The sequence below is a fragment of the Chitinophaga sp. YR573 genome, from assembly GCF_900110995.1.
Taxonomy (GTDB): domain Bacteria; phylum Bacteroidota; class Bacteroidia; order Chitinophagales; family Chitinophagaceae; genus Chitinophaga.
This window is the reverse complement of record NZ_FOJF01000001.1, coordinates 1,121,614-1,236,956: the sequence shown is the minus strand read 5'-3', so window position 1 is coordinate 1,236,956 and position 115,343 is coordinate 1,121,614. Positions and strand designations below refer to the sequence as shown.

The following is a 115,343-nucleotide window of genomic DNA, read 5'->3' as shown; positions in this document are numbered from 1 at the left end:
AATAACATGTTTGCTATAGATGCGCACCTGGATCTTAGTATGAATGCAATGGAATGGAACCGCGATCTGCGGTTGCCTGTAAATGATATCAGGAAGCGTGAAGTGGGAATGAGTGATAAGCCAGACAGGGCCAAAGGTGTGGTATCCTTCCCTGAGTTACGCAAAGGTAACATCGGGCTGGTAGTAGGAACGCAAATCGCGCGGTATGTAGCTCCGGATAATCCTTTACCAGGCTGGTTCTCTCCTGAGCAGGCCTGGGCGCAGACGCAGGGACAGCTTACCTGGTATAAGACCATGGAAGAGGCAGGGGAGATTACACCTGTCACCGACCTGGCATCTCTGGAAAAACACCTGGCATTATGGAATGACGGAACACCTAATACCAACAAACCTATTGGTTATATCCTGAGCCTGGAAGGTGCTGATTCTATCGTGAACGTTAGCTATCTGGAAAGGGCGTATAACAATGGTTTGCGGGCAGTAGGGCCTGCGCATTACGGGCCTGGCCGTTATGCACAGGGTACGGATGCTACCGGTTTTATGGGAGAGCGTGGTCATGCCCTGTTAAAGGAAATGGAACGCCTCAACATTATCCTGGATGCTACTCATTTATGTGATGATAGCTTCTGGGAAGCACTGAAACATTTTAACGGACCAGTATGGGCCAGTCATAATAATTGCCGGGCGCTGGTGAATCATAACCGTCAGTTCTCTGATGATATGATAAAGGAACTGGTTGGCCGGGGGGCTGTGATAGGTGGCGCGATGGATGCCTGGATGATGGTACCTGATTGGGTAAGGGGTGTATCAGAGCCGAAAGCGATGGGAGCATCTTTGGATGTGGTAATCAATCACATGGATCATATCTGCCAGTTAGCAGGCAATACCTTGCACGTAGGGATTGGTTCAGATCTGGATGGGGCTTTTGGGAAAGAGCAATGTCCTTATGACCTGGAGACTATCGCAGACCTGCAGAAGATCCCTGATCTTTTAAAGAAAAGGGGATACACTGATACCGATGTTGAGAATGTCATGTATGGTAACTGGCTGCGGTTTTTAAGAAAGGCCTGGGCTTAATAATACAATTGGGACAATACATTAGTAGTGTCATTATCAGCCGGTTTCAATGTCTGGAATTTGGCATACTGATCTGCAGTTAAAATACTTTTCAGCTTCCTGTAAAACCCGTTATGCATGCTATTCAGCTTTGTATCATAAGTTTTGGGATTGCTGCCGGCCAGCGGGAGAATAAGGGACCGCTGGTTGAGAAATGCGGTTATCGCTTCAGATAACTTCGTTTTTTGTACATCTGTTAATGTCAGTGCGGTATTGAGTTTACTCACTATGGCATTGACATTTCCCTCAATATTCTGCATTGGCGCCTGTGCAAAACTCTGTTGTGCAGGGGCAATAAATGCAAAAATGCATAAGATCAGGGCGGAGATCCACATAGTTTTCATACAAAAGACTTTATCAGGAAGTTACTTTATTTACCCCATTTAATTACTGCATCACTATTTTAACTGGTTTAATCACCTTATTCATCGTAGAATCCAGACTGATATGCTCAGCAACGAATGTATTGTTATCAATCCATTTTACCTGGCCAGGACCCCAGTTGTCGAGCGCTATTTCTCCTATAGGTGTGATCGTACCGTTCTGGTAAGAGTATAATTGAAAACCATTGGCAGTTAAATCGGCTTCCAGATCGTAAGAAGAGCACAGGAAGTATTTTTTATCCGGAGAGATAATAGGGGCGCCCCATGTATGGGTAGTTACACCCGTGGATTGATCTACCAGTAAGAAATCTATTGATTCGTAATAAGTAGCGAATATGCCGTATTGTTTTATATCGGAGAGATAACCGGTATAGGTATATTCCGTATAGCTATCATCATGTTCGGGATGTATATTACTGGCCAGTACTATATGGCGCCCATTTTCCAGTGTAATGATTAATGAATCACCGAGCCGCTTTATATGCCCGTTTATATCATGATGGAGGAGAGTAAGTTCTGCACTATCAGAATCTACTGGCGGTTCTTCAGTAAAGGGAGATTCAGCGGGATCTATATCATATACAAGGAAGTTTTTATTCCCCATCTGGAATGTGTCTGTTGCAATAGGGGCCGGTTGAGCCTTGGGTATTGCTGTAGAATCGATGGTGGTATTGCCGGCCGTTTTCTGATGGCAGGCAGAGATGGATATTGTCAGCAGTAGGAGCAGTAGGTGTTTTTTCATATGACGGAACAAAGATAGTGGGCATGGGGGGAACAAAAAAATCCCGGGATGGAGCCCGGGATCTTTTAAACTAAAGATATTTGAGTTTTACTCAGCTACTACTTCAAATTCCAGTTCGGCTTCATTGCCTTTACCGAAATCCAGTCTCGCTTTGTATGTACCTAATTCTTTTACATCATCCAGGATGTGGATGCGGCGACGGTCGATTTCATAACCTTTTTGCTCTTTAATAGCACGTGCAATCTGCACGCCGGTTACGCTACCGAATATCTTACCGGATGTACCGGTTTTAGCGCCAATTTTAACAGGGCCTGCTTTCAGCACTTCCACCACTTTGGCGATTTCAGCCAACATTTTCTCTTCCTTAGCTTTCTGCACCTTCAGGCGTTCCTGCAGCTGCTTCATGTTGGAAGGACTGGCTTCTACCGCAAATTTCTGCGGAATCAGAAAGTTTCTGGCATAACCGTTTCTCACGGCAGCCAGTTCATTCTTCTGGCCCAGGTTATCTACGTCTTGTATTAAGATTACTTGCATTGTTAGTCGGTTTTAAGCACCTTTTACTCCCCGATTTACATCAGGATTCGCTGAGGTTTACTTTAAAAGGTCAGTAACGTAAGGCAACAAAGCCAGTTGACGGGCTTTTTTAATAGCCTGGGCTACTTTGCGCTGGAATTTCAGAGAGTTACCTGTGATACGGCGAGGTAACATTTTACCTTGGTCGTTCAGGAATTTCTTCAGGAATTCTCCGTCTTTGTAATCCACATACCGGATGCCCATTTTCTTAAAACGGCAGTATTTCTTCTGACGTTTCTCGGTTTTTACGGCCGTTAAGTACTTAATTTCTTGTTTTACTGCCATAATTTTAAGCTTCTACGGTTTTAGAATCAGTGTTCGCGCCATGCCTTTTGCGGTTATTGTAGATAACAGCGTATTTGTCAAGTGCGGTAACCATGTGACGTAATACATTTTCGTCGCGGTTGAGCTGAATTTTCAGCTTCTCATTGAGGTCGGATGGCGCAGTGTATTCCAGAACAAGATACATACCTGTAGTCTTTTTCTGAATAGGGTACGCCAGTGATCTTAATCCCCAGGGATTTTCGTGCGTAACTTCGCCACCATTATCTTTAATGATATCGGCGAATTTCTTTTGGGCGACTTTGTAGTCTTCCTCAGAAAGCACAGGGGTAAAGATCACCATCAATTCGTAGTTCATAATTTCCCTGATTTTAGAAAATTGTTAATAAAAAAATTTGGAGTGCAAAGATACTCAAAATGTGGAGACGAGCAAATAAAAGGCCGTTCCCGGGATGGAAACGGCCTATTTCTGTTTGGTTTTCAAAAAAGACTTAGTGGTTTACTAAAATCTTGCTTACCTGAGAGCCTTCCAGGCTTTGTACGCGAAGGAAGTATACGCCAGTCGGTAAATTATTGATATCCAATGTTTTAAAGTTTCTGCCTTTATTGACCATAATCTGAGACTGGTACCTGATATGACCTTGTATGTCAATTAGTTGCAGCTGAGCCGGTCCATATTTTTCCATATCCAGCCATATCTGCAGCTGGTGACCAAAGATACACCAGAAAAGTTTTTTCCAGATATCCCTGAGTGTCACTACAACTCTTTGTGTATCACTGTAAGTAACTGTACCATCTTTCCCAACTATTCTGAGCCGGTAAAAAGATAACCCCAGCCATGGACGGGTATCATAAGTGAGGTAATTGCTGGGCAGATTAACGGTACCGTGTGCGGCAACCGTATCTATTGCGTCAAAGTTGCGCATGTTACGGGAGCGTTCCACCACAAAATAGGCAGCATTGATCTCGTATGGTGTCTGCCAGCTGATTTTCACATTACCTGAGTCTTCAACAGCGGTGAAGTTATTAACAGGCAACGGATTCGCCAGGGTATGCAGGTTGTAACTGGTTTGTACAGGGTAGTGGTCTGTAGTAGTGGTACCGTAACTGCTTACCAGTTTTTCCACTTCTTTACGTACACGGGCAGAGCCTGGTACATAAGCTATTGCCAGTTCGTCTGAGGCCAGTACATTATCTATCACCGTATTAAAAGAGGTGGTGGATTGTTGTCCGGCCAGGGCGAGCGGCAGCGTAAGTGGTTTATAATGAATGGTGTCATTCATGAAGTCTATATAAGAGGTCGTAGTGTCCGGCGCTCTTTCCGTTGTGATGGTTTTATCCAGTGCATCATTGAAATCGCCCAGGATCGCAAAGTTGCTGGATGGGTACTGTGCATCCAGGGAATCCTTTAATTCCAGGTTGCCATCTTTCCGGCGCTGCCAGGAAGCGATCTTGTCCGCGGTGGTGCCTGTATTGGCTTTTGCATGGATCAGTATAAAATTGATCCGGGCACTGTCACCGTTCAGCTTTGCTTTTGCTTCCATGAAGAAGGGGAAGCGGCCGGATGACCAATTATAGTAGGCGTTACTGCTACCGCCTTTTCTTAATACGCCATAAGAGCGAATGCTGCTGACAATGGATGTTTTATATACAAAGGCCAGTTTCTGGGCAGAGATATAATCCGGGTCAGTGATGCTGTCTGCATAAGAGCCAAAGTCAGAAAGTATGTAACTATATCCGTTCAACTGGCTCACCACTGTTCTGAAACGGGCTGTATCCACTACTTCTGCCAGTGCAAAGATATCTGCATCCAGCTTTTTAAGGATAGTGGTCACATTGGCCTGTTGCAGGCTATCATTGGCCGGGTTCTGTGCCGGACTGCCAAACCATTCTATGTTCCAGTTCACCACTTTCAGCGAACGCAGGGATGTACCGGAAAGGGTAATATCAGGAGTGCTGATTCCTGAGAAGCTGATACTACCACTGTAAGCCTGGTTGGCGGTGGTAGGAAGGAACTTCACCCAGGCTGTTTGCAGGCTGTCTGCCTGTGCAGCTGTATAAGTCAGTGACGGACTATAAGAACCGCTGCTGTCTTTGGCCAGGAGGAACCCTGCGGAAGCAGTGATTGTCAGGTTACCAGTGAAATCGTTGCCCTGGAAGGTAAACGACTGAGGAGCTGATTGTTGTCCGGAAGGTATATAGTCGAAGTCTATGCTGGCTGGGCTTTTATCAATTGTAGGCAGCGGTGCGGTAACACTGTTGCCGATATGTACATCGTCTATTGTCCAGCGGGCGGCATTAAGCGTAGGGGAAGCAGTGTATACAAACGCTACATACACGCTGGCCTGCTTAAAGGCGGCTAAATTTATACTGTCAGATGTCTTCCATACATCAGACAGCAACTGGGGGAAGCGCCCGTTAATAGCCGTCCAGGTGGCATTGTGAGGATTGCCTGTTCCGCTGTAGTTGGTAGATACCAGCAGTTGCAGGGTAGGACCGGCGAAGGCAGTGCGGCTGGCAAAACCCAGCAACGGATAATCGAAGCTAGTGAGGTCAAATGCCGGAGATATCAGCCAGTCTTCATTTTCAACAGGTCCACCACTATAGCCGTTTATCTGTACACCATTGGTGCTGTTTTGTCCGAATGTGGTACAATCCCATACCTGAGCGCCGCTCAGACTATATTGGGTGAAACCGCTGAGGGTACCGGTGCCGGAAGTACAGTTATTGAAGTCAAAAATGAGTTGTTGAGCACCGGTGCTGAACCGCCATGTTGTACTGTCTGTAATGCCTGCAAAGACATTACCGCTCAGGTCCAGTATGGCAGCGCTGTCCAATGTAATAAAGTAGGTCTGCAGAGGGTGAAGGGCTGCTGTTAAAGTAAGGGCTGCGTTACTGATGGTAAGGCTGCTTACAGGGAATGCCTGTTGTGTACCTGTAGTAACATCATGGAGGATGAGCTGTCCGCTGCCTGCCTGTATGTTTTCTGTAAAGGTAATGACAGGCAGTGTAGTCGGTGCTACGTCAGTAGCGCCATTTGCCGGCAGCAGTGCTGCGATGGCAGGTGGTGTGGTATCCGCGCCGCTGCCTCCTGCTGTTATATTGTCTATGGCAAAGGAAGGACGTGAGCCAGCACCGCTTATCTGCCGGTTTACCCAGCGGAGCTGCACCAATGACTGGTTGTTACAGTCAGCAGGTAATACCAGTGTTTTAGTAGCAGGGTCCAGGGGAGTGGTCACTCCGGAAGTAGTCTGCGTGGTCGTGGTATTCTGATATTCCGTACCGGTAATGTTGGTAAAACTGCCGGTACTGCCAATGCGGTATTGCAGGATCACCTCATTGATGCGGGTATTACTGGTGCCATCATAGGGATTGCGCAGTGTCATCACATCATATTGAAAAGAGATGTTTACCTGTCCGCTGGTGTTGATAGCCAGTACCAGGGAGTTGTCTACACTGCCACTGTTCAGGAAACCCAGTTTACCGTTGTAATTATATACACCATTGGTAGTGCTGGAAGCAGTACCGGTAGCCAGCGCTTTATCTGCTGACGGAGTGGCGGTATTAAAAGCGGCAGAAGGGGAACCCGTAAGTGTCCATCCCTGCCATCCATCCGGGTAGGTGGTAGAAGTGGAGGGCAGTGCATCAAATGTTTGTTGGTAAGGCAACGGCTGTGGAGACGGTTGTGTTTGCGCATAGGCGTGTGTAAAACCGATAACCACAAGAAACGAGAGTAGAGTTTTCTTCATGTAAAACGACAGTTTAGTTTATCAGGGGTGGGTAATAACTATATATTAGGTATGTTCAAGCTAATGGTAATTAAAACTACAACATTTGTGTTAGAGTTCTAAATGTCTGTACATGAATTATTTGTTAAGATAAGGCGGACAGTTTGTCAGCTATCCGTCTGCTGGCATGTCCTTTGGAACCCCTTCTTTAAAAATTGACACCCATGCAGAAAGGCGCAATACGTGTTCAAACAGAGAACATTTTCCCCATTATCAAAAAATTCCTCTATTCGGATCATGAGATCTTTATCCGCGAGCTGGTGAGTAATGCAGTTGATGCGACCCAAAAGCTGAAAACCCTTGCCAGTGTTGGCGAATTCAAAGGCGAACTGGGCGCCCTGGAAATAACTGTAAAACTGGATATAGAGAAAAAAACGCTGACTATCTCCGACTGTGGTGTTGGTATGACAGCGGAAGAAGTTGATAAATACATTAACCAGGTAGCTTTTTCAGGTGCAGAAGAGTTCCTGACTAAATATAAAGGTCAGGGTGACGGAACGAATATAATCGGCCATTTTGGCTTAGGGTTCTATTCTTCCTTCATGGTGAGCAATGAAGTGGAAATCATTACCAAATCTCATAAGGAAGGTGCTGCTGCTGTACGCTGGGAATGTGATGGCAGTCCGGAATATACGCTGGAAGAAACTACTAAAGAAGATCGCGGTACTGACATCGTGATGCATATTAATGAAGAAAGTGAGGAGTTCCTGGATGAGCATCGCATACAAACCATCCTTGAAAAGTTCTGTAAGTTCCTGCCGGTACCTGTGAAGTTTGGCGACAAACAGATTAACAATACAAATCCCGCCTGGACTAAAAAGCCAAGTGAATTAACTACAGAAGATTACCAGAACTTCTACAAGGAATTATATCCTTTCTCAGAACCACCACTGTTCTGGATTCATCTGAATGTAGATTATCCTTTCAGTCTTACAGGTATTCTTTACTTCCCCAAAATCAATAAGAGCTACGAAATACAGAAGGATAAGATCAGTCTTTATTCCAACCAGGTATTTGTAACTGATGAAGTAAAAGATATCGTTCCTGAATTCCTGATGTTACTGCATGGTGTTATTGACAGTCCGGATATTCCACTGAATGTTAGCAGAAGTTACCTGCAGGGAGATCCCAATGTGAAAAAGATCAGTGCTTATATTACAAAGAAAGTAGGGGATAAGCTGGATGAAATATTCCGTAACGACCGTCCTGGTTTTGAAGAAAAATGGGAATCTATCGGTTTGTTTGCCAAATATGGTATGATGACAGACGATAAGTTCCAGGAAAAAGGGAACAAGTTCCTGATCATGCAGGATGTGGATGCCAGCAAATATTACACACTGGAGGAATACAAACAGGAAGCTACCGCCTTACAAACTAATAAAGATGGTAATCTGATAATCCTGTATGCAACTAATCCTATTCAACAGGATAGCTATATACAGGCTGCTAAAAACAGAGGATATAAAATTGTGAAGATGGATACGCTGGTAGATGCCGCGTTTATCAACACGATGGAATCCAAATGGGAAAAAGTATCCTTTACCCGTGTGGATGCAGATATCACTGATAACCTGATTGATCAGAATGAAAAAGCAGACAGCGTGTTGTCACAGGACCAGGAAGCAAAACTGAAAGAGTTGTTTGGTCACCTGCCACAGCAGCATGTTAAAGTAGAACTCAAAGGTCTGAGTGCTGAAGCGCAGCCGGTAATTGTAACCCGTCCGGAATTAATGCGTCGTATGAAAGATATGGCAGCAGCCGGTGGTAGTGGAATGAGCTGGTATGCCAGCATGCCTGATGAGATTAATATGACAGTAAACGCAAATCATCCGATTTATTTGCAGATCCTGAATGAAGGTGATGAAGACAGACAACAGAAGAAAGTGCGTAACCTGGCCGACCTGGCGTTGTTATCACAAAACCTGTTGACAGGTGCTGATCTTACCGCCTTCGTGAACAGAAGTGTGGAATTAATGGAAGGTGAGAAAAGGAACTAAATAAATAAACGTATAAATATAAATCCCGTCCGAGGTCTATAACCCGGACGGGATTTTTTTATGTGAGAAAGTGAGATTACCCAAAGTGGTGAATGATAAGCAAATTGTGATAATAGCTCTACAATCTTAGGGTTTCGAACTTCTGATATCGATTACTTTTAACTGCAGATTCATTTTACCATTCCATTCAATTTCATCAATAGTAAAAACCATATCAAATGGCTGATGAGTGGATACAATGGGGAATTTTTCGGACATGTAGAATCCGATACCTGTATGAGAGATAGATGACCTTCCCTGTTTTACAGAGAATTTTATGTGTTCATCTTTTACCAGGCGGGAATACCCGCTGTCCATTACATTTCTTACAAGGAAAACAGGCCGGAGATTATCTGGTCCCAGTGGTTCAAATTGCTGGAGTATTCTAAAAAACTTGGGTGTAATATCGTGTAATGTGATCTCTGTATCGATCACTATTTCCGGCTTCAGTAGCTCTGGGTCTATGCTTTCGGCAACTACCTGCTCAAATCGTTCCTGAAAAGCAGGAACATTTTCAGGCTTTAGTGTCATGCCTGCCGCATAAAAGTGACCTCCATAGTTTTCAAGAAGATCTTTGCATTTATGGATAGCTTCGTATACGTTAAACCCGGTCACAGAGCGGGCGGAGCCCGCAACTTTATCATTGCTGAGTGTCAGAATGATAGTAGGTCTGTAATAATGTTTATCTATAAGACGGGAAGCAACAATCCCCACCACACCTTTATGCCAGTCTGGTTTATAGAGTACTGTTGATTTACGGCCCTGTAATTCTAAATCATTTTCTATAATGGCAACTGCTTCTTTGGTGATAGTGCTGTCTACTTCTTTACGGTCGAAGTTATCAGCGTGTAACACTTTCGCGATCTCCATCGCCTTTTCCATATCTGTTTCTACGAAAAGGTTAACGGCTTTACGGGCATCATCCATTCTACCGGCAGCGTTTACACGTGGTGCAATTACGAATACCAGGTTAGAGATGGTGAGTTGTTCTTTCAGACCACTCAGCTGTATCAGTGCCTGTATACCGGGAAGGGGGGATTCATTTACCTTTTTAAGTCCATGAAAAGCCAGCACTCTGTTTTCTCCTGTCATAGGAACGATATCCGCTGCAATGCTGGTTGCTACAAGGTCGAGATAACGGTGAACGCTTTGTTCCGGTACATTCTGTTTCTGTGCAAAAGCGGAGATCAGCTTATAGCCAATACCACAGCCACTCAGTTCTTTATATGGATAGGGACAGTCGTACTGTTTAGGGTTTAATATCGCTACAGCCGGAGGTAGTATGGCATCCGGCAGGTGGTGATCACATATTACAAAATCAATCCCATGCTCTTTTGCCCAGGTGATCTGTTCCACGGCTTTAATCCCGCAATCCAGTGCTATCACAAGTTTTACATCATTATCACGGGCATATTCTATACCCTGTGTGGATATACCGTATCCTTCGCGGTAACGGTGAGGGATATAAAATTCTATATTATCATATAAGGCGTGTAGAAAATCATATACAGTAGCCACGGCAGTGGTACCGTCCACATCATAATCTCCGAATACCAGTATTTTTTCTTTCATGAAAAAGGCATGTTCAATGCGGGAAACCGCTTTGTCCATGTCTTTCATTAACCAGGGATCGTGAAGATCGGCCAGGGTAGGGCGAAAAAATAACCGGGATTCCTCATACGTATGCATTCCCCGCTGTACCAGTAACCTGCATAACAGGGGGTGTATGCGCAGTAAGGACTGTAGCAATGCTTCCTGTTTAGGTTGATAAGATCTTACTGTCCAGCGTTTTTGCATCAAGGCGTATTAGTTGTAGTATCTAAAGAAGGTTAAATTGTCTCTTTTGTCGGAAGATAGGTTTTATATTTTAAAAAGTACGGTCTGTTGTATATCTAACGAGAGTTTCTAACCCGGCCCGGATGTCATTTTCGGGAAGACTGTGGAGGATTGCAAGGGCTTCGTCCCTGTATTCGAACATTTTATCTCTGGTATATTCAATGCCACCAGAGGTTTTCACCAGTTCTATGACTTCAGCTACACGTTCTTTATCTGTGTTGTGATTCTTCACAATGTTGATAATACGGCGTCTGATTTCAGTAGTGGCGTGTTCGAGAGTATAAATAAGAGGTAGTGTGAGTTTCTTTTCCCGGATATCTATACCGGTAGGTTTGCCTATTTTGTCGGAGCCATAGTCGAAGAGGTCGTCTTTGATCTGGAAGGCGACTCCCACCTTTTCTCCAAAGAGGCGCATCTTTTCTGTGATTTCCTCATCTGCAGTGGTACTCCATGCGCCTGCTGCACAGGCAGAAGCCAGCAGGGATGCTGTTTTACGGCGAATGATTTCGAAGTAGATGTCTTCTTTAATATTAAGCTTGCGGGTTTTCTCTATCTGTAGTAATTCACCTTCGCTCATTTCCTTTACGGCTTCGGAGAGTATCTGTAAGGATCTGAAATCATTATTATTAAGAGACAATAACAATCCTTTAGATAATAAATAATCTCCTACGAGAACTGCGATCTTATTTTTCCACAAAGCGTTGATAGAGAAAAATCCGCGTCTTTCATTGGCATCATCCACAACATCATCATGAACGAGAGTGGCTGTATGAAGAAGTTCTACAAGTGCGGCTGCTCTGTAGGTACCTTCCTGTATGTCGTTACTGAAGAGTTTTGCGGAAAGGAGTACAAACATGGGCCTGATCTGCTTTCCTTTGCGTTTAACGATGTAATGCATGATCCTGTCCAACAGGGGGACATGACTTTTTACAGAGTCTGCAAATTTGCTTTCAAAATCTCGTAATTCCTTACTGATCAGGTGTTTAATTTCGTCCATAGGTGTACTAAAAAGATTGCTAAGCTATGCTTTTAAAGTTAAAATTTAACAATTTGGCCCCTAATTTGTATATAAGGGAGTAACATAACTTTAACATTACTTTGTTTTAGTTATAACAAATATGCTTATTCGTTATATACCAAACCAAATTAAGGTATGGCATTTGTTTTGACTAAGCGCTAATAGTTAAGTAGTTATCAATGAAAATAATATTGCAACAAAAATTTGAATTATCGTTTGAGAATTTTACCTTTGCTGGGTAAAAAAACGGGTTATTAGTAAATTTTTAACAGTTTTTAAATAGAAAACAATTATGGCAAGCAAAAAGTACTTATTACTGGGCGGCGCTATGCTCTTAGCGGCGTCTACCAGTTTTGCACAAGTTACCCCTGTTTATGACGCCCTGGATTCAACCAAAGTTCCAGCTTCAAGACAGGCCCAACAGAACAACTTCTCCAACCACCAGTATGATTTCCCTGCGAAACCTCGCGATATGTGGGAATTAGGTTTCCATGGTGGATTGCATGTGATCAACGGTACCATTCCTGCTAGACCAGGATTTGGTGGCGGTATCTCTCTGAGAAAATCACTTGGTCACACTTTTTCTGTAAGAGCTGAATACACTGGTTCTTTCGATAAGGGTATGGACTACAGATTAAGACCAGTTATTACGAACAATAGTAGTGCATGGGCTGCTACAGCTGCTGCGAACGGCGGTATGATTGTTCCTAACTACAAAACAGCTACTCACCAGTTGTCTTTCGACCTGATTGCTTCCCTGAGCAACATCCTGTTCTACAAGGCTCAGCCTAAAGTAAACTGGTATGTATTCGGTGGTTACAGCCTCGGTCTGATCGATGTTGACGTTGATGCGTTGAATAGCAGCAATGCCGCTTATAATTACTCTGGTATTGATTTCACAGCTAGTCGTAAAGACATCCATAGCCAGCTGAAAGCTCTTGGTTATGGTGATAGCTACGAATCTAACGCTCCTTCACAGGGTAACAGAGCTAGCATCGGTCGTAAAAGCGACAACCAATTACTGCGTCACGGTGCTGACTTCGGTACTGGTGTTGCATTCAGAGTGTCTAAACGTTTCAACATTGGTGTTGAAGAAAAATACACACTGTACTTTGATGACTATCTGGACGGTTACTCTGCTCCATTTAGCAACCACAAAGATGCATTCAGCTACACAAGCATTCGTCTGAACTTCAACCTTGGTAATCCAGCTAAACGCGTTGAGCCATTATGGTGGATAAACCCTCTGAACTACGCTTACAACGAACTGAGCGCTCCTCGTCACATGAAGCTGCCTACTCCGGTATTGCCTGATGCTGATGGTGATGGCGTAACTGATCAATTCGATCGTGAGCCTAATACTCCAGCAGGTGCTCCTGTAGATGTACACGGTGTTGCTAAAGATACTGATGGTGATGGTGTTCCTGACTTCAAAGACAAACAGCTGATCACGCCTACTTATTGCCAGCCAGTTGATGCTGATGGTGTTGGTAAATGCCCAGATCCTGAATGTTGCAAAGACAGAGTTGTTAAGACTGATTGCAATACCTTGGTTCTGCCAAGTGCTTCTTTCAAAGGTAACTCTACTAAAGTTTCTGCAGAAAACGAAGCAATTCTGTCTAGCGTAGCTAACACGCTGAGAACTAGCCCATCTTGTAACATCCTGGTTACCGGTCACGCTGGTGCTAAGGGTAAGAAAGGTGGTGTTGATCTGAGCAGCAGAAGAGTAGACGCAGTTATTGATTACCTGGCTGACAAGCAAGGTATCGATCGCGGTCGCTTCATCAAACAAAACACTCCTGGTGAGTCTAGCACTGTAGATTTAGCTCCTGCTAACTAAGTGTTTCACTAGTGAAGATATAAACCCCGTCCTGGCTTATTGTCAGGACGGGGTTTTCACATTGGGGGGATACCCGTTCAAATACTCATTTGTAGATATCCACATTTCGACTTACCTTTGGACGCTTTTTTAATCAATTGCATACTTGTGAGAAAAGAAGACATTAACAGGGTAAGCCTGGCCGGCTTAGTAGTAGCACTAGGTATTATTTACGGTGATATTGGAACCTCTCCGTTATACGTTTTCAAAGCTATAGTAGGTAATAACCCCGTAAGCGATCTGCTTATTATAGGTGGTATCTCCTGTATCATCTGGACGTTGACTTTACAGACAACTATCAAATACGTGATCCTGACACTCCGTGCCGATAACAAGGGCGAGGGCGGGATTTTTTCATTATATGCCCTGGTAAGAAGGCATGCCAAATGGGCCGTAATATTTGGTATGATCGGCGGTGCTGCCCTGCTGGCGGATGGTATCATCACCCCACCTATTACGGTAACCTCTGCTATTGAGGGGTTACGTACACTCGAAGTATTTAAGGACCTTAGTCAGTGGACGATTGTTAAGATCGTACTCACCATTATAACAGGACTTTTTGTTGTACAGCAGTTTGGTACTGTATCCATCGGAAAACTGTTTGGGCCTATCATGGTAGTGTGGTTTTCAATGCTTGGTATACTGGGTATGTCGCATCTTGCTGATGATCTCTCTATATTAAAGGCGTTCAGTCCGCATTATGCTATTGAGTTACTGACCACCTATCCACGCGGATTCATGATACTGGGAGCGGTATTCCTCTGTACTACCGGGGCAGAAGCCCTTTACTCCGATCTGGGGCATTGCGGAAAAGGTAATATCCGGGTTTCCTGGATATTTGTAAAAACCTGCCTGATCCTTAATTATCTGGGACAGGGTGCATGGTTATTGACGCAACGTGGTCAGATCATCCCTAAAGATCAGAACCCATTCTTTACTATTATGCCTGAATGGTTTGTCATCTTTGGGGTACTCATCGCTACACTGGCATCTATCATCGCCAGTCAGGCATTGATCTCAGGATCTTTTACACTGATCTCCGAGGCAATGCGGCTGAACTTGTGGCCTAAATTAAAAATCAATTACCCCACAGAAATGCGTGGGCAGTTATATATTCCCGGTATTAACACCATGCTCTTTGTTGGATGTGTGGCAATAGTACTGATCTTCAAAGAATCCAGTGCGATGGAGGCGGCCTATGGTTTGTCCATAACGATCTGTATGCTGATGACATCCTGCCTGTTCGCGTTCTATCTATATACACGACGGGTGCGGCTAAGTCTGATCCTCATCTACCTCATTATCTATTTTACTATTGAGTTTTCCTTCCTTTTTGCCAATCTGGTGAAATTCATGCATGGTGGTTATGTAACTGTAATAGTTGCAGGCATCCTCTTCCTGATTATGATTGTATGGTTTAAATCCCGTAAGATCAAAAACAGGTATGTGGAATTCGTGCGTCTGGAAGATCATCTGCCTATCATGCAGGAACTGAGTAACGATACTACTATCCCCAAGTATGCTACTCACCTTGTATACATGAGCAGTGCGGATAACCCGAAAGAAATTGAACATAAGATCATTTACTCCATATTGAATAAGAAGCCTAAAAGGGCGGATATCTACTGGTTTGTGCATGTGGATGTGGTAGATGAACCTTATCTCAGTGAATATTCTGTGCAGACGATCATTCCTAATGAAGTGATTCGCGTAGAGTTCAGGTTAGGATTTAAAGTGGAACAGCGTATTAATCTGATGTTCCGCATGGTGGTGGAAGATATGGTGCGTAATAAGGAAGTGAATATCACCAGTCGTTACGAATCATTGAGCAAGAACAATGTGGTAGGCGACTTCCAGTTTATTGTAATGGAAAAATTCCTTTCCCATGATAATGACCTTCCGCTGTATGAGCGCCTGGTTATGAGGATGTACTTCTTCCTGAAAAAGATCAGTCTTTCAGAAGAAAGAGGCTTCGGTCTGGACTCCAGTTATGTGACAATTGAAAAATATCCTTTGGTGGTGGCACCGGTCACCAATCTACAGCTAAAGCGGATTATACATTCTTAAAAAAGCAGACGGTTTACCGTCTGCTTTTTTTTACTTCACTTTTCCCGCTATTGTTTGTATTTTATCTGTCGAAAAGCAGCTAAAACCAAAACCACTTTATGTTCAGTAAACTTTATTGGGCCACCATACCAATGGCCCTAACCTGTGCATCCTATGCGCAACAGGTAAATTTGCCTTACCGGGATCTACCTGATCCCGCACCCCCGGTTTCCTGGGAAGCCGTTACCGGCTTACATGTCAGTTTTGCCAGTGCAGATATCCGCTATAAGAAGGGCAGCCCCCCGGATGCAGGCCTACAGTCTGAATGGAAGACAAAAGCCTGGAAAGGAGAGCAGGTACATACACAATTGCTGATATGGACCACAAAGCCTCTGAATGGCGTCACTGTAAATGTGCAGCCATTACAGGATGGTAAAGGGCATGCAATTCCTGCTACAGCCAGTTTTGTACGTTATGTAATGACGGATGGGCTGAATAAGGACGGCACGGGTTGCGGTTACCGGAAGACAACCGATTACGATTCATCCCTGGTAGAAGATGCCATAGACATTGTAAAGAAACAGGATATAGCAGCCAATACTACACAGCCGGTGTGGCTAAGTATAAAAGTACCCGCTGCTACTCCTGAGGGTATTTATCATGGCGTGGTGAAGGTAGGGACAGTAACCCTGCCTTACCAGGTGCAGGTATCAGCGTATACCCTGCCTCCGGCATCTAAATGGCAGTATCACCTGGATTTATGGCAAAGCCCGTATGCCATCAGCCGGATGCACAAAGTAAAAGACTGGAGTCCTGCGCATTTTGCCGCAATGAAGCCTTACATGAAAATGCTGGCTGATGCAGGCCAAAAGGTGATTACCACTACACTGATATATGATCCCTGGAATGGGCAAACGGAAGATATTTATGGCAGCATGATCAAATGGACCAGGCAGTCCAATGGCAAATGGTCTTATGACTATACCATCTTTGACAAGTGGGTGCAGTTTATGCTGGACCTGGGAATCCGTAAGGAAGTGAACTGTTATAGCATGATCCCCTGGAACCTTAAGTTCTGGTATTATGATGCAGCAATAGGGAAGGATACCTTTATTGTCGCCAAACCTGGTTCCGCCGGGTATGATGCTCACTGGCGTCCTATGCTCACCGATTTTGTAAAACATCTTAAAGCAAAGGGCTGGTTCAGTATTACTACTATCGCGATGGACGAGCGTACAATGGAAGATATGAAATGGACCATTGCGCTTATAAAGAGCGTTGATAAAGACTTCAAAGTATCACTGGCGGGTAGTTATCATGCTGAAATAGAAAGTGGCCTGGTGGACCTCTGTATCGCTTCTGCAGAAGTGATGCCTGCGGAAGTACTGGCTGAAAGAAAAAAGCGTGGGGACATCACCACTTATTATACTTATTGCCATGAAGGACATCCCAATACCTTTACATTTTCCCCACCTGCTGAAGCCACCTGGTTAAGCTGGTACGCAGCAATGAAAGGTTTTGATGGTTACCTGCGCTGGGCATATAACAGTTGGGTGAAAGATCCGCTGCATGATTCCCGCTTCCGCAGCTGGTCTGCCGGAGACACCTATTTTGTATATCCCGGTATGAGATCGTCTATCCGTTTTGAACGTCTGAGAGAAGGTATACAGGATTATGAGAAAATACGCTTACTGCGGGAGAAATTTACAAAAGAGAATAATACTGCAAAGCTGCAGCAACTGGAAACATTGTTGTCATCTTTCCAACTGGATGCGCTGAAAACGCAATCTGCCGCTGATATGGTGCAAAAGGCACAGGCGGGATTAAATGAATTCTGATAATAAAGCAGGCTGGCTTTATAGCCTGCCTGCTAATTTTTTAGTCCATATAAAAAACGAATTTCCCCATTCTTTCATCACGCATTGCTTCCATGATTTCTTTAGGATTCTTATGGATGATTTTATCACAAAAAGGGGATGGGTGGTCACATAAAGAGTTATCTTATCATACGAACACACAATTTTGCAGGGATAGAGTTGTTATCTATTAAAATCATTAGCCTTGCTGACTTATCATTTGAAGAAACTGTTAACCATTACCGGACTTATTTACACTGGTTATATAATCTCCTTTTGTGTTATAACAAGAAAGTTTACACTTCCTTACCCTGATTATTTATCCAGTGATACGATCGCTTTTACACTATTGTTTGCTACAATTATTCATGTACATTATGATTTTATCTTCAGTAAATATGCCAACAGAAAGAAATGGAGACAGTACCTGTTGTTTTCGTTTTTATTATCTATTGTATTTTTTATAACAGATTACCTGATATACGATGATACCGGCAGTGGCATGATACAGCAGTTTCTCATTGTGTATCCTGCAACGTTTGTATATGCTTTACTCATCGCACAAATCCGTCAGCGAACAATCAGGGCTGAGATGGAAAAAGAACTGGCAGAAGCCCGGGTAAAAGCGATGCAGGCACAGATACATCCTCATTTCCTGTTCAACACACTTAATAGTATTTACAGTACTTCTTTGCAGGAAGAAGCAAGGAAAACATCTCATCTCATCGAGATGTTTTCGGATCTGTTAAGATATTCTATTGATGATAATGATAAGAAAAGAGATATCATACAGGAATTCGATTTTATAACAAATTATGTAAATCTTCACAGAACACGTTTGCTTGCCGATCACGTATTAGAATATGATGTAAGCATTGATGCCAATAATTGCAAGATCTATGCAATGCTTTTACTGCCGTTTATTGAGAATGCGTTTAAGTATGGGCTGGCAACAAATAAACCATCTAAAGTAAGAATCGATCTTCGTGTTAAAGCCAGACAATTATCACTGCATGTTGAGAATGATATTCAGGCTGCAACAGGCAAGGGTTCAGGGATAGGACTGAAGAATACGCGGGCACGACTGAACCTGTTTTATCCCGGAAGATTTGCACTGAAGAATGAATGGCATAACAACAAGTATATTGTTTCGCTGGTAATAGATTTAGCCAATGATTAAGGCAGTAGCTATAGATGACGAACCTCTTGCTCTGGAAGTTATAAAGAACCACTTCCAGGAATTTAAAGGAATTGAACTGGCAGCCTGTTTTACCAATGCCGCTGATATGTATTCATTTTTAGAAGTGAATGATATCAGGCTTATATTCCTGGATATTCATTTAAAAGAAGTTTCCGGTGTAGACATCGCTCACTCTTTAAAGGATAAATATGCGATTATTTTTACTACTGCCCATACTGATTATGCTGTGCAGGGCTTTGACCTGGATGTAGTGGATTATCTTTTAAAACCTATAGGTTATAAAAGATTCGCAGCTGCATGTAATAAGTTTTTAAGCAGGTATGCTCAACTTGTCAGTACGGAATTATTAGTAAAAGAGGGAAATACTATACACAAGATAGATGCACAGGATATCCTGTATCTTGAATCTGCGGGCAATTACGTTAAACTATATTTTGTAAACAGATCCATTTTAAGCAGAAGTACACTAAAGGAAATAATCAGGGAATTACCACGTGGAATGTTTGTAAGAACACATAAAAGCTTTGCCGTAAATAAAGCAAAAGTCACTTCCATAGAACCCACTCAGTTGTGGCTGAAGAATATTAGTATTCCGATAAGCAGTAGTTTTAAAGAGAAGGTGATTTCAGGGATAAACAGAGGAGAACTATAGGATAATAAAAAAAAGTCCTCCGGGGAACCGGAGGACTTTTTTTTAACACAACTAAAAAACAATCAAACATCGAATAGATCAATCGGGTTTTTTCCCGTCTAAAAAGGTATTAATCGTATTGATTTCTGCCTGGTTATTATGACTATCGGTTACAGTATAGTTAGAGTAAAAATTTTCCGCAGAACCCGAGCCATTATCGAGATCGATATTGCGACGGATATAAGCCGGAACGTTTTCCAATTCAGTTGCATTGTCTATGCCTTTCACATTAAAGCTGATGCTACGCAGTTTTGCAACTCTTTCAGCCTGCTTTCTTTTCTGTTCTTCCATCTGCTCATCAAAGTAATGCAGCTGAGGATGATGATCGGCAGATGCATCAGGTACCTGCTGGTCTTCTTCATGGAATACCATCTTCATGGCTGCTGCATCATCTGCAGAAGGAGGCGTACTGCCTGGTTCTATGAAGATGTGTGAAGGCCTGTCATATTGATTTGGCTGAATCACGTTAATGCCACCAGCAGATTGAGAAGACGGAGGAGCGGATACCGGCTCAATATTGAGTGTATAGTTCAACCTCTCCGGTTGTGGTGGAGTATAAGAGGTAACGGGCTGTGTCACAACCGGTTCTACCAGTCGTGGTGCCATATGGTCTGTAGGCTCTACCGTGAGGTTAGGCTTTTGACTCATTTTTTTTTCATCACCATCGCGACCCAGTTCCATTACGATCTTAGGTTGTTCTTCCACAGCATCCTGTGCAAGTCTTACCTGCTGGATAGGTCTTTGTTCAAAACCTGTTGCAATAATGGTTACACCAAGATTGCGGTCAAGTGTCTGATCATAACCAATACCCAGGATAACGTCGCAATCCTCACCGGCCTGGCTTTGTACGTAAGCCTGTATAGAATCCATTTCATCCAGTGTATGCTCAAAGTCGCCTTCAGCAGATGAGATGTTGATAAGGATCCATTTAGCGCCACGGATGTCGTTATCATTCAGCAACGGAGATGTCAGTGCTTCTTCGATAGCTCTCTGCGCACGGCCTTCGCCTTCTGCAACAGCAGAACCAAGTATAGCCACACCACCATTACGCATAACGGTACATACGTCGGCAAAGTCTACGTTGATCTGACCGGTAGAGTTGATCACATCTGTAATACATTTAGCCGCTGTAGCAAGTACGTTATCTGCTTTTTCAAAGGCTGCCCTGGATTTCAGGTCACCAAATCTCTGACGCAGTTTATCATTGGAGATGATCAGTAAAGTATCAACATAGTCTTTCAACCTGTTCACACCTTCATCTGCCTGTGCCATCCTTTTTTTACCTTCGTAAGAGAAAGGAGTGGTAACAATACCCACAGTTAAAATGCCGAGTTCCTTGCATATTTTAGCAATGATAGGAGCGCCACCGGTACCGGTACCACCGCCCATGCCTGCCGTAATGAAGGCCATCTTTGTATTTACCTCCAGTATCTTTTTGATTTCTTCAAAGGACTCTTCCGTCGCCTGTTCTCCTATGCGCGGATTAGCACCTGCACCTAGTCCCTGCGTTAAATGCGGTCCCAGCTGAATTTTGTTGGGCACAGGACTGTTAGCAATAGCCTGTGCATCGGTATTGCAGATGATAAAATTCACACCCTCAATGCCCTGGTTGAACATGTGGTTCACCGCATTGCTTCCTCCACCACCAATGCCTATCACCTTAATGATGGAGGATTTTTCTTTAGGAAGATCAAAATGTATCATGACTCTAATTCTTTTATGGGTTAGTTAGTTATAATTAATAATGCCCACAACAACTTATCCTATGGTCTATCTTATGTTATTAATTATTCGCGTATTAATTCCTGATTTTAAAACCGTTTGAAGCTGCAACAATTAAGCCACATACTATAAAAAACCTGTTAAAGCTTTGCATCCTCTTCTTCCGTGAACATATCTATGATCTTCGTTTTCATCCTGTCCAGGAATGTTTTTAGAGAAGCGTTCCTTTCTCTTACTCTCTTTTCCTGTGCCTGTTCAACGGTAGGCTCTTGTTCCCAATCACTTTCCTGCTGAACAGTTGCATTTGCAGCCTGTTCTTTGGCGAGGTAACTCGTATTTATTTTAACATAGTTTTCTTCTAATGCTCTGCGATCGTTCTCATAATCATTGTAACCTTTGAGAATGAGACCTACGCATGTTGCATACATTGGTCTTGTAAGTTCATCAATATGACCATTGGCAAGATGCTCGTTCGGATAACCTATACGTGCGCTTACACCTGTAGTATATTCTGTTAACTGTATCAGGTGTTTCAGTTGTGATCCTCCACCGGTAAGGATAATGCCGCCATTCAGCATTTTATTGTCCATACCTATCTGTTTCAGATGATACACTACAAAGTCCATGATCTCACTCATACGTGCCTGTATGATATGTGCCAGGTTCTTTACAGAGATCTCTTTCGGACTCTGACCACGCAGACCGGGTATTGTGATGTAGGCATTGTTTTTAGCCTCATCAGCCAGTGCGTATCCGAACTGTACCTTCATCTGTTCTGCCTGTGTTTTTAATACACCCAGGCCGTTTTTGATATCGTTGGTAATGTTCTCACCACCGTAAGGAATCACTGCTGTATGTTTCAGGATACCTTCATAGAAAACAGCCAGGTCGGTAGTACCGCCTCCTATATCCACAATAGCTACTCCTGCTTCAAAGTCCATATCACACATAACGGCAGCTGCAGACGCCAGTGGCTGCAATACCAGATCATGTATTTTAAGTCCGGATTTCTCCACACTACGGTTAATGTTACGGATAGCGTTTTTATCACCCGTAATGATGTGGAAGTTAGCACCCACTTTCACGCCAGACATCCCGATAGGATAGGTGATGTTCTGCAGGCTATCCACGATATACTGTTGTGGTATCACGTCAATGATCTGATCACTGGCGGGTATCACTGTTTTATATTGGTCATTGATCAGCTGATCAATATCTTTTTGAGAAATTTCTGCGTCAGTATCGCTACGAACAATGTCGCCGCGTGTCTGCAAACTCTTAATATGATGTCCTGCGATACCTACGTATACTTCATTTATCTCCAGGTTAGGATTGGACGCATAGCAGTTCTCCAGGGCCTGACGTATGGCCTTGATGGTTTGGTCGATATTCAGCACCATGCCGTGCTGAACACCAAAAGATGGGGCTTTACCGAATCCCAGGATTTCCAATTTCCCGTATTCATTCTTTCTTCCTGCAATGGCAGCAATCTTTGTAGTTCCAATATCGAGACCTACAATGATGGGAGCTTCCTGATTCATGGCGTTCTATTGTTTTTTGTTGTGTTAACAGATCTCTTCACCGGCTTATACACAGCTTTCGGTTCCTTCGTATGGGGTACCTTTTCCTTTTGTACTTTCGGTTTTGCTGGCGCAGGTTTGGGTGTTACCACCTTCGTCTTTGCCTTTGTTGTTTCCGGTTGCTTTACTTCTTTCGCGTGTGTTTGTACATGCTCAGTGCTGTCATGCGCTGCCGCAAGCATTGCACTGTCTGCAGCTGTCAGCGGTTTAGGCTGTTCTGCAGCATCTCTGCGTGTACATACTACTTCGTTCTCATAAGCAACGTCTATGCGTGAATAATTATTCCAGCCCACTTTACTCAATCCTTCTTTATAAAACGCCAACAGTTTGCTGAATTTCTTTTCTATATCAGTACCGTCACCAAATGCAATTACATGATCGCCTAATTTTGGTGTCAGTTCAAATTCGCGTTGTGGTGTGATCAGCACCTGGTCAACCTGCGCTAACCAGAATGGATCTGCCATAATAAAGCTGCCCATCTCTATCACCTGTGCTGCAAGTGTGCTGTCTGCCTTTTGCAGTTTAGTTGCATCTGTAGGGAAGTCCGTGAACACCGGTACCCTGGCTGCATAACGGGTAGATACCGGTATGCGGTCTCCATCCTTATCAAAGTAAAAGCTGCTGCCAGATAGGGTAAACACACGTGCTACCGGTTCCCGTTGTGTTACTTTGATATTCAGTTTGCGCTGGTTATCGATGAATATCTCAGCATTCTTTACCCAGGGATCACGTGATATGATCTTTTCCAGGTTGGCAATGTTGATGTTGCTGATAGACTTTCCCACAGGGTTTAATACCTTGTCGTATGCTATCAGCGCTTTAATATCTTTTTCTTCTATAAAGAAGTTGCTTTCATCACCTACCAGTTTTACAACTATGCCTTTACATTTGCTGGTTTCTTTATCCTGCACCGCCGCCATAAGCAATACCACGAAACCACACATCACTGCCATCCACAGCAGTGTTGTGCCTATCCGTTTTAATGCTTTTTTGGTTTTGGGTTGCATTGTTTAATTTTCTTCTTTAATAATTCTTTCTCCATTCAGGATCTCCTGCACCGGTTCTCTGAACTGATCGATATCTCCTGCGCCTGCTGTAATAAACAGGGGTGCATTATGAGATTTAATCCAGTCCTGCACATTTTCTTTTTCTATTACCTGCACCGGTACTTTTGTAATCTTCTCTGCTATCATTTCACTGCTCACACCTTCGATCGGTAATTCTCTGGCCGGATAAATCGGCAAAAGTAATACTTCATCTGCCAGTGAAAGACTTTCTGCGAAGCCATCTGCAAAGTCGCGTGTACGTGTGTACAGGTGCGGCTGAAATATGACGGTACACTTTTTATCAGGAAACAATTCACGGGCGCTGCTGATGAGCGCACGTAATTCTTCCGGATGATGCGCATAGTCGTCTATATACACCTGGTAATCGTTTCTGATAAGGTATTCGAACCTGCGTCTGATACCTTTAAAATCAGCGGTAGCTGCTTTTATTTTATCATCTTCAATACCCAGCAGGTGAGCAACTGCCACCGCCGCTACTGTATTTTCAATATTGTGCGTACCCCCGATTGGTAAATGTATATCACGCAGTGTCCAGTCTTTTGTTATTACATCAAACCTGTATCCACCGTCGTTTATTTTAATATTGGCGGCATATACATCTGCTTTGTTGTCCTGCAGGTGGTACCATAATTTGTTATCACCTTTCAGGTCAGCTGCACGTTGTAATCCCAGTCTGGCTACCAGTGTGCCATTTGGTTTTATGTTGGCAGAGTATTGTACAAATGCATCCTGCACTTCTTCTGCTGTACCGTAAATATCCAGATGGTCTGCATCCATAGCTGTTAATACAGCAATATCCGGATGCAGTTTCAGGAAGGAACGATCGTATTCATCTGCTTCGATCACAGCTACATTTCTGTCGCTGCTCCAGAAGTTCTGATTGTAGTTAGCACTGATACCACCAAGGAAGGCATTACAACCATAACCGCTATCCCTTAATATATGTGCAATAAGGGTAGAAGTAGTTGTTTTACCATGTGTACCACCTACTGTAATGGCAAATACTTCGCGGGTAATTTCCTGCAGTACATCACTGCGTTTTACTACCTCATAATTGTTTGCCTTATACCATTTCAATTCCTCATGTATAGACGGAATGGCTGGTGTATAGACGACCAGTTGCACATCCTTGTCTATCAGCGTTACATCTTCCGTATAATGGATCTGCATACCTTCTTTTGTCAGCTGGCGGGTAAGCCCTGTTTCGGTACGGTCATAACCGCTCACATGCACGCCCTTTTCATTAAAGAACCGTGCAATGGCGCTCATGCCAATGCCGCCGATGCCGACGAAGTATACACGTTGTATGTTATTCAGATCCATTTTATTATTTATCCGATTAATGTCATTACCTGTTTTGCAATTACCATATCAGCATTACTGTTTCCCAGCTTACCGATATTCTGCTCCAGTTTTTCCAGCAATGCTTTGTTTTGCACAAGGCTGAATAAAGTATTACCTAACTGTGCGGCTGCATCATCATTTTTGATGATCAGTGCAGCGTTCTTTACTACCAGGCTTTGTGCGTTGAAGGTCTGATGATCTTCAGCAGCAAAAGGGTAGGGCACAAATATCACCGGCTTTTTCACTACACATAATTCAGCAATGGCCAGCGCACCTGCACGGGATATTACCACGTCTGCGGCCTTATATGCAAAGTCCATCAGGTTAATAAAGTCAAACACCTTTACATGCGAACTATACGCAGATGCTGCTGCTTTGGCAGTATCAAAATATGGTTTGCCTGTTTGCCATATCAGTTGAATATCTTTTTCAACAAAGGTCGACAGCAAAGGATGTAATGCTTCATTGATTGCTTTTGCCCCCAGGCTGCCACCTACTGCAAATACAGTAGTTTTACCTGATTGCAGACCAAAATGCTGTAATGCTTCTTCCTTTGTAACAGCCGACTGAGTAATGTTCCCGCGAACAGGGTTCCCGGTTAGCACCAGCTTGTCTGCCGGAAAGAATTTTTCCATACCATCATAAGCAACGCAGATCTTCTTTGCTTTCTTTCCCAACATCATATTGGCTTTTCCGGCAAAAGAGTTTTGCTCCTGTATCAATGTTGGAATGCCTTTACGTTGTGCTTTCCGCAACATGGGGAAACTTGCGTAACCACCAACGCCTACCACAGCATGTGGTTGAAAGCGATCGATAATACGGCGAGCCTGCCCCAGGCTTTTTAATATTTTGAACGGCAGCAAAAGGTTCTTCAACATATTGCTGCGGTTAAAACCAGCTATTTCCAATCCTTCTATCTGGTAACCGGCCTGCGGCACTTTCTCCATCTCCATCTTGCCCTTGGCACCTATAAAAAGGATCTCTGTATTGGCATCTATCTTTTTCAACGCATTGGCAATAGCAATAGCCGGGAAGATATGTCCTCCTGTACCGCCGCCTGCTATGATAATTTTGCGTTGCATCATTTTTTAATTTTAAACTACTTGCATATTTTGTTCCATCACTTTCGCAATCCTTTCCTGTTCAATACGTTTGCCTTCCAGTTCATCCACATTTCGTGATACACTTAAGATAATACCGATGGCAAAACTGGTAAATATTACCGAGGACCCTCCCATACTAACCAGTGGTAGTGTAACCCCTGTAACTGGGAATAGCCCTACATTCACTGCCATATTCGTAAGTGCCTGTATCACAAGTGTAACGCTCAGGCCTACTGCCAGAAAAGCACCAAATGCGTATGGGCATTGACGAAATATGCGTATACTCCTCAACAGTAACAACATATAGGCCATCAATATCAAAAAGGCGCCAAAGATACCATACTCCTCTATAATAGTTGCATATATATAATCACTATATGCGTGAGGAAGAAAATTTCTTTGTGTACTGTTACCCGGGCCTTTACCCAGCAACCCTCCACCTGCTATTGCAATGTTTGCCTGTTGCACCTGGTAGGGTATTTCGGAATCTTCATTGTTTGTAAAATGTTCAATCCTTTTTAACCATGTCTCTGTACGCATCTTTATTCCTGTTATCCATGCAATGGCAAACATCAACAGGATCAATCCTACACCTGCACCTATCATAGCTAAAAGGAACTTAATAGGTACTCTGCCTATAAAGCACAATAGCATACAACTGGCGCCCAGCAGTAATGCAGTAGACATGTTAGCCGGCATGATCAGTACACAAACGATGCCCACCGGAATAATAATAGGCAGAAAGCCTTTCTTAAAATCAGTGATCACATGTTGCCGTTTGGACAGCTGTCTGCTTACATACATAAAGATGGCCAGCTTGGCCACATCGGATGTCTGGAACGTCAGATTAATCACCGGAAGCCGGATCCACCGGCTTGCTTCATTAAGATTGGATCCAAACGCCAATGTATATATCAGAAGAGGAATGGAGATGATAAACCCTATCTGTGCCGCACGTGAGTAAACTGTATAATTTACACGGTGGGCAAAATAGATGATCAGCAATCCCATTACCAGCACACTCAATTGTTTAAACAGGTAATACTCAGTATGACCTCCCTGCTCACGGTACGCCAGTGATCCTGTTGCGCTGTAAACAGCCAACAGGCTCACAAGTGACAGGAAGACCACAATGGTCCATATCACTTTATCGCCCTTAGTCCTTTGAAGTATACCGTCCATTTTATCTGTTTTAATTGTTACAGCTCCCTTACTGCTTCCTTGAACTGCTTGCCTCTGTCTTCATAATTTTTGAAGAGATCAAAGCTGGCGCAGGCAGGGGAGAGCAATACCACATCTCCTTTAGCCGCATGTTGAAAAGCTGCCTGTACGGCATCTTTCATGTTGCGTGTGTCTATCATCAGCGGGGTATCGTTTGATAATGCTTCCCTGATAGGAGCATTGTCAACACCCAGACAAACAATCGCCTTTACTTTTTCTTTCACCAGTTCCCTGATAGCACTGTAGTCATTGCCTTTATCTACTCCACCCATGATAAGGACCACTGGTGTTTCCATACTTTCAAGCGCAAACCACAGAGAGTTTACGTTTGTGGCTTTACTATCATTGATGAAATCAATCCCACGCACAGAGGCTACATGCTCCATGCGATGCTCCAGGCTCTTAAAGGAAGTAAGGCTTTCGCGTATCTTCTCTTTTCTGATGTCCATGGTGCGTCCTGCAATACCCGCTGCCATTGAGTTATATAAATTATGTTTGCCTTTAAGAGCAAGATCATACATTGATACGATCACCGGCTCGTCATTTACCTGGATGTTCACTTGTTCGTTTGCCATAAATCCTCCTTGCTTTAATGGTTCCATGATAGTAAAGGGTATTGTTGTTGAGTAAATTGTTTGTTTTTCTAAATGTCTGATGATTTCAGGATCGTCCTTGCAATACACAAAGTAATCTTCAGGCCCCTGATTCATCGCTATGCGGAATTTTGATGCCACGTAGTTCTCCATTTTGTAATCGTAACGATCCAGGTGATCTGGTGTTATGTTTAATAAAATGGCTACGTTAGGTTTAAACTCTTTTATATCGTCCAGTTGAAAACTGCTTATTTCCACTACATAATAATCTGCCGGGGCAGTAGCTACCTGCCGGGCATAACTAAGTCCAATGTTGCCTACCATGGCGGCATTGAGTCCTGCCGTTTCAAAAATGTGAAACGTCAGTGCGGTAGTGGTGCTTTTACCATTACTTCCCGTAATAGCAATGATCTTTTTATCCTTGCTGAAACGGTATGCCAGTTCTATTTCTGAAATAACAGGAACCTGTTTCTCCCTCACTTTCTTCATCAGTTCACTCTTTTCAGGAATACCCGGGCTTTTCACAATTTCATCTGCTCCCAGGATGATATCCCAGGAATGATGTCCTTCTTCGAAAGGAATATGATTTACTGCCAGTTCCTGCCTGTAGATATCTTTTATAGCGCCACCGTCAGATACGAATACATCATACCCTTGCTGCTTACCTAATATGGCAGCACCAATACCACTTTCACCGGCTCCGAGTATGATGAGCTTTTTCTGCATAGTCTTATCTCATTTTTAATGTTGCGATTGCTACTACTGCACACATGATCGTTACGATCCAGAACCTTACAGCAATCTTACTTTCGTGATATCCCAGTTTCTGATAATGATGATGAAGCGGAGACATTTTGAAAATGCGTCTTCCTTCTCCATACTTCTTCTTTGTGTATTTAAAATAAGAGACCTGTAATACCACGCTCAGATTTTCTACAAGGAATACCCCGCAGAAAATAGGTATCAGCAATTCTTTACGTACAATAATGGCCAGGGAAGCAATGATGCCACCCAGTGCAAGACTGCCCGTATCTCCCATAAATACCTGCGCCGGGTAGGCATTGTACCAGAGGAAGCCTACACATGCCCCTACGAAGGCGGCAATGAAAATAGACAGCTCTCCCAGGTTGGGTATGTACATGATATTCAGGTACTCCGCAAACTGTATGTTACCCGATACATAAGCAAATACTCCAAGACACACCCCGATCACCGCCGAGACTCCCGTTGCCAGTCCATCCAGTCCGTCCGTAAGGTTTGCCCCGTTGGATACTGCCGTGATGATAATGATAACGATGAATATATATAGGATGTAAGTGTATTTTTCCGCACCAGGTCCCATCCAGGAAATGAGTTTTGCATAGTTGAACTCATGGTTCTTTACGAATGGAATGGTAGTGATGGGTGTTTTTACATCTGCGAAACGGTGACCCTCTTTGGTGACCCTTTCACTGCTGCTTATCATTCTCTCATAAGGAGCCAGTTTCTTTGCACCTATTATTTCGCGGGAGATAACTACATTCTCATTAAAGTATAAAGTGCCCCCGATAATAATACCCAGGCCGATTTGTCCGAGTACTTTGAATTTACCCGCTAAACCTTCTTTATTCTTTTTAAATACCTTGATGTAATCGTCCACGAAACCGATAAGGCCCAGCCATACAGTACATAACAGCATCAGCCATATGTAAACTGTTTTTACCTGTGCAAAAAGGAGAGTAGGAATTACAATCGCAGACAATATGATAAGCCCCCCCATAGTAGGAGTTCCTCTTTTTGTATTCTCACCTGCCAGTCCCAGATCACGGATGGTTTCACCAATCTGTTTACGTTGCAGGAATCTTACAATGCTCTTACCCAACAATAAGGATATAACCAGTGACAACAAAAGTGCCATGGTAATACGGAACGTAATGAATTGAAACATTCCGCTTCCGCTGAAATTCAAAGTTTTCAAATAGTTGAATAAGTAATATAGCATATCGTTAGTTAGTCTCGAATCGACAGTCCACGTGACTGTTTGTTGTTTTAGATCTCGTTATTTCCCCATCAGTTCCAGCATCTCACGTAATACCTGTTTGTCATCAAAAGGATGTTTTACCCCATTGATATCCTGGTATTTTTCATGTCCTTTACCTGCAACCAGGATGATATCTTCCGGGTTCGCCAGGCTACAGGCAGTTTTAATAGCTTCTTTTCTGTCTGCGATAGACAATACTCTTTTTTTAAGATGTACAGGTACACCTGCTTCCATCTGACGGATAATCTCTGCCGGATCTTCCGAGCGTGGATTATCAGAAGTGAGTATCACTTTATCGCTGCGTTCTGCTGCTACTTCTGCCATGACAGGGCGTTTTGCTGTATCACGGTCGCCCCCGCAGCCTACTACTGTAATGACCTGTTCAATACCTTTACGCAGGTTCTTGATAGTAGCCAGGACATTCAGTAAAGCATCCGGTGTATGTGCATAGTCAACAATCCCAATGATTTTCTGCTCTGCAGACAGGATATAGTCGAAGCGTCCTTCTGCACCGGACAAACCACTGAGTGCCTGTAATACGGCATCTTTTTCCTGACCCAGCATAATGGCTGCACCATATACTGCCAGCAGGTTATAAGCATTGAACTCTCCGATAAGGCGGAAGTGTACTTCCTTCTCATTCACCACCATAATCAGCCCGGTAAGATTGTTCTCAAGGATTTTTCCCTTGAAATCAGCTACAGTACGCAGGCTGTAAGTTGTTTTCTTCGCCTTTGTATTCTGTAACATCACACTACCTCTTTTATCATCCAGGTTAGTGAGTGCAAATGCTGTATTGGGAAGTCCATCAAAAAAGGCTTTCTTCACCTTTATATATTCATCGAACGTTTTATGGTAATCGAGGTGATCATGTGTAATGTTACTGAAGATGCCACCTGCGAACTTCAGCCCGGCAATACGTTGCTGGTGTATCGCATGAGAGCTTACTTCCATGAACACATATTCGCATCCTTCCGCTACCATATCCGCCAGTAATCCATTCAGATGAATGGCATCCGGAGTAGTATGTGTGGCCGGAACAATCTTCTCACCAATCTGATTCTGCACAGTAGACAGCAATCCGCAATGGTATCCCAGTTCGCTGAACAATTTGAACAGGAGAGTAGCGATGGTAGTTTTACCATTGGTACCTGTAACACCTACGAGTTGCAGCTTCTGTGACGGGTTGTTATAAAAGTTACCTGCAATGGTACCAGCTGCAATAGCGCTGTTTACCACCTGTATATAACATACAGTTGCAGACAATTGCGCCGGTAGTTCTTCACAGATAATGACTGTGGCGCCTAGTTGTAATGCTTTATCAATAAAGAGATGACCATCAGCATGTACACCCCTGATAGCAATAAATGCATCTCCCTCACCAATGGCGCGGGAGTCTATGCTTAGAGCGTTCACAGTAATATCTGTACTACCATGCACCGCCTGGATGTTCACGTTGTATAATATGTCACTCAGTGTCCTCATTTCTTAACTAAGTTCTATGACGATTGTTTGATCTCTTGATAACTGAGTACCGCCAGGTATAGATTGATTCCTTACCTTACCGGCACCTTTTATAACCACACGCAAACCTGCATTTTCTAGCAGGTACAGCGCATCTTTTAATCCCATTCCTGTTACATTGGGTACAGCGCCTTTATTTTGTGCCACCTGTGCGAAAGCAATTTTCTTATCATCTACTTTGGCACTAACCCAACTGTTGTTATTCACATTGCCCTGCATAGGGATATTCAATGTGTTCAGTATTTCTTTCCACTCATGCCCCTGTCCGTTCTTGAAGGCCATCAGTGTATCCATTTGCAGACCGGCTTTAATAGGCAGTTGTTTTTCTACTGCTATCGCAAACAGCTTGTCTGCTACTTCACGGAATACCGGTCCTGCTACTGCTGCGCCATAAAACTTAGCTGCATGTGCTTTGTTTTTGATCACAACTACGCAGGTGAACTGCGGATCATTGGCTGGAAAATATCCTGCAAATGATGACTGGTATATCTTATCTGCATAACCCCGGTTGCCATTGGCTACCAGGGCCGTACCGGTTTTAGCGGCAAATTTGTAATAGCGTGTCCATAACCCTTTAGCCGTTCCGTTCATTACTACACCTTCCAGCATCTGTTTTACCTGTTTCAAAGTACTCTTTGAACAAATGCTATCCATTACAACAGTAGGCTCAAATTCTTTTACCGGTTTGCCATATTCCACAATGGAGTTCACCAGGTAAGGCTTCATCATTTTTCCGTTGTTTGCTACTGCGTTATACAGCATGCAGGTTTGTAACGGACTAATCAATACTTCATAACCAAAGGCCATCCAGGGTAAACTGGTTGCGCTCCATGTTTTAGAAGCGGTAGATTTTATGACTGGTGCTCCTTCACCTACGAGATCTATACCCGTAGGCTGATCCAGCTTTAATTTTTTCAGATGAGCAACGAAGTCATTCGGCTTTCTATAGTAATACTGGTAAGCCAGTTTTGCCATTCCCACATTGGAACTCAGTTCAAACGCATGTTTGATAGTCACGTTTGTTTGTCCTGGATGTGGTTCCGAATCGAATACTGTTCTTTTGCCTATCTGCCATTCGCCTTCATGCAGGTTGACCATATCATCCATGGTGGCATATTTATCGTCCAGTACAGATATGATGGTGGCCAGTTTGAAGGTGGACCCCGGTTCTGTTACCCGCAGTGCATGGTTCATATCTTCAAAATAGCTGCCGTCCGGTTGTCTGCCAAGGTTGGCGATGGCTTTTATCTTACCGGTCTTCACTTCCATCAGGATGCAGGTACCATATTCTGCTTCGTTGCTCACCACCATGTTCATGAGGGCTGTTTCAACGATATCCTGCATATTCACATCAATGGTAGTGATAACATCCCTGCCGTTTTCCGGTTCTATATCATAACCTTCTACCGGTATATAGGTGCCACCTGCTATGCGGCGCATTAATCTTTTACCGGTTACCCCTTTCAGGTAAGCGTCGTAAGTCCTTTCAAGCCCTACATTCTGTGCATTTTCCCTTGACAATCCTATTGTGCGGTTTGCCAACAGTTTAAAAGGATTGATACGTTTATTCTTTGTTTCAGCTATCAGTCCTCCTTTGTTCTTACCCAGGCGGAACATGGGAAAGTTGCGGAGTTGCTGAAACTGATCAAACTGTATATCACGCTTTAAAAGAAAATAACGGTCTTTGCTTTTGAAGCCTTCCCGTAATAACTGTTTATATTCTTCCGGTGTGCGATCATTGAACAGGCGGGAAAGATAAATGGACAATGAGTCTACATTGTCCTTGAATACTTTTCCGTTTTTGTCGCGAAGGTTATCAGCCGCAAAATCTACCCGTACATCAAAGTAGGGGATAGAGGTTGAGAGCATCCTGCCTTCTTCAGAATAAATAGTACCACGGTCAGCGTCGAGGGATACATAACGTGTATGCAGACTGTCGGCCATGCTACGCCAGTAGTTGCCCTGCACGTTCTGAACAAAGAACACTTTCACCAGTATTGCCACAGCAAACAGCCCCATGCCGATAAAGCATAGATACACTCTCCACAATATGTCCTTCTTTACTTCCACTATCTGTTATTCTGTTTTTTGTAGTTCTATCTTTTGGGGTGGTATACTGAGTTCTTTCAGTCCCAGTGGTTCTACAGCTTTGCTCACTTCACTCATTTTGCTGCGGAACATCAGTTCACTCTTCACATTCAGATATTCCCACTTCAGTTCTTTTATTTCCCTGCCCAGTTTATTAATGCGACGAACTTTTTTCTCCGCCAGATGGCTGTTGGCGATATATATCAGCGCCAGTACTGCCAGGAACAATATGAAGGGCATGTTTTGTGTGATGGCCCTGTAATTGATGCGCAGACGCCATTCCCTTTTATGTTCCGGCTCCTCCGGCATAACTTCATCTGGTATATTCTCTTCCTGCAACACGGTCTTTTATTTAGCTAATAAGCCAATGTACCTGTCGCATAACAAGCACATTGGCATAGCGGATTCATAATCTGTCTTATATCTTTTCGGCTACCCTCAGTTTCGCACTCCGGGACCTTGTATTACGTTTCAGTTCTTCCTCGCTGGCAGTTACCGGTTTTTTGGTAATTAGTCTGAACAGTTTGGCAGGAGTTTCGAATGAATACTGATCATCCTGTATCTCAAATTGCCCTGTCTTCATAAAATTCTTCACCAGCCTGTCTTCCAGAGAGTGGAAAGTGATCATCGCCAGTTTGCCTCCGGGTTTTAATATTTCGGCAGACTGTACCAGTAAATCTTTCAATGCTCCCAGTTCATCATTCACTGCTATCCGGAGTGCCTGGAACACCTGCGCCAGGTATTTCTGCGGATTTCCTTTTACTATAGGTTGTATTACTGATTTAAACTCATTGATGGTGCGCATGGGCCGGGCCTTGCGTTGCTGTACAATTGTTTTTGCCAGGGTCTTTGCGTTTGTGACTTCTCCGTAATCCTGGAACATCAGATGAAGCTGGTGTTCTGAATAGGTTTGCAGCAATTGGGCGGCCGTAAGGGTAGCCCGCTGGTCCATTCTCATATCCAGTGCACCTTCAAACCGGGTGCTGAATCCTCTTTCGGCGGTATCAAACTGCCAGGAGGATACCCCCAGATCAGCCAGTATACCATCTACAGGAGCTGTTTTATAGAGTTTCAGAAAACGCTGCATATGCCGGAAGTTGTGTTGTACAAAGGTGACCCTGGGGTCATCTATCCGGTTGTTATACGCATCTTCATCCTGGTCAAACACGATGAGCTGCCCGTTTTCATTCAGCTGTTCCAGTATTGCCCTGGAATGGCCGCCTCCGCCAAAAGTGGCATCTACATACACCCCATCCGGGCGGATCTGTAGCTGCGTGATCACTTCCTGCAGTAATACGGGCAGGTGATATTGTGAAGGTTCTCCCATACTCTTAAATCGAAATGTTGTTATCTCCACCTCCCATTACCTGCTGAGCAAGATCACTAAACGATCCTGGTGAAAAATTTTCAAAGAACTCCTGGTATTTTATTTTATCCCAGATCTCTATTTTATTTGAAGCCGCTGCCAGTACAATGTCTTTTTCAAGGTTGGCATACGACATCAGGCCTTTTGGTAATAATAATCTTCCTGCACTGTCCAGTTCAACAATGGTTGCACCATTGAGGAAATAGCGGCGGAATTCCCTAACTTTCGGGTCAAAGTCGTTCAGCTTGCTGATCTTCTCAAAAATTGGCTGCCATTCACTCATGGGATATAAAGACAAACATTTTTCGAACCCCCGGTTGATGACATACTGGTCTCCGGCGCTTTCTGCAAGCTGTTTTTTAAATCCAGCAGGTAGTAAAAAGCGCCCCTTTGCGTCTAGCGTAGCCTCGTATTCACCCAGAAAACCTGTCATACTTGGGGGAGAAAGTCCTTAAATTCCATTTCCTAACACAAAATAACACTTTTTCCCACTCTCTAACGAGTAATTGGAATATATATTTTTTCCACAGCACCTTTATGCCTGTAGGAGTGAGTTATAGCACCTTTTTTCATGGCTCAATGTGGATAGTGTGAATGCAAATGTGGATAAATTGTTCAAAACAGTAGTTAATTTGTTTATAAACTGCTATGTGGTTCATTCTCCGTCATGTTCATCGGGTACATTCCCGCACTTAAAGACAAAAAGTGCGCGGTTAGCGTATAGATTAACTATACCAGTATACCATAAAAGACTCCGGAAAGATCATTTTTAACCCATTGTGGTAAAAAGTGGGGTATCCGGCTTTTGCAAAATTTTAACAGCTTCAATTCCTTCCCTATCTTACATTTACATTTAATTCTTAACTTTGCCCACATTTATGCGGAAAATTCTCATATACATCAGTCTTTTATTAGTAGTTATAGCTTCTTCCTGTAATGTGGAGCTGCGTAGAATTGAAAAAAGTAAGGACTATGAGGCCAAGCTTGCTTATGCCGACAAACTTTACGAAAAAAAGAAGTGGACTTCAGCTCAGGGATTATACGAATCGCTGTTTCAGGTATATAAGGGTACTGAAAAGTATGAACCTATATATTATAAGTATTGCTACTGCTCCTATAAGTTAAAGGACTATGTACAGGCTGGTTTCTATTTTAAGAACTACCTGGATAACTTCCCGAACAGCCCACGCGCCACTGAAATGGACTATATGCAGGCTTATTGCTACTACAAGCAATCTCCTAAAATACCCCTGGACCAGACAAATACACAAAAGGCAATTGCTGCCCTGCAGACCTTCATCAATAACTACCCTACTTCCGATAAAGTAGCTGAAGCTAACCTGGTGATCGAATTATGCCGTAAAAAACTGGAAAAGAAAGAATTCAACAGTGCAGAACTCTATTATAACCTGGGATATTACAAATCAGCTGCTATTTCATTCAAAAGCCTGATGCGTAACTACCCGGATTCTGATAAGAGTGATGATTATAAATACATGGCTATCAAGGCTTACTTCAAATATGCTGAACATAGTATCATGGATAAGCAGAAAGAACGCTACGATGACGTTTTAACCGAATACCTGGACTTTGCAGAACACTATCCGGATAGTCATTTGAAGCCTGATGCCGAAAAATACTATAACTTAGCACAAAGCAATATCAAAATACTCGAGTCTTATACCAAGCCCGAGCATAAAAGATCAAGCTTAGACAACATCAATTAATAAACAATATAATTCCCTGGAGAATGAGCAAAATAAAAAGAGGCCTGACCAGTAGTATTAATCCGATGGTGGAAACCAAAAGTACTACCGAGATTAAGAGCAAAACTGGTAACCTGTATGAATCTATTGCCGTAATAGCCAAACGCGCCAATCAGATCAACATATCTGTAAAGGAAGAGCTGCACTCCAAACTGGAAGAATTTGCCAGCCATACAGATAACCTGGAAGAAGTGCATGAGAACAAGGAGCAGATAGAGATTTCCCGTTTCTACGAAAGAATGGCTAATCCTGCTATCCAGGCTACACAGGAATTTCTGGAAGACAAGATCTATTTCAGAAGAAATGATGACGACCTGTATAGTTAAGTAATGACTGAAAAATATCTAACTTCATGGCGGCAGAAATAACATTCTGCCGCCATTTTATTTATATGCTTCAAGGAAAAAAGATCTTACTCGGCGTATCAGGCAGTATTGCAGCTTACAAAGCGGCTACCATTGTCCGGCTGTTGGTAAAAGAAGGTGCTGATGTGAAAGTGATTATGACCCCGGCCGCCTGTGATTTTATTACGCCTCTTACACTGGCTACCTTATCAAAACACGAAGTACCTGTCACCATCAGCGATAACCAGAGCTGGAATAACCATGTTATGCTGGGGCGCTGGGCAGATGTAATGCTGATAGCTCCCGCTTCTGCCAACACCATTGCCAAAATGGCTAATGGCTTCTGTGATAACCTGTTACTGGCTACTTATCTCTCTGCTACCTGTCCTGTGCTTTTTGCGCCGGCTATGGATGAAGATATGTGGCATCACACAGCTACCCGCCATAATATTGAAAAACTCCTGTCTTACGGGCATAAACAACTGCCGGTAGAGAAAGGAGAACTGGCCAGCGGACTGTTTGGAGAGGGCCGTATGGCTGAACCGGCAGATATCGTCACCTACCTGCACACTCATTTTGAAGATAAAAAACCATTAACCGGGAAAAAAGCCCTGGTTACTGCTGGTCCTACACAAGAACCACTCGACCCTGTACGTTATATAAGCAATCATTCCAGTGGGAAGATGGGTATTGCCATTGCAGAAGCGCTGGCAGCTGCTGGTGCAGAGGTAACATTAGTACTGGGACCTACTCACTTATCTTCCACTGTAAACACCATCAGGGTGGTAACAGCTGCGGATATGCTGAACAGCAGCAAAGCACATTTTTACACATCTGATGTGGTAGTAATGGCCGCAGCAGTTGCTGATTATCGCCCTAAGTTTGTGGAAGATAAGAAGATCAAAAAGGGAGCAGGAGATGAGCTGACACTGGAACTGGAGAAAACACAGGATATCCTGCGTACGCTGGGAACCGACCGTCCCGCAGGGCAGGTGCTGGTAGGGTTTTCACTGGAAACGAATAATGAGAAGGAGTATGCGTTAAAGAAGTTACGTGAAAAGAACCTGGACCTGATAGTGATGAATTCCCTGAATGATCCGGGTGCCGGGTTTAACTATGATACCAACAAAGTAACCCTGTTTGACCGTAACGGTGTAGCAAAAGACCTGCCCCTGAAATCCAAACAGGAAGTGGCAAAGGATATTGTTACTGCAATAACAGACATTCTCCAAAGCCGGAACGTATGAAAATCTGTATAATGGTAAATAATCTACAATTGAAGACGGGCTTCTTATTACTGATAATACTGTTTACTGCTGTGTCAATACAGGCACAGGAACTGCGTGTAAATGTTACCGTTAACAGTAACCAGATAAGCGGTTCTGATAAGAAGATGTTCACCACCCTGCAAAATTCTATCAAGGAGTTTATGAATGGCCGTCGCTGGTCTGATGATGTATATACACCTGCTGAACGGATAGAATGTAATTTCCTGCTCAACATCACAGGTGATATGGGTGGTAACCAATACAAAGCTACACTCACCATACAGGCCACACGTCCGGTATTTAATTCCGGATATGTAAGCAGTCTGCTCAACATGCAGGATAATAACATCGTATTCCGTTATGTTGAATTCCAGCCACTGGAATTCAGTGATAACCGTGTAGTAGGGAATGATCCGCTGGCATCTAATTTAACGGCTACCCTGGCTTATTATGCCTACATCATCCTGGGACTGGATAACGACTCTTTTTCTCCCCGTGGTGGTGATGCGTTTTTCAAAAAGGCATTGAACATTGTAAGTAATGCACCGGATGGTAAGGATATAGCAGGATGGAAACCTTTTGAAGGTAACCGTAACCGCTACTGGTTGCAGGATAACCTGCTGAATGTAAAATTCAGCCGTTTTCATGATGTGATGTATCAATACCACAGGCAGGGACTGGATGTGATGTATGATGATATGACAAAAGGACGAGGTGCGGTCATGAACTGCCTGAACATGTTATATGCAGTATATCAGGATATCCCTAACTCTATGCTGATGGCGACCTTCTTTACTTCCAAATCGGACGAACTGCAAAAGATATTTTCCAAAGCTCCCCCACAGGAAAAATCCCGTGCAGCCCAGTTACTTGCACAAATGGACGTAACCAATGCTGCAAAATACCAGCAGATGAAATAGCTTTGTACTGTATTAAGAGGAAAATATTTTATGTATAGGATCGTTATCGTTTTTCTTTTGCTGTTTACTATTGCCTGTGGACAGGCCGACAGGGTTCCTGAGGGTGTCCTTTCCAAGGAAGAAATGAGGGATGTGCTGATAGATATGAATCTGGCTGATGTATACAGTAGTGAAAGCGGTGATCATGGTATGCCGCTGCCGGATTCTGTGCGCCAGGACAAAGTGAAAATATATTATACCCAGATATTACAGCTGCATAAACTGACTGTAAAACAGTTCAGGAAAAGCTATGACTTTTATGAAAGTCATCCTGACAGGTTTAGAGAGGTATATGACATGATGAAAGATGTAGTTACTGCAGAGAAGGATGCAGTAGAGAATGGCACGCTGATAAAGGAGTATATCAACAATCCGCAGACACCTTTGCCATTTGGTAAGAATGTGCTAATTTCAGTCGTACGCGATACTATTATTCCATTTGTTAAGAAAAATAAGAGGGTGGAACTCAAACGATAAGCTCTCTGCACAAAACACCAAAACATGAACAAAGTTGTAGCAAATGCCGATGAGGCATTGCATGACATCCGGGATGGGGCCACACTAATGCTGGGTGGATTTGGCCTTTGCGGAATTCCGGAAAACTGTATATCTGCGTTAGTACGCAAAGGTATACAGCAGTTAACCTGCATCTCCAATAACGCTGGTATTGATAATTTTGGCCTGGGGCTATTGCTGCAGACAAGACAGATCAAAAAGATGATGTCTTCTTATGTAGGGGAGAATGCTGAATTTGAAAGGCAACTGCTTTCCGGTGAACTGGAAGTGGAACTGATCCCCCAGGGTACGCTGGCCACCCGTATACAGATGGCAGGCATGGGCATCCCCGCCTTCTTTACACCTGCAGGTTATGGTACAGAGATCGCTGAAGGAAAGGAATCACGTGTATTCGATGGAAAGCATTACCTGATGGAACTGGCACTGCATGCCGATTTTACTATGGTGAAGGCCTGGAAGGGAGATACAATGGGTAACCTTGTTTTCCGTAAAACGACCCGCAACTTTAGTACTTCAATGGCAAAAGCCGGTAACATCACCATTGCAGAAGTAGAACACCTGGTACAACCCGGAGAACTGGACCCCGATAATATACACGTTCCTGGTATCTATGTACACCGCATATTCCAGGGCAGTGATTATGAAAAACGTATTGAACGGAAAACGGTGAAAATGAATTAACGGTTCCCAACCTTAAACCTCAGAATCAATATGTCTTTAGATAAATATAGTATAGCTAAAAGAATAGCGCAGGAACTGCGTGACGGTATGTATGTAAACTTAGGCATAGGCATTCCTACGCTGGTAGCTAATTTTATACCACAGGGTATCTCCATTATGCTGCAGTCGGAGAACGGGCTGTTAGGTATGGGACCTTATCCGGCAGAAGATGAGATAGATGCTGATCTTATTAACGCAGGCAAGGAAACAGTTACATTATTGCCGGGTGGTTGTTATTTTGATTCGGCAGAAAGCTTTGGAATGATAAGGGCAGGAAAGGTGGATCTGACTGTATTAGGAGCAATGGAAGTTTCTGATGCAGGAGATATTGCTAACTGGAAGATCCCCGGGAAAATGGTAAAAGGAATGGGTGGAGCAATGGACCTGGTAGCTGCTGCCAGGAATATCATTGTAGCCATGATGCATACAAATCCTAAAGGGGAAAGTAAATTATTACCTGTATGTAGCCTGCCTCTTACAGGGGTTGGTTGTGTAAAAAAGGTAGTAACTGAACTGGCAGTACTAGACATCACACCAGAGGGGTTCCGGTTATTGGAACGTGCACCAGGTGTAAGCGTGGAAGAGATTATAGCTAAAACTGCCGGGCGACTGATAGTCGAAGGGGAGATACCCGAAATGCAACTTTATTGAAGTGTCTTTGTTACACCTATAAGTATTCTTCCTGAAATTAGCAATACCCATAAGTGGCTATTGTATTAAGCTACAAATAAAGCATCTTTGTCCTGTCAAGAGCTGTTAGGAATTATTCTATTATTATCGGAGCATTAGTTAGAGAGCATTTATATCTAAGTGAACAAGAAGCCAGAGCAAAATTATTAATGATGCACATGCATCCAGATTGTCAGTGAACAAATGAATTGTCTTACAGCACGTTAGCGACACTACACAGTGTGTCTGCCTATCTTTTAAATCAAAGAGACAAAAAGTATAATGGATTATTATAGGATTTTATATTGTAAAAATATATATTGTATAATAGTTTTGTTCTTTTGCTGTCCTATTTATCCTTAATCTGTGTCTATGACCAAAACTGTATCCATTAAATATTCAGTAAGTTTGCCATCAACTTCACATATTGATGTAGATTATCATTTGCATAATAAGTTTTATGTTAAGATAGCATTGGCCAATGGGGCCAACAAACCTTACAATGGGCAGTATTATTCAGTGTTTTCAGTAATACCACGTTATGAAGGTTGTAAATACGGTTTCTTCCTTCCTCTAAATTATAACAACCTAACAAAATCCAAACAGACTGATGTATTTATCGGTTTCAGGTTTGGACAATTGTACGCAGCAAAAAAATAATTTATAAGGACAAGTGTTCATCTCCGGCTATGGCCTGGGAAGGACCCCTGTCCTATGTAAAAAAAGGCGGTTGTCCTGGACTCTTACCGGGATGACCGCCACCTGTTTTTAACCCATTAATTTTCCGTAACTTAACAGTCCTTTTCACAGTTAAAGTGTTCGATGTGCAACCAGGGTATTTATGTTACAATGGGAAATTCGTGCCGGCCTCAGACACCATTTTAACGGCCGATAACCGCTCTTTTCGTTATGGAGATGGTTGCTTTGAAACCATGAGGGTGTACCAGGGTGAAGTATTGCTCGCAGATCTTCATTTCGAACGGCTAATGGCCAGCCTGCACCTCCTGCATTTTGCGCCTCCTTTACACTTTACAAAAGCATATTTTACAAAACTGGTAATGGACTTATGTACCAGGAATAACCATGATCAGCTGGCCAGGGTAAGATTGACTATTTTCCGTGCAGATGGCGGCTTATATGATCCGGTTAATAATACGCCTTATTTCATTATTCAAAGCTGGGACCTGGACAAAAAAGTCCTGGAGCTGAATGATGCAGGACTGGAAATAGATGTCTTCCCCGATGCAAAAATAAGTTGCGATAAATTTTCTTCTATCAAATCAAATAATTGCCTGCCTTATGTAATGGCAGCCATGTATGCGAAGCAGCATCGTATTAACGAAGCTATTCTGCTGAACCCTTATGGACGTATTGCCGATACAACAACCGCCAACCTGTTCATTGTACATCACAAACAGCTTATAACGCCACCGTTGTCTGAAGGAGGTGTTTGTGGTGTAATGCGTAAACACCTCATGAAAATGGACCTTCCTTTCCGCATTATAGAAAAACCACTCACAATAGAAGACCTCGAAAATGCAGATGAAATATTCCTCACTAATGCCATCACCGGTATCCGCTGGGTAGGAATGTTTCGCGACAGTAGTTACGGCAATGCTTCGGCAGTAATTATCCACGAATTATTGCACGAAGGAATATTGTAAAACAACTACTGATAAAGACTGAAAACGCGCCGCAGTGGCATTCTTTTAGTACCACTATTTTAATTTTTTCCGACTTATCTTGCTGCTGATTGTGTACGTGTAACCGAGAACTGCAAAACTACCCACTTTATGCCTGCAACAGTAAATTTATGCTGGTTGCGCCGTGATCTGCGTCTGCTTGATCAGGCCGCGCTATACCATGCTTTAAAGTCCGGCAACCCTGTAGTGCCGGTATTCGTATTTGATTCCTATATTCTTAATGATCTTGAAGATAAACATGACCGCAGGGTTACATTTATCCATGATACACTGGAAGAACTACAGGGACAACTGGCCCGGCTGGGAAGTACAATGGACGTATTTTACGGTACTCCCACAGAAGCTTTTCAGTATTATATAAAAGAGTATGATGTAAAGGAGGTATTCGCCAATATCGACTATGAACCTTACGCTACAAAGAGGGATGCCACTATCGCTAAAATGCTGAAAGCAAAGAATATCTCTTTCCATCAGTATAAAGATCAGGTGATATTTGACCGTAACGAAGTATTGAAAGATAATGGAGAACCCTATACAATCTTTACTCCCTACAGTAAAAAATGGAAGGACTTATTAAACGATTTTTATCTGCGTCCTTATGCTACAGAAAAGTATTTCGGCAACTTTTATAAGCAAAAAATTAAAAAGATTCCGGCATTGCGTACACTCGGCTTCCAGGCTGGTGAACGGCATTTTCCCACAATAAAAGTAAAGGATAGCCTGATAGAAAAATACGATCAGACACGTGACTTCCCGGATCTGCCAGGCACTTCCCATCTTGGATTGCATCTGCGTTTCGGGACAATAAGTGTACGCGAACTGGCAGAAAGAGCAACACATCTGAACGATACATTCCTGGGTGAATTGATATGGAGAGATTTCTTTCAGATGATCTTATGGCATTTCCCGCATGTAGTGAATCAGTCGTTCCGTAAGGAGTATGACAACATCAAATGGCGTAATAATGAAACAGAATTCAAACGCTGGTGTGATGGAGAAACAGGATACCCGATTGTAGATGCAGGCATGAGAGAACTGAATACAACAGGTTTTATGCATAACCGTGTACGAATGATTACCGCCAGCTTTTTAACGAAACATCTGTTGATAGACTGGCGCTGGGGAGAGGCTTATTTTGCTAAGAAATTACTGGATTATGATTTGTCTGCAAACAATGGAAACTGGCAATGGGCAGCAGGTTGTGGCTGTGATGCAGCACCTTATTTCCGGGTATTTAACCCTGCATTACAAACACAAAAGTTCGACAAGGATTTAAAGTATATAAAAACCTGGGTACCTGAATTTGAAGAGCTGACATATGTAAAACCAATCGTTGTGCATGAAGATGCACGTAAGCGAGTACTGGAAGTATATAAAAAAGCATTGGGATAAAGAGGCTGTTATAAACAGCCTCTTTATTAATATTATCTGTTAACCGCCATCAGCCTGTCTACCGCTGCTTTACCAGCTTCACCCAGTCCAAGACTGAAATCATTTACATACAGATCTATATGCTGGCGCATCACCTTTTCATCCATTTCCTGTGCATGTTCAGTCACATAAGAAGAAAGAGAAGGATAGTGCTGATAGGAATATTGTAAGCTGTCGTGAATCAGCTGATCAACTTCCTGTTTGATATGATCAGGAATATCTTTGCGTATAAATATCCCTCCAAGAGGTATAGGACTGCCTGTAGTATTTTCCCAGTATTCACCCAGATCAATAATCTTTACCAGCCCTTTTAACTGATACGTGAACCTGTTTTCATGAATGATCACACCAGCATCCACACGTCCGTCCAGTACTGCATTTTCAATATCAGAGAATACCAGGATCTCTTTGTTTTTTGCTTCAGGATATGCAATAGAGAACAGCAGATTCGCGGTAGTGTTTTCTCCGGGAATCGCAATTTTGCAATCCTTGATTTTCTCTTCAGGAATATGTTCCCTGGCAATCAGTAATGGTCCGCAACCTCTTCCCAATGCGCTGCCGCTGTTCAGTAATTCGTACTGGTCTTTTACTTTCGCATATACACCAAAACTCAGTTTGGTAACAGCCAGTTTTCCCTGCATCGCCAGCTTGTTCAGTGTTTCCACATCTTCGAGCTGAGTCTTGAATGTTAAGCCTTTCGTATCAATCTTTTTGTTCACCATGGCATCGAAGATGAATGTGTCGTTAGGACATGGTGAAAAACCCAGTGTTAGTTCCATTGTTCAATATATTTAATCAATGATTCATTCAATGTTCTGATGGCAAGTGGAATGTTCCATTTGCTTTTATCCCTTACTTCTACATAGTTGGAAATGCTGCGGAGCTGTAAAAAAGGAATTTTCTCCAGTAAACAGGCATAATGAAAGGCGGCGCCTTCCATACTCTCTACTTCCGGTGCATATTTGTCTACCAGCAGGTTACGGGTACGTTCGCTGCCGCTTACGGTATTAATGGTAACACCCGATGCCCTGGGTAATTCCGGTATAAAAGGAAGATTATCAAGGGGATTAACCAGTTGTTTATTGGTAAAAGGAGGCATATCAGGTTGCCATAACTGTATGTCAAACAGGTCTTTAAAGGCATGATCGTCTTCCACACCCAGATCACCGAGCTGTTCTTTATCAATGATCACCACCTTGCCCATTTCCCAGGAATGGTCAAAACAGCCTGCAATACCAGCCTGGATCGCTATATCCGGGCGCAGTTTTGTGAGTTGTCGTCCCAGTTGGAAGGCGGTATGCATCATGCCAATGCCACCGATGAGCGTAGTTATCTGACAATCAGGATAGTTTTGTTTGGCCAGGTGGTCCAGAAACGGTTGTATTTCAAAAGGAGTGGCGGCCGTAACCAGTATTTTCATGGTGCAAATTTAGGGGTTTTTGATTAGTAAGGGGGGGGATAGTGTACAAAGGACTATTGGTCTAATTGTCGTACTTTTGCGGAAAATCAAAGGGTAATAATGATCTATTTAACGCGTGTGGAGAATTTCAATGCCGCGCATAAGTTGTCCAATCCTGCCTGGAGCAAGGAAAAGAACGAAGAGGTGTTTGGCAAGTGTGCTAATGAGAACTGGCATGGCCATAATTATGAGCTACACGTAACAGTAAAAGGAGATCCTGATCCTGAAACCGGCTTTGTGTTCAATGCTAAAACATTGGGTGTGATAATCAAAGACCAGGTAACAGAAAAGATAGACCACCGGAATCTGAATATGGATGTGGATTTCATGGCGGGTAAGTTTACTTCTGCAGAAAATCTGGCTATTGGCATCTGGGAGCAGTTAACGCCGCATCTGCCTGCTGGCGTGCATTTACATTGTATCAAGTTATATGAGACTCCACGCATTTATGTGGAGTATTTTGGTAATAGTAAGTAAGGATTTGTTAATTAAGTTTAATAATCGAGATGGCATATAGTAAGACAGAATCATATGATGAGAAGGTAACTTCCGGGCTTATCGAGAATTACAAAAACGCTATACATTTACTGGGAGAGGATCCTGAAAGGGAAGGGTTATTGAAGACGCCGGAACGTATGGCCAAAGCCATGCAGTACATGACGGTAGGTTATCAGCAGGATGCAAAGGCGATACTGGAAGGAGCGAAATTCACTGAATCATACAGTGAAATGGTGATTGTAAAAGATATAGAGCTGTATTCCATGTGCGAGCATCATATGCTGCCTTTCTTTGGTAAAGCTCATATTGCCTATATTCCTAATGGCTATATCACAGGTCTCAGCAAGCTGGCCCGTGTGGTAGACGTGTTTTCCCGCAGGTTACAGGTACAGGAGCGTTTAACGCATCAGATCCTGGATGCCATACAGGAAACTCTGCAGCCGGAAGGTGTAGCAGTGGTGATAGAAGCACAGCACCTGTGTATGATGATGCGTGGGGTACAGAAACAGAATTCTACGACTACCACCTCCGCGTTTTCCGGACAATTCCAGGATAACACTACAAGAAGCGAATTTTTACGGTTGATCAGCGCTAACCTGATCGGCAAGTAAAATTTAAGATATTCAGAACTTTAGACCCGGTGCTGTTATTGACAGCGTCGGGTTTTTTATTTTGATATATCACAAAGAGTATGAATATTTGCAATCCAATCACGAAGATATATGTAGAAACATTAATGCATATGTCTGGTTGGCAACCGTAAATCAATCCAGATGAAACACGCTTACGTTTTCCCGGGTCAGGGTGCCCAGTTTACCGGAATGGGAAAGAACCTGTATGACAGCAATCCCAAAGCAAAAGAACTGTTTGAAAAGGCCAATGAAATCCTTGGCTTTCGTATCTCAGATATCCTGTTTACCGGTACTGAGGAAGATCTGAAGCAGACAAAGGTGACTCAGCCAGCTGTGTTCCTGCACAGCGTAATCGCCTTTTTATGTGCAGAACCCGCTGCTAAACCGGATATGGTGGCAGGTCATTCCCTGGGAGAGTTTTCAGCGCTGGTAGCGAATGGGACACTTACCTTTGAAGATGCATTGCGCCTGGTATTTATCAGGGCTACAGCTATGCAGAAAGCCTGTGAAAAACAGCCTTCTACGATGGCTGCTGTACTGGGACTGGAAGATGCTAAGGTAGAAGAGATCTGTGCCGCAGTGAGTGAGGAGACAGGGGAAATAGTGGTTGCCGCTAACTATAACTGTCCTGGTCAGCTCGTAATTTCGGGAACAATAAAGGGAATAGAAATAGCTTGCGAAAGGATGAAAGCAGCGGGTGCTAAAAGAGCCCTGGTATTGCCTGTAGGCGGTGCTTTCCACAGCCCCCTGATGGCTCCTGCAAAGGAAGAACTGAAAGCAGCTATTGAACAGACTACTTTCAGTACACCCTCCTGCCCGGTATACCAGAACGTAGTAGCAAAGGCCGTAAGCGAACCAACTGCTATCAAACAAAACCTGATTGATCAGTTAACAGGTGCTGTAAGATGGACTCAGTCTGTACAGGCTATGGTGGCCGATGGCGCTACCAGCTTTACAGAAGCAGGTCCCGGAAAGGTATTACAGGGCCTTATCGGTAAGATTCAGAAAGATGCCGTAGTAAACGGAATAAGCTAATAATAGAAAAGGCTCCATATTGGAGCCTTTCTTTATACCGTAATACTTGCATTCCACCATTCCGGGTCGAATGTAGCACCGTATTTCTTATAGAAATTGATAGCAGGTTCATTCCATTCAAGCACCTGCCAGGCTATCCCGCCTAATTCTTTTTCACGGGCCTCTTCGATCAGCTTGTCAAATAGCTGGCTGCCAATCCCTTTGCCTCTATAGTCTTCACTTACTATAATGTCTTCCAGGTACATGCGGCTGCCCTTCCAGGTAGAATAACGGATATAATAAAGTGCAAAGCCGATAATGGTTCCTTCTGTATTAACAGCAGCAAATGCTTTCCATACCGGCTTTTCGCCAAAACCGGCGTTGGTAAAGTGTTCCAGGGTTACAGTAACCGCCTCTGGAGCCTTTTCAAATTCCGCCAGTTCCTGTATAAGTTCCAGTAACCGGGGACAGTCTTCTCTTCGTACATCCCTGATGGTAACAGCCGACATATTCTTTTGATTATTTGTATGTGAGTAATTTTTGGTATTTTGTTGAAGGTAGTAAACAAAACTAATATCCATGAAGGATATCCTGCTTAGTTACACAGCTTATAATATTTGGGCAAACGGTAAGATGATAGAAGTATTAAAGAAGTTACCGGAATCTCAACTGGATCATGAAACAGGCAGTAGCTTTGGTAGTTTGCGCAAAACCGCCTATCATATGTGGGATGTGGAAAGTCTCTGGTATCAGCGGTTGCATCTTGCAGAGCAGGCTGTAAAACCTACAGACGGCTTTGATGGATCTTTCCAGGAAGCCTGCCGCTTATGGCAGGAGCAATCACAATCGTTCCTGGAATGGGTGAAAAAAGCAACCCCGCTGAAGCTGGAACATGTGGTGGCTTATTATGATACACGGAAACAATATGGCAAATCAACCGTTATAGAAATACTGATGCAGGTGTTTAATCATGCCACTTATCATCGGGGGCAGCTGGTAACTATGTTGCGACAGGCCGGTATTAACAAGATTCCCGTTACGGATTACAGTGAATTCGCGAAGAACAGGAAACTGTAACGACGCAGACAATAATATTTCAATGAGTGCACAATCATTTTATGCAAATGTCCCTCAGCACCTGGTAGCAGTAGATTGTATAATTCTGGGTTTTGAAAATGGTAAGCTGAAACTATTGATCATGCAGCGGAAAGTAGATCCTATGCAGGGAGAATGGTCATTGATGGGAGGCTTTTTACAAAATGAAGAAAGCGTTGATGAAGCTGCCGGCAGGGTGTTGAGACAAACGACCGGTCTGGAGAATATCTACATGGAACAACTGGCCTGCTATGGTAATGTAAGACGTGATACAGGTGCAAGGGTTATTTCCATGGCTTATTATGCATTGATCCGTATCACAGAACATGATCACTTCCTTGCACAACAATATGCAGCCCACTGGCTGGAATTACACCAGATACCGGAACTGATTTTTGACCACCGGCAAATGATTGCCGATGCACTTAAAAAACTGCGTGAAAATGCTCATTTTCATCCCATTGGCTTTGAGTTACTACCGGAAAAGTTCACTCTTTCCCAGCTGCGCAGCCTGTACGAAGAGATTTATCAGCATGAACTGGATAAACGTAACTTCAGGAAGAAGATCCTATCAATGAACATACTGGAAAAACTGGAGGAGAAGGATAAAACCACTTCCAAGAAGGGGGCATATCTTTATCGTTTTGATAAGCAACAGTATGAAGAGTTAAAAAGAAGAGGATTTGTTTTTGAGATTTAACTTCAAATACTTTAGCATCAAAAAGACCACACTATTATTTTGCTTAATAATTTTTTTCGGGTGCTTTACCCGGTATCCAGACCTTTCTGCGCAGCAAAAAGTTGATAGCCTGAATAAGCTCGCATCACAATATCTGTATCGTCAGCTGGATACCTGTTTCTTTTACCTGTCTGCCGCCAGGAATGCCGCCCGTGAGAGCGGGTACAAAAAAGGAGAGGCGCAGGCTTACCGCACACTGGGTACTTATTATGGTTACCGGGAGAACGGTTACCTCTCTTTCCGCTTTTACCAGGATGCATTGAGAACCTATGAAGCATTGGGGGATAGTGCCGGTATGTGTCTGTTGAATATGGATATAGGTATTTACTACCAGTTTGAAGGTAAACATCAGGAGGCTTTACCCTACATAAAAAAGTCCATAGATATTAGTCGCCATATACGCAAGGACCGCCTCTATTTCCCTGTACTTACCGCATACTACTTTATATACCGCTTCGATAGTGTACATGCTAATGACGCTATAAATGCATTGCGTGCTGCCCGCAGGCTGGCTGATAAATACGGGGATGTAGGTATGGTCTTGCAGACCGGTATGCTGGAAGCAGATGAGTTACTGGACAAGGGAGATACCGCTAAAGCAATAGCTCAGTTGTCTGCAATTACAGCAGAAGCTTTGCGCAGAGGATCTGCTTATCATGCTATATACGGGCTTTCGCAAATGGCGGAATATAAAAGTTTACAGCATCAGGCCGATTCCCTTCATTATTATCGGCAGGTCATGGTGAACATTGCGATGATGACAGGATACCGTGAGTCAATATTGGCAGAGGCACTGGACCTCTACTCCTATTATGAAGAACATGGACCGGCAGATTCTCTCACACATTACAGCAGTGTGATAGCAGAAATCATGGAAAAACAGGATAAGAGCAAAACACAAGGAGAACTGGATTATGTAGATTACTATATGCAGAAAAAACAGTTAAGAGAACTGCAACTGCAGCACGATTATCAGCAGCAACTGCTGGAAAGAAAAACAACTGCAAGCCGCGACAGATATATCATTATCATCACTCTCATCATATTACTCCTGTTAACTGTTTTATTGCTGATAGAAGTAAACCGTTCTCACCGTCGTTCAGGAAAAAATGCAAAACACCTGGGAGAAAAGAACCGCGAGATCAGTGATAAAAATATACTGCTGCGTACGCATGATGATTTTAAAAATAAACTGATAAGCCTCATTGCTCACGACTTTCGCGGGCCACTGATCCACATTACAGATATCACTTCCCTGTTAAAAGATGAGTTGCTGACATTTGATGATGCAGCAAAATTATTCAAAAGACTGGAAAGTAATTCAGAACATACACTACATGTATTTGATAATATTTTGCGTTGGATAAATTCCCAGTTAAGTGGATTCGTATATACACCTGTACCATGTCGCCCTGCAACCATGATCAGAGAAGCATTAGAGGCATTGAAAGACGGTTGTGAAGAAAAATCTTTGCAAATAAACATGCAGTTGCCGGAAGAAATTCTTTTGCTGGCAGACAGGGAAATGTTACAGTTTGTACACCGTAACTTGTTGCACAACGCTGTAAAGTTTAGTCTTGCCTCAGGCACTATTCACATTTTTGCAACGAGGCAAAACGGAGCACTCACAGTATGTTTTAAAGATGAAGGAAAAGGCATACAGCCAGAAGTCCTGGCGCGTATATTCGAATACCAGGATACCCCCAGGAGCAACGGTGGTGCTGGTCTTGCATTGATTATCTGTAAAGATTTTATGGATAAGATGAACGGAACGATACAGGCAGTTAATAACCGGGATAAGGGATGTACATTTTCATACACCTTGCCGGTGATAAAACATCAGATACCGTGAGAATATTCCATTACATATTGATCCTGTTATTGATGTTCGCCGGTTCACTCTCTGCGCAGAACAAGGTAATTCATGAACTAAAGCAAACCCTTGCTACAAAAAAAGACAGTATTGGTTATGTAAATGTATTGAACCAGTTAGGTATGCAGTATCACCTGAGCAATGCAGACAGTTGTTTCCTGTTCTCCGTACAAGCCCGTGATATAGCTACCCGCCTGAAATACAAAAAAGGCATGGCCGATGGCCTCAATAACCTCAGCATCTTTTATGCACTGAAAGCCAACATGAAACAGGCTATTGAATACGACTATAAAGCCTTGTTACTATACCGCCAGTTAGGTGATTCTGCGAACGTATGCCAGGTGCTGATGAACAGTAGTGTATATTATAACTATGAAGGGAGTGACCCTATCGCAGAAATATTCCTGCAACAGGCCATGAACATGGGCAAACACCTGCCCAATGATTCAATCTACGGATTAGTACTGATCAATTACGCTATCCATTTTGGCGGAGATAGCCTCCGGCAGGATTCAGTGTTGTGGGCCATTCAAAAAGCAAAGGAGATCCTGGCTAAATATCCGGGAAGCAGGAATCATTACTACATAGAAGCAATTGAGGCTGATGAATGGATGAAGAGGGGAGAAGCTGACAGAGCTGTGAAAAGGATCAATCAACTGGCCGATCAGGCTATTAGTGAAGGGTTAATTTTCGTTGGAATTGATATGTTGGAGCATATTGAAACCTACACTAAAAACGGACATAATACAGATATAATACCCTATAAAGAAAAGATCTTCGCGTTGGCGGAACAGGCAGGGTATACAGACCTGATCTTACCTGCCATAACCAGTTTATACCACTACTACGCAAATAAAAAAGACGCAGCTAAAACAGCAACCTATGGAAAAGAGCTGTACGAATTAGTTCGCCGCCGGCAGGAAATGAATAATAATATACAGGTAAATCACCTGGATTACTTTCTCAAGGAACAGGCATTAACGGAATGGCAATTGAGCAACAAAGTACAAAAGGAGAAGATCGCAAAAACCAACATGAAAAAGGAACACCGGCAGATACTGATCGGGCTTTTATCAGGCGTATTGTTGTTATTGGGAGGATTTACTTTCACCCGTTACCGCTCTTACCGTAACCTGCGGCAGCAGGAATTGCTCATGGCAGATATGAACACCGCCATTTCAGAAAAGAACAAACAACTACAGATCAATGATGATTTTAAGAATAAACTGATTGCTATCATTGCCAATGATTTCAGAGAGCCGCTCAACAACATTATAAAGGTGGCCGTGATGTTCCGGAATAATGCTGGCAAAGAAGTATTACAGGAATTGATAGATCAGGTAGATGTTTCTTCCCGCAATACCCTGGTTGTTTTCGATAACATATTAAGATGGATAAAGTCCCAGTTATCCGGGTTTGTTTACAGCCCTATGGCTTGCCCCCTGCTACCCTTTTTCGAAGAGATCCTGCAGGGTATGGCGCCGGCGCTGATAACCAGGCAAATCTCAGTCGGACTGAATATAGCCGATGATATCCTGCTGGCAGGAGAATCGGAAATGTTACAGTTTGTGAACCGTAGCCTCTTATATTATGCAGCTTCATTCTCGCCTGATAATCATACAATTGGTATCATGGCTGTAAAGGAAGCCCACCAGGTGAAGGTAACGCTCACTTCTACGGCTCCGGAGGTTACAGCAGAGATGGCGGCCCATTTATTTGTACATCAGGAAGGGATCACAATGGTGATCTGTAAAGACTTTATGGATAAGATGGGAGGGCAGATATGGGCAGAGAAAACAGAAACACAGTTACAGTTGGTATATACACTGCCGTCTTTTAACTAAAGATTTGGGTGCAGGGAGAAGCCCTGCAAAACTCCTTCAAATTTTTTTGTGATGGTGCGAAGCACCACCACAAAAAAATAACTATAATTACTTACTATCGTATGCCCACTTCAGATAACTGGCTCCCCAGGTAAACCCACCACCAAATGCGGCCAATACCAGGTTATCACCTTTTTTAAGCTGTTTTTCGTAGTCCCACAGGCAAAGAGGAAGTGTGCCCGCAGTGGTGTTACCATAGCGTTGGATGTTCATCATCACTTTTTCTTCTGGCAGTCCCATCCGGTGTGCCGTAGCATCAATGATACGTTTGTTGGCCTGGTGAGGTACCAGCCATGCAATATCCTCAGAAGTCAGGTTGTTACGCTTCATAATGTCATGAGCAGCTTCAGACATATTACCTACTGCATATTTGAATACCATTTTACCTTCCTGGTACACATAGTGTTCCCTGTTGGCAATAGTTTCAAGGGTAGCTGGCTGTGCAGAACCGCCCGCTTTCATGTGAAGGTACTCACGGCCATGACCATCGCTTTTCAGGATGCTGTCTATTACGCCATATCCTTCTTCGTTAGGTTCCAGCAGTACGCCGGCACCACCATCTCCGAAAATGATACAGGTAGTACGGTCGGTGTAATCAATAATGGAACTCATTTTATCGGCTCCTATTACCATTACCTTCTTATAACGGCCACTTTCTATGAATCTTGCACCGGTGTCCAGGGCATAGAGGAAACCTGAACAGGCGGCGGCTATATCAAATCCAAAGGCATTTTTAGCGCCTATCTTATCAGTTACAATGTTAGCTGTTGCGGGAAATACCATGTCTGGTGTAACAGTAGCTACTATCAGCAGGTCTATTTCTTCCGGGCTAATCCCTCTTTTGCGGCATATTTCCAGCGCAACGGGTACACATAGCTCAGAGGTTCCCATCTTATCGCCTTTCAATATTCTCCTTTCACTTATCCCTGTACGGGTAATAATCCATTCGTCTGTAGTATCAACCAGTTTTTCCAGTTCTTTGTTAGAAAGCACGTAGTCGGGTACATAGCCACCTACCGCCGTAATAGCGGCCGTTATTTTAGTCATATTAGAAATATAGATGTTTTAAACGAGGGCGTAAAAATACATAAGAATTTGGAAATCGTAGGATAAGAAATAAAGAGGGGGGTAGTTCCTGCCTCCTTCTTGCTAAATTTTTACTAGGTTTGCCAAACATTTTATATCTGTATGATTGCTTACCTCAATGGAAAACTGTCCTATAAATCCCCTGCCATGGTACATCTTGATGTGCAGGGCGTGGGATATGAAGTGCAGATCAGTCTCAATACCTATTCTCGCATACAGGCGCTGGAAAGCTGCAAATTGCTGGCTTACCTCCATATAAAGGAAGATGCTCATACCCTGTATGGCTTTTTTGACGAAGCAGAACGTAGTATGTTCCTGTTACTCATGGGGGTATCCGGAATTGGCGCCAATACCGCCCGTATGATGTTGTCTTCTTTACAACCGGAAGATATCCAGCGGGCCATTACAATGGAAAATGAAAAGATGCTGGAAAGCATTAAGGGAATAGGGGCTAAAACGGCTAAACGCCTTATACTGGAACTAAAGGACAAGTTTAAGAAACAAAAGGATATTGGATATCAAATATCTGTTACGTCAAACAATACAATGCAGGAAGATGCGTTAAATGCATTAGTCACACTGGGAATTGCACGAAATGTAGCAGAACAGGCTATTTCCAAAGTACTTAAAGCAGAACCACTATTGGAAGATCTGGAAGGGCTGATTAAAAAATCCCTGAAAGGTCTTTAAACATTTACCCTGACCTCTATAAAAACCTATTTCTCTTGTCAAGAAAGACATATTTCGGTGCTATAGCAGTAATAGGAGTTGCATCTTTTTTTATTGTTGACACTGCAGCAAGAAATCGTTCGGGTTATACCAACAATGATCGTACCAATTGGCAACCAAAACTGAATACTGATACCACGGCTAAAGATACCGTTGTAAAGAAGGATACTTTGAAATATCCCATCAAAGACCGCTATGGTACCAGTATCACAGATCCTGTACAAAATAAAATGGATCTGAAAGATCCTGCCGGTATCTCAAAAACAGTTGATTACGACCCGATTACCAAAGAATATACAGTCACAGAGAAAATAGGAGACCACTACTACCGCAATCCTACCTACCTGAGTTTCGACGAATTTTACAAACTGCAATCCCAGAAAAGTGAACAGGACTACTGGCAGAAAAGAGCCAGCACACTCGGCTCCCTGAACCAGAAAAGTGATGGACCAGAACTCTACAAGGGAAGTAAACTATTCGACAGGATCTTTGGTGGTAACAAAGTGGATATCAAGCCACAAGGTAGCCTGGAACTAACCTTCGGCTACGAAGGCCAGAACATCAAGAACCCGGTACTGACAGAACAGGCCCGTAAAACCGGCGGCTTTGCGTTCGATATGAATATCAATATGAACGTAACCGGTAAAATCGGGGACAAACTGAAACTGATCACCAACTATAATACACAATCTACCTTCGACTTTGAAAACCAGGTAAAACTGGAATATACCGGTTACGACGACGAAATCATTAAAAAGATAGAAGCGGGAAACGTGAGTTTCCCTTTACGCAGTTCACTCATTTCGGGTGTACAATCCCTGTTTGGTATCAAAACCCAGCTACAGTTTGGCCGTTTAACAGTGACCAGCGTACTGTCCAATCAGAAATCACAGAAACAAAACCTGCTCGTTAAAGGTGGTAGCCAGGTACAGGACTACTCCATAAAAGCAGATGAATATGAAGATAACCGCCACTTCTTACTGGCGCAGTTCTTCCGGGATACCTTTAATTACTCCATGAGCAACCTGCCGGTGATCCGTTCCCTGGCATATATCAACCGCATAGAGGTATGGGTGACCAACAAAACAGGTGCTACTACCAATACAAGAGATATCGTGGGTTTGATGGACCTTGGGGAGTACAATCCGTATAGCCCTAACGTAACCCCGTTATCAAACTCTCACCTGCCGGCCAACGGTCTTAATAATCTGTATGCTACCATGGCTGCCAGTCCTGCCAGTCGTTATACAGGTACCGTTGTAAGCCAGTTACAGGCTAACGGGTTTCAGGGTGTACAGGACTATGAAAAAACATTTGCCCGTAAACTGGACTCCTCAGAGTATACCGTCAACAGGCAATTAGGCTTTATCTCCCTTAATCAGCAGTTACAGGCCGATGAGGTACTGGCTGTTGCATATCAATATACTTATAACGGACGTGTATACAATGTGGGGGAGTTCTCACAGGATGTACCACCCGACCAGACTAACAGCGCCAATCAGAAGATCCTCTTCCTGAAATTGCTGAAAGCTACTTCTGCCCGTCCTAATCTGCCTATCTGGGACCTGATGATGAAGAACATCTACTCTACAGGAGCATATCAGATTAACCGGGCCGACTTTAAAATGGATGTATACTATAAAGATCCGGGTACAGAAACACGTGCACCCAGTGATAAACGTTATCTGCCGGATGCCAAAGGTCAGTGGGCAGGGGCACCGTTGATTACCATCCTGAACCTGGACCGTCTGAATAACCAGAATGACCCACAACCGGATGGGGTATTTGACTATGTGGAAGGTTATACGATCAATTCTCAAACCGGCCGTCTCATGTTCCCTCAGCTGGAACCATTCGCCGGTGGAGTGCAAAAAGCTTTTGAAGGAGATGCAACCCTTGAGAAGCAATACCTTTTCAGAGTGTTGTACGACTCCATCAAAGTAGTGGCACAGCAGTTCCCGCAATTGAACAGATACATTATCAAAGGTTCCTATAAATCCAGTAACTCCTCAGAAATTCAGCTGGGAGGTTATAACATACCCCCCGGTTCCGTAACGGTAACGGCAGGTGGTCAGCAACTCCGTGAGAATGTGGATTTTGTGATAGATTATAACCTGGGACGTATCAAAATCATCAATTCCGGTATCCTGAACTCCGGTCAGGCTATCAATGTACAGTTTGAAAACAATGCGGCCTTCGGTACACAGGTAAGAAATTACTTTGGTACCCGCCTGGATTATGTGGTGAATGATAAGTTAAGCATAGGGTCTACCATCGCCAGGATGAGTGAACGTCCTTACTACCAGAAAGTGAACTATGGGGAAGATCCTATCAAGAATACCGTAGTAGGTTTCGACGTAAACTATAACTCTCAGTGGAAAGGGCTTACCCGGTTTCTGAATAAATTACCTAACTATAAGAGTACCACTCCTTCAAATATCATGTTCACCGGTGAGGTGGCGAAGTTGTTCCCAGGCCACAGTAAGCTGGTAAATGCATCCGGTAGTAACCAGGGACAGATTTATATTGATGATTTTGAAGGGTCACAGAGTGGGTACGACCTCAAATTCCCGGCTACCAGCTGGGCATTGGCGTCTACACCAAAAGATGCATCTGACAGTACCGGTGTCATTATGTTCCCGGAAGCGAATGCCAATGATCAGCTTACTTATGGTACAAACAGGGCTAAACTGGCCTGGTATATTATTGAACCTACCTTACAGATCCCCAGTTCCGGAGGTTTGCCGGCAGGTATCACTAAGGATGATCAGTCAGATCCCCGTGTACGCCTGGTATACCAGACAGAAGTATTTGCCAACCGCTCTACCGATTTCGGACAAAGCCAGCTGAGTACATTGGACCTTGCTTATTATCCAACAGAAAGAGGTCCTTATAACTATACGGCTGGTGCAGATAGTATAGATGCAAACGGTAAACTGCGTTCGCCTAAAAAGAAATGGGCAGGTATTATGCGCTCCATCGATAACAGTGACTTTGAAACACAAAACGTAGAGTTTATCGAATTCTGGATCCAGGACCCTTTCATCAAAGAACCTAACAGTAACGGTGGTCAGCTCTATTTCAACCTTGGTAACGTTTCTGAAGATATCCTGAAAGATTCCAAAAAGTTCTTCGAGAACGGGATGCCAAATCCCATTACCGACCTGGCTAAAGTAGATACTTCCATCTGGGGCCGCACACCTAAGTTCCAGCAGCAGATTACCCAGGCTTTTGATAATGACCCTGAAATCCGCAAGTACCAGGACATTGGTTATGATGGTTTACAGGATAATGATGAAGCGGTATTCCGTAAAAGCTACCTGGACAGACTGGCGGCTAACTTTGGAATAGGATCTCAAATCTATAGAGAAGCACAGGCCGACCCGTCTAATGACGATTACAAACATTACCGCGATTACGCCAATACACCTATTCTGCAGCGTTATAAGAAATACAGCAATCCGGAAGGTAACTCCCCGGTTTCTACCAATGCTGCTTATTCTACCGCTGCCACAAATATTCCGGAATCAGAAGACCTGAACAGGGATAACACCCTCAACGAAACAGAAGAATACTTCCAGTACCGCGTGAACCTGAAACCAAACATGGTGGTGGGTACCAACTTCATCGTGGACAAGATCGTTGCAGATGTTACCCTGGCCAACGGTACCAAGACTACCGAAAACTGGTACCAGTTCAAAGTACCGGTGAATGGCTTCGACAAAAAAATAGGTAGCATTCCGGATTTCAAATCCATCCGCTTCATGCGTATGTTCCTGACCGGTTTCGAAGATTCTGTAGTCGTTCGTTTCGCTAAACTGCAACTGGTACGTAACCAGTGGCGCCAGTATGATTATAAATTACAGGCAGGCGATCCTGTTCCAAACGATGATGCTACTTCCTTTAATACTTCCGCTGTAAACATAGAAGAGAACTCCTCCCGCAAGCCTATACCATATGTATTGCCTCCGGGAGTAGTGCGTCAGAATACAGTAAGCACCAACAATACCACCCTGCAGCTGAATGAACAGTCCATGTCCTTACAGGTATGTGACCTGAAAGATGGTGATACCCGTGGTGTTTCCAAAAATCTGAACATGGACCTCCGCCAGTACAAAAGACTGCAATTAGATTTGCACGCAGAGGCTATGAACGATGCAAACTCCCTGAAAGATGGTGAACTGCGTGCAGTGATCCGTATGGGTAGCGACTTCGTTGAGAACTATTACGAATATCAGGTACCCTTGAAAGTGACTCCCTGGGGCAGCAATAACAACCAGGTAATCTGGCCGGATGCCAATAACGTAGACCTGGACCTTTCAACGCTTACCCAGCTGAAACAACGCCGTAACCAGTGTGATACCTGCTCTCCTTTAAAACCTTACACCGAACAGAATGCGAATGGTGGTTATATAAGTGTGATAGGTAACCCTAACCTCGGAGATGTGAGGACTATGTTACTCGGTATCACCAATCCTAAAAATGACGGACTGCCAAAATGTGGTGAGGTTTGGTTCAATGAACTACGCCTGTCCGGGCTGGATGAGAAAGGTGGTTACGCCGGCTTGGGACGTGTGGATGTACAACTGGCAGACCTGGGTACAGTTAGCGTCTCCGGTAATATGCACACCGCCGGATTCGGTAACCTGGACCAGCGCGTAAATGAACGCTTCCGCGATAACTACCTGCAATACGATGCTGCTGCTAACCTGGACCTGGGTAAACTGTTACCTAAGAAAGCAAGCCTTAGCATCCCTGTATACGCCGGGTACTCCCAGGCAGTAAGTCGTCCGGAATACGACCCTTACGACATGGATATTAAACTGAAGGATAAGCTGAGAATGGCAAGAAGCGCTTACGAAAGGGATTCCATCAGAAGAGCGGCAGAGGACTTCACCTCTATCAAGAGTCTGAACTTTACCAACGTACGTAAGCTGAACCTGAACCGTAAAAAGAGCCACCTCTGGGATATCGAAAACTTCGACATCAGCTATTCATATTCACAAACACTAACGCATAGCCCTATTATAGAAAACGACGTACTCACCAAACATCGCGGTGGACTGGGATACAATTTCAGCGGCCAGAGTAAGTTCTATCAGCCGTTCAAGAAACTGTTCAAAACCAAAACGCACTGGCTGGACCTGATCCGCGATTTCAACGTGAACTATGTTCCTTCTCTCATCAGTTTCAGGGCAGACGTTACCCGCCAGTTTGGTGCTACCCGCATCAGGAACGTGGGAGGGGACGGTACTTTTAAACTGCCGGAAACCTATAATAAGTACTTTACTTTCGATCGTTACTACGGCCTTAAATGGGATCTTACCCGCAGCCTGAGCATAGATTTCAATGCGGTAAACAATGCCCGTATCGATGAACCAGCCGGAAGATTGAATACAAAAGCGAAGAAAGATTCCCTCTGGAGTAACTTCTTCAAACTGGGCAGGACCACCAACTATTTCCATACGCTGAACGCAACCTACACACTGCCTACTTCGAAATTCCCGCTGTTAAGCTGGACGAATATAGCACTGGGTTACTCTGCGGAATATCGTTGGACAGGGGCTTCCCTGCTGGCTCAATATCTTGGTAATGCCATAGAAAATACCCAGCAGAAAACGATCATGGCAGAGTTTAAGTTCTCTGACCTGTACAACCGTTCTAAGTTCTTAAGAGCGATCAACAACTCCGGTAATAAGAATAAACCTAACCAGCAACAGAATCAACAGGGCATGAATGGCAACAAACAACCGCCAGGCAAGCAACCTGCCAAACAGGAAACTACCCCGGAGATTTCTCCTATCCTGAAAGCTGTGCTGAAACCGTTGTTGTCTATCAAGCGTATTAATGTGGACTACTCCGAAAACGGGGGTACAAGATTGCCGGGTTATATAGACAGTACCAAAATACTGGGTATGAACTGGGCAAGCATGGCACCGGGTATTCCATTCGTTGCAGGTAAACAGCCGGATAAAGCCTGGTTGGATAATTTTGCAAAGAGAGGATTGATCACACCAGATACATTATTTAACGTCCAGTATCAACAGCAGTTTACACAGCGTCTGCAAATCCAGGCACAACTGGAGCCGGCAACAGACCTGCGTATAGATCTGAATGTTACCAAGTCATTTACTAAAACACATACAGAGTTGTTCAAGAACCTCAGCGATGACGGCTTTGAACATCTTAGTCCATACGATGCCGGTGGATTTGAAATCTCTTACCTGGCAGTAAAAACCATCTTCGGAAAAATAGATTCAGAAACAGGGACCACGAAAACCTTCTCGGATTTCCAGCGTTACCGTCAGACGATCTCTTCCCGCCTTGGTGCATTAAACCCTTATAACCAGGATCCGGCAGTTCCTATTAATGATCCTAAAGATCCGAACTACCGTTATGGTTATGGCCGTTATGCACAGGATGTACTGGTTCCTGCCTTCCTGGCTGCCTACACCGGTAAAGATCCTGAGAAGATAGGCCTGCTGAAAAATGGTGGTGCTACCAGCGTTCGTAGTAATCCTTTCAGTAACTACTTACCAAGACCCAACTGGCGTATTACTTATAATGGCCTTACCAAACTGGAACCATTCAAAAGTATCTTTACCAATGTCTCTTTAACACATGCTTATGTAGGTTCACTGAGCATGAGTTCTTACAATACCAACCTGTTGTACGAAGATCCCCGGCTGGCTGGTTACCCTGGCTTCGTTGATACAGTATCCGGTAACTATGTTCCATACTTCATGTTGCCGAACATCACCATGACAGAGCAGTTTGCGCCGTTGCTGGGGGTAGATGTAACGCTTACCAACAGCTTGAATTTAAGGGTAGAATTCAAAAAGAGCCGTTCCCTCAGTCTTAGTCTGATCGATTACCAGCTGACGGAATTACGCTCCAGTGAAATCACCATCGGTGGTAGCTACCGCTTACGTAACGTTAAATTCGCCTTCCTGGGGCCACCTAAAGATGGCAAGAAGGTGCAGAACGATATGAACTTCAGACTGGATATGAGCTTCCGTGATGATAAGACCGTAAACAACAGACTGGATGCTGACCTGGTAATCCCTACCAGCGGACAGAAAGTAATAGGTATCTCACCATCGATAGATTATGTGGTCAATAACCGCCTCAACCTTCGCTTCTTCTATGACCGAAGGCAGACGATACCGGTTATCTCCACAGCTTACCCGATTACGAATACAAGGGGAGGACTCACACTACGATTTATGTTAGCACAATAATACTGGGTGCAGGGCGAAGCCCTGCAAAACTCCCTTCAAAAAAATAGAGATGATGCGAAGCATCATCTCTATTTTTTTGCCCTAAAAGAGTCTACTGATAATTATCATTTCTAATTAATTGATCTTCCCTAACTTTACGCCGTGAAATATTTTTTCCTCATATCCGTCCTGACCGGGTTGTTGTTGCAAAACTTCAACCAGTTCGTGATTATGCTGGAATACAAAATCAATTTCAGCTACGTTGCGAACGTACTGTGCGAAAACAGGGATAAACCTGAAATGCACTGTAATGGTAAATGTCACCTCAGGAAGCAACTGGAAAAAGATCAGCAACAGGAGCGTAACAGTACCTCAGCAAAGGAACAGGTAGTCTTCATAGATGACCTCATCACCTTTAACTTCGAGCCTTTAGCTCCTTTTACACTGGTAACCGCTTTTTACCAGGACCCTGCGCTGCACAATCCTTCCTTCTCTTTCTTTCGCCCCCCACAAGCTTAGTTGATATACAGATGAATAATGTTCATTCGCTGATAACTATATCGGCGAGTGCACTCACGACTATCAACAACTGATCTATCAACATGAAGAGACTTATATTAATTATAACAGGCATACTCCTGTTCATGCAATCGCGCGCGCAAATAAATGGAAGCGTAATCGATGCGCAGACAGGAGAAGTATTACCAGGCGTAAACGTTCAGTTACTGCACCAGTCAAAAGGCAGCAGCACAGACGCACGCGGACATTTTATATTACCAGCAGGTAAAACAGAAGATTCCGTACTGGTTTCTTTCATCGGTTACCAGTCAAGAAAACTTACATTACAACGGCCATTCATTATTTCATTAACACCGAAAGCGGCCAGCCTTAATGAGATCATTGTAACATCCAGTCGCGACAGGCAAAACCGTACGGATGCGCCGGTAGCTATCAGCTCCATTTCCACTCAGGAAATGAGAGATACAAAAGCTACCTCACTGGAACAATTGCTGAATAAGGTAAGTGGTGTATACATGGTAGACCTGGGTAATGAACAGCATACCATGGCTATCCGTCAGCCCATTGGTTATAAGAGTTTGTTCCTGTATATGGAAGATGGTATTCCGATCCGTACTATCGGCGACTTTAACCACAATGCACTGATAGAAATAAACATGGCTGCATTGAGAACAATTGAAGTGATAAGAGGACCAGCATCTTCTTTATATGGTAGTGAAGCAGTAGGTGGCGCCGTTAATTTCATCACTGCTGCTCCATCTTTACAACCTACCGTAAAAGTACAGGCAGAAGCCAGCGACCGTGGTTACAAACGTACCGACTTCAATGTATCCAACACCTTTAATAAAGTAGGTATTACCATCGGTGGATATTATGCTGATCAGCGCAACGGTTACATGGACCACAGCGATTTTCATAAACTGGCATTAACACTACGCGCAGATTACCAGATCAACGAACGTAATAAATGGATCAACGCCGCAACACTGGTGGATTATTATACAGACCAGGTAGGCGGTTTAGACAGTACACATTTTTACAACAAAGATTATCGCAATTTTCAAACCTTCTCTTATCGTAAAGTAAATGCATTACGCTACAGAAGTACGCTGGAACATACCTGGGATAATACGAATCATACCACTGTTACCGGCTTCTTCAGGCATAACAGCATCGGACAAAATCCATTTTATGCACTCAAAAATTCAGCAACAAATCCGTTAAAAGCTGCCGGTGAAATCAATGATGACAGCTTTAACAGTTATGGATTGATAATACAGCATAAGAAACAGTTCGCCTGGAAGAATGCATCGCTGATAGCGGGTGTCAGTGCAGATTACAGCCCTGCTACTTACCTTGCTAATTACATTGATGTTACTAAAAATGCAGCAGGCTATTTTACCGGTTATGCTAAAACGGATTCCGTATTAACAGACTATAATGTAGGCTTGTTAAATACAGCTGCTTATGCACAACTGGATATGGAACTGGTACAGGGATTAAAACTGTTAGCAGCAGTACGTTACGACAGGATGGATTATAATTTTGATAATCATCTTCCTCCATCTGCATACACCGGTGCACCAGACGACCGTAATAATTTCAATGCGCTTACACCCAAGCTGGGTCTTACATATGACTTTGGCAGAAGCCGTGGTTTATATGCCAATTACAGCGTTGGATTTGCACCACCTAACATCTCGGAATTATACGATGGTGTAAAAGTGCCCGTATTAAAACCTGCTACTTATCGCAACTATGAAGCCGGAGGATGGTTTGGTTTTGCAAATGATAAAGGGTATGCAGATGTAAGTGTATACGAAATGAAAGGCACCAATGAAATCATCAGTGTAAAACTGGATGATGGTTCTTATGAAAACCGTAATACCGGACGTACTACACACAGAGGGATAGAATGGAATGTACGGTATGCTATTTTACATTCTTTATGGATTCGCAGCAGTGGTACTTATGCGGAACACTTCTTCAATAAATACATAGAAAAAGGAACCGTATATGATGGTAATGAGATGAGCGGTGCACCTAAAGTAATCACCAATACAGAACTTACATGGAAACTAAAAGGCTTCCGTTTAAGTGGTGAATGGCAACATATCAGCCGTTATTATATGGACCCGCAGAATACACAATATTACAAAGGATATAACCTGCTGAATGCACGCACAGGATATGCCTGGAGAAATATTGAATGCTGGGTAAACTGCCGCAATATCGGGGACATTATCTATTCAACTACATCAGAGAAAACAGCTTACGGCACTACTTACAGACCAGGTCCTAAACGCACTTTTAATATTGGCCTGGCATATACATTTACAGGTAAAAAAGGATAAAGATGAGAGGATGGATATTATCACTGATGTTGATAGCAGCCTGCAAACAACAGGATGTCTCAGAACATATACTTTCCAATAAAGGTAAAGATGCATCGTGTGCACATATAACGGGAACGGCAGATGGAAAAACAGTCATCAGCTGGATAGAAACAGAAAAGGGTGCTGAAACAGGCATGTTGTATTATGCAGTATCTGTAAACGACACCTTCTCTGCACCGCTGCCGGTAACTACATCCACAGGTGTGTTACCGCATGCAGAGAATATGCCTAAGATAGTATTTAAGCCCAATGGAGAGGTGATAGCGATGTATGGCGTAGAGCAGAATGATGCACGTAATAAATATGCAGGACGGGTGTTTTACACCCGTTCTCTTAACGGTGGTAAAACATGGTTGGTGCCACAGTCGCTGGTGGCTGATACCGGCAGTTATGACCAGCGTTATTTTGATATGACAATACTGCCCAATGGAGAAGCCGCAGCGATATGGCTGGACAACCGTAAACATACAAATGACGAAGGCTCTACTTTGTATTATGCAGTAACAGATGGTCATGATGGATTTAAAAAAGAAAAGCCGTTAGCAGAAACTGTTTGTCAGTGTTGCCGTACAGCCCTGTATACAGATACAAAAGGAGATATCCATATTGCTTTCCGGGATATCATCAACGATTCTATCCGCGACATGGTACATATGGTATCTACAGATGGAGGTACTTCTTTCAGCACACATAACCGCATCAGTGCCGATAATTGGGTAGTGCGTGGTTGCCCGCATACAGGCCCGGCTATGGTAAGGAACAGTACAGCCATGCATTTTGCCTGGTTTACTATGGGTGGGGGACAAGGCGTGTTCTATTGCAGATCTCTGGATAATGGTAAAACATATACGCAAAAGGAGCCCGTAAGTACAACCCCTATGGCAAAACATCCGCAGATAACAGCATTGGGAGATAAAAGTGTGATGATGGTATGGGATGAGCCGGTAAAAGTGGGTAATAACTTTAACTATCGTATTGGTTTCCAGAAAAGGAACACAGCAGGAGACGTGCTGGAAACAGGCTTACTCACTTCAGATTCAACATACAGTACATTCCCTGTAATAAAAGCGATGGATGACCACAGGGTATTGGTAGCTTATACGAAGAAGGTAGGAGAGTTGGAAGAAGTAGTATACAGATTAAAATAAAAAAAGTCCCGGGCTTTGCCTGGGACTTTGATTTCTTCTTTGCTTAGTAACTAAAAGCTCCGGCCCATTCCTGGCGGGTAGCCCAGCGACCGTAGTTATTCTTTTTGGATTTGTCAGCGTAGAAGCGCCATTCTGCTTTCCACTTGGGATAGTAAAGGCGCAACAAATACAGTGTTGCAAATGTAAGCATAGGGATTAGGATTATCGGTTTTAGGATAGATAGTTAGCATGAATCATTACGTTAGTTAGTCGGCATTCATTTTCCCCCTGGATAATATGGTTTTCAATAAAAATAACTGCATCATCCGTCAATTTTCCACATGTAAATCACCAATCCAAATATATGTTAATTATATCAACTATAACATAACATCTATGTGGTATTTTAACATTTTTTTATTCTTTCTGGAAGTAATAAGCGTTGGCTTGTTGTAAACAGGTGATCACCAGATCGTTAATGCAAACGTGTGCCGGCAGGGTAGCACAATAATAAATTGTGTCTGCTATATCTTCCCCTTTTAAAGGAGTAAAGCCCTTATAAACATTATCCGCTTTTTCCGCATCTCCCTTAAAACGAACCACTGCAAACTCCGTTTGTGCGGCTCCGGGATGTACTGCAGTTACCTTAATACGATAAGGCAGCAGGTCTATACGCATAGCCTGGGAAAGAGAATCAACCGCGGCTTTGGTAGCACAATAGACATTCCCGTTGGCATATGCCTGTTTGGCAGCGGTAGAGCCCAGGTTAATGATATGTCCCTTACCCTGTGCCTTCAGCCAGGGGATCACGGTGCGGGATACATACAGTAACCCTTTTACATTGGTATCTATCATGGTATCCCAGTCAGAGAACTCGCCCTGGTCAATACTGCTGGAGCCCATTGCCAGGCCGGCATTATTGATCAGTATATCCACTGCCTTCCATTGTTCCGGTATGGCATTGAGTGTGGCTGTTACCGCTTTCTCATCCCTTACATCAAAACAGAGGGGCAATACTTTGATATGATGTTGTTGTTCAAGTTGTTGCTGAAGGAGTTGTAATCTTTCCGTACGACGTCCGGTAATAATGAGGTCATAACCGTTAGCAGCAAACTTTTTCGCACATGCTTCACCGAACCCGGATGTTGCGCCTGTAATCAGAACTATAGCCATTTAATGAATATTTACTTCACCAAAGTTACAGTGCCTTTGCGTAAAATAGTTTTACCGGTGAAATCTTTTCCTTCCAGGATCCAGATATAGGTGTCTATAGGGGCAGGAGCGCCTTTGATAGTACCGTCCCAGCCGGTACGGAAATCAGTGGAAGAATAGATCAGCTGTCCCCAGCGGTTAAAGATGCGGAAGAAATTATATTCGGTGATACCCACAGGGATAAAGCGGAAATGATCGTTCTGCCCGTCTCCGTTAGGACTGAAAGCTGATGGTACATAAATATCCGGACCAGTATAATACTTGATATGGATAGAGTCATACCCCTCACATCCCTGCACATCAGATACCCTCAGTGTATAGGTAATATCCTGGTTCCAGCTGACCATCGGGTCTGGGAGGCCGGTATTACTTAATCCTTCCGGGGGGTACCAGTTGTAAAAATCCCCACCTGTGGCATGTAACTGGAATTGCTGTCCCTTGGCAATGATGGTATCGTTGCCGGCAAAAGGCCGTACTTCATAGATCCTCACATCTTTGGTAAGGGTGGTCATACAGTCATGGTCAGTATACAATGTTAACGCTACGGTATATAACCCGCCTTTATCATAAGTAAAGTCTACATGTGTACCATAGGCACGGTTCAATATACTATCATCTTCCAGTCCCATATCCCAGCGCCGTTCTGTTATCTTTCCATAGGTATAGGAAGAGTGATCATCAAACTGTATCAGACTCCCTTTACAAAAGCCGGTAGTACTAAAATCTGCTGATAACCCGGGATAATTGCTGATAGTACCGGTGGTACTGTCCGTACATGTCAGGCCGGGGTTCACCACCAGTTTTACTTTATACATCCCGGTATCGGGAAACTGATGCCTGAATACTGTTCTGTCATAGGTGATCGTATCTGTACCATCGCTGAAGCTCCAGTAATAAGCAGAGGTAAAACCCGCATTACTGGAATTGGGAATCAGTACACTGAGGTCAGCATCTGCCACACAGTTTTGTAACAGAGAAGGAAAACCAGCTTTGATATTGGTAGTACAATTAAATACAGTAAGCAGGATATCCTTATGATGGGTGCCTATCAGCATTTTACTTTTACGGTCGTATTCACTCACACATACAGATACTACAAACTGCCCTTCTTTGGTAGGGGTACCATACAGTAGCCCGTTCTCATCGATACCTATCTGCGGAGAGCCACCCATAGGATTACTGCCTGAATAAGGAGAAATATAACTTACGGTAGTATTATAAGGAGGAGGATCAGCAGATGCTACTTCATTGCGGGTAGTACCACCGGTAAGGGCATCGCAGAGGTTATAGGTAAGACTGTCTCCATCGGCATCATAAGCAGCATAATCATATTTAAAAGGAAGATTGGCGCAGATGACAATAGCCGCATCTTTATCAAAGTGTACACTCTTATTGGTAGGGCGGTTTTCTATACCGGGGATCATCGTATAAAACGTAGAACCTTCATGTTCAGAATCGTATATGTTAGCCAGTTTTTGCCCGCGGCAGCAACGCTGATAAGTAATGTAATAACCACCCCTGATAGGGGCCAGTGCAATCGTATCACGATAAAAAACTACTTCCAGGTTTTGGGTGCGTGGAGCAAGACAGGGATTCTTTAGTGTATCGCGCAGGGGCTTTGTTTCTTTGATATATAAGAGGATAGCATTTTGCACCCGTTCTCCCCTGGAATTATAAATGTTTATAGGTACCGGGTTCTCAAAGTGGTCCAGGCAACCCTGAATATCCCCGCAGGTAAAGTCTGCATTACGATATAGCTTTAATGTGATAACGTATACGTATTTATTGCCTTCCGGAGTTATTCCCACATACTCATAGTAAATCTCGCCGCCAATAATATGGTAACCAGCTGCAGTAACGTGGATTAAAATGCAGCAAAGGGCCAGAATGAAAGATTTGCGCATTGACGGGGTACAGTAATGGGAATGGTAATTTCCTATAGGAATTTACTGAAAAAAAAATACCCCCGCAACATCAATTAAAACAGTATATACAGCCGTTTGGTAATCATTACTTACCTCAAAAGCGTAACAGTTCCTTTACGTAAAACAGTATCATTATTGATATTTTTTCCCTGTACAACCCATACATAAGTACCAATAGCAGCAGGCTCTCCATTGTAGTTTCCATCCCATCCCTTCATATATTCATAGGTGCTGTACATCAGTTTTCCCCAGCGGTCGTATACCCGGAAAAACTCAAGCTGCAAAATACCTACAGGCAAAGGACGGAAGATGTCATTCGTACCATCGCCATTAGGAGTAAAGCCGGTAGGGATATAGATATCAGGGCCGGCAATGAAGCGTACACGAATATCATCCTTGCCAGAGCATCCTTCTATCGTATAGGCTGTAACCGTATACGTAATATCGTGATTGATAATAGTGATAGGATTATAAACAGTGGGGTCATCCAGGCCATCTACAGGAGTCCATACATAAGACACTCCTCCGCTGGCATGCAACTGGAATGGCTGATTGAGTATAGCAATGGTATCATTGCCTGCAAATGCCGGTACTTTAGGCACTACAGATACCCATACAGTATCCGTTACTGCTTTTGGACAACCCTTTGTATCTGTAACAGTAACGATGTACATCGTGGTATCTGTTGGTCTGGCAATTGTACTGGATTGTTGTGGCGTCAGTAATGTAAAGGTGGGGGACCATTGATAATAAGTACCGCCCGATGCCTGTAACAGTATCTGGTCTCCGTAACAGATCGTACTATCAGTTCCTGCATTAGCAACAGGAGGATCTACCAGCGTAAGCTGCACCGTATCACCGCCACTGCAATCGCCCAATTCTCCTATTACGCTATATGTAGTGGTAGGAGGAGTTGGTGTAATATACAAATCTGCGCTATCGCCTACCTGTGTATTGTTGTCCACGTTATACCATGTAAGCGGATATTCACCGTCTACAGTAGCATGCAGGTGTACTTCATCTCCCGTACAGATAGTACTGTCAGCACTCGTTGTTACGATCAGTTTATCTCTTACATCAACAGCTACACTTTTTGTGTTTGTACAACCGGTGGCATCAGTAAACGTAACAGTATAAGTGGTATCCACCTTTGGTGTAACCACCGGAGTGGCTGTATTGGCGCCTGTAATATTATAATTGGGTGTCCATGCATAAGAACCATTTACCACATTCCCATCTACATTACTTTCTGCAAAAAGCGACAATGAGTTACGTATGCACAACAACGTATCACCGGTAGTATAGAGAGGAGGATTATTATACACAATGATATTACTTGTGTCATATTTCTCACATCCCCTGGCTGTTCTCAGTAAGAGTACTACCTGATAATTACCCGGTCCCGGGTATTTATACTGAGGGCTTTTTAATAAAGAGGTATCATCACTGGCGGTACTAACGCCAAAGTCCCAACGATAATAGGTAATCGCATCACTCTGTCCGGACGTAGTAGAGTTATTCCCGAAAGAAGTAATAGTATTACTGCAGAATCCACTGATGTTGACATCCGGGTTTAACAGCGGGTATACATACGCAAGCGCTGTAGCACTGTCTCCGCAATTACTTAAACTATCAACATATAATTTCACGGTATACAAACCCTGAGCAGCATAAGTATGTTGAATAGGATCTGTGCTTGTAGTAGTAAGCGTAGAACCATCTCCAAAGTTCCAGTCGTACGTTTTACCCTCTGTACTGTTATTGAGGAAAGTAATCGTATAACCGGAGCAGTCATTGTATTTATCAGGCATCGCCGCTACCACTTCTTTCACACAGGTAGTAACGTTCATGTGAAAATCTTTACGATGAATACCAAATAAGACTCCATTCTTGTATTCATACACACATACGGTTACTACATATTTACCTGCCGGCGGAGCAATACCCGAAATAACGCCTGTTTTAGGATCTATGTATGCGCCTGTTCCCAGTGGACCTCCACCGGTATAAGGGCTTTTATAAGGAACGGAAGTATAAGGAGGAGCCACAGCTGCAGGTGGAGTAGCTTCTTTATCATTGCTCTTTGTTACCTGTCCACCGCCATATGCTTCGCAGAATACGTAAGCGAGGCTATCACCATCTATATCTGTAGCAGAAAAATCATAAGTAAATTTCTTACCTGCACACACCAGTACTGCTTCATCTTTTGCAAATACAGGACTGGAATTACCTGTAGGATTAGTTCCTGGCAATTCTGTAAAATAAGACGCACCATTACCCGGATAATTATCCTGGTCATCGGCTCTGTGTGTATCAATTATATTTGCCATAGAGTTATCCCTGCAGCAACTCTGGAAGGATACCGTATATCCTGCTGTGTTAACAGGTACTGTGATCGTTGTAATATAAATACCTATCTGGAAACATACTGTTGGAGGATTTACTATACAGGGATCTACCTGTGCCAATGTCTTTTCTTCTTTACTGGTACGTGCCACCAGCACAGGAAATCCTGATGGCTGACTGCCATCTGTTTTACTGAAAACCCCGAAATATACCGAAGCCGGTAATTCTGCTAAATTATCTGCATGCGTACATACACGGAATAGCTTCAGCGTTACCTGGTAGGTCACACCTGTACTGGTAGCGCTGATATATTTATATGACATCTCGCCCCCAATAATATGGGAAGCCCGGGATATGAGTCCGCAGGAAAGGATAAAAAGCAGTATGAGGGTTCGTTTCACTATCAGTATTGTTGGCAAAAAAGAATAAACTCCTGTAACAGGCCATTGCTGGCTTCAGGTACTTCCCACATACCCATATGTCCTGTCTCCGGGAATATATGTATACTGCTGGTATAGGGCATTGATACCTGTGGTAATACACCTTTCAGCGGAACTGCCGTATCATCTTTCCCTATTACAAACAACACAGGTACCTGCAGGGATGATAATACAGCCGTACGATCAGGACGGTTGATCATAGCGTGATAATATGTTATCAGTGATGCCTGCGGACATTGCATTCCCATTGTCACATAGGCATCTACCTGTTCGGGATGTTGCTGTTTATAAACAGGACTGAACATATTCGGCAATGCTTGTCTTATAAACGCTTCTCCTCCGTATTGTCTTATAATATTGATAGATTTAAGACGACCTTCTTTTTTCTCTTCACTATCAGGAGCTGCAGTAGAGTGGAACAATCCCAGTCCTTTTACCATCGCCGGATATTTTTCTGCCAGTGCCAGCGCTACATAACCTCCCATAGAATGGCCGATAATCACTGCGCTTTCAATTCCGTCCGCCAGTAAAATAGAATGAACAAAATCGGCCATACTCTCAATGCTAAGTGGCTCAGTAAGCGGTGTTTGCCCACTGCCGGGTAAGTCCGGAGCTATCACGTAGAATTGTTCGCTTAGGTAAGCCTGCTGTTGTTCCCATATCTGGTTGTTCTCTGCAAATCCATGAATCAATACGACAGCGGGCTCTTTTACTTTGTTTAGAGTACTATTTCCGGCAGAAAGTTTAGTCTGCATTATAAATTATTTATTTAAAACGCGATTAACTTGTCAGATAGCTGACAGGCATCTGACAAGTAACGAATAATGTAACTCAGATTATATATATGCGTAAACCGCAATCAATCATTTACTATCCTAACGGGTTATGATATCTTCTTCTGCCTGAACCGCAGGTAGAAACTATATATGATCAGCAATATACAAAAAGCTGATGCAGCCTTTGAAATAAGATCACCATATTTTACATAGAACGTCAAAATGTAACCGGGTGTTACATTTCCTTTAATAACTCCTTCTTTCCAGTAGGGCAGGGGTTGCTGAACCCTTCCCATGGGGTCTATGATACAGGAAATACCGGTGTTCGCGCTGCGGGCTATCCAGCGTCTTGTTTCTATTGCGCGTAAACGTGCATATTGCAGATGTTGCCTGTGACCTTCTGTATTTCCCCACCACCCATCATTAGTAATAATGAAGAGGAGATTAGCTCCCATACGTACATGCTCTGCCACATATTCTCCATACACAGATTCATAACAGATAGCAGGAGATACTTTAATACGTTTGTCTGTACTTGTCAGTACATTTTCACCCGCTGTACGGCCATAACCACCCGTAATTCCACCCATATCCAATGCCAGGTATTTCATGAAGAACATATAACGGGCATAAGGGATCATTTCCACACCCGGCACCAGCTCATACTTATGATACACCTGTACAATACCGGAAGTATCTATCTGTACCGCTGAATTAAATACATCATAAGAAGAATTTTCATCCATGATGCGTGCCGTATAGGGCATTTCATCCAGTTTATCGTAACGTTTAAGGGTAATGGCTCCGCTGATGATCGCTGCTTTGGGATATTGCTGTAAAAAATAATGAATGCTTTGTGTACCACCTTCAGTAGCCAGGTTATTTTCCCAGACGCCATTGGTGAACAGCGCTGTTTCAGGCCAGATGATATATGCCGTCTGGCTATCTGTTTTTTGCTTTGAGAGTTCTAATAATTTATCCAGTTGCCTGGCTGCTGCTGCATAACTCTCTGCAAATTTATCGTAAGGATCAATATTCGGCTGAACGATGACTACCTCTTTAGAAGGTCCTTCCGGTGTTTTGAAAGTATATTGTATAAGGGAACTTAAGAGTAATGGAATGATAATGATAGCGGCCGGTTTCCAGGCTGTTTTCCAGTCCCGCAACTGCCAGGTATGATAAATGGAAATATTACACAGGAGCACCCATAATGTACCACCGCTTGCACCGGTATATTCATACCACTGTATCCAGGAAGGATACATGGCAAAAGCATTACCCAGGCTTAACCAGGGCCAGCTGAATTCCCAGTTCAGATGCACATATTCAAACGTGATCCAATATACGATGAGTGCAAAGTATCCTGCTGTTGTGCCTAGTCGTTTGCGTGAACGATAGTATCCCAGCAGGGGTACGCTCATCACGGTAGTATTAATAAGATTGGCTGCCAGTCCGCTGATAGGTACGGTCGTATTACCCACCCACCAGGTAGTGCCTACATTCCAGATAAATAAAGAAAGATAAATATAGCCGTAATACTTCCCGGTGGATTCCACTGTATCTGCAAGGCGCAGCAGGGGAATAAATGCGATAAAAATAAGAAAGGTAAGGGGAGAGGTGGGCCATGCTGCCCATAGTAACGCCGCCCCACTAAGACTTAATAATACCGGAACCCATCTTTGCGTACTTCTTTTTGCCATTTCTATTTGAGTCTGTTTTTTGGGTGCAGGGCGAAGCCCTGCAAAACCCCTTCATTCAAAAATAACACTTCACAACCAATACTCCATATCCCATCCACATAGCGAACACAGCCTGTCATATATAACCCCTTAAATAACAAAGCCCCTTGTCATAGACAAGAGGCCTTATTAATTTATAATTAATTATAATTATCTGCTATAATTCGGCGCTTCTTTGGTAATCACCACATCATGGGGGTGGTTTTCCTTCACAGTAGCCGGAGATATTTTGATAAACTGTGCACTCTGCAGGGTAGTAATATCTTTAGAACCGGTAAGCCCCATACCTGCACGCAACCCACCAACAAACTGCTGGATTACTTCTGCCAGCATGCCTTTGTAAGGAACACGGCCTACGATACCTTCAGGCACCAGTTTCTTGATATCATCTTCTTCCTGGAAATAACGGTCTTTACTACCTTCCATCATTGCTTCCAGGGAACCCATACCACGGTAAGACTTGAATTTACGTCCTTCGTAGATGATAGTTTCTCCGGGGCTTTCTTCCACACCAGCAAAGATAGAACCTGCCATGATAGCGGAAGCGCCTGCTGCCAGTGCTTTCACCATATCACCGGTATAACGGATCCCACCATCAGCAATAACGGGTACACCTGATTTCTTCAATGCTTCAGCTGCATTCAGTACAGCAGATAATTGAGGGAAACCGGCACCGGTAACAACGCGGGTAGTACAGATAGAACCTGGTCCTACGCCTACTTTCACCGCATCTGCACCTGCTTCTGCCAGTGCAAGAGCACCTTCGGCAGTGGCTACGTTACCTGCTATCACCTGTAATTTAGGGAAGGTCTTTTTCAGCTTCTTCAGGGTGTTCAGTACTGCAATGGAATGCCCGTGAGAGCTATCCAGGCAAACCACGTCCACACCTACGTTAATAAGTGCCTGTGCCCTTTCTATTACATCAGGAGTGATTCCTAAGGCAGCACCTACCAGTAAACGGCCAAATGCATCTTTAACAGCATTCGGGTAGCTGGTGAGCTGAAGGATATCCCTGTATGTGATCAGTCCTGCCAGTTTGCCGTGTTTGTTTACAACGGGCAGTTTTTCTATCTTATTCTGTTGTAAGATCTTTTCTGCTTTCTTGAGGTCAGTCCCTTCAGGCGCTACTACCAGGTTTTCAGAGGTCATAACCTCGTGTACCAGGCGTTTGTGGTCCTTTTCAAAACGGAGATCACGATTAGTAAGGATGCCCACCAGTTTGTCTTTTTCGTCAACGATGGGAATACCGCCTATCTTGTTCTCTTTCATCAGCCTCAGGGCTTCAGCGATGGTCGCATTGGCACGCAGGGTAATGGGATCGATGATCATGCCGCTCTCACTGCGTTTCACCTTTCTCACCTGTTCTGCCTGTTTTTCAATGCTCATGTTCTTATGCAGAATACCAATACCTCCCTGGCGGGCCAGTGAAATGGCCAGTTCAGCTTCGGTAACAGTATCCATCGCAGCAGATACCATCGGCAGATTTATGCGTAAGTTTTTAGTAAGTTGCGTTGTAAGATTTACATCTCTGGGCAATACTTCAGAGTAGGCTGGAACCAGCAGCACGTCGTCAAAGGTGAGTCCTTCTTCAACAAATTTCGGTTTTGATTTTCCGGCAGGCATGTTGCAACTATTTGTCAGTTATTAAATAATTGCACGCAAATGTACGATAAAAAAAGCACAATGCCGCCTAACTTTATACCAATTGGTATTTTTGACCTGGTAGGCTCTTCAATATATGCTGCATTTCCATCTGCATCACCAGGCTGTTTATCTGGCTACCCGGAAGGGGTATCTGCCGGCAGATCTCATCTATATGTTTCTCTTCCTGCCCGGCAAACAACGCCATAATGCGCCGTTCTTCCTCACTTAACTCAACAAAAAGCGCTTTTTGAGGGTTGGGGCGGGGCTTTACCACCTGCTCCCATCCCATCATATCCAGTATATCACTGGCACCGGTAATCAGCATAGCCTTATTTGCTTTAATCAGATCATTACAGCCCGCAGCATTAGGATCGCCTACACGCCCCGGAAGGGCCATTACATCCCTGTTATAGCTATTGGCAATATCAGCAGTAATCAATGAACCGCCTTTAGCACCACTCTCTATTACGATGGTGGCATCTGCCATCCCTGCTACTATCCTGTTTCTTCTGGGGAAGTTCTGTTTATCCGGATTTGTTTCACTGATAAATTCTGTAATCAGCCCGCCATTGTGAACCATTTGCATAGCGGTGGATTTATGTATAGCCGGGTAAATACGGTCCAGCCCGTGGGCCATTACGCCAAGTGTAGGTATATTATTTTCAACAGCAGTTCTATGCGCGATAATATCTATGCCATATGCCATCCCGCTTACAACTGTTACATTATAAGGCGCCAGTGCTGCTACTAATCTGGCACACATCTGTTTCCCATATTCTCCTGGCGCACGGGTGCCAATCACATTTACAATCCTGGATGCATTCAGATTGGCGGTGCCTTTAAAATACAGCATTATTGGGCTGTCATAACACTGTTGCAATCGTTGCGGATAACCGGGATCTGTATAAAAGACAGGCTGAATATGATACTTCTCTATAAAAGCGATCTCTTTATCTACTTTCTTAAAATCATTAAATGATTTTATAGCCAGCGCCCTGTTGCTGCCTACATCTTCAATGCATGCAAGTTCCCGTTTGCCGGCTGAAAAGATAGCGCTGGCAGTACCGAAACAGCTAAGCAGTTTCTTTGCGATAACGTCTCCTATCTGTGAAATTTGGGTGAGGGCAATTTGGTGGCGTAACTCATCTTGCATATTCCTTACTTTTGTGGTCAACATTCCAAATTTATCACTTTCCCACTGGTCTTCCATGCAAAAGTTCACCTTTTTTTTAACATCCGCTCTCCTTCTTCCCACACTAAGCTGCAAAACAGTAAAACCAACTGTTCCGCAAACCAGCAAAGCAGTAGAAGCTCCTGTTCCGCAAACTGCATTAGTCCCTTACGGGCCTGCATTTGCAGCCTTATGGCAACAACAGTCTGCTGAATATAAAGCGCTCTGTTTTCAGGCATACAACATCGCTAAATTACGCCTGAATGAGCGCCTTCAACAGGCACATGAAAAGCCGCTGGCAATCGTAACAGATATTGACGAAACCATTTTAGATAACAGCCCTTACACAGTACATACTTCCTTACACGGACAATCATACTCAGATAAAACATGGTTTGAATGGACGGCAAAAGCTGCTGCAGATACAGTCCCTGGTGCATTGTCTTTTTTACAATTCGCAGCATCAAAAGGAGTGCATATATATTACATTACCAACCGTGCAGAAACAGAACGTGAGGTTACCTTAAAGAACCTGCAGCACTGGCATTTCCCGGATGCAGACAATGCACACCTGTTATTAAAAACGACTACCTCAGGCAAAGAAAGCCGCAGACAACAGGTAGCAGAAACACATGATATTGCATTATTAATGGGAGATAATCTCAGCGATTTCGCAGTGATATTTGATAAGCTGCCTTCAGATCAAAGAGAACAGGTAACAAAACAATCAGCTGCTGATTTCGGTAACCGCTTTATAGTATTACCCAACCCCATGTATGGAGATTGGTTACCCGCAATGTTCCAGTACAACTACAAAAGAAGCACACCAGAAATGGATTCAATATTAAAAAGCAAACTGAAAGATTATTAGAGAAAGTATATCGCTATAAAAGGAATGGCCCGCAGTCGCGGGCCATTCCTTTTATAAAAATCTTTATCAGCATCTTAATAAGTAAAACACAAAATCTTAAACTCTGTTCTCCTGTTCTCCGCTTTTCCCGCCTCTGTAGTATTAGGTGCCACCGGCTTCGTCTCTCCATAACCTTTCGGCTGCAATCTCCACTCTTCAATTCCCTTACTCACCATATAGTGCACCACCGCCTTCGCACGATGCTCGGACAACTGCATATTATCATAATCACTACCCACATCATCCGTATGCCCACCTACTTCTGTTGTCATCATAGGGTTATCTTTCATCAAAGCAACCACTCTATCCAGCTCAGGGAAAGACTCTGGTTTCAGCACATACTGCTTGCTATCAAAGAAGATATTATGCAATACTAACACCGCCGCTGTATCAATCGTCTGCAAAGGAATATTCTTCTCATAAGAAGAATCCTGATCCCCTGCATTCTTCAAAGAAAAGTTATCAGAATAGAACAAAAATCCTTTCTTATTCACATTGAAAGCATAATCTTTTCCTACCGGTAATGTCACCAGGTAATTACCATATTCATCACTCTTAATATTAGCAATATTAAAGCCTGTAGACACATCCGTCAGTTCTATATTCGCAATTAGACGACGGTTGATATTTTTCGCATCATGCACAAAACCTCTCACATACAACGTCCTCAATGGTCGTGCAGCCGGATACAACTCAAAGCTGTAAATATCCAGTTCGCCTCTGCTATCTGCACGATTAGAAGCATAGTAGGCAGTCTTACCATCAGAAGCTACTACCAGACTGGCTTCCTCATCAATTGTATTGATAGGATAACCAAGATTGGTTGCTGGTCCCCAGCTACCATCTGCCTGACGGCGCGAGTAAAATATATCCATGCCACCATACCCCTGCAAACCATTGGAAGCAAAGTATAAAGTCTGGTTATCCGCATGAATAAAAGGAGTTGTTTCTCTGCCTTTGGTATTAATGTTGGGGCCTAACCTTTCCGGTACGCCCCATTTACCATTCGGCTGCAACTGACTCATGAAAATATCAGACCCGGCATCCTGGGTCTCTTTAGCAAAATAGAGTGTTTGTTTATCAGGAGATAAGCAGGGTTGAGATTCCCAGTCACGGCTGTTTATCGGCGCTCCCATATTAATTGGGTCTACCCACAAGCCTTCCTGTGTTTTTATTGTGTAATAGATATCACAACTACCTCTGCCACCAGGGAAATCACAACCGGTAAATACCAGCATTTTCCCATCCTGGGAAATATTCTGCGCCCCCTCATTAAAAGAAGATGAATTCACAGGCTGGCCCAGACTCACTGCCGGTCCCCATTTAGCACTATCATCTTTTTCAGACACATAAAAATCCTCATTTGTGCCATTCACGCGCCTGGTAAAAATGAGTGTTCTGTTATCGATTGTAAGAGAAGGAAAGTATTCAGGATCTTTAGTGTTGATGCTGTCTCCCATATTATGCGGTTGAAAGGGAACAGCCTGCTGAGCGGTATTTACAGCGAAATCTAAATTCAGCTTCAACGCTTCCGCCTTGGCACTTTTTACTTTATTAGTAGCGATATAGGCGTTCACCAGTTCCAGCGCTTCTTTAAAACGACCTACGCCGGACAATGCCTTACAATAGGCCAGCATAGCAGGTCTGGTAGAAGCGCTATCCAAACGTACCAATACTTCATAGCTATTGATGGCTTCCTTATATTTTCGCATTTCAACAGAGGTGATCACCATCTGTCCATAAGCATCTGTAAATCCAGGTTCAATTTTAATCGCATCCTGCAAGAGTGAAATCGCATCTTCCATCTTGTATTCCCGGACAGCCATTTGTGCTTCATCAAAACTTTTCTGGGCTTTTTTCTTCGCAGTTTCATATGTCACTACCTGGGCATGCAAACTGGCACACATCACAAGACAGATCAGGAGTAAGAGGGCTTTATTCATAACATACTATTGTCATCGCCGGACAATATATGAAAAAATCTGCAAATGTAAGATGTTAAATGAGTATTAAGGGACGTGTATATACTTGTGAATCTGTAAGGAAAGCTGCCACTGCGGGTTCGCTTTAATGTAATCTATAATGAGCGGAGTGATCTCCGCTGCTTTATCCCATTCCGGCTGAAGGTAGAGCTTGCAGTGAGAGTTCGCCAGGGCAGCATATTTCTCTGCCCATGCAAAGTCCGACTTATTGAAAATAACTACTTTCAGCTCGTTTGCCAGGGTACATATTTCCGGCAAAGGGGCTTTGAATTTTTTGGGAGATAAAGTTATCCAGTCCCAGTGCCCACTCAGCGGAGAGGAACCGGATGTTTCAATATGTGTATGGAATCCTTCCTGATGCAATGCTTCAGTCAGCGCATCCAGATCATGCATTAACGGCTCTCCGCCGGTAATCACCGCAATGCGGCCGGGATTTTCGGCCGCATCACGTGCTAAATCATTTACCGATAACAAAGGATGTTTGGATGCATCCCAGCTATCTTTTACATCACACCAGTGACAACCAACATCACACCCCCCCAGGCGTATAAAATACGCAGCTCTGCCCTGATGGTAGCCTTCACCCTGTATGGTGTAAAAGCGTTCCATTACCGGCAGTTGGAGAGTGCCTGAAAGATATGTTACTGATGCCGTCATTAATTTAAATTTACCTTTTGTCCGATAGAAGCGTGGTAGGTGTTCTTCAGCAACGCTGCAATGGTCATAGGACCAACACCACCCGGTACCGGAGTGATATAGCTGCATTTATCAGCCACATCATTAAAATTCACATCACCTACCAGCCTGAAACCACTCTTTTTGCTCGCATCTGGTATACGGTTGATACCTACGTCAATGATCACCGCTCCTTCTTTCACCATCTCCGCTGTCACAAATTCAGGGCGGCCGATCGCAGCCACAATGATATCTGCCTGTTTGCACATCTCTGTGAGGTTAGGCGTTTGTGAGTGACACAATGTAACCGTACAGTTACCAGGGTAGCTGTTACGGCTCAGGAGTATGCTCATCGGTGTACCTACAATATGACTGCGTCCTATTACTACAGCATGTTTGCCTTTGGTTGGAACCTTGTAATGTTCCAGCATCAGCATAATACCATAAGGAGTAGCAGGAATAAAAGTAGGCAGTCCGCTTACCATTTTTCCCACGTTTACCGGATGAAAGCCATCTACGTCTTTACTGGGATCAATGGTATTGATCACCAGTTCTTCGTTAATATGTTTAGGTAAAGGAAGTTGTACGAGGATGCCATCTATTTCCGGATTTTCATTCAACATGATAATGTTATCCAGCAGATGTTTTTCAGAAATCTGAGCATCAAAACGCAATAGCGTGGAATGGTATCCGATTTCGGCACAGGATTTCACCTTGGAAGCCACATACGTTTCACTGGCGGCGCTGTCGCCAACCAGTATAGCTGCCAGATGAGGCACCTTCTGGCCCATCGCCTTCAATTCAGTTACCTTATCTGCTAATTGGGCCTTGATAGCCGCTGAAACAAGTTTACCGTCTAAAATTTGCATGCGCAAAGGTACAGTAAAAATTGTAAAATGGGAGAGTGCAAGTTCTGCAAAACAAGTTTCCTGCTTTCAAATATGAATAAGGTCACTTGTTTTGCTACAGGCAAAACCTGTATAGGATAGAACTTGTAATAGTAGTGGAAATTTTAAAGGCAGGAATTGAACCCCAATATAGACTAAATATTTGGAGATGCAGATAAAATTTCATGATCGGCAATAGAAGCATACTTTTTAAAGTTTTGCACAAACCGGGCCGCCAGTTCCCTTGACTGTACATCATATGCTTCTTTATTCTCCCATGTATTGCGTGGGTCCAGGATGTTCTCGGGTACTCCGGGACATGCTTCCGGGATAGCAAAACCAAATACGGTATCGTATTTATAAGACATTTTTTCCAGATCTCCATTCAGAGCCGCCGCTACCATAGCCCGGGTATAACCCAGTTTGATACGCTGTCCAATACCATAAGCCCCGCCTGTCCAGCCGGTATTCACCAGCCATACCTGCACTTTATTGCTATGCAGTTTCTCTCCCAGCATCCGGGCATACTGCACAGGATGCAATGGCAGGAAAGGAGCGCCAAAACAGGTACTGAAAGTAGCGCTGGGCTCTGTAACACCTGCTTCTGTACCAGCTACCCTGGCCGTATAACCAGAAATAAACTGGTACATAGCCTGTTCCGGTGTTAATTTAGAGATAGGTGGTAATATGCCATATGCATCACATGTAAGGAAGAAGATATTCTGTGGAATATGTCCTACAGAAGGGATCATTGCATTATCTATATAATACAGGGGATAAGATACCCGTGTATTTTCTGTAATACATTTATCCGCATAGTTCACCACCGTAGTATTCGGATGGCAGGTAATGTTCTCCAGCAAAGCGCCTTCACGTACCGCATGATAAATCTGAGGTTCCTTTTCTTCACTCAGGTCTATACATTTCGCATAACAGCCTCCTTCAAAATTAAAGACGTTGTCTGCAGCCCAGCCATGCTCATCATCTCCAATCAGCTTACGCTGCGGATCTGCACTCAGCGTGGTTTTTCCCGTTCCGCTAAGTCCAAAGAAAATAGCCGTATCGCCGTCTTTTCCCTGGTTGGCAGAGCAGTGCATGCTCAATACGCCATGCTCATGTGGCAGTAGATAATTAAGAATGGTGAAAATGCCTTTCTTGATCTCCCCGGTATAAGCGGTGCCTCCAATGATGATGGTTTTGCGGGTAAAGCTCACCATCGCAAAGTTCGGCTGGCGGGTGCCATCCACAGCAGGATCTGCCAGGAACCCCGGAGCCTGTATAACAGTCCATTCCGGATGCATATATTCCAGTTCTTCCTCTACAGGACGCAGGAACATATTATAGGCAAAGAGATTGGCCCAGGGTGTTTCGGTAATCACCTGGATGTTGATCCGGTAAGCGGGGGCTGCACAGGCATAACAATCCCTCATCCAAACATCCTTCCCGGAAAAGTATCCGGTGATTTTCTGATAAAGATTGTCAAAAGTTGCTGTAGAAACAGGGATGTTAAAATCATTCCAGTTCACAGTATCTGCTGTCAGATTATCCTTTACAATAAACTTGTCTTTGGGAGAACGGCCTGTAAATTTACCAGTATTCACAGATAGGGCACCACTGCTGGTGAGTGCCCCTTGTCTGCGTGATAAAGTTTGGGATACTAACACGGAAGGTTCCAGTTGATAGTATACATTAGCTGGCTGCCTGATACCTAATGCTGAAAGGTCGGCAACGAAATCCCTTACGCTGCTAGCTTGCATAGTAAGATTGTTTTGGTGTGTAAAAGCAAATCTAGTGCTTTTTTGATATTTTCAAATTATTAGCCCCGGATTAACATAAATTTAGAATTTCACGATGCTAAATGGTTGTTTGTTTAGTATATTTCTAAAATGCGCCTGCCTGAGCTATGGAAAACGGCAAGGAATAAAAGGGTATAAATACACTTAATAAATAACCCCGGACAGGGGCCTCCTCCCTGTCTCCGTCCTATCTCCTTCCTGTCTCCTTCCTCTCTGAAGCATGGATGAAGTATTAACCGCGTACTTTATTGCGAAATTTCAGTAGGTTTGACGCGCATTTATATAAGACACCACCGTAAAACATGCACATGAAAAATTTGCCCTTAGACTCTCAGACTTTCATTAAGAACCGTCAGCGCTTTATTGCAGAAATGCAGCCTCACTCTATCGCTATCATCAATTCCAATGATGAACTGCCTACGAACGGCGACGCACTCTATAAATTCCAGCAGAATGCAGACCTCTATTGGCTTACAGGTGTAGAACAGGAAGATACGATGGTAATTTTATACCCTGATAATCCAGACCCTAAATACCGCGAAGTACTGGTATTGGTTCGCCCTAACGAGCTGAAAGAAAAGTGGGACGGACATCGCCTGCGCAAAGATGAAGCCCTGGCTGTTTCCGGTATTGCTACCGTAGTATGGCTGGATGCACTGGATGCCATGTTACAGCAATGGATTCACGAAGCCACTAACATTTACCTGAACTCAAACGAAAATAACCGCAAAGCCAGCCTCGTACCGGTAAGGGATTACCGTTATGCAGAAGAGCTGCGTGCCCGCTACCCCCTGCACACTTACCTGCGTGCAGCCGTGATCTTAAAGAAACTCCGTGCCGTTAAAACACAGGAAGAAATAAAGATCATGCAGGTGGCCATGGATATCACAGAAAAAGCTTTCCGCCGCTTATTGACCTTCATCCGTCCAGGCGTATGGGAACATGAAATCCAGGCGGAAATCGTACACGAATTTCTCCGCAACCGCTCAGACGGAGAGGCATATACCTCTATCATCGCCAGTGGTGACCGTGCCCGTACCCTGCACTACGTAACCAATAACCTGGAATGTAAAGACGGAGAACTGGTACTGATGGACTTTGGTGCCGCTTATGGTGGTTACAATGCCGACCTTACCCGCACCGTACCCGTAAACGGCAAATTCTCTGCCCGTCAGCGCCAGGTATATGATGCCTGTCTGCATCTGCACAACTATTGCAGGTCCATCCTCAAACCAGGTATCACCATCGCTAAATACCACGAAATGGTAGGCATTGAAGCAGGGAAGGAGTTCGTAAAACTGGGACTGATTACCGAAGCAGATATTAAAAATCAGGATCCCGAAACCCCTGCATACCGCAAATACCTCTACCATGGTATTTCTCACCACCTGGGTGTAGGTGTACATGACCTGGGACCATCCTTCTTCCAACCCATTCCTGAAGATTCTGTAATGACCATAGAACCCGGTATTTATATCGAAGAAGAGCAAATGGGCGTTCGTATAGAGAATAACATCTGGATAACTGCCAAAGGCAATATCGACCTGATGAAAAATATTCCCATTACTGCTGACGAGATTGAAGCTCTGATGAAGAAATAGTATATATATTTACTTAATATTAAAGGCTGATTAAAGTTCCATTATAATTGGAACCGACTGCTTATAACAAGGAATTATAATATTAATTTCGTCCGATAGCAAAGCCAACAATCTGTTTGCATATAAAAGTAGAATGAAACAACTTCCAAATATCCTTACGCTCGGCAACCTGTTTTGTGGCTCACTGGCCATTATCTTCATCCTGCATGCTCCGCAATACATCGCGGAATTCAATGGGGTAGAATATACGATTACCAATCCGGAACCAGTTTACTGGGCCTCTGCATTGGTAGTACTGGCAAGTTTGTTCGACTTTCTGGATGGATTGGTCGCGCGTTTACTGAAGTTGCAATCCCCCTTCGGGAAAGAACTGGATTCCCTGGCAGATCTGATCACCTTCGGCCTCGTACCGGGAATGATTTTCTTCCGCCTGTTACGCAGTGCATACATGCGCATGCCTGATGTATTCGATGTATCGTACATTAACCTGGCTCCCGCATTATTAATACCCTGCTTTGCAGCCTACCGCCTGGCAAAGTTCAACCTGGATACAAGACAGTCTGAAAACTTTATAGGCATGCCTACTCCGGCAGTAGGACTGCTGGTAGCTTCCTTCCCGCTCATCATCCTGTACAATCCCTTTAACCTGGCGCCCATGCTCCAGAATCTCTGGGTATTGTACACGGTCATCCTGGTATTGTGTTACCTGATGGTAGCAGAAATACCCATGCTGAGCCTTAAGTTCAAAACGCTCTCGATGTCAGAGAACTGGCCCCGTGTGGCTTTGATCATACTGGCTATAGCCGGTGCTCCTTTACTCAGATTTGCTGCTGTGCCGGTGGTGTTTATTTGTTATGTTTTACTGTCCGTAATAGCACGTCCTGCAACGGGGAACACCGGAAAATGACTTGTTTTTTGGGATTAAAGTATTAGGTTTGCGTCAAAATTTTTAGGAAATGACGTTTACTGCACATATCAATGTGATGCCGCTGAAAGAATTACTGGACCCGCAGGGCAAGGCGGTTATGAGTGGTTTAAAAAACCTGGGCATCAGCCATGTACAAGACGTAAGAATAGGTAAACACATTACCCTGCAGATAGATGCTGCTACCAAAGAGGAAGCAGAAAAACTGGCGTCTGACGCCTGTCAGAAATTACTGGCAAACCAGGTAATGGAGTCTTTTGAAGTACACATTCAATAAGCTGCAAGCTACAAGCTACAAGGTGTATTGCATCTTGTAGCTTGTCATCTTATAGCTTCTACGTAGCTTGTAGCTTGCGGCTGTTGCTAAATATCCATCATGTCGAAGCTATATCTCGTTCCATCTCCCATAGGTAATCTCGCCGATATCACATACCGTGCGGTGAAGGTGCTGGAAGAAGCAGCACTGGTGCTGGCGGAAGATACCCGCACATCCGGAGTGCTGTTAAGGCACTATAATATCAACAAACCCATCACTCCCTACCATCAGCATAACGAACACAAAATTGTACAGCACCTGTTAGAACAGATGCAGTCAGGCAAGGTTATGGCCCTTATCACCGATGCCGGTACACCAGGCATCTCCGATCCGGGTTTCCTGCTGGTTCGTGAATGTGTGCGTGGCGGAGTGCCGGTAGAATGCCTGCCAGGTGCTACTGCCTTTGTGCCTGCCCTTGTAAACAGCGGCATTCCCATGAACCGCTTCTCCTTCGAAGGCTTTCCTCCTCTTAAAAAAGGCCGTCATACCTTGTTTACGCAACTGGCTACAGACGAGCGCACACTGGTATTTTACGAATCTCCCCACCGGCTGGTACGAACACTGGAAGACATGATCGGTTACTTTGGGGCAGAAAGGAACTGCTGTGTCAGCAGGGAACTCACTAAAATGTTCGAAGAGAACAAAAGAGGCACCTTACAGGAAGTACATGACTACTTTAAAGAAAAAGGTGTCAAAGGAGAGATTGTATTGATCGTAGAAGGAGTATCTTAAAGGTAATTAATCATAAAACGAATATTCTGAATGAAGAAATTGACAGTCGTAAAATGCCTGTTGGTAACACTGTTGACCACTGGCTGGCAGGGCACACAGGCACAATCAGACCGCTGGCAGCAAAGAGTGAAGTACTCCATGGATATCAACATGGATGTAACTACCAATCGTTTCAGCGGTAAACAGAAATTGGAGTATATCAATAATTCCCCTGATACACTGTATAAAGTATTCTACCATTTATACTGGAACGCCTTCCAGCCAGGCAGCATGATGGACGTCCGCAGCCGCGAGCTGGGAAAAATAGTGCTGTACAAAGATAAAAACGGTAATGAGAAACATGATTGGGATGGCCGTGTCACTGATCGTATCTCAAAACTGCAACCAGACCAGATCGGCTACCAGAAAATCCTGTCCTTAAAACAGGATGGCGTAACCCAGACATACAATGTAATAGGTACCATACTGGAAGTACCATTGAAAAAGCCCATCCCTCCACACAGCACTACCGTGTTTGATATGGAGTTTGAAGCCCAGGTACCCGTACAGATCCGCCGCAGTGGCCGTAATAACTCCGAAGGAGTGGATTACTCCATGGCACAGTGGTACCCTAAAATGTGTGAATATGACTATGAAGGATGGCATCCAACCCCTTATATCGCCCGTGAATTCTATGGCGTATGGGGAGACTATGACGTTAAAATTGCGATCGATAAAAAATTCGTAATAGCTGCTACCGGTTATCTGCAAAACCCCAACCAGATAGGTTATGGCTATGAAATGCCCGGTACCCGTGTTGTCCGTCCGAAAGGGGAGAAGCTCACCTGGCACTTCAATGCGCCAAACGTCCACGACTTTGTATGGGCCGCAGATCCCGACTATAAACATATCACTCAGGAAGTAGACGGTTTCAGAGCCCACTTCTTCTACATAGAAAATGATATCACAAAGAACACCTGGCCGGAGTTTGCGAAGATGGTTCCCCGTATGTACGCCTTCATAAAATCCCATTACGGCCCTTACCCTTATAAGAGCTACTCTTTTATACAGGGCGGAGACGGCGGTATGGAATACCCGATGGCTACTTTAATCATGGGTAACGGCAAGCTGGAAGGCTTATACGGCCTGGCTGCACATGAATGGATGCATACCTGGTACCAGGGAATGCTGGCCACCAACGAAAGCCTCTACCCATGGATGGACGAAGGGTTTACCACGTTCGCTGAAAACAACATCATGTTCCATACACTGGATTCTACCCATACTTCTGCCCAGTCAGGCGCTTACGGTGGTTACTTTGCCCTCGTGAACAGCGGCTACGAAGAACCTATGAGTACCCATTCCGATCATTATAATACCAACTACGGATACAGCTTAACTGCCTACGCCAAAGGAGCCGTATTCCTGGAACAGCTGGGTTATATCATCGGTACGGAAAACCGTGATAAAGGACTGTTACGGTACTACCGCAACTGGCGCTTCAAACACCCTAATCCGAATGATTTTGTAAGAGAGATGGAAATGCAGAGCGGATTACAGCTGGACTGGTACAAACAATACCTGGTATACACCACCAAACATATCGATTATGGAATAGACAGTGTATATGAAAACAATGGCAAAACAATCGTAAGACTGCGTTGTGTAGAACGTATGCCTATGCCCATTGATCTGCTGGTAACTGCAAAAGATGGTAAAAAGGTGATGCATTATATACCTTTATCGCTGATGTATGGGTCAAAACCGGCAGAAGATAATACGCCGCGTGTAATACATGATTACTGGGCCTGGACGAGCCCTACTTATGAAGTGGAAGTAGACCTGCCTATGAGTGAGATCAAAACCCTGGAAATAGATCCAAGTCTGAGGATGGCAGATATAAACAGGAGTAACAATAAATTAGAACTGAGTAAATAGTCTTTGAAGAGTAATAAAACAGGAACAAAACAGGAACAAAAGAGGTTCATCCTCCGTTTATCCTCCGTTCACGAACGGAGGATAAACGGAGGATGAACCTCTTCATAAGCTGATCAGAGCCTGTTCATAAGCCGATCAGAATCTGTTTTGATCCTGTTAATCCAATATCTCACAGTCAAACCCCTGCTGCTGTACAAAATTGATCACAGCATTTTCTTCCACTTTCATTTCCGTAATCCTCAGTACTTTATCACAATCTTCCAGGTCTACATGGCACTGGCCTACTTCAAACCTGTTACGGATAGCATGGATAATGTTTTGCCTGTCTTCAAGAGTCGCTATATTGGTTTTGAATATCCCTATCATAGCATAAAATGTTGAATGGTTAATTGCAGCAGAGAGCATAACAGTTAGATATTAGTTTCCTGTTTGGTTTGAGTATCATCTTTTTCTTCTTCATTCCAGTCGTTCCAGCGGCCAAATCTGCCACCTGTGCAGCGTTTAAAACGTTCGCGCATCTTTTCCTTTTCTTCCGGGGTCATATGTTGCATACGGTCCTTCAGCCTTTGGCGCCATGCTTCCGGCCCTCGTGGCCCGAATTTATGACCACCGCCATGCCAGCCAAACAGGAGTTTGCCAAGAAGGCAAAGGCCCAGTGCCTGCCAGAAGGTGATTACAGGTCCGTGAAAAAGGTCAGGTATCAGGCAGTTCCATAACTCTCTTACCCCAAAGCCCAATGCTGTAAGGAAGATAACTCCCAGCAGCAGGAACTTAAATACATGAAAAATCTTTGTTCTCCTATACATATCTTAATGTTTTTAATTTTTTAAAAGTTCCTGGTATAGTTCTGCCAGCCGTTCCCGTAAATACAGCACTGCATATCGCTTTCTCGACAATAAGGTATTAACGGATACGCCGGTTTCGGCAGACATTTCTTTGAAAGATTTCCCTTCTATCTCGTGCTGGAGAAAAACATACCGCTGATCTTCGGGCAATTCCTCTATAGCTTCCATGATAGCTTCTGCCATGATTTTGCGGGTCATGGGTGCATCACTTTGTGCAGAGGGGTCTGCAATAATTTCAGTCAGGAACATCGTCTCTTCCCCCTCGTATTCACGGGTATGATCGCTGAAGGTAGTTTCCCTCTTTTTACGGAACCAGTCGGTAATTTTGTTGCGGGTAACAGTAAATAACCAGGCGGTAATGGAATCTATATGGCTGCCTACCCTTGAATATTCTGTGAACTGGTAGAGCACATCCTGTAAAATATCTTCCGCGTCCGCTACGTTATTAACCCTTTTTTTGATGAAGTTAAGTAAGCGCTTACGCTCCTGCTGCACCGTTTGCTGTATGCGCTCGTTTTGTTCTGCAGCCATAGCCAGTGGTGTTTTATTTAGGAGCATTTCTTTCATCTTAGTTATGGAGACGAAAAAACAAACCTGATATTTTACAGTTTACGAAGTTTTTGTGGGATTTTTTAGGCTATTTCTGTATAAGGGCTGAAAATCAATTATTTATTTACTACCACGATATGTTTTTCCTGGAAAAATTCTTCCGGGAACAGCTTATATATATTGGTGATCCTGGGTCTTACTGTACTATCAGCTATTTCCTGGGTCAGATCTCCGCCCTTCAGGCAGATTAATCCGGGTTGCTGTTCATGGGCCGGAGCTGTTTTAAGCAGGGGTTTGCTCCAGAACCATAAATCTTTAAGGGGTGCTACTGCCCTGGATACTACCAGGTCGAATTTGCGGTCTTTGATCTCTTCCGCCCGGGTATGTGCGGTGGTGACGTTCTGTAAACCAATGGCTTCTGCCACTCCCTGTACCACTTTAATCTTTTTACCAATAGAATCTACCAGGTGAAACTTTACTTCCGGGAAGAAGATAGCGAGGGGTATGCCGGGAAAGCCACCGCCCGTACCTAAATCAAGGATCTGGGTGCGGGCGGGAAAATCTGCTATTGCAGCTATACTAAGTGAATGTAATACATGCTTTTCGTACAGGGCATCAATATCCTTGCGGGATATCACATTAATCTTCTCATTCCATTCCTTATACAGCTCACCTAATGCCTGTAATTGCTGCAGTTGTTTCTCTGTAAAATCCGAAAAGTATTTAAGTACTATCTCCATCTATATTTACCACTTGTTCTTTGATTTGAACAATAAAGCGGGCGTGAAGATAAGATAATACAATAACATAAACAGGTCCATAAACCAGCTGAACTTGAACAGGTCAGACTCATCCAGCTTACGCATAGCCAGGAAAGTGATCACAGATTGCAACAGGAATTTAAACCCGAAAATGCCGAGTGTATACATCCATAAAGGATGGTAAAACATAGCGGCAATAAACAGCGGGTAAAATAAGAAGTGACTCATGGAGAACAGGCCCAGCAGGAACTTATGACTGAAACGATAATGCTTACCGGTAGACATATGCCTTGTTTTCTGCAGGAACCAGCTGCGCCAGCTGGTCTTAGGCTCCGAATAGGTGAACGCCTTTTTGTCAATCACCACACCCACATTCTTACTGGTAGCAGCGGCATTCACAAAAAGATCATCATCGCCGGATGCCAGGTGGTGATGGGCAGTAAACCCTTTCAAACGGAAGAACAACTCGCGTTTGTAAGCCAGGTTACGGCCAACACCCATATAGGTAACACCACTAAGGGCAAAAGAAAGATATTGTAAAGCGCTGAAGTAAGTCTCATAACGGATCACCTTATTCAGCAGGCCCGGTTTCTTTATATAAGGACTGTATCCCAGTACAATCTCTTTACCATCAGCAAAACCCTGGCTCATAAAAGACAGCCAGTAAGTACTGGAAGGCTTGCAGTCAGCATCTGTCAGCACCAGGTTTTCATAATTGGCGCCCCGTATCCCCATAGACAGCGGATATTTCTTACCAGGAATGAATTTAGCAGGTTGCATGATCTCAATATGCCGGTAATGAGGGTAGCCGGGTTCTATAGAGCGCAGGTAATATTTGGAATCGTCTTCCGAGTTATCATTGACTACTATCACCTCATAGGCAGGATCTTTAACACCATGGAACCGTTGTTGCAATACGGAAGGGAGATTCCGCTGCAGGTTCATTTCTTCATCTTTTGCACAAATGATAACAGAGCATTTCTGCTCCGGTTCGTGGTCATTATCGAAGGTACGGCGATAAAAGGCTACCCGGGAGAAAAATATCAGGTAATACAGTATCTGTAAGCCTGCAATAGTAGCAAAACAGTAAAAGGCTATTAAGCCCAAGTTATACAACATAGCATAGCAAATATATACGATTTTGATTATCTGTATGTGTCTGTGGAAAAAAAAGATTATGCACAAAACGTTGTATTACTGATTGCAGGTTGTAACTGCTATTCAGCATTCCCCTTCTTTTCCCTTATTTTTGCCCCCTGAAAACTGGGCAGTGTTTCATTTTCACCCAATCAGAAAGCACTACCGAACTTGTAAAGAGATGATTTTTGAACTGAAGACAACAGACAGCGGCAGCAAAGCGCGTGCAGGAGTGATCACTACCGGCCATGGCGTTATCGAAACCCCTATTTTTATGCCGGTAGGTACAGTGGGCAGCGTAAAGGCTGTAACGCAGGAACAGTTGCGTACAGACATCAATGCACAGATTATACTGGGTAATACCTATCATTTATACCTCAGACCCGGTCTGGAAGTACTCTCCAAAGCGGGTGGATTACATAAATTCAATGGCTGGGACCGTCCCCTTTTAACCGATAGCGGTGGTTACCAGGTATTTTCCCTGGCTGCCAATCGTAAAATCAAGGAAGAAGGCTGCATGTTCCAGTCGCATATAGATGGCTCCCGTCACCTTTTCACACCGGAAAATGTGATGGATATCCAGCGTACCATCGGGGCCGATATCATTATGGCCTTTGATGAATGCCCGCCTTACCCTTCCGAATACCGCTATGCAAGAAAATCAATGGAGCTGACCCACCGCTGGTTAGACCGTTGTATCAAACGCATGGCCCAAACGGAACCGGCCTATGGACACGAACAAACCCTGTTCCCCATCGTGCAGGGCAGTACCTATAAAGATCTCCGTACCATCTCTGCCACAGAAATTGCTGCCCGCGAATGCGCCGGTAATGCTATCGGTGGCCTTAGCGTAGGTGAACCGGAAGAAGATATGTACGAAATGTGTGGCTTGGTATGCGATATCCTGCCGGCACATAAACCCCGCTACCTAATGGGAGTGGGTAACCCCTGGAACATCCTGGAAAACATTGCATTGGGGGTAGATATGTTCGACTGTGTAATGCCTACTCGTAATGGTCGTAACGGTATGCTGTTCACCTGGGAAGGCGTTATCAACATCAAGAATAAGAAATTTGCTACGGACTTTACCCCGATAGCAGAAAGTACTGACTGCTTCGCCAGCCGCCAGTACTCAAAAGCCTATCTGCGACACCTGTTTGCTGCCGGGGAAATCCTGGGCATGCAACTGGCCAGCATCCATAACCTGGCTTTTTACCTGGAACTGGTGAAAGAAGCAAGAAAACAGATCCTGGCAGGTACTTTCGCACCATGGAAGGAAAAAATGGTGCCTCAGCTGAAAACAAGGCTGTAGGCAAATGTTATAGAATTGCTAATAGCTTGTTCTTTATAGCATTTCGGGGCCGCCCTTTCATATTATTTATTATTTTGCCTATATATTATGACTAAGATCGACTGGTATATATTACGCAAGTTCATAAGTACCTTCATTTATTCGCTGTCAATCCTGTTGGTTATCTCTATCGTGATAGATATAACCGAAAAGATTGATGACTTCATGAACAGTAACCTGTCCTTTTACAGGATAGTGGTAGACTATTACTTTGGTTTTATCCCATATATAGCTGCCCTGTTATTCCCCCTGTTCATCTTTATATCAGTGATCTTCTTCACCTCTAAAATGGCTTACCGTACAGAAATCGTAGCCATTTTATGTAGTGGTGTCAGCTTCCGCCGTTTCTTACGTCCTTACTGGGTAGGTGCCTTTTTATTCGGAGGATTATTATGGGCCGGTAACCGCTGGACTGTACCCACCGCTAACCGTGTAAGGAACAAATTCGAAAATGTATATGTAGACAGGAAAAAGGCACAGGAGAACCTGTACGACAAAACCATGCGTATAGACAGTTTCACCTATGTAACTTTCGGTTCCTACGATCCTAACTATAAAAGTGGAGGAAACTTTTTACTGGAAGATATCCGCGGTCAGCAGATGGACCTGAAAATGAAAGCCGACCGTATCTCCTGGGATTCGGTAGCAGGAAAATGGAAACTCAGCTCTGTGACTATCCGTACCATCAACGGACTAAAAGAACATTGGGTGAACAGCCCGGATACAGCTATCAAGATTCCTCTCCGGCCGGAAGAAATGAAGGAAGAGAAGAATAAAGAGCAGTCCATGACCACGCCGGAACTCAACAAATATATCCATAGGGAAGAATTAAAAGGGGCCGAAGGTCTCAATGTATTGTACGTAGAACGCTATCGCCGTACCTCTTCCGCTGCCGCTGTAGTCATCCTCACCCTCATTGGTGCCATTATCGCATCCAAGAAAGTAAGGGGAGGAAGTGGGTTACACCTGGCAGTAGGAATTGTGATCAGCGCCAGTTATATCATCTTTTTACAGTTTTCCACGGTGTTTTCTATTAAGGCCTCGCTGAACCCGCTGCTGGCAGTCTGGATTCCTAATGTGATGTTCGGGATCTTAGCCCTCTGGTTGTATTTCAGAGCGCCTAAATAAAAATTCACATTTCTTTAATACATTGCTTACGCAATAAACATATCTTTTAGTAAATTGATAGCCAATTGCTTATGATTTTATCAGACTGTACATTCCTTCCTTCATATGATCGGGAACTGTTAAGTTCATTAACAAATCATTACTTTTGACAATCGATCGATTTTTTGTTATTATTACCAAATCAACAGTTTAAAATGGGGTATATAAAAGAAAAATTCAAGGTAAAGGCCGATGAGCTCAACGCTGAAGTAAAAGACCTCGTGAAGAACCATGGCACCAGGAAGATAGAAGACGTTACGCTTGCACAGGTTTACCAGGGAATGCGCGGCATTACAGGTTTGGTTACAGAAACATCATTACTGGATGCCAATGAAGGGATCCGTTTCCGTGGTTACTCCATTCCTGAGTTACGTGAAAAAATGCCAAAGGCGCCAAATGGTGCAGAACCACTGCCGGAAGGATTATTTTACCTGATGCTGATAGGTGAATTACCTACAGAAGCAGATGTTCAGCATTTATCCAGCCAGTGGGGCCGCCGTTCACATGTACCCAACCACGTTTTTGATGCTATTGAAGCACTGCCTGTAACCACTCACCCAATGACGATGTTCACAGTAGGGGTGATGGCCATGCAAACAGAATCTGCTTTTGCAAAAGCCTATGGAGAAGGTATCAATAAAAAAGACTACTGGAGTTATATGTACGACGATGCAATGGACCTCATTGCCCGTCTGCCACGTATAGCCGCATATATCTATCGCCGTAAATACAAAGGTGGTAATCATATTCAGCCTAACGGCCTGCTGGACTGGGCTGGTAACTTTGCTCACATGCTGGGTTACTCAGACGAAGGTTTCAGAGAGCTGATGCGCCTGTACATGACCATCCACGCAGACCATGAAGGTGGTAACGTGAGTGCGCACACCACTCACCTGGTAGGTTCTGCCCTCAGTGATGCTTACTTGTCATTCGCTGCCGGTATGAATGGCCTTGCAGGTCCGCTGCATGGTCTGGCTAACCAGGAAGTAATCAAGTGGATCCTTAGCATGCGCGAAGAACTGGGCGGCGGTATCCCTACCAAAGAACAGATCACTGATTACGTAAAGAAAACACTGGCAGAAGGTAAGGTAGTACCAGGTTATGGTCATGCCGTACTGCGCAAAACAGATCCACGCTTTACCGCTCAGATGGAGTTTGCAAAGAAACACCTCGCAGACGATGAACTCGTGAACATCGTTTGGCTGGTATACGAAACAGTACCACCAATCTTAGAAGATCTGGGTAAAGTAAAGAACCCATGGCCTAACGTAGATGCACATTCCGGTGCCTTGCTGGTACATTACGGAATGGTAGAATACGAATTCTACACCGTACTGTTTGGCGTTTCCCGCGCACTGGGTGTACTGGCTTCTCTCTGTTGGGACCGTGCACTAGGTTTCTCTCTCGAAAGACCAAAATCCGTTACTACAGAATGGATGAAACAGTTCATAGAAGGAAAAGTAGAAGCAGAATAACTGATATACAATCAAATTATAGAAAGGTAAATGGCATATGCTATTTACCTTTTATTTTTGTACCCGAATAATACAATCATCACAACCGTCACTTCCATATTATCCAATCCGATAGAGTACCTGAAAGGTGTAGGCCCGCAGAAAGGAGAACTGTTGCGTAAAGAAATCAACCTGCATACTTTCAGAGATCTGCTCGATTATTTTCCATTCAGGTACGTAGACCGTACCAAAGTGGAAAAGATCATCAGCCTGCATGCGCAGATGGATTATGTACAGATAAGAGGAAGGATCACCCGGCTGGAAGTGGTAGGGGAGAACCGTGCTAAAAGGCTCGTGGCTACCCTCAGGGATGAAACAGGGGAGATGTCGTTAATCTGGTTCCAGGGTTGGCAGTGGATGGAGAAATCATTACAGCTGAATGTGGCCTACCTCGTGTTTGGCAAGCTCTCCCTGTTTAATGGTTACCTGCAGATGTCCCATCCGGAAATGGAGCTGCTTACGGGAGATGTAGTAACCGGTAAACAGTTCCTGGAGCCGGTGTACTATACCACGGAAAAGCTGAAGGCCCGTGGCCTCACCGCCAAGGCAATCGGTAAACTCTCCAAAAATCTGCTGGAACAGATGTCTCCGAATGAGATCCAGGAAAACATCCCTAAACCGGTATTAGAGCAATACCGGCTGATGGACCGCTCAAAGGCTTTCTTCAAAATCCATCTTCCTGCGGGAGAAGAAGATGCACAGCAGGCCAGGCGCCGTCTGAAATTCGAAGAACTGTTCCTGGCGCAGATCAGGATCTGCCGCCTTAAAATAAGAAGACAACAGTCGTCCCATGGGTTCATCTTCAACCTTGTAGGTGATGCCTTCAATACTTTCTATAACGAACACCTGCCCTTTACACTCACTGGTGCGCAAAAGCGCGTACTGAAAGAGATCCGGCAGGATACCGTAACAGGCCGACAGATGAACCGCCTGATACAGGGAGATGTGGGTAGCGGTAAAACAATGGTAGCATTGTTAACCATGCTGCTGGCAGTAGACAATGGCTTCCAGGCCTGTCTCATGGCTCCCACGGAAATATTATCACAGCAGCATTATAAAAGCATTTCAGAGCTATTGGAGAAAATGCCGGTGAAAGTGGCATTGCTCACCGGTAACGTGAAAGGAAAAGCACGTAAACAGATCCTCAAAGACGTTGCATCCGGAGAAATTCACCTGCTGATAGGTACACATGCCCTGTTGGAAAACCAGGTGGAATTCCGTAACCTGGGAATGGCAATTGTGGACGAACAACATCGTTTTGGTGTGGCGCAGCGTGCCCGTCTGTGGCAAAAAAACGTCATGCCTCCACACATTCTGGTAATGACGGCTACGCCTATCCCGCGAACCCTGGCCATGACCGTCTACGGAGACCTGGATGTTTCCGTAATCGATGAACTGCCACCCGGCCGTAAACCGATTACCACCGTACATCGTACTGAATTCCAACGCCCCCAGGTAATGGACTTCATCAAAGAAGAAATTCAGAAAGGCCGGCAGGCATATATCGTATACCCGTTAATTGAAGAATCGGAAACCCTGGACTACGAAAACCTGATGAAGGGATACGAAGAAGTGAAAGCTTTCTTCCCCGAACCGAGGTTCTATATCAGTATGGTACATGGACGCCAGCCCGTAGCCATGAAAGAAGCCAACATGCATCGTTTTGTAACCGGCGATACCCAGATTATGGTGGCTACTACCGTGATAGAGGTAGGCGTAAACGTACCCAATGCTTCCGTGATGGTGATTGAAAGTACCGAACGTTTTGGCCTTTCCCAGCTGCACCAGCTGAGGGGTAGGGTAGGAAGAGGGGCGGAGCAGTCTTACTGTATCCTCATGACAGGCAACAAACTGGGTCATGATGGTAAGGAACGTATACAGGTAATGGTGCAAACCAACGACGGTTTCCTGATTTCAGAAAAGGACATGGAGTTACGTGGTCCGGGAGATATCGAAGGTACCCGCCAGAGTGGGTTACTTGATCTGAAACTGGCGGATATTGTGGCCGACAGGGCCATCCTGGAAGCTGCCAGAGCCAGCGCAGAGAAAATTTTACAGGAAGATCCTGATCTTACTATGCCGGAAAATCAGCCTTTACAACAATTTTTGGCTGCACAGCTGGGAAAATCTCAGTGGAGTAAAATTTCCTAACCTCTTTTTACGTTTATTATATAATCCACCCCCGTTAACTGGTATAATAAAAGCGTAAACTTTAAACTCCAGCCTGATTTCAGCATCTAAAAATCAGGTGATCGGTTACAGGGACTATAAATCATAAATAATGCTAAGGTTGGCGCTGTTATTGCGGTAACAATTGTACCATCATCTGCGTTTATAAGTAATAATAACTTGTTTTCCAGAACATAAATTAAATCTATTCCGTTGAATTTTACTTTCCCTATAGGCTGTTTAGCTTTCGTTTTTTCGCTGTTTACCAGCGAACAGGCTGTGGCACAGGCGCAAACACAAAAGTTTTATGATAATACGCCTTTGCAATTCACAGAGAATAAAGGGCAGTGGAGCGGTGATTTTTTATACAAGACAGATATGGGAGGCGGTGCCGCTTTTTTAAAGCGTACCGGTTTTGTATTTGTTCTGCAGGATAAAGCCGACTTTGAAAAGCTGACAGAAAGAGTACATGGTCACGCAGGTCTTGGCGATACCATCATTCACCTCGATCCGTCAGGAGGTTCTTCCTTTAAAGCTGCCAGCACTGTCACTACTACTGCCGCTTCTGCAGCCGCACCGGAACCGGGCGTAATGCCGAATGTAAAAGGGCATGCGTATGAAGTAACATTCCTGAACGCAGCTGCCAATCCGCAGGTAATACCTGATAAAGCGGCAGAGAGTTATGCCAATTATCTTATCGGAAATGATAAATCCAAATGGGCCTCTAACGTAAAATCTTATCAGCTTGTTAATTACAAATCATTATATCCTGGTATAGATATGCAGGTGTATTCAGAAGCATCTGTATTGAAGTATGATCTCATCGTGCAACCAGGTGCAGATCCTTCCCAGATCCTGCTGCAGTACACAGGTGTAGATAAAATGGAGATCAAAAAAGAGCAACTGGTTATCACTACTTCTGTAGGTACAATTACAGAACAAATGCCTTTTGCTTATCAGTATATTGATAATCAACGTGTATCCGTAAAGGTTTCTTATGCGTTAAGTGGTAATAAACTGCACTTTAAGGTGTCTGGTACATACAACGACGCCTATCCACTGGTCATAGATCCTTCTTATATCTTCTCCACCGTATCAGGTTCCAAAGCAGATAACTGGGGCTTTACCGCTACGTATGACGGACAAGGCTGCCTCTATGGAGGTGGTATCGTCTTTGATGTCGGTTATCCTACCACTACCGGTGCTTTACAAACTACTTACCAAGGTGGTAGTTTTGATATCGGTATCAGTAAATTCTCTTCCAACGGACGTAGTTTACTCTACGCTACCTATGTAGGTGGTAACGGTGCAGAACAGCCGCATAGCCTGTTCGTAGATGGTGCAGGTCAGTTGGTAATCTCAGGAAGAACAACTTCAACTAATTATCCGGTTACTAATACTGTAGGTACGAGAGGCCGCTGGGATATCGCCATCACTAAACTGAATGCGACAGGTACCGGTATTGTCGGCTCCCTGATTATTGCCAGTCCGGATGATGATGCAGTAAATATCAACGAAGACCGTAAAACAGGTACTTCTGTATTACTGCGTAACTATGGGGATGATGCCCGCAGTGAAGTAGTCATCGATGGTGCTGGTAGTATCTATGTGGCCAGTTGTACACGTTCCGCCAGCTTCCCGGTAACAGCAGGTGTTTTCCAGCCTACTTTCGGTGGTTCACAGGATGGTGTGGTGATGAAAATAGATCCTACCTGTAATAACCTGATATGGGCCAGTTATATTGGTGGCAGCAAAGAAGATGCAGCTTATGTGCTGGCTTTGGATGGCATGAACAGCTTGTATGTGGCAGGAGGTACTGCCAGTAACAACTTCCCCATAAAAGGTAGTCCGATATACAACAGTTACCGCGGAGGTGTTTGTGATGGTTTTGTGGCTCATCTTTCTACAGATGGTACAACGTTATTGCAGAGTACTTACATGGGGGCCGGCAGTGCTGCGGCAGACCAGGTATATGGTATCCAGATGGATTCCAAAGGTTTTGTTTATATCATGGGTACTACGGAAGGTTCATGGCCAATTGTACAGCCTACAGGCACCGCTACTTTTTACAATGACAATTCCAAACAGTTCATTGCCAAGTTGCAACCGGATCTGTCTGCATTTGTATATTCCACTACTTTCGGTAAGGTAGCCTCCACTCCAAGTATCTCTCCGGTAGCCTTCCTGGTGGACCGTTGCGAGAATGTATATGTATCCGGATGGGGTGGTGGTATCAATACTGCTTTACATTATTCTAATTCCAATACGGCCGGTTTACGTGTAAAGAATGCTTTACAGAGTACAACGGATAGCCAGGACTTCTACTTTTTCGTATTACAGCGAGATGCTACGGATGTACTGTTCGCCAGTTACTTTGGTGGTAACGGTACCTACGAACATGTGGATGGTGGTACCAGTCGTTTCGACCGTAACGGTGTAATATACCAGGCAATCTGTGCATGGTGTCCAAGTGGTAACTCCGAGTTCAGGCCCCGTTACCCGACTACGCCGGGTGCGTATTCTACTACCATGCCTAAAGACTGTAACCTGGGCTGTCTGAAGATTGCGTTTAACCTGGATGGTGTAAAAGCAGGTATCAAAACAGAAGACCGTAAAACGAATTACTGTGTACCTGCCACTATCACTTTTGTAGATACTACAGGAACACCTGCAGTAACCTGGACATGGAATTTCGGAGACGGTTCTCCTATTGTATCCGGCACCAACGATACAATTCAGCATACATACAGTGCTTCGGGTAATTACACAGTGACACTGATAAAATGTGACCCTTCCAGTTGTAATGGTTGTGATACTTCCAGGCTGTTGCTGCGCATCCGTACAGATGAAGCGATATTTAATCTGACAGCTGCCAGACAGCCACCCTGCCAGGCGCTGAGTTACTTATTTGATCTCACCAGTACACCGCCAAAACCTTATCAGTCCAATTCATTTGTACTTGATTTTGGTGATAATACAACACCTGTAACAGTGGGCCCTGCTAACTTCCCATATGCGCATCAATATGCGGTGGAAGGGGTATACAATGCCACACTGACGCTGGTGGACAGCAATTATTGTAACGCACCGGAAACAGATACGGTTACCTTACGTGTAGCCGCCAATGTGGTTGCTTCATTTACAGCACCGGACAGCTCCTGTGTGCCTGCCACTATTACATTTGATAATACCAGTAAAGGCGGAGAAACCTTTGCATGGGATTTTGGTGATGGCAGTACCTCTACAGATGTAAGTCCTACGCATGTTTACATGAATGCGAACACTTATACGGTTAGTCTGGTTGTAACAGATAATAATACCTGTAACAAAATAGATAGTGTCACAGAGGTGATCAATGTATTCCCGCCGCCAACGGCCGACTTCAGTTATTCACCAACTAAGCCGATAGAGAATACGCCAATAACTTTCCAGAACCAGTCTTCTGCTGATGCAGTCAGCTACATCTGGGAATTTGGCGACGGTAACGGATCTCACGAAACCAATCCTGTTTACCAGTATAATAAAACAGGCGTATACGATGTATACCTGATTGCTACTAACCGCACCGGATGTACGGATACGGTACACAAACAGGTAAGTGCCATCGTAATACCATTGTTCGATATTCCTTCTGCTTTCTCACCCAACAGGGATGGTGTGAACGATGTATTCGTGGTGAAAGGCTTTGGTATCGCCAAGTTTAGTATAAAAATATTTAATCGTTGGGGTCGGCTGATGTTTGAATCAAATGATCCTGCTATAGGATGGAATGGTGTCTCCAACGGAGCCCTTCAGCCTATGGATGCATATGCCTATGTAATCAACGTAGAGTTTAGTGACGGCACTACAGCTACAAAGAATGGAAGTGTAACCTTGTTAAGATGACGGACATGAAGCAGATTGTAAAATACATAGCCGGTTGTTCAATGCTGCTCATCGCAGTATTGCAGGGCAGCGCCCAGGATCTGCATTTCTCGCAGTACTTCAACTCGCCGCTTACTACCAATCCTGCTAACACAGGATTTATCCCGGATGGTAATTACCGGGTCGGTATCAACTACCGCGATCAGTGGGCCAGCATTCCTGTGCCTTATAAAACGATGTCCGCATTTGGAGATTTCCAGTTGTTCCGCGACAGGCTGGAATATGGCTGGGTAGGTGTTGGAGGGGTAATCCTGCGTGATGTGGCGGGTACGGGTAATCTTACTTCCACCAAGGTATATGGCTCTGTAGCCTATCATCAGTTACTGGGACAAAGCAGTTTGTTATCACTAGGTTTTAATGTGGGTTCTGCCAGTAAAAGGGTAGATGTTACCAAGCTCACATTTGGTGATCAGTGGAATGGAAAGTTCTTTGATGCGCAGGTGCCTACGGCAGAACCTTTCGACCAGACGAAGGTCAGTTATTTCGATATGCAGGTAGGGATGAACTATGCGTATTTCCCTACGGAAAATATTTATATCAATGCCGGTGTGTCGGTACAGCATATCAACAAACCAAGAGAAACATTTTATGCAGATGATAACCAGATATCGCGTCGCGGTATTGTTTTTCTGAATGCAAGTCTGAAAGTAAGTGATAAAGTGATCCTGAATCCTTCTGCATATTACTCAAGACAGGCCAATTCCACTGAGACAGTATTTGGTGGTAATGCTGCTTACAATCTTTCCGGAGACGGCGATAAACAGTTATACGGTGGTCTTTATTACCGCATGCATGATGCCGCAGTATTTCTGGTAGGTTACCAGTTATCAAATGTAAAACTGATGTTCAGTTATGATGTCACCACATCATCACTGGCACAGGCTAATAACCGCCGTGGTGCTTATGAAATAGGCATCGTATACACAGGGATTTATCCTAACCGCAGTTTCTCCAATGCGAAGAGAGCTGCGTTGTGTCCTTCATTTTAACAACGTGCATTAAAGAAGAAATAAAACCATTTTAAAAGGAGAAGTATGAAACGTTTATTGTTATGTTTTTTACTGGTATCAGCAGTACATTTAGCGGAGGCACAGTATTACAAAACAGGAGATACCACCACCACTACAAGCAGTAAGAAAAAAATCGATCCGTCCCGTCTTATCATTGGAGGATCACTTGGATTAGCATTCGGAGATTATACTAATATCAATATCTCTCCATTAATCGGTTACCGTATTTCGCAGTTATTTGCTGCCGGTATTAACATCAATGCACAATATGGTTCAGAACGCTTCCGTGATGCCGGTGGTACTACCATTCAACGTAACCAGTATACGATCTTTGGAGGAGGCGTATGGGGCCGTGTATACCCACTCGATTTTCTGTTCATTCATATACAACCTGAGTATAATGCGGTAAGCCTGAAAAGCACTTACTACAATCCCAAGACTGTCGTTAATGATCATTACGGTGTACCAAGTCTGCTGATGGGTGGCGGTTATTCACAACCGGTAGGTGGTCGTGCATCTTTCAGTATTATGGCATTATACGATGTATTGCAGGATAGCAGATCTCCTTACCAGAATGGACTAATATTAAGGATAGGCGCCAGCTTAGGTATATAAAATTCTATAAATTCTTATCGACAGGAGACTCCGTAAGGAGTCTTTTTTTTTGTATATTACAATGGCCACATGAGCAATCAATGATAATCCACGTTAAATGAAAGCCCCTGCTTACATTTCTCAAAACTATATTTTGAAGTTACGTTATGCTATGGATTAAAATTATGCGGCTGTCCGGCAACGGCAGTTGCATGTTCATAACGTGTTAAATGTTAAGCAGGTTTCTTTTGAGTTACCTGCTTCTTTTCATTATTTTAGCGAACAAATAACTTTCGGCAATGAATGATCGTTTAAAGCATCTGAAGGAAAGAGACTGGACCGAGACCAAAGCACATTCAAGCTGGCAGATCTTTAAGATCATGGCAGAATTTGTAGATGGTTTTGAAGCCCTTGCCAAAATGGGACCCTGCATATCGGTATTCGGTTCCGCACGTACCAAACAGGGAAACAAGTATTACGAGCTGGCGCAGGAAATCGCCCGCAGACTGTCGGATGAGGGATTCGGTATCATCACCGGCGGTGGCCCCGGAGTAATGGAAGCGGCCAACAGGGGCGCACAGGAAGCAAAGGGGAAATCTGTAGGTGTGAACATCACCCTGCCTCACGAGCAATACCCCAACCGGTACGTAGACTACGACAAAAACCTCAACTTCGACTATTTCTTCATAAGAAAAGTAATGTTCACCAAATATTCCCAGGGCTTTATTATGATGCCCGGAGGGTTTGGAACAATGGATGAATTCTTTGAAGTAGCCACACTGATACAAACCAAGAAGATGACGGAAACGCCCATGGTACTGGTAGGTAAGGAGTACTGGAGCGGGCTGCTGGACTGGATTCGCAGTACTATGATGGAGAAAGAGAGTAACATCTCTCCCGAAGATCTTGGGCTGTTAAAACTGTTCGATACTGCGGATGAAGTAGTAGAATATTTCAGGGTATTTTATACCACCAATAAGTTACGGCCTAATTTCTGATGACTCACCTGCGCAATATGAAACCTGCGTTATGCGTTGAGGAATATTCGTAGGTTTGCACAAATTTAGCCCATGGAACTAATACCAGTTGCGGTAGAAGCATACGCGGAAAAGTATACCAGTCCGGAAAGCGGGCTGCTACAGCGTTTGAACCGTGAAACGTATTTAAAGATAGAGCAACCGCATATGTTAAGCGGCCATCTGCAGGGTCAGTACCTGAGCATGGTAAGCCATATGCTGCGCCCATCACGTATCCTGGAGCTGGGTACATACACCGGGTATTCTGCTATCTGCCTGGCGCAGGGCCTCACAGAAAATGGTGTCCTGCATACGATAGATATCAATGAAGAACGGGAAGATATGTGCCAGCGCTATTTCGAAGAAGCCGGACTATCACACAAAATAAAAATGCACATTGGTAAAGCCGCAGGCATTATCACTGAGCTGGATGAGGTGTTTGACCTGGTGTTCATCGATGCTGATAAAGCAGGCTATGAACAGTATTATGATCTTGTGTGGAGTAAAATACGCCCTGGCGGATTTATACTGGCAGATAATGTATTGTATCACGGGGAAACATTGCTGGAAAATTCACAGCAGAGTAACAATGCCAAAGCAATGGTCCGCTTCTGCGAAAAAGTAGCCGCAGATGATAGAGCGGAACAATTATTATTAACGATCAGGGACGGACTCCTGATGATCAGAAAACTTGGCTGATCCCCATTAAATTCACATACATGCGACTAAAGAGATGCTTTTTAGTGGTTAGTTTTCTTATTGGCTGCATGCCATTGCTGAAAGCTCAGACCATGAGTACGGAGCAGTATATAGCTATGTACAAGGACGTAGCTATTAATGAGATGAAGGCAAACGGAATACCGGCCTCCATTACGCTGGCACAGGGAGTGCTGGAAACACAGTCCGGCAATGGCTGGCTGGTGCAGAACTCCAACAATCACTTCGGTATAAAATGTAAGAACAACTGGACGGGCGCTACGGTTAATTATGATGATGATGCCCGTCAGGAATGTTTCCGTAAATACAATAATGCGGCAGAATCTTATCGCGATCACTCTGTATTCCTGAAAGCCAATCCGCGTTATGCATTCCTGTTCCAGTTCCAGTCAGAGGATTATAAATCCTGGGCCTATGGCCTTAAACAGGCCGGTTATGCTACCAGCAAAACCTACCCTCAGCAACTGATCAAGATCATTGAAGATTATAACTTACAGAAATATACATTACAGGGAGAAGGTGTCACCAAAGCCGGTACATTTGAAGATAGCCGTGCAGAGAAAGATGCCGAGAACCGCGATCATCAGCCTGGCAGGGCCACTGCTGCAACGCCATCTGCCTCTTCTTCTGCTACTGCTGCCAATATTCCTAAAGGGGTATTCGAAATCAATGGCCGTAAGGTCATGTATCTGCCCGCTGGTACTGCACTGATACAGGTAGCCAATGATAAAGATATAAAGCTCCGAAACCTTGTTAAGTATAATGATTTAGCAGATGATAGCCCGTTGCCGAAAGATATGTTCATCTACTTACAGAAGAAGAGCAAACAGGGTAAAGATGATTATCATATCGTAAAGCAGGGTGAAACGATGTACGATATTGCACAGGCAGAAGGTATCCAGTTACGCTGGCTGCGTCGCCGCAACAGGATGGACGAAGGCCAGGAACCTGCAGCCGGTGAGAAACTCGCCCTTGGCGGATATGCCAGCAGTACACCACGCCTTGCCAAACAGGCGCCTAAAGAAGATCCTACTGTAGGAGACCTTTCTCCCAAAGCGATCGTAAAGGATGTGAAAGATCAGATGGAAGCTGCCCAGCAGGCAGCCGCGCAGCAACAAGCCGCACAACAGGCCGCAACACCTGCTCCTGCACAGAATAACCTGCCTGCGGGTATGATGGATGACCTGAAGAAAGTAGCGGATGTGAAGCCTGCGGGAGGCAATACAGCACCTGCACCACCGGTAACACCTGCGGCTCCTGTCGTAAATAACAACCCGGCTCCGGTAGCTCCTGTTGTAAAACCACCTGTGGTAAATAATACCCCTGCTCCTGCAAAAACCGGTTCAGGCCCCGTTTACCACGAAGTACAGCCTAAAGAAACATTATACGGTATTGCGAAGCAATACAATGTAAGTATCGCACAGCTGCAGGAGTGGAACCACATCGAAGCCTTCGATATCAAAATAGGGCAGCGCCTTTTAGTAGGAAAAATGTAACAACAGCTTTAACAGGAATATAAAACAGTAAACCAGATCACATGTCTGTTATACAGGTACACGACAAGAAATTTCAACCTTACATAAACGCTGTTGATCTGCAACAGCGTATCAGGGAATTAGCTGCTGAAATCAGCAAAGACTTACAGGGCGAACGCCCATTATTCATCGCTATCCTGAACGGCTCTTTCATGTTCGCCGCAGATGTTTTCAAATATCTCACGATAGAAGCAGAGATCTCTTTCATCAAACTAGTTTCCTACAAAGGCACTAAATCCACCGGTAACGTAGTGACCTCTATAGGTCTGGACGAAGACCTCTATGGCCGCACAGTAGTGATACTGGAAGATATCGTAGACACCGGTAAAACACTCAGCCAGTTTTTACCGCAGCTGGAACACCAGCAGCCTAAAAAGCTCGTAATCGCAGCTCTGCTCACCAAACCTGAAGCACTGCAATACAAAATACCCATCGATTACCTGGGCTTCTCAGTCCCTAACAAATTCCTGCTGGGATACGGCCTGGATTATGATGGCCTGGGACGTAACTTACCAGAGATTTACCAATTGGTGGAATAATTTGATTTTGGGTGCAGGGCGAAGCCCTGCAAAACCCAATCCCCTCACTCTCCGCCACTTATTAAAAATAACTAATCTTTTTTTGTTATATTTATACAACGCGTATATGATATAACGAATGCAAAGGCTTTTTTTGCTGCTCGTCAGCTTAATATTCCTTGTACCTGCAATTGCACAAAAAATCTGGATAACCGGTGCTGTTGAAGATAGTATCTCCCACAACCCCTTACCAGGAGTAACTGTCGAAGTGATCAATGACACGGCTAAAGTAACAACCAATCAATACGGGTTATTCCGTATTCCGGTACCCTCCAGGGATGCTGTATTGTTATTCAGGCACAATAAATATCGCCCCAAACAGGTGGCAGTAGGAAGTTATGACCGTATGCTCGTAGACATGGACGTACAGGATGGTACAGAGGATCCCATCTCCAAAGCTAAAGCCATCGCAAGAGAACGTTCTTCCAACAGCTCCAATCCCAACTACGGTAACTCAGGAATGGGTATCCGTGCTTTCTTCGATGAAACTTATGGTATCCTCTACGAGAATAAGTTTATCCAGACAGCTAACAAAACTACTTCCGCCTTCGCCGTAGATGTAGACAGAGCTGCCTACAGCAATATCCGCCGTTTCGTAAGACTAAAAGAACGCATCCCCGTAGATGCCGTGCGCATAGAAGAGATGGTGAACTATTTCCAGTACCACTACCCATTACCGCCTCCCGGAGAAAAACTGGCTATCTACAGCAGCTACGCCAGCTGCCCCTGGGAACCAGCTCACCAGTTACTACAGATAGCAGTACGCAGCGCTGCTGTAAACATAGACAGCCTTCCACCCAGCAACCTTGTATTCCTCATAGATGCTTCCGGCTCCATGGGTACGCCTAACAAGCTGCCACTCTTACAGGCTGCCTTCCGCATACTGGTCAACAATCTGCGGAAAAACGACCACGTGGCAATTGTTGCCTACGCCGGTACGCCTGGTGTAGTACTGCCCAGCACCCCCGGCAATCAGAAAGAAAAAATCCTGAACGCCATTGACTATCTCAGCGCTGGCGGTGCCACTGCCGGAGAAGCCGCGATTAAACTGGCTTACCAGATAGCAGGAGAGAACTTCATACAGGGCGGTAACAACCGCGTTATCATGGCCACAGATGGCGACTTTAACGTTGGGCAAACCAGCGATCAGGACATGGAGCAACTAATCCTCGGAAAAAAGGAAACCGGTGTCTTATTAACCTGCCTTGGCTTTGGGATGAAAGACTATAAAGACTCAAAACTGGAAACTTTGTCCAGTAAAGGGAACGGGAACTTCGCCTATATAGACAACCTGGAAGAAGCCAGTAAAATCTTCGCCAGGGAATTTGGCAGCACTTTGTTTACAGTCGCCAAGGATGTAAGAGCAGATGTAACATTCAACCCCACCCGCGTAAAAGCTTACCGGCTGATAGGATATGAGAATAAAGTAATAAAAGATGAAGCAACATCCGGAGATAAGATCTGCGGAGGAATTATAGGTCCTGGTCACTGTGCTGTAGCTATCTATGAGGTCATACCACAGCCCGGTACGGACATTGTTCCAAAAGCAGGTACTGACCAAACTATTACAGAAGGCCAGCTGGCGGAGATTACCCTGCACTACAAAGAAGTAGATACGGTATCACATACCGTCAATTATGAAGTCCCTGGTAAGCTCATCTCTTTCACAGATGCCAGTTCCGACTTCCGCTTTTCAAGTGCTGTAGCCCTGTTGGGCATGTTACTGCGGAAGTCTGCCTACAAAGGTAATGGCAACAGTAAAATGGTGCAGGATATTGCTAAAAGATCTTTGGGAGATGACCCCGGAGACTATAGAAAAGAATTCCTGAAGCTGGTAAAAGAGATGAAGAAATCAGGGCATCTGGAAGATTAATTACTTAGTAATCTTATAACATTTCCTGATCAGCTTCTGCTGAAAATCAAAAGGCATTGTTTGTGCTGTTATATCCTTAATAGTAGCAGCATTCACCTGATCAGCCTCCAGCGCGAACCGCCTGTAATTATTACTGAAATAAACCGTTCCTCCTGGTTTGGTAGCACGCAGTACTTTATTCAGGATACTCACATGGTCCCGCTGAATATCCAGGAACTCTTTCATTCGTTTGCTATTGGAGAAAGTAGGAGGGTCCAGTACTACCAGATCAAACTCATCTTCAGGTAACGTATCTAAATACTGTAACACATCAGCATGTACAAAAGGGTGTTTCCCGGCATCAAACCCATTCAGTTTCATATTCTCTTCCGCCCAGGCAAGATAGGTTTTGGAAAGATCTACAGATACGACCTGTGAAGCTCCGCCAGCCGCTGCATACACAGAAAAAGACCCTGTATAACAAAAGAGGTTCAGCACCTTTTTCCCGGCAGCTTCATCACGTACCATTCCTCTTGTAATACGGTGATCAAGAAATAAGCCGGTATCTAAATAATCAGAAAGATTCACTTTAAAAGAAAGCCCGGACTCATGCGCTACCATCTCATGACTCTCAAAAGACAGCTTTTCGTACTGGTCCTGCCGGCTGGCCTTCCGCTGCCGTTGTTTCACCCATATCTTCTCAGGCGCAACTTCCAGCACTTTAGAGATCACCAGCAGGCTGTTATCCAGCCAATCCTCATGTGCATCTTCATCCATCCCATGCGGACGCTGGTACTCCGCCACATATACATGATCTTCATACAGCTCAACACTGAATGGAAACTCATTGATATCATCATCATACACCCGGTAACAGGTAATATTCTGACGACGGGCAGCTTTCCGGAGATGCTTAAACACCTTTACCAGCCGGTTCTCTAGCATTTGTAGTTTGGAAGGATCGAACATGTGTTTGATTTTTGGGTGCAGGGCGAAGCCCTGCAAAACCTCTTCAATTTTTTGTGAGGGTGCGAAGCTCCCTCACAAAAAATCAAATATAAAAAAACCGACTCTCAGAAGAGCCGGTTTAATATATTAATCAGTAAATAGATCATCAGCTGAAAATATCCCTTACTTTCTCAAAGAATCCTTTCTCTGACTTCTCGGGATTAGGCTTGAAGTTCTCAGAAGACTGCGCTTTCTCCAGGAAAGCCTTTTCTTCTGCACTTACCTGCTGTGGTGTCCATACATTCACATGTATCAACTGATCACCTTTCTCATAAGAGTTAACAGAAGGGAACCCTTTTCCTTTTAGACGGAAAATCTTGCCGCTCTGTGTTCCAGGTGGGATCTTGATTTTCGCCTTGCCATCGATAGTAGGCACTTCCACCTGCGTACCGAATACCGCATCCGAGAAGGATATGTACAGGTCATAGGCAACATTCAGCCCGTCACGCTGTAACTCCGGATGTGGCTCTTCTTCTATCAGAATAAGCAGATCTCCGGGAGCGCCGCCTCTTTCACCAGCATTACCTTTACCACTAAGGCTCAGTTGCATGCCTTCCTGCACCCCTGCCGGAATGTCTATGTTCACCATTTCCTCACCATACATACGGCCTTCACCTTTACAGTGTCCGCACTTGCTGGTAATGGTCTGGCCTTCACCATGACAGGTTGGGCAGGTAGTAACGGTCTGCATCTGTCCGAGGAAAGTCTGGGTAACCTTTCTTACCTGGCCGGAACCACCGCATGTACCACAATTCTGGAATGCGTTTTTATCTTTAGCCCCCAGTCCGCCACAATGCTGACAGGGTACATATTTTTTAACTTTGATCTTCTTGTTGGCACCTTTTGCAATCTCCTCATAGGTAAGACGGATCTTGATACGCAGGTTGGAACCACGGGTTCCCCTGGCACGTCTGCCGCCTCCACCACCGCCACCGCGGTTTCCACCGAAGAAGCTACCGAAAATATCATCCCCGAAGATGTCTCCGAAGTTCGAGAAGATATCATCCATGTTCATGTTACCGCCACCGTATCCGCCGCCACCGCGGTTACCGTTCACACCAGCATGACCGAAACGGTCATATTGTGCCCGTTTATCGGCATCACTTAAAACTTCATAGGCTTCAGCAGCCTCTTTGAATTTTTCTTCCGCTTCCTTATTATCAGGATTTCTGTCGGGATGGTATTGCATAGCTACCTTACGGTAGGCCTTCTTAATTTCATCCTGGGATGCAGTCTTGGCAACGGCCAGTATTTCGTAATAATCTCTTTTGGTAGACATATATCACACTAAAGCCGGCAATAATGCCGGCGTGGTTAATGAAAAACATTTCTGTCAGAAAGTCACTTATTTCCCCACTATCACCCTTGCGTGACGGATCAATTTGTCATTAAGATAATAACCTTTCTGCATGTCGTCCACTACCTTGCCCTGTAAGTCCTTGGAAGGAGCAGGTATTTCAGTAATGGCTTCGTGGAGGTCAGGGTTAAAGTCTGTGTGCAAACTTTCCATAGGTTTAAGGCCTTTGTTTTGCAGGGTTGATTTTAACTTATTGAAAACCAGCATGACACCATCTTTTACGGCATTGAGATCTGCGGCGGTTTCCAGTTGTTTGGTTGCTCTTTCGCTATCGTCCAGTACGTCCAGTAAGGAAACAATTACTTCCTTATTGGCCGTTTGCATTAATTCTACACGTTCTTTGGCAGTGCGTTTCTTATAATTATCGAATTCTGCTATCAGGCGAAGATATTTATCCCTCATCTCATCAAGCTCCTGTTGTGTTTTTTCCTGCGCACTTTCATCAGCCAAGGCATCGTTCAGGTGATTGGTGCCGGCCATGTTCTCATCAGCATTTATATTCGGCATGTCTTTACCATTTTCGGTGTCCTGTCCGTTTGTCTGCATATTAATATCGTTTTCTATCATGATGTAATGTTGTCACATAGTCAATTAGCCTGCCAACCAACCCTTTAAAGACAAATTGACACAAATCTAAGGAACAGAGAGGAGCTTTTCTTACCTTTGCGGCCTCGAAACATTGATAATGACTAAAGTTTTTTTAAAGAAAAAGATACAAAACCGCGTGCTGCAGGGCCATCCCTGGATCTTTGGAAATGAAGTAGGGCAGATTGACGGTGATGTAAATGCAGGAGATATCGTAGATGTTTTTACTCATCAGGGCTTCTTTGTAGGCAGGGGATATATCAATCCACAGTCACAGATCCTGGTGCGCCTGCTTACCCGGGATAAAGACGAAACCATCGATGAGCAGTTCTTTTACCGCCGCCTGCTGAAAGCCTGGAAATACCGCCAGCAACTGGGCTATGTGGAAAACTGCCGCCTGGTATTCGGGGAAGCAGATGAAATGCCCGCCCTGGTAGTGGATAAATTCAATGATTACTTCGTTATACAAACCCTGGCATTAGGGATGGACCGCTGGAAAGGCGCCATCGTGGATGCCCTGCAAAAGATCTTCTCTCCAAAAGGGATCTATGAGCGTAACGATGTACCCGTTCGGGAACTGGAAGGTATGCCTCAGCAGAAAGGTTTCCTCACTGCTCCGTTTGATACCAACATTATCATCAAGGAAAACGGCCTGCAATTTCATGTAGATATAGAAAATGGCCAGAAAACAGGCTATTTCCTGGATCAGCAGGATAACCGCCGTGAGATAAAAAATATAGTAAAAGGAGCAGACGTGCTGGAAGCATTCTGTTACACCGGTACTTTCTCCTGCCACGCAGGTTATTATGGTGCTAAAAGTGTAATGGGGCTGGATATCTCCGAGCATGCTGTAAACACTGCCCGTCGCAACGCCCAGCTGAATAAACTGGATGACATCTGTAAATTCCAGGCAGTAAACGCCTTCGACGTACTGAAACAGTGGACAAAGGAAGAAAAGAAGTTTGATGTAGTGATCCTCGATCCACCAGCCTTTACCAAAAGCAGGGAAAACATCAATAAAGCCATCACTGGTTATAAAGAGATCAACCTGAGAGGGATGAAGCTGCTGAAACCGGGCGGGTTCCTGGTAACAGCCTCCTGTACCAACCTGGTACCACCGTCTATGTTCCTGGAAATCATTGATATGGCGGCAAAAGATGCCAAAAAGAAACTGCGTCAGGTCACTTTCCAGACCCAGGCCCAGGATCATCCTATCATGTGGAATATTGAAAATACCACTTATCTGAAGTTCTTAATAGTAGAAGTACAGTAAAAAAGAACAGGGCGAATGATAATCATTCGCCCTGTTTAGTTATGTTAAGAGAAGAAGTATAAAACTACTTGACCACGTTGAATTTGCCGGACTCTATCAGAGTACCTTGTCTGTCACGTAGCTGAAAAATATATATACCACTATAATAATTATCCAGTTCTACTGTAGTACGTGAACTCACGTTCTTTATCTGATCAACCCGCTTTCCTAAAAAGTTGAATACAATAAGATCATAAATCTCGTCGTTATTAGCATGTTGCAATTCAAAATTGATTCTGCTGGTAGCAGGGTTGGGATATAACTTTACGATTTTATTACCACCATCAGTGAATGGGAGTTTATTACTCTGTGCCTTCCCCTGGAAGGTCATCAGACAAATAAAGCATGTTAGCAATAATGTAAAGGTTTTCCACATATTATAAAGATAAAGATTTTTTCAAATATAACGGATTTTTCTTTCTGAATATCTATAGTAAAAATAACAAATGGCAGGCCAAATAGAATGGCATGCCACTAGTTTTGTACAAATTTTAACGCTTTTGAACCTGGTTTTATTATAAGCCAGCTAAGGTATTCTTAACAGCTTCAAAATCAGGTTGATCGCCAGCGCTCTCCAAAACCTGGGCATATCTGATAATCCCTTCTTTATCTACGATAAAAGCAGCCCTTTTGGATACTCCTTTCAG

The 115,343-nt window shown here is 44.0% G+C and carries 95 protein-coding genes (1 of these 95 running past the window's edge); 48 read left to right on the top strand and 47 right to left on the bottom strand.

Annotation, left to right across the window (positions count from 1 at the left end; genetic code table 11):
- Positions 1-6: 6 nt before the first annotated feature.
- A complete protein-coding gene (locus tag BMW86_RS05165; protein WP_089779606.1) occupies positions 7-1,077 on the top strand; it encodes a dipeptidase in 1,071 nt (356 codons plus the stop codon).
- Here BMW86_RS05165 and BMW86_RS05160 read toward each other — a convergent pair.
- From BMW86_RS05160 to BMW86_RS05135, 6 genes are all read right to left on the bottom strand, one after another.
- On the bottom strand, positions 1,074-1,460 hold the full coding sequence (locus BMW86_RS05160; RefSeq protein ID WP_143056487.1) for a hypothetical protein: 387 nt from the start codon (positions 1,458-1,460) through the stop codon (positions 1,074-1,076). The genes BMW86_RS05165 and BMW86_RS05160 overlap by 4 nt on opposite strands.
- A 43-nt stretch (positions 1,461-1,503) precedes the next feature.
- Positions 1,504-2,241 (bottom strand): hypothetical protein, encoded by a 738-nt coding sequence (locus tag BMW86_RS05155; RefSeq protein ID WP_089779602.1) that lies wholly within the window; start codon positions 2,239-2,241, stop codon positions 1,504-1,506.
- Between the two features lie 87 nt (positions 2,242-2,328).
- Positions 2,329-2,775 carry a 50S ribosomal protein L9 gene (gene rplI / locus BMW86_RS05150; protein ID WP_089779600.1) on the bottom strand — a complete coding sequence of 149 codons (447 nt, stop codon included), beginning with the start codon at positions 2,773-2,775 and terminating at the stop codon, positions 2,329-2,331.
- Between the two features lie 57 nt (positions 2,776-2,832).
- Positions 2,833-3,099: a 30S ribosomal protein S18 gene (gene rpsR / locus BMW86_RS05145; protein ID WP_089779598.1), complete on the bottom strand. Its 267-nt coding sequence runs from the start codon at positions 3,097-3,099 to the stop codon at positions 2,833-2,835.
- Positions 3,100-3,103: 4 nt separating this feature from the next.
- Positions 3,104-3,454 carry a 30S ribosomal protein S6 gene (gene rpsF, locus BMW86_RS05140; protein ID WP_157297941.1) on the bottom strand — a complete coding sequence of 117 codons (351 nt, stop codon included), beginning with the start codon at positions 3,452-3,454 and terminating at the stop codon, positions 3,104-3,106.
- Between the two features lie 133 nt (positions 3,455-3,587).
- Positions 3,588-6,845, bottom strand: a complete 3,258-nt coding sequence (locus BMW86_RS05135) for an Ig-like domain-containing protein (protein WP_089779594.1) — start codon at positions 6,843-6,845, stop codon at positions 3,588-3,590.
- Positions 6,846-7,048: 203 nt separating this feature from the next.
- Here BMW86_RS05135 and htpG point away from each other — a divergent pair, with 203 nt between their 5' ends.
- Entirely contained in the window at positions 7,049-8,881 is a 1,833-nt protein-coding gene (htpG, locus tag BMW86_RS05130) for a molecular chaperone HtpG (RefSeq protein ID WP_089779592.1), read from the top strand.
- Positions 8,882-9,007: 126 nt separating this feature from the next.
- On the opposite strand, the gene recJ is transcribed toward htpG, so the two are convergent.
- Both recJ and BMW86_RS05120 read right to left on the bottom strand, forming a co-directional pair.
- The gene (recJ, locus tag BMW86_RS05125; RefSeq protein ID WP_089779590.1) at positions 9,008-10,717 is read right to left on the bottom strand and encodes a single-stranded-DNA-specific exonuclease RecJ; all 1,710 of its coding nucleotides are present in this window, start codon (positions 10,715-10,717) and stop codon (positions 9,008-9,010) included.
- A gap of 70 nt (positions 10,718-10,787) precedes the next feature.
- Positions 10,788-11,753 carry a polyprenyl synthetase family protein gene (locus BMW86_RS05120; RefSeq protein WP_089779588.1) on the bottom strand — a complete coding sequence of 322 codons (966 nt, stop codon included), beginning with the start codon at positions 11,751-11,753 and terminating at the stop codon, positions 10,788-10,790.
- Positions 11,754-12,066: 313 nt separating this feature from the next.
- Here BMW86_RS05120 and BMW86_RS05115 point away from each other — a divergent pair, with 313 nt between their 5' ends.
- The 5 genes from BMW86_RS05115 to BMW86_RS05095 all read left to right on the top strand — a co-directional run bounded on the left by BMW86_RS05115 (position 12,067) and on the right by BMW86_RS05095 (position 19,408).
- Entirely contained in the window at positions 12,067-13,614 is a 1,548-nt protein-coding gene (locus tag BMW86_RS05115; RefSeq protein ID WP_089779586.1) for an OmpA family protein, read from the top strand.
- Between the two features lie 147 nt (positions 13,615-13,761).
- Positions 13,762-15,720, top strand: a complete 1,959-nt coding sequence (locus BMW86_RS05110) for a KUP/HAK/KT family potassium transporter (protein WP_255372852.1) — start codon at positions 13,762-13,764, stop codon at positions 15,718-15,720.
- A gap of 98 nt (positions 15,721-15,818) precedes the next feature.
- Positions 15,819-17,537 carry a DUF4091 domain-containing protein gene (locus tag BMW86_RS05105; protein ID WP_089779582.1) on the top strand — a complete coding sequence of 573 codons (1,719 nt, stop codon included), beginning with the start codon at positions 15,819-15,821 and terminating at the stop codon, positions 17,535-17,537.
- Positions 17,538-17,775: 238 nt separating this feature from the next.
- Positions 17,776-18,735, top strand: coding sequence for a sensor histidine kinase (locus BMW86_RS05100; RefSeq protein WP_177189155.1), 960 nt, complete (start codon positions 17,776-17,778; stop codon positions 18,733-18,735).
- Positions 18,728-19,408, top strand: a complete 681-nt coding sequence (locus tag BMW86_RS05095) for a LytR/AlgR family response regulator transcription factor (RefSeq protein WP_089779578.1) — start codon at positions 18,728-18,730, stop codon at positions 19,406-19,408. The genes BMW86_RS05100 and BMW86_RS05095 overlap by 8 nt, the downstream gene beginning before the upstream one ends.
- Positions 19,409-19,486: 78 nt before the next feature.
- On the opposite strand, the gene ftsZ is transcribed toward BMW86_RS05095, so the two are convergent.
- The 13 genes from ftsZ to mraZ form a co-directional block, all read right to left on the bottom strand.
- Positions 19,487-21,151, bottom strand: a complete 1,665-nt coding sequence (gene ftsZ / locus BMW86_RS05090) for a cell division protein FtsZ (protein WP_089779576.1) — start codon at positions 21,149-21,151, stop codon at positions 19,487-19,489.
- Positions 21,152-21,309: 158 nt separating this feature from the next.
- Positions 21,310-22,710, bottom strand: coding sequence for a cell division protein FtsA (ftsA, locus tag BMW86_RS05085; protein ID WP_089779574.1), 1,401 nt, complete (start codon positions 22,708-22,710; stop codon positions 21,310-21,312).
- Positions 22,707-23,756 (bottom strand): cell division protein FtsQ/DivIB, encoded by a 1,050-nt coding sequence (locus tag BMW86_RS05080; RefSeq protein WP_089779572.1) that lies wholly within the window; start codon positions 23,754-23,756, stop codon positions 22,707-22,709. The genes ftsA and BMW86_RS05080 overlap by 4 nt, the downstream gene beginning before the upstream one ends.
- A gap of 3 nt (positions 23,757-23,759) precedes the next feature.
- Positions 23,760-25,139 (bottom strand): UDP-N-acetylmuramate--L-alanine ligase, encoded by a 1,380-nt coding sequence (gene murC, locus BMW86_RS05075; protein ID WP_089779570.1) that lies wholly within the window; start codon positions 25,137-25,139, stop codon positions 23,760-23,762.
- Between the two features lie 8 nt (positions 25,140-25,147).
- Positions 25,148-26,245 carry an undecaprenyldiphospho-muramoylpentapeptide beta-N-acetylglucosaminyltransferase gene (gene murG / locus BMW86_RS05070; protein ID WP_255372851.1) on the bottom strand — a complete coding sequence of 366 codons (1,098 nt, stop codon included), beginning with the start codon at positions 26,243-26,245 and terminating at the stop codon, positions 25,148-25,150.
- Positions 26,246-26,254: 9 nt separating this feature from the next.
- Entirely contained in the window at positions 26,255-27,445 is a 1,191-nt protein-coding gene (locus tag BMW86_RS05065; RefSeq protein ID WP_089779568.1) for an FtsW/RodA/SpoVE family cell cycle protein, read from the bottom strand.
- 17 nt (positions 27,446-27,462) lie between these two features.
- On the bottom strand, positions 27,463-28,803 hold the full coding sequence (gene murD / locus BMW86_RS05060; RefSeq protein ID WP_089779566.1) for a UDP-N-acetylmuramoyl-L-alanine--D-glutamate ligase: 1,341 nt from the start codon (positions 28,801-28,803) through the stop codon (positions 27,463-27,465).
- Between the two features lie 4 nt (positions 28,804-28,807).
- Positions 28,808-30,004: a phospho-N-acetylmuramoyl-pentapeptide-transferase gene (gene mraY, locus BMW86_RS05055; protein WP_255372850.1), complete on the bottom strand. Its 1,197-nt coding sequence runs from the start codon at positions 30,002-30,004 to the stop codon at positions 28,808-28,810.
- Positions 30,005-30,115: 111 nt separating this feature from the next.
- Positions 30,116-31,582 (bottom strand): UDP-N-acetylmuramoyl-L-alanyl-D-glutamate--2,6-diaminopimelate ligase, encoded by a 1,467-nt coding sequence (locus tag BMW86_RS05050; protein ID WP_089779563.1) that lies wholly within the window; start codon positions 31,580-31,582, stop codon positions 30,116-30,118.
- Between the two features lie 3 nt (positions 31,583-31,585).
- Positions 31,586-33,691: a penicillin-binding protein gene (locus tag BMW86_RS05045; RefSeq protein WP_089779561.1), complete on the bottom strand. Its 2,106-nt coding sequence runs from the start codon at positions 33,689-33,691 to the stop codon at positions 31,586-31,588.
- A 6-nt stretch (positions 33,692-33,697) separates the two neighbouring features.
- Positions 33,698-34,051: an FtsL-like putative cell division protein gene (locus tag BMW86_RS05040; RefSeq protein ID WP_255372849.1), complete on the bottom strand. Its 354-nt coding sequence runs from the start codon at positions 34,049-34,051 to the stop codon at positions 33,698-33,700.
- 76 nt (positions 34,052-34,127) lie between these two features.
- Entirely contained in the window at positions 34,128-35,036 is a 909-nt protein-coding gene (gene rsmH, locus BMW86_RS05035; RefSeq protein ID WP_089779556.1) for a 16S rRNA (cytosine(1402)-N(4))-methyltransferase RsmH, read from the bottom strand.
- 4 nt (positions 35,037-35,040) lie between these two features.
- Positions 35,041-35,508 carry a division/cell wall cluster transcriptional repressor MraZ gene (gene mraZ, locus BMW86_RS05030; RefSeq protein ID WP_089779554.1) on the bottom strand — a complete coding sequence of 156 codons (468 nt, stop codon included), beginning with the start codon at positions 35,506-35,508 and terminating at the stop codon, positions 35,041-35,043.
- A gap of 445 nt (positions 35,509-35,953) precedes the next feature.
- Here mraZ and BMW86_RS05025 point away from each other — a divergent pair, with 445 nt between their 5' ends.
- The 10 genes from BMW86_RS05025 (at position 35,954) to BMW86_RS04980 (ending at position 44,412) form a co-directional block, all read left to right on the top strand.
- Positions 35,954-36,802 carry an outer membrane protein assembly factor BamD gene (locus tag BMW86_RS05025; protein WP_089779552.1) on the top strand — a complete coding sequence of 283 codons (849 nt, stop codon included), beginning with the start codon at positions 35,954-35,956 and terminating at the stop codon, positions 36,800-36,802.
- A 23-nt stretch (positions 36,803-36,825) separates the two neighbouring features.
- Positions 36,826-37,167: a DNA-directed RNA polymerase subunit omega gene (locus BMW86_RS05020; RefSeq protein WP_089779550.1), complete on the top strand. Its 342-nt coding sequence runs from the start codon at positions 36,826-36,828 to the stop codon at positions 37,165-37,167.
- Positions 37,168-37,232: 65 nt separating this feature from the next.
- Positions 37,233-38,432, top strand: coding sequence for a bifunctional phosphopantothenoylcysteine decarboxylase/phosphopantothenate--cysteine ligase CoaBC (gene coaBC, locus BMW86_RS05015; RefSeq protein ID WP_089783566.1), 1,200 nt, complete (start codon positions 37,233-37,235; stop codon positions 38,430-38,432).
- The gene (locus BMW86_RS05010; RefSeq protein ID WP_089779548.1) at positions 38,429-39,373 is read left to right on the top strand and encodes a type IX secretion system protein PorD; all 945 of its coding nucleotides are present in this window, start codon (positions 38,429-38,431) and stop codon (positions 39,371-39,373) included. The genes coaBC and BMW86_RS05010 overlap by 4 nt, the downstream gene beginning before the upstream one ends.
- A 30-nt stretch (positions 39,374-39,403) precedes the next feature.
- Entirely contained in the window at positions 39,404-39,889 is a 486-nt protein-coding gene (locus BMW86_RS05005) for a DUF4296 domain-containing protein (protein ID WP_089779546.1), read from the top strand.
- 24 nt (positions 39,890-39,913) lie between these two features.
- The gene (locus BMW86_RS05000) at positions 39,914-40,609 is read left to right on the top strand and encodes a CoA transferase subunit A (protein WP_089779544.1); all 696 of its coding nucleotides are present in this window, start codon (positions 39,914-39,916) and stop codon (positions 40,607-40,609) included.
- A 30-nt stretch (positions 40,610-40,639) separates the two neighbouring features.
- Positions 40,640-41,299, top strand: a complete 660-nt coding sequence (locus BMW86_RS04995; RefSeq protein ID WP_089779542.1) for a 3-oxoacid CoA-transferase subunit B — start codon at positions 40,640-40,642, stop codon at positions 41,297-41,299.
- Positions 41,300-41,689: 390 nt separating this feature from the next.
- Positions 41,690-41,977, top strand: a complete 288-nt coding sequence (locus BMW86_RS04990; protein ID WP_089779540.1) for a hypothetical protein — start codon at positions 41,690-41,692, stop codon at positions 41,975-41,977.
- A 164-nt stretch (positions 41,978-42,141) separates the two neighbouring features.
- Entirely contained in the window at positions 42,142-42,981 is an 840-nt protein-coding gene (locus tag BMW86_RS04985) for an aminotransferase class IV (RefSeq protein ID WP_143056486.1), read from the top strand.
- A gap of 129 nt (positions 42,982-43,110) precedes the next feature.
- Positions 43,111-44,412 (top strand): cryptochrome/photolyase family protein, encoded by a 1,302-nt coding sequence (locus BMW86_RS04980; RefSeq protein ID WP_089779538.1) that lies wholly within the window; start codon positions 43,111-43,113, stop codon positions 44,410-44,412.
- Between the two features lie 32 nt (positions 44,413-44,444).
- Here BMW86_RS04980 and BMW86_RS04975 read toward each other — a convergent pair whose 3' ends face one another.
- Positions 44,445-45,230 carry a 1,4-dihydroxy-6-naphthoate synthase gene (locus tag BMW86_RS04975; protein WP_089779536.1) on the bottom strand — a complete coding sequence of 262 codons (786 nt, stop codon included), beginning with the start codon at positions 45,228-45,230 and terminating at the stop codon, positions 44,445-44,447.
- Complete coding sequence (gene mqnB, locus BMW86_RS04970; protein WP_089779534.1) at positions 45,221-45,871, bottom strand: futalosine hydrolase; 651 nt, start codon at positions 45,869-45,871, stop codon at positions 45,221-45,223. Before mqnB ends, BMW86_RS04975 begins: the two co-directional genes overlap by 10 nt.
- Before the next feature lie 99 nt (positions 45,872-45,970).
- On the opposite strand from mqnB, the gene BMW86_RS04965 reads away from it, so the two are divergent.
- The 3 genes from BMW86_RS04965 (at position 45,971) to fabD (ending at position 48,075) form a co-directional block, all read left to right on the top strand.
- A complete protein-coding gene (locus BMW86_RS04965) occupies positions 45,971-46,387 on the top strand; it encodes a 6-pyruvoyl trahydropterin synthase family protein (RefSeq protein WP_089779532.1) in 417 nt (138 codons plus the stop codon).
- 29 nt (positions 46,388-46,416) lie between these two features.
- Positions 46,417-47,019, top strand: a complete 603-nt coding sequence (folE, locus tag BMW86_RS04960; RefSeq protein ID WP_089779530.1) for a GTP cyclohydrolase I FolE — start codon at positions 46,417-46,419, stop codon at positions 47,017-47,019.
- A gap of 162 nt (positions 47,020-47,181) precedes the next feature.
- Positions 47,182-48,075 (top strand): ACP S-malonyltransferase, encoded by an 894-nt coding sequence (fabD, locus tag BMW86_RS04955; RefSeq protein ID WP_089779528.1) that lies wholly within the window; start codon positions 47,182-47,184, stop codon positions 48,073-48,075.
- Between the two features lie 32 nt (positions 48,076-48,107).
- Here fabD and BMW86_RS04950 read toward each other — a convergent pair whose 3' ends face one another.
- Positions 48,108-48,563 (bottom strand): GNAT family N-acetyltransferase, encoded by a 456-nt coding sequence (locus BMW86_RS04950; RefSeq protein ID WP_089783565.1) that lies wholly within the window; start codon positions 48,561-48,563, stop codon positions 48,108-48,110.
- A gap of 70 nt (positions 48,564-48,633) precedes the next feature.
- Between BMW86_RS04950 and BMW86_RS04945 the strand changes: the two genes are divergently transcribed.
- The 4 genes from BMW86_RS04945 to BMW86_RS04930 are packed head-to-tail and all read left to right on the top strand — an operon-like array spanning position 48,634 to position 53,605.
- A complete protein-coding gene (locus tag BMW86_RS04945) occupies positions 48,634-49,131 on the top strand; it encodes a DinB family protein (RefSeq protein ID WP_089779526.1) in 498 nt (165 codons plus the stop codon).
- Positions 49,132-49,153: 22 nt separating this feature from the next.
- Positions 49,154-49,849 carry an NUDIX hydrolase gene (locus BMW86_RS04940; RefSeq protein WP_089779524.1) on the top strand — a complete coding sequence of 232 codons (696 nt, stop codon included), beginning with the start codon at positions 49,154-49,156 and terminating at the stop codon, positions 49,847-49,849.
- Positions 49,839-51,740: an ATP-binding protein gene (locus BMW86_RS04935; protein ID WP_089779521.1), complete on the top strand. Its 1,902-nt coding sequence runs from the start codon at positions 49,839-49,841 to the stop codon at positions 51,738-51,740. The genes BMW86_RS04940 and BMW86_RS04935 overlap by 11 nt, the downstream gene beginning before the upstream one ends.
- Complete coding sequence (locus BMW86_RS04930) at positions 51,692-53,605, top strand: sensor histidine kinase (RefSeq protein ID WP_089779520.1); 1,914 nt, start codon at positions 51,692-51,694, stop codon at positions 53,603-53,605. Before BMW86_RS04935 ends, BMW86_RS04930 begins: the two co-directional genes overlap by 49 nt.
- Positions 53,606-53,692: 87 nt before the next feature.
- Here BMW86_RS04930 and BMW86_RS04925 read toward each other — a convergent pair whose 3' ends face one another.
- On the bottom strand, positions 53,693-54,691 hold the full coding sequence (locus tag BMW86_RS04925) for a beta-ketoacyl-ACP synthase III (protein WP_089779518.1): 999 nt from the start codon (positions 54,689-54,691) through the stop codon (positions 53,693-53,695).
- 141 nt (positions 54,692-54,832) lie between these two features.
- On the opposite strand from BMW86_RS04925, the gene ruvA reads away from it, so the two are divergent.
- The 5 genes from ruvA (at position 54,833) to BMW86_RS04900 (ending at position 66,742) form a co-directional block, all read left to right on the top strand.
- Entirely contained in the window at positions 54,833-55,420 is a 588-nt protein-coding gene (ruvA, locus tag BMW86_RS04920) for a Holliday junction branch migration protein RuvA (RefSeq protein WP_089779516.1), read from the top strand.
- A gap of 35 nt (positions 55,421-55,455) precedes the next feature.
- Positions 55,456-62,700 (top strand): T9SS outer membrane translocon Sov/SprA, encoded by a 7,245-nt coding sequence (sprA, locus tag BMW86_RS04915; protein ID WP_089779514.1) that lies wholly within the window; start codon positions 55,456-55,458, stop codon positions 62,698-62,700.
- A gap of 141 nt (positions 62,701-62,841) precedes the next feature.
- The gene (locus tag BMW86_RS04910; protein WP_143056485.1) at positions 62,842-63,198 is read left to right on the top strand and encodes a hypothetical protein; all 357 of its coding nucleotides are present in this window, start codon (positions 62,842-62,844) and stop codon (positions 63,196-63,198) included.
- Between the two features lie 83 nt (positions 63,199-63,281).
- On the top strand, positions 63,282-65,552 hold the full coding sequence (locus BMW86_RS04905) for a TonB-dependent receptor (protein ID WP_089779510.1): 2,271 nt from the start codon (positions 63,282-63,284) through the stop codon (positions 65,550-65,552).
- 2 nt (positions 65,553-65,554) lie between these two features.
- Positions 65,555-66,742, top strand: coding sequence for a sialidase family protein (locus tag BMW86_RS04900; protein ID WP_089779508.1), 1,188 nt, complete (start codon positions 65,555-65,557; stop codon positions 66,740-66,742).
- A 43-nt stretch (positions 66,743-66,785) separates the two neighbouring features.
- Here BMW86_RS04900 and BMW86_RS32730 read toward each other — a convergent pair whose 3' ends face one another.
- From BMW86_RS32730 to dprA, 8 genes are all read right to left on the bottom strand, one after another.
- Positions 66,786-66,932: a hypothetical protein gene (locus BMW86_RS32730; protein WP_177189154.1), complete on the bottom strand. Its 147-nt coding sequence runs from the start codon at positions 66,930-66,932 to the stop codon at positions 66,786-66,788.
- A gap of 206 nt (positions 66,933-67,138) precedes the next feature.
- The gene (locus BMW86_RS04895; RefSeq protein WP_089779506.1) at positions 67,139-67,894 is read right to left on the bottom strand and encodes an SDR family NAD(P)-dependent oxidoreductase; all 756 of its coding nucleotides are present in this window, start codon (positions 67,892-67,894) and stop codon (positions 67,139-67,141) included.
- 11 nt (positions 67,895-67,905) lie between these two features.
- Positions 67,906-69,837, bottom strand: coding sequence for a T9SS type B sorting domain-containing protein (locus tag BMW86_RS04890; RefSeq protein WP_089779505.1), 1,932 nt, complete (start codon positions 69,835-69,837; stop codon positions 67,906-67,908).
- Positions 69,838-69,947: 110 nt separating this feature from the next.
- Positions 69,948-72,527, bottom strand: a complete 2,580-nt coding sequence (locus BMW86_RS04885; protein WP_089779503.1) for a PKD domain-containing protein — start codon at positions 72,525-72,527, stop codon at positions 69,948-69,950.
- Between the two features lie 80 nt (positions 72,528-72,607).
- A complete protein-coding gene (locus BMW86_RS04880; RefSeq protein ID WP_089779501.1) occupies positions 72,608-73,399 on the bottom strand; it encodes an alpha/beta fold hydrolase in 792 nt (263 codons plus the stop codon).
- 128 nt (positions 73,400-73,527) lie between these two features.
- Positions 73,528-75,120: an apolipoprotein N-acyltransferase gene (gene lnt / locus BMW86_RS04875; protein WP_089779499.1), complete on the bottom strand. Its 1,593-nt coding sequence runs from the start codon at positions 75,118-75,120 to the stop codon at positions 73,528-73,530.
- A gap of 189 nt (positions 75,121-75,309) precedes the next feature.
- Positions 75,310-76,782, bottom strand: a complete 1,473-nt coding sequence (gene guaB, locus BMW86_RS04870) for an IMP dehydrogenase (RefSeq protein ID WP_089779497.1) — start codon at positions 76,780-76,782, stop codon at positions 75,310-75,312.
- A gap of 73 nt (positions 76,783-76,855) precedes the next feature.
- Positions 76,856-77,956: a DNA-processing protein DprA gene (dprA, locus tag BMW86_RS04865; protein ID WP_255372848.1), complete on the bottom strand. Its 1,101-nt coding sequence runs from the start codon at positions 77,954-77,956 to the stop codon at positions 76,856-76,858.
- A 55-nt stretch (positions 77,957-78,011) separates the two neighbouring features.
- On the opposite strand from dprA, the gene BMW86_RS04860 reads away from it, so the two are divergent.
- On the top strand, positions 78,012-78,845 hold the full coding sequence (locus BMW86_RS04860) for a 5'-nucleotidase, lipoprotein e(P4) family (RefSeq protein ID WP_089779495.1): 834 nt from the start codon (positions 78,012-78,014) through the stop codon (positions 78,843-78,845).
- 74 nt (positions 78,846-78,919) lie between these two features.
- On the opposite strand, the gene BMW86_RS04855 is transcribed toward BMW86_RS04860, so the two are convergent.
- The 4 genes from BMW86_RS04855 to pckA all read right to left on the bottom strand — a co-directional run bounded on the left by BMW86_RS04855 (position 78,920) and on the right by pckA (position 84,185).
- Positions 78,920-80,827, bottom strand: a complete 1,908-nt coding sequence (locus BMW86_RS04855; RefSeq protein ID WP_089779493.1) for an OmpA family protein — start codon at positions 80,825-80,827, stop codon at positions 78,920-78,922.
- Positions 80,828-80,893: 66 nt separating this feature from the next.
- Entirely contained in the window at positions 80,894-81,523 is a 630-nt protein-coding gene (locus BMW86_RS04850; protein WP_089779491.1) for a 7-carboxy-7-deazaguanine synthase QueE, read from the bottom strand.
- Positions 81,523-82,410, bottom strand: coding sequence for a bifunctional methylenetetrahydrofolate dehydrogenase/methenyltetrahydrofolate cyclohydrolase FolD (folD, locus tag BMW86_RS04845; RefSeq protein WP_089779489.1), 888 nt, complete (start codon positions 82,408-82,410; stop codon positions 81,523-81,525). Before folD ends, BMW86_RS04850 begins: the two co-directional genes overlap by 1 nt.
- A 173-nt stretch (positions 82,411-82,583) precedes the next feature.
- Entirely contained in the window at positions 82,584-84,185 is a 1,602-nt protein-coding gene (gene pckA / locus BMW86_RS04840) for a phosphoenolpyruvate carboxykinase (ATP) (protein ID WP_089779488.1), read from the bottom strand.
- Positions 84,186-84,532: 347 nt separating this feature from the next.
- Between pckA and BMW86_RS04835 the strand changes: the two genes are divergently transcribed.
- From BMW86_RS04835 to BMW86_RS04815, 5 genes are all read left to right on the top strand, one after another.
- Positions 84,533-85,825 carry an aminopeptidase P N-terminal domain-containing protein gene (locus tag BMW86_RS04835; protein ID WP_089779486.1) on the top strand — a complete coding sequence of 431 codons (1,293 nt, stop codon included), beginning with the start codon at positions 84,533-84,535 and terminating at the stop codon, positions 85,823-85,825.
- Positions 85,826-85,958: 133 nt separating this feature from the next.
- Entirely contained in the window at positions 85,959-86,732 is a 774-nt protein-coding gene (locus BMW86_RS04830) for a CDP-alcohol phosphatidyltransferase family protein (protein WP_089779485.1), read from the top strand.
- Between the two features lie 49 nt (positions 86,733-86,781).
- Entirely contained in the window at positions 86,782-87,027 is a 246-nt protein-coding gene (gene purS / locus BMW86_RS04825; protein WP_089779483.1) for a phosphoribosylformylglycinamidine synthase subunit PurS, read from the top strand.
- Between the two features lie 99 nt (positions 87,028-87,126).
- Positions 87,127-87,798, top strand: coding sequence for a 16S rRNA (cytidine(1402)-2'-O)-methyltransferase (gene rsmI / locus BMW86_RS04820; RefSeq protein ID WP_089779481.1), 672 nt, complete (start codon positions 87,127-87,129; stop codon positions 87,796-87,798).
- Between the two features lie 30 nt (positions 87,799-87,828).
- Positions 87,829-89,715 carry a M1 family metallopeptidase gene (locus BMW86_RS04815; protein WP_089779479.1) on the top strand — a complete coding sequence of 629 codons (1,887 nt, stop codon included), beginning with the start codon at positions 87,829-87,831 and terminating at the stop codon, positions 89,713-89,715.
- A gap of 156 nt (positions 89,716-89,871) precedes the next feature.
- Here the strand turns inward: BMW86_RS04815 and BMW86_RS04810 are convergent, their stop codons facing one another.
- The 5 genes from BMW86_RS04810 to BMW86_RS04790 all read right to left on the bottom strand — a co-directional run bounded on the left by BMW86_RS04810 (position 89,872) and on the right by BMW86_RS04790 (position 92,989).
- Positions 89,872-90,081, bottom strand: a complete 210-nt coding sequence (locus tag BMW86_RS04810; RefSeq protein ID WP_089783563.1) for a hypothetical protein — start codon at positions 90,079-90,081, stop codon at positions 89,872-89,874.
- A 44-nt stretch (positions 90,082-90,125) separates the two neighbouring features.
- Entirely contained in the window at positions 90,126-90,521 is a 396-nt protein-coding gene (locus BMW86_RS04805) for a hypothetical protein (RefSeq protein ID WP_089779477.1), read from the bottom strand.
- Between the two features lie 12 nt (positions 90,522-90,533).
- Positions 90,534-91,118, bottom strand: coding sequence for an RNA polymerase sigma factor (locus tag BMW86_RS04800; RefSeq protein ID WP_255372847.1), 585 nt, complete (start codon positions 91,116-91,118; stop codon positions 90,534-90,536).
- A 107-nt stretch (positions 91,119-91,225) separates the two neighbouring features.
- Positions 91,226-91,849 (bottom strand): 16S rRNA (guanine(527)-N(7))-methyltransferase RsmG, encoded by a 624-nt coding sequence (gene rsmG / locus BMW86_RS04795; protein WP_089779475.1) that lies wholly within the window; start codon positions 91,847-91,849, stop codon positions 91,226-91,228.
- 6 nt (positions 91,850-91,855) lie between these two features.
- Positions 91,856-92,989 (bottom strand): glycosyltransferase, encoded by a 1,134-nt coding sequence (locus BMW86_RS04790; RefSeq protein ID WP_089779473.1) that lies wholly within the window; start codon positions 92,987-92,989, stop codon positions 91,856-91,858.
- A gap of 199 nt (positions 92,990-93,188) precedes the next feature.
- On the opposite strand from BMW86_RS04790, the gene tgt reads away from it, so the two are divergent.
- From tgt to BMW86_RS04730, 12 genes are all read left to right on the top strand, one after another.
- Positions 93,189-94,319 carry a tRNA guanosine(34) transglycosylase Tgt gene (gene tgt, locus BMW86_RS04785; RefSeq protein ID WP_089779471.1) on the top strand — a complete coding sequence of 377 codons (1,131 nt, stop codon included), beginning with the start codon at positions 93,189-93,191 and terminating at the stop codon, positions 94,317-94,319.
- Positions 94,320-94,406: 87 nt separating this feature from the next.
- The gene (locus BMW86_RS04780) at positions 94,407-95,486 is read left to right on the top strand and encodes an LptF/LptG family permease (protein ID WP_089779469.1); all 1,080 of its coding nucleotides are present in this window, start codon (positions 94,407-94,409) and stop codon (positions 95,484-95,486) included.
- 194 nt (positions 95,487-95,680) lie between these two features.
- On the top strand, positions 95,681-97,000 hold the full coding sequence (locus BMW86_RS04775) for a citrate (Si)-synthase, eukaryotic (protein ID WP_089779467.1): 1,320 nt from the start codon (positions 95,681-95,683) through the stop codon (positions 96,998-97,000).
- A 30-nt stretch (positions 97,001-97,030) separates the two neighbouring features.
- Entirely contained in the window at positions 97,031-99,190 is a 2,160-nt protein-coding gene (recG, locus tag BMW86_RS04770) for an ATP-dependent DNA helicase RecG (RefSeq protein WP_089779465.1), read from the top strand.
- A 231-nt stretch (positions 99,191-99,421) separates the two neighbouring features.
- Positions 99,422-103,093, top strand: coding sequence for a gliding motility-associated C-terminal domain-containing protein (locus BMW86_RS04765; RefSeq protein WP_089779464.1), 3,672 nt, complete (start codon positions 99,422-99,424; stop codon positions 103,091-103,093).
- Between the two features lie 5 nt (positions 103,094-103,098).
- Positions 103,099-104,121, top strand: a complete 1,023-nt coding sequence (locus BMW86_RS04760) for a PorP/SprF family type IX secretion system membrane protein (protein WP_089783561.1) — start codon at positions 103,099-103,101, stop codon at positions 104,119-104,121.
- 45 nt (positions 104,122-104,166) lie between these two features.
- Entirely contained in the window at positions 104,167-104,757 is a 591-nt protein-coding gene (locus BMW86_RS04755; RefSeq protein ID WP_089779461.1) for a hypothetical protein, read from the top strand.
- Positions 104,758-105,035: 278 nt separating this feature from the next.
- Positions 105,036-105,734 (top strand): LOG family protein, encoded by a 699-nt coding sequence (locus BMW86_RS04750; protein WP_089779459.1) that lies wholly within the window; start codon positions 105,036-105,038, stop codon positions 105,732-105,734.
- Positions 105,735-105,806: 72 nt separating this feature from the next.
- On the top strand, positions 105,807-106,451 hold the full coding sequence (locus BMW86_RS04745) for an O-methyltransferase (RefSeq protein WP_089779457.1): 645 nt from the start codon (positions 105,807-105,809) through the stop codon (positions 106,449-106,451).
- A gap of 20 nt (positions 106,452-106,471) precedes the next feature.
- Entirely contained in the window at positions 106,472-107,965 is a 1,494-nt protein-coding gene (locus BMW86_RS04740; RefSeq protein WP_089779455.1) for a glucosaminidase domain-containing protein, read from the top strand.
- A gap of 41 nt (positions 107,966-108,006) precedes the next feature.
- On the top strand, positions 108,007-108,543 hold the full coding sequence (gene hpt, locus BMW86_RS04735; RefSeq protein ID WP_089779453.1) for a hypoxanthine phosphoribosyltransferase: 537 nt from the start codon (positions 108,007-108,009) through the stop codon (positions 108,541-108,543).
- 118 nt (positions 108,544-108,661) lie between these two features.
- The gene (locus BMW86_RS04730) at positions 108,662-110,455 is read left to right on the top strand and encodes a YfbK domain-containing protein (protein WP_089779451.1); all 1,794 of its coding nucleotides are present in this window, start codon (positions 108,662-108,664) and stop codon (positions 110,453-110,455) included.
- On the opposite strand, the gene BMW86_RS04725 is transcribed toward BMW86_RS04730, so the two are convergent.
- From BMW86_RS04725 to BMW86_RS04715, 3 genes are all read right to left on the bottom strand, one after another.
- Positions 110,456-111,403: a class I SAM-dependent methyltransferase gene (locus BMW86_RS04725; protein ID WP_089779449.1), complete on the bottom strand. Its 948-nt coding sequence runs from the start codon at positions 111,401-111,403 to the stop codon at positions 110,456-110,458. It abuts the gene before it with no gap.
- Between the two features lie 145 nt (positions 111,404-111,548).
- Complete coding sequence (gene dnaJ, locus BMW86_RS04720; protein WP_089779447.1) at positions 111,549-112,721, bottom strand: molecular chaperone DnaJ; 1,173 nt, start codon at positions 112,719-112,721, stop codon at positions 111,549-111,551.
- A 66-nt stretch (positions 112,722-112,787) separates the two neighbouring features.
- Positions 112,788-113,366 (bottom strand): nucleotide exchange factor GrpE, encoded by a 579-nt coding sequence (locus BMW86_RS04715; RefSeq protein WP_255372846.1) that lies wholly within the window; start codon positions 113,364-113,366, stop codon positions 112,788-112,790.
- Positions 113,367-113,484: 118 nt separating this feature from the next.
- On the opposite strand from BMW86_RS04715, the gene BMW86_RS04710 reads away from it, so the two are divergent.
- Positions 113,485-114,657: a class I SAM-dependent rRNA methyltransferase gene (locus BMW86_RS04710; protein WP_089779445.1), complete on the top strand. Its 1,173-nt coding sequence runs from the start codon at positions 113,485-113,487 to the stop codon at positions 114,655-114,657.
- 64 nt (positions 114,658-114,721) lie between these two features.
- Here the strand turns inward: BMW86_RS04710 and BMW86_RS04705 are convergent, their stop codons facing one another.
- A complete protein-coding gene (locus BMW86_RS04705) occupies positions 114,722-115,072 on the bottom strand; it encodes a T9SS type A sorting domain-containing protein (RefSeq protein WP_089779443.1) in 351 nt (116 codons plus the stop codon).
- 139 nt (positions 115,073-115,211) lie between these two features.
- On the bottom strand, positions 115,212-115,343 hold the final stretch of the coding sequence (locus BMW86_RS04700) for a redoxin domain-containing protein (protein ID WP_089779442.1). Its footprint extends 336 nt past the window's final position; the window shows 132 of its 468 coding nt (coding positions 337-468); the start codon falls outside the window, past its right edge; its stop codon occupies positions 115,212-115,214.

Bases quoted from the DNA above. Each gene is read 5' to 3' on its own strand.
- BMW86_RS04775 (WP_089779467.1), top strand. From the start codon at position 95,681: ATGGGGTATATAAAAGAAAAATTCAAGGTAAAGGCCGATGAGCTCAAC.
- BMW86_RS04925 (WP_089779518.1), bottom strand. From the start codon at position 54,691: ATGACTAAAATAACGGCCGCTATTACGGCGGTAGGTGGCTATGTACCC.
- BMW86_RS04725 (WP_089779449.1), bottom strand. From the start codon at position 111,403: ATGTTCGATCCTTCCAAACTACAAATGCTAGAGAACCGGCTGGTAAAG.
- BMW86_RS32730 (WP_177189154.1), bottom strand. From the start codon at position 66,932: ATGCTTACATTTGCAACACTGTATTTGTTGCGCCTTTACTATCCCAAG.
- htpG (WP_089779592.1), top strand. From the start codon at position 7,049: ATGCAGAAAGGCGCAATACGTGTTCAAACAGAGAACATTTTCCCCATT.
- rsmH (WP_089779556.1), bottom strand. From the start codon at position 35,036: ATGGGAGAACCTTCACAATATCACCTGCCCGTATTACTGCAGGAAGTG.
- BMW86_RS04990 (WP_089779540.1), top strand. From the start codon at position 41,690: ATGACCAAAACTGTATCCATTAAATATTCAGTAAGTTTGCCATCAACT.
- murC (WP_089779570.1), bottom strand. From the start codon at position 25,139: ATGGATCTGAATAACATACAACGTGTATACTTCGTCGGCATCGGCGGC.
- rplI (WP_089779600.1), bottom strand. From the start codon at position 2,775: ATGCAAGTAATCTTAATACAAGACGTAGATAACCTGGGCCAGAAGAAT.
- pckA (WP_089779488.1), bottom strand. From the start codon at position 84,185: ATGCAAGCTAGCAGCGTAAGGGATTTCGTTGCCGACCTTTCAGCATTA.
- BMW86_RS05025 (WP_089779552.1), top strand. From the start codon at position 35,954: ATGCGGAAAATTCTCATATACATCAGTCTTTTATTAGTAGTTATAGCT.
- BMW86_RS05105 (WP_089779582.1), top strand. From the start codon at position 15,819: ATGTTCAGTAAACTTTATTGGGCCACCATACCAATGGCCCTAACCTGT.
- murG (WP_255372851.1), bottom strand. From the start codon at position 26,245: ATGATGCAACGCAAAATTATCATAGCAGGCGGCGGTACAGGAGGACAT.
- BMW86_RS04730 (WP_089779451.1), top strand. From the start codon at position 108,662: ATGCAAAGGCTTTTTTTGCTGCTCGTCAGCTTAATATTCCTTGTACCT.
- BMW86_RS05095 (WP_089779578.1), top strand. From the start codon at position 18,728: ATGATTAAGGCAGTAGCTATAGATGACGAACCTCTTGCTCTGGAAGTT.
- BMW86_RS04965 (WP_089779532.1), top strand. From the start codon at position 45,971: ATGATCTATTTAACGCGTGTGGAGAATTTCAATGCCGCGCATAAGTTG.
- BMW86_RS04880 (WP_089779501.1), bottom strand. From the start codon at position 73,399: ATGCAGACTAAACTTTCTGCCGGAAATAGTACTCTAAACAAAGTAAAA.
- BMW86_RS04885 (WP_089779503.1), bottom strand. From the start codon at position 72,527: ATGTCATATAAATATATCAGCGCTACCAGTACAGGTGTGACCTACCAG.
- BMW86_RS04715 (WP_255372846.1), bottom strand. From the start codon at position 113,366: ATGATAGAAAACGATATTAATATGCAGACAAACGGACAGGACACCGAA.
- BMW86_RS04800 (WP_255372847.1), bottom strand. From the start codon at position 91,118: ATGCTCCTAAATAAAACACCACTGGCTATGGCTGCAGAACAAAACGAG.
- BMW86_RS04890 (WP_089779505.1), bottom strand. From the start codon at position 69,837: ATGCGCAAATCTTTCATTCTGGCCCTTTGCTGCATTTTAATCCACGTT.
- BMW86_RS04750 (WP_089779459.1), top strand. From the start codon at position 105,036: ATGAATGATCGTTTAAAGCATCTGAAGGAAAGAGACTGGACCGAGACC.
- BMW86_RS05160 (WP_143056487.1), bottom strand. From the start codon at position 1,460: ATGAAAACTATGTGGATCTCCGCCCTGATCTTATGCATTTTTGCATTT.
- BMW86_RS04855 (WP_089779493.1), bottom strand. From the start codon at position 80,827: ATGAATAAAGCCCTCTTACTCCTGATCTGTCTTGTGATGTGTGCCAGT.
- rsmI (WP_089779481.1), top strand. From the start codon at position 87,127: ATGTCGAAGCTATATCTCGTTCCATCTCCCATAGGTAATCTCGCCGAT.
- BMW86_RS04710 (WP_089779445.1), top strand. From the start codon at position 113,485: ATGACTAAAGTTTTTTTAAAGAAAAAGATACAAAACCGCGTGCTGCAG.
- BMW86_RS04850 (WP_089779491.1), bottom strand. From the start codon at position 81,523: ATGACGGCATCAGTAACATATCTTTCAGGCACTCTCCAACTGCCGGTA.
- dprA (WP_255372848.1), bottom strand. From the start codon at position 77,956: ATGCAAGATGAGTTACGCCACCAAATTGCCCTCACCCAAATTTCACAG.
- rpsR (WP_089779598.1), bottom strand. From the start codon at position 3,099: ATGGCAGTAAAACAAGAAATTAAGTACTTAACGGCCGTAAAAACCGAG.
- BMW86_RS04815 (WP_089779479.1), top strand. From the start codon at position 87,829: ATGAAGAAATTGACAGTCGTAAAATGCCTGTTGGTAACACTGTTGACC.
- BMW86_RS04755 (WP_089779461.1), top strand. From the start codon at position 104,167: ATGAAACGTTTATTGTTATGTTTTTTACTGGTATCAGCAGTACATTTA.
- BMW86_RS04780 (WP_089779469.1), top strand. From the start codon at position 94,407: ATGACTAAGATCGACTGGTATATATTACGCAAGTTCATAAGTACCTTC.
- mraY (WP_255372850.1), bottom strand. From the start codon at position 30,004: ATGTTTCAATTCATTACGTTCCGTATTACCATGGCACTTTTGTTGTCA.
- ruvA (WP_089779516.1), top strand. From the start codon at position 54,833: ATGATTGCTTACCTCAATGGAAAACTGTCCTATAAATCCCCTGCCATG.
- folD (WP_089779489.1), bottom strand. From the start codon at position 82,410: ATGCAAATTTTAGACGGTAAACTTGTTTCAGCGGCTATCAAGGCCCAA.
- BMW86_RS04740 (WP_089779455.1), top strand. From the start codon at position 106,472: ATGCGACTAAAGAGATGCTTTTTAGTGGTTAGTTTTCTTATTGGCTGC.
- rsmG (WP_089779475.1), bottom strand. From the start codon at position 91,849: ATGGAGATAGTACTTAAATACTTTTCGGATTTTACAGAGAAACAACTG.
- hpt (WP_089779453.1), top strand. From the start codon at position 108,007: ATGTCTGTTATACAGGTACACGACAAGAAATTTCAACCTTACATAAAC.
- mraZ (WP_089779554.1), bottom strand. From the start codon at position 35,508: ATGACAGGTTTTCTGGGTGAATACGAGGCTACGCTAGACGCAAAGGGG.
- BMW86_RS04895 (WP_089779506.1), bottom strand. From the start codon at position 67,894: ATGGCTATAGTTCTGATTACAGGCGCAACATCCGGGTTCGGTGAAGCA.
- BMW86_RS05135 (WP_089779594.1), bottom strand. From the start codon at position 6,845: ATGAAGAAAACTCTACTCTCGTTTCTTGTGGTTATCGGTTTTACACAC.
- BMW86_RS04930 (WP_089779520.1), top strand. From the start codon at position 51,692: ATGTACATTTTCATACACCTTGCCGGTGATAAAACATCAGATACCGTG.
- fabD (WP_089779528.1), top strand. From the start codon at position 47,182: ATGAAACACGCTTACGTTTTCCCGGGTCAGGGTGCCCAGTTTACCGGA.
- folE (WP_089779530.1), top strand. From the start codon at position 46,417: ATGGCATATAGTAAGACAGAATCATATGATGAGAAGGTAACTTCCGGG.
- BMW86_RS05065 (WP_089779568.1), bottom strand. From the start codon at position 27,445: ATGGACGGTATACTTCAAAGGACTAAGGGCGATAAAGTGATATGGACC.
- BMW86_RS05115 (WP_089779586.1), top strand. From the start codon at position 12,067: ATGGCAAGCAAAAAGTACTTATTACTGGGCGGCGCTATGCTCTTAGCG.
- recJ (WP_089779590.1), bottom strand. From the start codon at position 10,717: ATGCAAAAACGCTGGACAGTAAGATCTTATCAACCTAAACAGGAAGCA.
- BMW86_RS05120 (WP_089779588.1), bottom strand. From the start codon at position 11,753: ATGGACGAAATTAAACACCTGATCAGTAAGGAATTACGAGATTTTGAA.
- mqnB (WP_089779534.1), bottom strand. From the start codon at position 45,871: ATGAAAATACTGGTTACGGCCGCCACTCCTTTTGAAATACAACCGTTT.
- BMW86_RS04860 (WP_089779495.1), top strand. From the start codon at position 78,012: ATGCAAAAGTTCACCTTTTTTTTAACATCCGCTCTCCTTCTTCCCACA.
- BMW86_RS04905 (WP_089779510.1), top strand. From the start codon at position 63,282: ATGAAGAGACTTATATTAATTATAACAGGCATACTCCTGTTCATGCAA.
- rpsF (WP_157297941.1), bottom strand. From the start codon at position 3,454: ATGAACTACGAATTGATGGTGATCTTTACCCCTGTGCTTTCTGAGGAA.
- BMW86_RS04940 (WP_089779524.1), top strand. From the start codon at position 49,154: ATGAGTGCACAATCATTTTATGCAAATGTCCCTCAGCACCTGGTAGCA.
- BMW86_RS04900 (WP_089779508.1), top strand. From the start codon at position 65,555: ATGAGAGGATGGATATTATCACTGATGTTGATAGCAGCCTGCAAACAA.
- recG (WP_089779465.1), top strand. From the start codon at position 97,031: ATGGCATATGCTATTTACCTTTTATTTTTGTACCCGAATAATACAATC.
- BMW86_RS05000 (WP_089779544.1), top strand. From the start codon at position 39,914: ATGAACAAAGTTGTAGCAAATGCCGATGAGGCATTGCATGACATCCGG.
- BMW86_RS04975 (WP_089779536.1), bottom strand. From the start codon at position 45,230: ATGGAACTAACACTGGGTTTTTCACCATGTCCTAACGACACATTCATC.
- BMW86_RS04835 (WP_089779486.1), top strand. From the start codon at position 84,533: ATGAAAAATTTGCCCTTAGACTCTCAGACTTTCATTAAGAACCGTCAG.
- ftsZ (WP_089779576.1), bottom strand. From the start codon at position 21,151: ATGATACATTTTGATCTTCCTAAAGAAAAATCCTCCATCATTAAGGTG.
- BMW86_RS04790 (WP_089779473.1), bottom strand. From the start codon at position 92,989: ATGTTGTATAACTTGGGCTTAATAGCCTTTTACTGTTTTGCTACTATT.
- BMW86_RS05165 (WP_089779606.1), top strand. From the start codon at position 7: ATGTTTGCTATAGATGCGCACCTGGATCTTAGTATGAATGCAATGGAA.
- BMW86_RS04945 (WP_089779526.1), top strand. From the start codon at position 48,634: ATGAAGGATATCCTGCTTAGTTACACAGCTTATAATATTTGGGCAAAC.
- BMW86_RS05080 (WP_089779572.1), bottom strand. From the start codon at position 23,756: ATGCAACCCAAAACCAAAAAAGCATTAAAACGGATAGGCACAACACTG.
- purS (WP_089779483.1), top strand. From the start codon at position 86,782: ATGACGTTTACTGCACATATCAATGTGATGCCGCTGAAAGAATTACTG.
- BMW86_RS04745 (WP_089779457.1), top strand. From the start codon at position 105,807: ATGGAACTAATACCAGTTGCGGTAGAAGCATACGCGGAAAAGTATACC.
- dnaJ (WP_089779447.1), bottom strand. From the start codon at position 112,721: ATGTCTACCAAAAGAGATTATTACGAAATACTGGCCGTTGCCAAGACT.
- coaBC (WP_089783566.1), top strand. From the start codon at position 37,233: ATGCTTCAAGGAAAAAAGATCTTACTCGGCGTATCAGGCAGTATTGCA.
- BMW86_RS04950 (WP_089783565.1), bottom strand. From the start codon at position 48,563: ATGTCGGCTGTTACCATCAGGGATGTACGAAGAGAAGACTGTCCCCGG.
- BMW86_RS04995 (WP_089779542.1), top strand. From the start codon at position 40,640: ATGTCTTTAGATAAATATAGTATAGCTAAAAGAATAGCGCAGGAACTG.
- guaB (WP_089779497.1), bottom strand. From the start codon at position 76,782: ATGCCTGCCGGAAAATCAAAACCGAAATTTGTTGAAGAAGGACTCACC.
- ftsA (WP_089779574.1), bottom strand. From the start codon at position 22,710: ATGAATCAGGAAGCTCCCATCATTGTAGGTCTCGATATTGGAACTACA.
- BMW86_RS04830 (WP_089779485.1), top strand. From the start codon at position 85,959: ATGAAACAACTTCCAAATATCCTTACGCTCGGCAACCTGTTTTGTGGC.
- BMW86_RS05020 (WP_089779550.1), top strand. From the start codon at position 36,826: ATGAGCAAAATAAAAAGAGGCCTGACCAGTAGTATTAATCCGATGGTG.
- lnt (WP_089779499.1), bottom strand. From the start codon at position 75,120: ATGGCAAAAAGAAGTACGCAAAGATGGGTTCCGGTATTATTAAGTCTT.
- BMW86_RS05010 (WP_089779548.1), top strand. From the start codon at position 38,429: ATGAAAATCTGTATAATGGTAAATAATCTACAATTGAAGACGGGCTTC.
- BMW86_RS04760 (WP_089783561.1), top strand. From the start codon at position 103,099: ATGAAGCAGATTGTAAAATACATAGCCGGTTGTTCAATGCTGCTCATC.
- BMW86_RS05050 (WP_089779563.1), bottom strand. From the start codon at position 31,582: ATGAGGACACTGAGTGACATATTATACAACGTGAACATCCAGGCGGTG.
- BMW86_RS05005 (WP_089779546.1), top strand. From the start codon at position 39,404: ATGTATAGGATCGTTATCGTTTTTCTTTTGCTGTTTACTATTGCCTGT.
- tgt (WP_089779471.1), top strand. From the start codon at position 93,189: ATGATTTTTGAACTGAAGACAACAGACAGCGGCAGCAAAGCGCGTGCA.
- BMW86_RS04810 (WP_089783563.1), bottom strand. From the start codon at position 90,081: ATGATAGGGATATTCAAAACCAATATAGCGACTCTTGAAGACAGGCAA.
- murD (WP_089779566.1), bottom strand. From the start codon at position 28,803: ATGCAGAAAAAGCTCATCATACTCGGAGCCGGTGAAAGTGGTATTGGT.
- BMW86_RS04980 (WP_089779538.1), top strand. From the start codon at position 43,111: ATGCCTGCAACAGTAAATTTATGCTGGTTGCGCCGTGATCTGCGTCTG.
- BMW86_RS04805 (WP_089779477.1), bottom strand. From the start codon at position 90,521: ATGTATAGGAGAACAAAGATTTTTCATGTATTTAAGTTCCTGCTGCTG.
- BMW86_RS05155 (WP_089779602.1), bottom strand. From the start codon at position 2,241: ATGAAAAAACACCTACTGCTCCTACTGCTGACAATATCCATCTCTGCC.
- BMW86_RS04705 (WP_089779443.1), bottom strand. From the start codon at position 115,072: ATGTGGAAAACCTTTACATTATTGCTAACATGCTTTATTTGTCTGATG.